Genomic DNA, 115,343 nt, shown 5'->3' with positions numbered 1-115,343 from the left:
TGAGTGGCATGGGTAAATTGATGGAAAATATTAGTCGATCCAGATCTCATTTCTTTGTAACAGCGTTCTGTTTGTGCATAGCCGCTCAGATCTTGCCGTCATTTTTATGCTATAAGACTGAGTCTATTAACACATGGCTTATTAACTCATAAGCTTATTACGCATAAAAAACTACGTAATCGGTAGAGATTTCTATACCAGCAGGGAGAATGTATGAAACTGACATTTAAGGCATCCGCATGCGCATTAACTGTCTCGTTAGCGCTGTTACCCGCAGCGATGGCAAATGCGTGGGAAAAAGATAAAACCTACAACATCACTATTTTGCATACTAACGATCATCATGGTCATTTTTGGCACAATGAAAAAGGTGAGTATGGATTAGCGGCACAAAAAACCGTGGTTGATGAAATTCGTGACGAAGTGGCGAAGCAAGGCGGCAGTGTTTTATTACTCTCTGGTGGGGATATTAATACTGGTGTACCAGAGTCTGATTTGCAAGATGCTGAGCCTGATTTTAAAGGGATGAATTTGGTGGGCTACGATGCGATGGCGCTCGGTAACCACGAATTTGATAACCCGCTAGAAGTCCTCAAGCAGCAAGAAAAGTGGGCAACGTTCCCATTCTTATCTGCCAACATTTATCAAACCAGCACAGGTAAACGTCTCTTTAAACCTTATCAAGTCTTTGATAAGCAAGGTGTAAAAATTGCTGTTTTAGGCTTAACAACTGACGATACCGCGAAAATCGGTAACCCTGCGAACTTCCCTGATGTTGAATTCCGCGTCCCTGCTGCTGAAGCCAAAAAAGTGGTGGAAGAGCTACGTGCGACTGAGAAACCAGACATTATTATCGCGGCAACCCATATGGGACACTACGATGATGGCAACCACGGTTCTAACGCACCGGGGGATGTGGAAATGGCGCGCAGCTTACCTGCGGGCTATTTAGATATGATAGTGGGTGGTCACTCACAAGACCCTGTTTGTATGTCTCAAGAGAACAAAAACTACAAACAAGAAGACTATGTGCCAGGAACCCCATGTGCGCCAGACAACCAAAATGGCACCTGGATTGTTCAAGCCCATGAGTGGGGTAAATATGTAGGTCGTGCCGACTTTGAATTCAAAAACGGTAAATTCACCTTAAAACACTATCAGCTGATCCCAATTAACCTGAAGAAAAAAGTGAAGAAAGACGACGGTTCATCGGATTACGTCTACTACACACAGGAAATTGCGCATAACCCTGAAATGACAAAATTGCTAACCCCTTATCAAGATAAAGGCGACCAGCAATTAGGCGTGAAAGTCGGTTCAGTGGAAGGCAAGCTGGTGGGTGACCGTAATAAAGTGCGCTTTGAGCAAACCAATATGGGGCATTTACTACTGGCGGCTCAAAAAGAGCGTGCAGGGGCTGATTTTGCCATCATGAGCGGCGGCGGCGTGCGTGATTCCATTGAAAGCGGCGATATTACCTATAAAGATGTCCTGAAAGTTCAGCCATTTGCTAACGAATTAGTCTATGTGGACTTTAAAGGCGAAGAGGTTCTGCCGTATCTGCAAGCGGTCGCTAACATGAAACCTGACTCAGGTGCTTACGGTCAGTTCTATAATGTGAGCCTGACTCTGAATGCCGACGGCACAATCAGCGATGTGAAGATTGATGGCAAACCCGTCGATAAGAACAAAACTTACCGTATGGCGACATTAAACTTTAACGCGATTGGCGGTGATGGTTATCCAGCTATCGATAATCATCCAAACTACGTCAACACCGGTTTTGTGGATGCGGAAGTGCTCAAAGGCTATATTGAGAAACATTCTCCATTAAAAGCCGCTGATTACGAGCCAAAAGGCGAGATTGTTTATAAAAATAAATAATCGGTAATGAGTGTGAAAAAGCCCCTTAATTGGGGCTTTTTGTTTTTTACGATTCTTTTTTAATATCCGCAAAGCTGGCATTTAGTACACTTGCCAGATCGCTTGGGGCGAGTTCTAAATCCAAACCGCGCTTGCCACCGGAAATAAACATAGTCGTAAATTCTTGAGCTTGGCTGTCAATCACGGTCGGAAGGCGTTTTTTCTGACCTAATGGGCTGATCCCTCCTAGCAAATACCCCGTGGTTTTTTGGGCAATTTGCGGATCGGCCATTTCGACTTTTTTGACTTTAAATACCTTAGCAACAGATTTGAGATCGAGCTGCCCAGAAACTGGAGTGACAGCCACCGCTAAGGTTTTTTGATCGCCATTAAGCGCGACTAATAAGGTTTTGAAGACTTGCTTGGCATCTAAGCCTAATTTTTGGACGGCTTCATCACCAAAATTACTCTCATTGGGATCGTGATCATAAGGGTGTAGCGTGAATTTAATTTTTTGTTTTTCCAGTAATTTTACTGCCGGAGTCATAATTATTCCTTTTCTTTTTCAATGACTGGATTTGATCAATTATCGTTTCGTAAATAATCAATTAAGCTCTGTTCACCAAACAAGTGCAGTGCGCCTACGGCGACCACATAATTACCCGCAGGCAAGGTTTTCAGTTTTCTCGCCCATTCCTGATTGCGTTGAGTCATCAGCACATTATAAACCCCTTCGCTGAAGGTATTCGGTAATGTAACGCAATTTTCCGGTTGAAAATCCAGCCACCAGCTAATCATGGTTTGCAAGGAGCGGGCATTGGCGCGCCAATGAATTAGGGTATCTTGCAATAATGGCAAGCCATCATCGGGTAAATCGAGCAGTAATTGCACTTGGGAGTCTACACCTTCTAGCTCAATAATGGGCTTATTTTGGGCTAGTGCGTTATGGATCAGTTGGTAGTCAATTCCATAGTGACCTCGTAAACCCAATAACTGCGCTTGTGTGGCTTGCATCGTCAGGGCGACTTGCCAAGAGGGAAGATGGTCAAACTGAGTGGGGGATTGACGTATCTCTTGGCAGTATTGTAAAAACAGGGCAAACTCAGCGTCCGTTAATCTCTGGGAAATCGGTGCTATCAAGGCTGTAGACGTAGGGAAAGGTGAGTTTGCTTGCGTGATATCCGCCTCAACAATCAGCCCATCTGCGTGGTTGATTTTATCGAGCAAGGTTGCGGATAAGGGAAACATATTTTCGGTTCCCATATGAATACTGCCGACAATGTGCAGCTTTATATTATTAGGTAAGCGAACATCAACAGCTGGATAAGGATAATTCGGAGCCACTCCCCGGTGCAGCCAACTTTTTAAGTTTTCGAGTAGTTTTCCCATCTGATATTTATCCTGATTTAACGACTGAGATAAACAGAGTAAACAATCTTGTAGGAATTTGCGAATCACACCGCACGATACGGTCTATGACTAAAATATTGCCTATCACTAAGCAGACGAATTGCAGATAAAAAAATAGCGCCTCATCATCAGGCGCTATTTATTATATTGTGTGAGTCATTATGCAAATTAGTCTTTGCGCTTTAATAGGCTTAATAGAGAGAATAAACCAAACGCACTGAAAATTAATTCGATACCGATTAATGCGGTTAACAGCGCAATCGAGGTAATAGGACCATTGCCAATTAATAAGTAAGCAATAAAGAAGTCCAGAACCCCGATGATAATCTGCATCCAACCACCTGCAGATTTAATTTGTTGGATACCGGCATATAGGCGCATTACCCCGCCAATAATAAACAGCGCCGCAATCACCATTGCCATGGCGATTAAGCCCTGTAAAGGCTCTTTGATAAATGCATAACCGACGATGCAGTAAATAATCCCGATGACAAACCCAAAGAGGCGAGACCAGCCCGTATAGATAGTGGTGCTCAGGATGCTCACAATGGCACCGACGCCACTTAAGATTAATAGCACGCCCACAATAGCACTGACGGCAATACCAGAGGCAACTGGATTAGCTAAACAGGCGATACCACCTAGCAGTAATAACACGGCGAGAACCGCCAAAATATTACGTTGCTTTTTCACGTCACCATTGGCTAAGTTGGTGAGCTTTTCGCGATTAATATTTAACATGGAACCCTCAAACAGTGAAAATAATTAGAATCACTTAATTATAGAACAGGAATGATGAAGGCACTGAGGTATTCGGGCGATTTATTGCGTTGAGTCAAAATGTTGGAAAAGCCACCTTTAAGGTGTAAAGGTGGCTTGATAAGGCTATTTTTCAGGTTTGAAACGTAATAAACGGTTGGCATTGCTGACCACGGTAATGGAAGAGAGCGCCATGGCGGCTCCTGCCACTACAGGGTTCAATAACGTGCCAGTAATTGGGTATAAAATACCAGCGGCAATCGGAATACCTAGCGAGTTATACACGAAGGCTCCAAACAAGTTCTGTTTCATATTACGCAGAGTCCCTTTGGAGATAGACACTGCATCGGCAACGCCGTGTAGGCTTTGGCGCATTAAGGTAATTGACGCAGTTTCAATCGCAATATCACTGCCGCCCCCCATGGCAATCCCGACATCAGCACGAGCGAGAGCAGGAGCATCGTTGATACCATCACCCACCATTGCTACTTTATGACCTTTGGCTTGCAAAGCTTCAATCGCCGCAGATTTTCCGTCTGGCATCACTCCCGCAATCACTTCGTCAATGCCAGCCTCTTTGGCGATCGCTTTGGCTGTGACTGGGTTATCCCCGGTTAACATTACTAAGCGGAAGCCTTGTTTATGCAGACGGGCGAGGGCGCTAACACTGTCTTCACGTAATGGGTCGCGAATAGACAGCAATGCTGCAATCTGACCATCAACCGCCAATAGCACTGGTGTGACCCCAAGAGATGCTTGCTGGTGGAGCGTTTCATCGATTTCACGGGTATCAATCTGATTTTCAGCCAGCAGTTTTTGATTGCCCAGTAAAACTGTTTTACCTTCAACAACCGCGGTGACACCTAATCCAGCCAAAGTTCTAAATTGCTGATTGACAACAATATCTAGCCCTTTTGCTCGGCTAACAATTGCACGAGCCAGCGGGTGGTTAGAACCACTCTCGAGGGACGCCGCAAATTGCAGAGCTTGTGACTCATTAAAACCGTTGAACAGGTGAATATCAGTAACTTGTGGCATACCCTCAGTTAAGGTACCGGTTTTGTCAAAGACGATGGTATCGAGCTCGCTCGCTTGCTGTAAGGCATCGGCATCACGCACCAATACCCCAAACTCTGCGGCGCGACCGACACCAGATATAATCGACATCGGCGTTGCAAGACCTAAGGCACACGGACAGGCAATAATCAGTACCGTGGTCGTGATAACCAGCGCGTAGGTAATTTGTGGAGCGGGACCCACGAAATACCAAATTGCCCCTGAAATCACTGCAATAGCCACTACCACCGGGACAAACACCGCCGAAATTCGGTCAGCCAATTGCCCGATTTGCGGTTTACTGCTTTGCGCTTGGCGTACTAAGTAAATAATACGCGCTAACGTGGTTTGGCTACCCACTGCGGCGGCGCGGAATAACACGGTACCGTCTTGCACAACGGTTCCTGCGTGTACTGCATCGCCACGGCTTTTTTGCTGCGGGATAGGTTCACCCGTTAGCATCGCTTCATCCAGCCACACTTCGCCTTCAATGATTTCACCATCGACAGGGACGCGATCCCCTGTGGTTAAGCGTAAAACCATGCCTTGTTTCACTTGAGCAAGGGGCATATCAACTTCCCCTTGCTCGGTGACAACGCGGGCCGTTGGCGGCGTTAAATCCAATAATCGCTCTAAGGCTTTGGAGGAACGCTGGCGTGCGCGCTGCTCAAGGGCATGACCTAAGTTGATCAGACCGATGATCATGGCGCTGGCTTCGTAATAAAGATGGCGAGCTTGTTCTGGGAACATCTCAGGCCAAATATTGACGACAATCGAATAGAGCCAAGCTGCCCCAGTACCTAAGGCAACCAAGGTATCCATGGTGGCACTGCCATTTTTTAAGCTTTGCCATGCACTGCGATAAAAATGCCCACCGGCAAAAATCATCACCAGCAGCGTTAATACCCCGATAGTGAGCCAAATGTTGTGGTTATCAGCGCTTAACATCATGTTGTCGCCGATCATCCCCCAAATCATCACGGGCACACCTAAAGCAAGGGCTAGCGCAGATTGCCAACGGAAGCGGCGCATATTCGCTTGAGCCACTTCTTGCTGGCGTTCACGACGCTTAGCTTCATCTTGGATGATTTCAGCGCCATAACCTGCTTTTACGACCGCTTCGACGAGGTCATCGGGCTTCGCGGTTCCAGTGACTAACGCACTGCGTTCCGCTAAGTTCACTCGTGCATTTTCCACGCCAGGTACGCTATTAAGTGCCTTTTGCACTTTACTGACGCAGCTGGCGCAGGTCATGCCATCGAGTAATAATTGAATGCTGTCATCGGTCACGGCAATGTCAGGCTGTTCGCCAAGGTCAGACTCTTGTGCCGGAATATCACAAACTGCCGCTGAACCCGTTTCCGGCTGTTCAATTGATGTTTTCAGCGGCTCAGTTTTTGGGGAGCTAGCACCTTCTTGGGCAAGTTCTGCGTGGAATCCTGCGCCTTCTACCGCGGCGATTAAATCGGTTGTAGAGGCAGTGCCATAAACTTTAGCCTGTTGAGTATCTACTACCGCGGCAGCAACGCCTTCAACAGCTTCTAATGCTTGCTGAGTTTTCCCTGCGCATTTCATACAGTTTAAGCCAGAGAGTTGTAACTCTACATTTGGCGCAGTTGCTTCAGTGGCTTCATAGCCTGCATCGACAATGGTTTGAATGAGGGATTCGACGCTAGCGCTGCTTTCAATCACCGCGTAATCAATCGTGACGTTGACTGATTCAACATCAGGGCGTGCTTGCAGTGCTTTTGTCACGGAGCCGACGCAATGCATGCAGCTCAAACCTTGTAAGGATAGAATTATTTTCATTTTTGATTCTCCGGGCCTTCTCATAATGAGGGGCTATAATTTGTACACAAAATCAGTCTATAATCCGCTATGTAATTAAGGTTAAACCTTCCCACAAGGGGAAGGTCAAGGGGAATTATGAATATTAGTGAAATTGCCAAAAAAACCGGTCTGACTGCGAAAGCAATTCGCTTTTATGAAGATAAAGGGCTGATCACACCACCGGAACGCGGGGATAATAGTTATCGCTATTATCAAGTCAGACATCTCGATGAGCTGATGCTTTTAAAACAAGCTAAAGATGTGGGGTTTACGCTGGACGAGTGCGGGGAGTTGCTGGGATTGTTTCGTAATCCAAGCCGCCACAGTGCGGATGTGAAAAGTGCGACGATAGCGAAAATTGATGAAATTCAGCAGACGATTTTAAAGCTGTCGGCTATTCGGGATACGTTACAAGAATTAGTGGATGTCTGCCCCGGTGATGAAGGGGCAGACTGCCCGATTATTGATCATCTGGCGCGTGGCTGTTGTCACCATGGTAAGGCTTAACTTTTAGGGTGTTTCCGTCTACGGCGGTTACTTCCACTTCAGCTTCCGCTTTTAATGGGACGTCGCTGTATATGCGCCAACTGCCATCGGCGAGGCGCACGCGGCTAAACCCCTCTTCGGTATCAGTTAGCAAGCGTGCTCTAACACCAACCAGCTGGTGGCTGATTTGGTTGACATCATCGGCACGGCTGGCTTTGCGGTGGCTGAGCCATTTTCGCCATAAAATCGCAGAAACGACGGTAAATACCGCAAATAAGATACCTTGCCATTCCCAACTGAGGAATGGCAATGCAAAGGTGAGCACCCCAACGGTGACGGCGGCAATGCCGGACCAAAGTAGGTAGCCACCTGTACCAAGAAGTTCAGCAATCAGCAGTAATCCCCCAAGACATAGCCAAAACCAGACGGGTTGAGTGCTGATAAATTCTATCATTCTTTAGCCTGCTTTTTGCTTGCACCCATTTTTTTGCTTTCGCCAATGAGTTCAGTGATCCCACCAATCGCGCCCATTAAGTTGCTGGCTTCTAATGGCATCATGATCACTTTGCTATTTTCTGCCGAGCCAATGCTAGTAAGGGCGTCAGTGTATTTTTGTGCCACAAAGTAGTTGATAGCCTGCATATCACCGGCGGCGATCGCCTCAGAAACCATTTGAGTCGCTTTGGCTTCTGCTTCAGCCGCTCGCTCACGCGCTTCTGCTTGTAAGAAGGCAGATTGACGTTCACCTTCCGCTTTCAAAATTTGCGACTGCTTTTCACCTTCCGCTTTTAAGATAGCCGCTTGACGAATACCTTCCGCTTCCAGAATATCGGCACGTTTGGTTCGTTCTGCTTTCATCTGGGCGTTCATCGCACTGACCAGTTCTTTTGGCGGTTTGACATCACGAATTTCAATACGGGTGATTTTTACGCCCCACGGGTTGGTGGCTTCATCCACTACGTGCAGTAAGCGACCATTGATAGAATCACGCTGGGAGAGCATTTCATCCAGCTCCATCGCCCCAAGAACCGTACGGATGTTAGTCATGATCAGGTTCAGAACGGATAATTCTAAATTGCTGACTTCATACGCCGCACGCACAGGGTCAATTACTTGAATAAAGCAGACTGCATCAATGGTCACGTTGGCATTATCACGGGAGATAACTTCTTGGGATGGAATATCAAGGACTTGCTCCATCATATTGATACGGCGACCAATTTTATCCATAAATGGCACTAAAAGGTGTAAACCCGGCTGTAAAGTGCGGGTATAACGCCCAAAGCGCTCAACTGTCCACTGGAAGCCTTGCGGTACCGTTTTTACGCAGGTGGTAACGATAACAACAGCAATAATGACAAGAATAACAACTGGTAGTGCACCAGACGCGAACAAATCCATAGGTAATCCTTAACTAGTAAAGTAATGAATAAACTTGGCGACGGAACTTGCTCGCAAGTGCATCACCTGTTCCCATTGCTGACATGATATCCATCATGGTTTTTTTGATTGCGCCATCCCCTGCGTTTAAGTCTTTGCGTAAGAAGGTGAGCAGCATGTCTAACGCTTCTTCATTGCGATTGACTTCGTGAAGCTTTAACGCCAGTTGAACGGCTAACGTAGTATTTTCTTGATCTTGATTGAATTCTTTTATCAGCTGCTGAATTTCTGGGGTATCCGCAGCTTGCTTGGTTAATTCGATTTGAGCCACTAATCCTTGATAACGGCTGTCTTTATCTTGCATTGGCACGGTAGCTAACAAGGCTTCTGCATCATCAATTAAATGTAGACCAATTTGCACTTCAGCTAATAAGAACGTGATATCGCTGTTTTTAGGCGCAAGTTGGTTGGCTTCTTTTAGTAATGGCAGAGCCTCTTGAAGTTTGCCTTCCGCCACTAATTCAGCGGCTTGCGCAGCTTTTAACTCTTCTGGGCTTGGTAATACGCGAGAGAGTATTTGCAGCACAGCTTCTTCAGGCTGTGGACCTTCGAAGCCATCAACTGGGCGACCATTTTGCAGCACATAAACCGTTGGAACGCCTTTTAAGCCAAACTGGCTGGCGATCATTTGTTCTTCATCGCAGTTAACTTTTGCGAGGATAAATAGCCCTGCGTAGTCTTGAGCAATACGCTCTAACATGCTGGTGAATTCTAAGCTTTGAGGGCTGCGTGGTGACCAAAAGTAGAACATGACAGGCATGTTCATGGATTGTTCGATGGTCTGGTGTAGGTTGGTCTCGTTAATATCAATAATTTGTGCGTTAGCTAACATAAACAGTCTCTTTAAAATTCGTTATTAATCATGTCAATGAAATGGGGGCTTAGTTCTGTTTTTTCAATCTTTCTTGCCCTGACCCGCGAGGACTTTGTCCATTAGCTTATCGGGTAATACACGTTTTAGTATACGCACAAAAACCGTTAATAATGTGACAGAGTAGCGTACACGTGGACGCGGACTCTCTAATGCCAAAATCAATTTTTTGACCACATCTTCAGGATATAACGTAAATTTTGCGGCAATCCCCGGATTTTTAACTGGCTTATCTTGCTGAGTTTGCGCCACATTTTGGGTAAAGGCACTGTGGATGGGACCGGGCTCAATTAAGCTGACGTGAATACCAGAGCCTTGTAATTCCAAACGCAATGCATCTGACCAAGCTTCCAACGCGTATTTACTGGCGGCATAGGCTCCACGACCTGGCGTTGAGATAATGCCCATCACGGAGCTAGTTTGCACAATACGACCTTCATGGTGTGGCAGCATGGCGGGAAGCAGCAGGAAGGTCAATTGGTGAACTCCGAAAAAATTACTGGAGAATTGGGATTCCAATTGCTGGCGGCTCACGGTGTTCAATGGGCCATATACCCCGAATCCGGCGTTATTGAATAATCCGAAAAGTTTTCCATTACAGAGCGTCAGAACCTGCTGAGCAGCGGTCTCAACACTTACTGGGTCATCTAAATCTAACGTCACGGTTTCGAAGCCAAGTGATTGTAATCGTTCAATATCAGCCTGTTTTCGACAGGTGGCTATCACATGATAACCACGCTGTTTTAAAGTCTGCGCAGCGCACAACCCTATGCCACTTGACGCCCCTGTCACTAATACCGTTTTTTGCATAACTTTACCTACTCTGGGCTAAATGTTCGCTATCATATTGGTTCATTATAATTTATTTACCTAGCAAATTTATTTGGCTAATAACATTATTTGGTTAATAAATAGGGCGATAGCTGTTTTTCCATAAAATCTGCAATCGTGGGCTGGGCTTGCTCAGTGGGATGAATACCATCAGGTTGGATCCATTCCGGTTTGGTGATCACGCTTTCCATAAAAAATGGGATCAGCGGAAGGTTATTTTTTTCAGCCAGCGTTGGGTACACTTTTTCGAAGCTGGATGTGTAGCGTTTACCATAGTTTGGCGGGATACGAATTTGCATTAAGAGCGGTTTAGCACCATTTTGCTCTATTTGGTCGATAATCTGTTGTAATGTTATACCTAACTGTTCAACAGATAGCCCTTGCAAACCATCATTAGCTCCCAGCTCAATCAGCACCCAGTCAGGTTTGTGCTGGGCTAGAAGAGTGGGGAGACGTTCTAACCCTTGAGAGGCGGTATTTCCACTAATACTGCCATTAATAACTAAAATCGGTGGCGACTTTTTTTGCCAACGTTCGGCAAGTAATGTTGCCCAAGCTTGCTCGGCGGGTATTCGATAGCCTGCACTAAGACTATCGCCGAGGATCAATAGTTTCGTTGCAGCGAGTGTTTGTCCACTAGCGGTAACTAACAGGAGAAAAACCAATATATGTCGGCGCAAAATATTCTTGAAGTTCATCATCTCATTAAACGTGTTGGTCAAGGTGAACATGAACTGACTATATTGCAAGGAGTCGAGCTAATTGTCGAGTCTGGTCAGACAATTGCTTTAATTGGTGAGTCAGGTTCAGGAAAGTCCACCTTATTAGGCATTATTGCTGGGTTGGATGATGGCTCTAGCGGCACCGTGAAGTTGCTTGATCAAGACTTAACGACCATGGACGAAGAAGCTCGGGCGCGATTACGGGCGCAAAGTGTCGGCTTTGTTTTCCAATCTTTTATGTTAATTCCAACGCTGAACGCCCTTGAAAATGTCCAATTGCCTTCTTTACTGCGCGGTGAATCAGAAACCAAGAGTCATCAGCAGGCGGTGAGCTTACTGACGGATTTAGGGTTAGGAAATCGCTTAAAACATATGCCAGCTCAGCTTTCAGGCGGTGAGCAGCAGCGTGTGGCATTGGCTCGGGCGTTTAATGGTCAGCCTCAAATCTTATTTGCTGATGAACCTACAGGAAATCTTGACCGCCATACGGGGGATAAAATCGCCGATTTGTTATTTGCGATGAATAAAGAGCACGGTACTACGCTGATTTTGGTTACCCATGACAATGAGTTAGCCGCCCGTTGCCAACGTCGATTACGGTTAGTTGATGGGCAATTGAGGGAAGAGTCATGATTTGGCGCTGGTTTTGGCGTGAATGGAAAACGCCGTCTCTGTTGATTGTGTGGTTAGCATTAACCTTGGCAGTCGCCTGTGTGCTGGCGTTAGGGCGGATCAGCGATCGCATTGAAAATAGCATGAGCTATCAGAGCCAAGAGCTACTCGCGGGGGATTTGGTGCTGCGTTCTTCCCATCCGAGTGAGCCAACATGGCTTGCCGCAGCGCAGCAAGCAGGCCTGACATTGAGCCAGCAAATTTCATTTTCAACTATGGCGTATTCTACCGCTGATGAAGAAGGGCGCCCGCAGTTAGTGTTAGTGAAAGCGGCGGATGCGAGTTATCCACTATACGGTGACTTAGTGGCCGAGCCTGCGGGATTAAAACCCACTAAAGGGCATATTCTCGTTGCCCCGAGATTATTGGAATTACTGAACTTAAAGGTTGGCGAACAGATTGATATCGGCGATGGGACGTTTACGATTTCAGGAACGTTAATTCAGGAACCTGATAGTGGTTTTAACCCCTTTCAAATTGCGCCAAGGGTGTTGATCTCGATTGAAGATGCGCCATTAACTGGGGCTATTCAAGTGGGAAGCCGTTTAACGTATCGCGATATGTTTGCGGGTTCTCGCCAAGGGATTGATGCATTTAAAGAGAAATATGATGCTCAGTTACGTAGCGATCAGCGCTGGTATACCTTGGATGATGACAGCGGTGCGGTCGGGAAAACCTTTAAGCGCGCTCAGCAGTTTTTGCTGCTATCGGTGCTGCTAACGCTGTTATTGGCGATTGCTGCGGTGGTGGTGTCGATGACTCATTATTGTCGAAGCCGTCACCAACTGATAGCGGTATTGAAGACCTTGGGGGCAGACCGAGGTGCATTACGTAAGTGGATCATTGGTCAGTGGTTAGTGATTTTAGTGGCAGCGGCATTATTAGGGTCTTTGCTGGGGCTGGCTTTTGAAGGCATTTTAATGCAGATATTGTCGGCAATGTTACCTAAAGCCTTGCCGAGCGCCAGTTTTTGGCCGTGGATCTGGGCGGTGGCAACGCTGTTTATTATCGCGATTATTGTGGGGATCCGTCCTTATTATCAATTGATGGGTACTCAACCTTCTCGTGTATTACGGGAAGATGCCAAATCACCAATTTGGCCACTGTATTATTATCTGCCTGTGGTTACGTTGATAGTGGTCGGCGGGTTATTCCTGTTTGCAGGGGTAAACCCACTATTATGGTCAATCTTGCTGGGAATTGTTGTGGTTGCGGTGCTCCTTGCGTTGATTGGTTGGCTAGGGTTGTGGTTGCTGAGAAAAGTACAGTTTCGCCAGCTCAGTCTGCGTTTATCAGTGAGCCGCTTATTGCGTCAGCCATTGCAAACTATTACCCAGATGAGCGCATTTTCATTGTCATTTATGTTATTGGCATTGTTGATTTTGGTTCGAGGGGATCTTTTAGATCGCTGGCAACAGCAGCTACCTGCGGATAGCCCGAATTATTTTCTGATTAATATGACTCAGTCTCAGCTTGATCCTGTTACGCAGCTGTTGAAACAGTACGAGGTTACACCAACGGAGTTTAATCCAGTTGTGTTAGCGCGTTTATCGGAAATTAATGACCAGTCTGCGATTGAGTGGGCGGATGCTCGCGATCCCAATAATAATACGGTTAGGCGAGAGCTAAGCTTAACGTGGCAATCAACATTGCCGCCTGCAAACGAGTTAGAGCAAGGGAGCTGGCCACCAAAAGCGGGGGAAGTTTCCATTGAGCAAACTGTCGTTAAAGAGTTAGGACTAAAAATCGGCGATAAATTGACGTTCAATGCTGGCTCGCAGATTTTCACGGCTAAAGTGAGCAGTATTCGTAAAGTGGATTGGGAAAGTTTGCGCCCAAATTTCTACTTTATTTTTGCGGAAGAAACATTATCGCCAATGCCAGAAACATGGTTGAGTAGCTTCCATTATGATGGCGATGGGCAGTTGTTAACACAGCTGAGTCATCAGTACCCAACTATTAATGTGTTGGATACGGGCGCTATCATCACGCAAATTCAGCAGATTTTACAGCAGGTAAGCCAAGCTTTAGAAGTGATGGTGGTTTTGGTGATTTTCTGTGGCGTATTATTGTTACTCGCACAGATTCAAGTGGGTATGAGCCAACGAGAGCGTGAGTTGGTGGTGTATCGTACCCTAGGTGCGAGCAAAAAACTGATGCGCCGTACTTTATGGAGTGAATTTGCCTTACTCGGCGGAATGGCAGGGCTTGCCGCGGCATTTGGAGCTGAAGTGGCACTATGGTTACTGCAAACTAAGGTCTTTGATTTCCCGTGGCAGCCAGAATGGCGCCTGTGGGTGTTATTGCCGCTCTGTGCTGGGTTCTTGTTATCGGTGTGTGGCAGTTGGCTGGGGCTGAGGTTAATCGGCACTGGCAATCAGCATCGTCGATTATCGAACGGTTAAATGTATAAAAAGTAGAATAGTCACGAAGGTGGCTATTCTACTTAAAAATGAAAATCGGATGCTTGAGCTTCGCTGTATAGATTTTTTAAGTTGATGTATCCGACATCAAATAAATATTATTTTGTTAGTGTGATTGGTTAAACGAACTGTCTCTAATCCTTCACAAAACCTTCATTCGCCACGGTTATGATTCCGCCATCAATTATTGATGGTATGAAATAGGAAAATAACAATGGTTCGCCTTACACCAATAACTTTCAAACTAACATCCCTTTCTTTATTAATTGGTTTACTCTCATTTAGCACCGCAGGGGTTGCTCAACAAATTTCACAGAAACAAGTGCCAGCCACACTTGCTGGGCATGCCATTTTATCGGTGGATGCGACAGTACCAACGCCGGAAAATGCACCTTCGGATATGCAACATAGTGGCAAATACACTACAGGAACCCGCGTTGATACACTGAATAAAGTGGAGGGAAAATCCGATGGGCGCCCAACAGGTAAGTTTGTTCCAATCAAGGGGCAACCGTTACAAGGTCATTCAGGTATCAAGCGTATGGCTGATGGTACCTACTGGGTGCTCACAGATAACGGTTTTGGGAATAAAATGAATTCCCCTGACTCTATGCTGTATTTAACTCAGTATGATATTGATTTTAAAACGGGGAAAGCCAACCCGTTGAAAACAATTTTCTTCCACGATCCCAACAAAATTATTCCTTTTCATATTATTAACGAAAGCAGTGAAAAGCGTTATTTGACGGGAAGTGACTTTGATCCAGAAAGTTTTCAATTTGCCGATGGTGCCTTATGGGTGGGTGATGAATTTGGGCCTTATCTCATCAAAATGGATTTAAATGGCAAGGTGTTGGCGCTATTTGAAACACAAGTTGAAGGCAAGAAAGTCGTTTCCCCTGACCACTACACACTGACAACGCCGGGTAAACCTGCGGATAAAGTGATTTTCCAAGTCAATCGCTCAAAAGGTTTTGAGGGAATGGCATCATCGCCGGATGGCTCCAAACTTTATCCGATGTTGGAAGGGGCTTTGTGGCAAGAAGATAAACAAGACTATGAGAATGTGAACGGCAAAAAAGCGGCACGTATTCTTGAATTTGATGTGAAAAAGCAAGATTGGACTGGGCGCAGTTGGTTATATGTTTTTGAAGATAATCAAAATGCCATCGGTGATTTTAACCTGATTGATGACATTCACGGTTTGATTATCGAACGTGATAATGGGGAAGGCACCGCGGATAAAGCGTGCGCTGAAGGCGAAAAAAACAAAGAAAACTGCTTTAGCAACTTAGCAAAATTCAAACGTATTTATCGCATTGAATTTTCAGATAAAAATGTGGGTGATGCAGTGGATAAACAAGCCTATGTTGACTTAATGAACATCCAAGACCCTAACAAGCTAGCCAGAAAACCGCTAAATGATGGGGTATTTACCTTCCCATTCTTTACGATTGAAAACGTGGATGTGGTGGATAATGAACATATTATTGTCGGTAACGATAATAACTACCCATTCTCTTCCAGTCGTGAACCTAATCAAGCGGATGATAATGAATTTATCTTGCTGAGAGTACCGGAATTATTGAAGTAATGCGTAATCAGTTATACCGGTAAGAAGTAGAACGTGTAAATGGATCCTTGTTTTTCCCTTGGTTTGATATTTGCTCGGGTTATCCCCGAGCGTTTTTCTTTTTAGGGGTTAATCTTTTTTTACTTCTAAAGCAGGGGGCTTCATCATTAAAGTAAAGAATAGGATCACGATAACAGGAGCTGCGATGGTTAAAAATGCAGGGGTAAAACTGCCTGTAATATCCTTAATTGCACCTGCGATAAATGGCGCTAAACAGGCAATGGTTGAGATTAAATTGACGACGGAGAACAACTCTAAATAAGGTCCGCGACCAAAATAATTGGACAGTAAAACACTGGACGCTAAGAAGGTCATACCGTAGCCAACACCCACGCAAATCACGAACAAAATCAGCCAGAACCATGATGTGGAGATACTCAGTGCCACTACGCCAAGCACCATAATAATTAGGCTACCAATCAGTAAACGTTTCGGCTCCAACCATTCACCCGCCGCGCCGCCTAAGAAGCGCGAAAATGCATTTACAAACGCCATGGTACTTAGCAGAGAAACCGCGATGGTCATACCAAATCCACGCTCTTCAATGTGCGCCACTGCAAAACTGTTTACTGTAATACCGCACCATAAAAAAGAGGTATAAGTCGCAGCAATTAAATAGAACTGCCAAGTGCGTAATGCGCGGCGAACTGTCCAAACTTCAGCGGTACGATAAATAGGCTTATTCGCATGACTAACTTGTTTTTGCATTACTTTTTTGGCGTGATCTTGTTCTTTTTTCCCTTCACGTAATGTCAAGATAGTGATGATTGTGACAATGCTAAGATAAACTGCACATAGTACCCAGTGCATTCGCCAAGAGCCTAATTGATTCGATGCGTAGAAGTAAATCCAAGGACCTGCAACGCCACCCAATCCACCAATCGTGAAATACAATCCAAATGCCAGAGATTGTTTTTCAAATAGGCGAGAAAGTACATAGGTACCCGGAACGGTCGCTAATAGCGTAAACCCAATACCAATCAAAGCGGTACCTAAGAAATAGGTGCTGATAGCTTCGGTGGAGTAGAGGCTATAAAAGCCAGAGCAGAACACGAGCATGCCTAAAAGTAGCGTGAGACGAACACCGACTTTACGTATCAGCAATGAGGGTAAAAAGCTCGCTAAACCGCAGGTTAAACCAAGTAAAGTAAAACCAAAGCCTGCCTCAGTCCAACTCCATTTTAATTCGCCGATCATGCTCGGTAATACTACGCCTAATGAGGTAAATGTGGTGGCGGTAGCAAGGAAATAAACCAGTCCGAGGAGAATAAGAATTGACCATTGGTATAACGGACTAAACGGTGAGGCTTGTGTTTCTGGCATATGCACTCCAGTGGCGCCCTAGTGAGTTAGTCATCACTCACAAGTAATCACTATAAAAGTAGGGCAAAAATAGCACAATGCCCGAAATATCACTCTCGGGCACGAATAGCGCTATTTTCCCTATTTTTGGCGAGAGTACCAGCCTAATTTTGTTTTTGCCCACTCAATGCCACTTTTATACTCATTTGGCAGCATTGGGATCAAACTATCGAGGGTATTTTCGAGTTGATGAACATCGCTATGAGTCAGATTTAAGTGACCCACTTTACGTACTGGGCGCACTTCTTTCTCATACCAATGTAAATGGACTAAAGGCAGATTTAACCATTCTTGGTTAACATCAGTGCCAATTAAATTGACCATCACCGCAGGGCTGAAAACTTCTGGTGTCGGCATCGGTAAATTTAAAATCGCGCGTAAATGAAGCTCAAATTGGCTAATGGAAGCACCGTTTTGAGTCCAATGCCCACTATTATGAACGCGAGGGGCGATTTCGTTGATCAGCAGTTTATCACCAACCACAAAACACTCCATTGCCATCACACCGATATAGCCTAACTCATCCATCACGGCACTGAGCATCGTCTGTGCTTGTTGTTGCTGGACAGGGTTTGCATCAGGAAAAGCCACACTGGTGCGTAAAATCCCTTCTTGGTGAAGATTATGGGTGATTGGGTAGAACACTGATTCACCGGATTGGCTACGGGCGCCAATTACGGAGACTTCAGCATCAAATGGGATCCCTTGCTCGACGATGCATTCACCGTAAATTTCCGCAGGGAGTGCTTGTTCATCACCAGGGCGAACACGCCATTGACCACGACCGTCGTAGCCACCAGTTCTACGCTTGACGATTAAAAAATCACCAAGAGTGGCGAAAAATTCTGGCCACTGGTCTGGCGATTCTAATCGCGCCCAAGGTGCCGTCGATAAATTTAATGAGTCGAACAGGCTTTTTTGTGGGAAGCGGTCAGCTAAACGTGGAAAAATATCACGGTTAATAAACGCATTATGACGCGCTAACTCTTTGGTTAATGGGGTTTCAGGCCAACGTTCAATTTCAGCGGTGATCACACTTTGCTGATAAGGAACGGCTTCAGGCTCTGCATCTAATCCAACAGGAAAAACAGAAATGCCCAGCGGTTCACCTGCTTGGCGCAGCATGCGACCTAATTGACCGTTACCAAGGACACAAACCGGTTTCATTACGCTTCCCTCGGATCTGGGTTATTTAATACGTCGTTGGTTTGTGCTTCACGCCATGTGGATAAGCGATTGAATAGCTCGCTGTCATGATTGGCTAAAATTTGTGCTGCTAGCAGTGCGGCGTTAGCTGAGCCCGCTTTCCCAATGGCAAGTGTGCCAACAGGAATGCCTTTTGGCATCTGAACGATAGAATACAGGCTATCGACACCACTTAATGCAGCGCTCTGTACAGGGACACCAAGGACGGGAACCAGCGTTTTTGCGGCTAACATTCCAGGTAAATGGGCGGCACCACCGGCACCAGCGATAATCACATCAAAACCATTTTGTTTAGCATTTTCAGCAAAGGAAAATAGTTTGTCTGGCGTGCGATGTGCGGAAACAATCTCAACATGGAAAGGTAGTTGCAGTTCGGTCAGCACGTCAGCGGCATGCTGCATGGTTGTCCAATCACTTTTAGAACCCATAACAATGGCGATTTTTGCCGCAGATTGAGCAGGAACTTGGGCAGTCATTTGGTGTGATCCCTGTATTGAAAAATATCACCCTAAGGGTGGGAATGTGAATTGCCCCGATCATATCACGGTAATTAGGTAAGGAAAACGTTTGCGTGATTATAAAATAAGCAAACAGTCATACTGACGACCAACAATTTATCTGCGTGTCTTTATCAAGATAGGAATGTTAAAAAGGAAAGAAAATAAGCTCAACGCCGTTTTCGTTGATCACAAAGGCTGAGCCTTCGCTGTGCCATGCGCCTAAAACGCCACGAAAATGAAGTTGACCACCGAGATTAATCTCGTGGATAGCAGGGCGATGCGTGTGTCCGTGGATCATCCATTGTGCTTGATGGCGGTTTAAGGCATCAATCACCGCGTCGGAATTGACGTCCATAATGGCTTCGGATTTCATACTGCTGGCATATTGGCTATTGCGACGCATTTTTTGTGCGATGCGGCGGCGAATAAAGAGCGGTAGCAGTAAAAATACCCGTTGGATCCAAGGAGTATGGACCTTTTTACGGTAGTTCTGATAAGCAGCATCGTCGGTGCATAAGGTATCACCGTGCATAATTAAAATACGCTTATCATATAGTTCAAGTAGGGTTTCTTGGGGCAAAATGGTCATGCCGCACTGTTTTGCATAACGTTGACCCAATAAAAAATCGCGATTGCCATGAATGAAATAGCAAGGGATACCGCGTTCACTCAGCTGTTTTAGAGCCTGAGCCACTTGCTGATGCAAGAGGGTATTATCATCGTCGCCAATCCAATAATTGAAAAAGTCACCGAGAATATACAGGCTGTCGGCGTGGATGGCTTGCTGTTCAATAAATGTAAGAAAACCGGCGGTGATCGCCGGTTCATCTTCACTTAAATGCAAATCTGCAATGATATAAGTGGACATAAATTCAGGGATTACTCGCTGACAGTCACTTTTTCAATCACAACATCTTCGCGAGGTACGTCTTGGTGGAAGCCACTGCGACCAGTAGAAACGCCTTTGATTTTGTCAACAACGTCCATACCTTCAACCACTTCAGCAAATACGCAGTAACCCCAACCATCTGGGCGCTCTGAACGGAAGTTTAAGAAGTCATTGTCAGCGACGTTGATAAAGAATTGTGCTGTTGCTGAGTGTGGATCGTTAGTACGAGCCATTGCTAATGTACCGCGGCTGTTTTTCAGTCCGTTATTAGCTTCGTTTTTGATAGGCGCTTTAGTGTCTTTTTGGTTCATGCCTGGCTCAAAACCACCGCCTTGGATCATGAAGCCGTTAATAACACGGTGGAAAATGGTATTATTGTAGAAACCTTCGCGGCAGTAAGTTAAAAAGTTTTCGACAGTGACAGGTGCTTTGTCTGCGAAAGTTTTGATAACGATGTCACCGTGATTGGTATGAAATGTAACCATAATAGCTATCCTGAATAATTGTTTTTTATGCGCTAACTTGCGAAAGCGTTGAGATCAGCAAGTTTATATCACAGATAAAACCTGACTTGAAGCGACAGTGTGTTTGCAAAATAGGTTATCCCATAACAGTGACCTAATAAATCAGGCGATAAAGTCAGGCGCTAACCTTGCTTTCTTCGGGTGATCGCGATTCAATACCGTGCTATTTTCGTAAGGTTGAATCTGGATATTTTATCCTCAACATCGCGATAATCTGATGTATGATAAATATACACGTACTAATAAAATGGAAATAAAAAGATGCTGCAGATTTTCAATACACTGAGTCGTCAAAAAGAAGAATTTAAACCCATCCATGCTGGAAAGATTGGGATGTACGTGTGTGGCATCACCATTTACGATTTGTGTCATATTGGTCACGGTCGTACCTTTGTGGCTTTCGATGCAATTAGCCGCTATTTACGCTATTTAGGCTATGACCTGAATTATGTGCGTAACGTGACGGATATTGATGACAAAATCATTAAACGTGCCGCTGAAAATAATGAAAGCGTGGAAGAATTAACTACGCGCATGTTAGCGGAAATGCATAAAGATTTTGATGCATTAAATATCCTACGTCCAGACAGCGAACCGCGTGCCACTCGCCATATTCATGAAATCATTGAGCTAACTGAAAGCTTGATTGAGCGCGGTCATGCTTATGTTGCTGATAATGGCGATGTGATGTTTGAAGTCAAAACTGATCCAAACTACGGCTTATTATCTCGCCAAGACTTAGACCAACTTCAAGCGGGTGCCCGTGTTGAAGTGGCTGATGTAAAACGTAATCCAATGGACTTCGTTTTATGGAAAATGTCCAAAGAGGGTGAACCAAGCTGGGAATCTCCGTGGGGATTAGGTCGCCCAGGTTGGCATATCGAATGTTCGGCAATGAACAGTAAAGAGTTAGGCAACCATTTTGATATTCATGGCGGCGGCTCTGACTTAATGTTCCCGCATCATGAAAATGAAATTGCGCAATCTACCTGCGCCCATGATGGCCCCTATGTTAATTACTGGATGCATTCCGGTATGGTGATGGTTGATAGAGAAAAAATGTCTAAATCTCTCAACAACTTCTTTACCATCCGTGATGTATTAGAGTACTACGATGCGGAAACTGTACGCTACTTCCTGCTTTCAGGTCACTATCGTAGCCAATTGAACTATACCGAAGAGAACTTAAAGCAAGCGCGTACCGCGTTAGAACGCTTATATACAGCGCTGCGCGGCACGGATAAATCGGCTGTACCAGCAGGCGGCGAAGAGTATAAGAATCGTTTCTGTGAAGCGATGAATGACGACTTCAATACACCAGAAGCTTATTCTGCGTTGTTTGATATGGCGCGTGAATTAAACCGCCTGAAAACTGAAAATATGGATGCAGCGAACGGCATAGCGGCTCAATTACGTGAACTGGCAAAAGTGCTGGGACTGTTAGAGCAAGATCCTGAAACTTTCCTGCAAGCTGGAGCACAAGGCGAAGATGATGCGGAAGTCGCGAAAATCGAAGGGTTGATTAAACAGCGTAATGATGCGCGTCAAAGTAAGGATTGGGCTCTGGCGGATCAGGCGCGTGATGCGTTAGCGGCGATGGGGGTTGTGTTGGAGGATTCGTCTGCCGGTACGACATGGCGTCGCAAATAATTCTCGTCATTCTTCGAACTGTAGCTGTGTTGCCGGCACTCGCTAACCCTAGTCACATACTTGTGTATGCTCCTAGGGATTAGCTCCTTTGGCGCCTTGCTACAATTCGAATAATTTAGAGAATTTAGCTTAACTAGCTTAACTAGCTTAACAAATAAGAATAAAACCCACTAAAAAGGATCTATTTTTGGTGGGTTTTTTTATGGCTGCAGCGGCTAAATTTGCAAGCGAGGATGATGACAGTTGTCGATACTACCCAGTGAAATATAGACAGTGGAATTTAACATTGGGTCACCAAAACGGTGAATTCACTCACAATGAAAACATAGATAAGGATAAATATGTTTCCAATAAACACTAATCGACTAACTGTATCGCCATTGACAGAATTTCCAGTATCATCAAATACAAGCCATCTCCCTGAACGTATTAAGTCTATCCAAAATATCTCCGAACTTAGCCCACATTTGGCTGAAACAACACCCGTCAAAAGAAATAGGTTAAAGCTAAAACTAAAACTAAATATAGGAGTCGCTACTAAAGCTACGGCATTCGATAAATTGGCTGAAAAAACACAGTTACTGGTGAAAAACATTGAATACGATACAGAGAGTAGGGGGCAGAGATATCCCAATATTGGTAGTGCAAAACAGACTCAAATTTCAATACAAAACTCTTGCAAATCTCTTGTCACCTTAGCTGCCAATCGGCTCCAAGTGGGGGGAGAAAATTTAGCCATCCGCTGCCAATACCCCAAAGATAATGACCAAGCCATTGAAAATCATTTGTCTATGCTTATAGCAAACAAAACTCCGATATTAGTTGTCTTAGCATCAAAACAAGAGATTGATAATTCTATCTTGCAAGGAAAGAAGCTCCCACCTTACTTTATGAGTAATCAAAAATATGGCGCCATTGAAGTCACTTTTGAACAAGAAAAAAAGAACTATAAAGTAGAACCTAAAAAAACAAGCACAGGGGCGAACCCGTTGGAATTTAGCCAATATAAAATGGAGATTTCTAATGGTCATAAAAAGCATTCAATCCCTGTGATCCACGTGACTAATTGGAATGATGGGGGAACGGTGACAACGGAGGAGTTAGTTAAATTAAACCAGCTTATTAGAGTCATCAATGAAGGTAGCTTATTTGAACTCTATAAAAATCAAGGAGTAGATATAGAAGGAAGAAATAAACCGCTTCCCGTTATTCATTGCAAAGCTGGCATTGGTCGAACAGGGGTATTAGCGGCATGCATGCAGTGGAGAAAGGCAGGAAATAAACTATCGATGGAAAATATCGTATTAGCATTGCGGGAGACAGGAAGCCCGAATATGGTCCAAAATGAAGCGCAATATCGGCAATTACAAGAATTCACAAATGTGCCATTATCCCCAACAAGAACAATCGGTAAGTGGGCTTTTTGATTGAGTAACAAAAGGTAAGCTGAATAGGGCTCAGCTTACCTCTATCAAGGATGCAGTGAGAACTACTCTTGTACCTTGATTTGTTCGCTTCCCATAGAAACGACTTTGCCTGCGACAATTTTGCAGCGTTTGCGTGTTTCAACAACACCATCAACTTGCACTAAGCCATCAGCAATCATTGATTTTGCCATCGCGCCACTTTCTGCCCAACCTTCAATTTTTAGCAGGTCGCATAACTCGATATGGGGATGACCATCAAGATGAAAAATATCCATTGTGACTCCAAATTACATTAAATATCGTGGTACTCTTCGCACGCCTGTAGCGTGTTTTGAATCAGTGTAGCCACGGTCATTGGCCCAACACCGCCCGGAACTGGCGTGATCCATGCAGCGCGTTTTGACGCTTCATCGAAATCAACATCTCCAGTCACTTTGCCATTTTCTAAGCGGTTAATACCGACATCGATAACGATAGCGCCCGGTTTGATCCATTCGCCTGGAATAAAGTTAGGTTTACCTACAGCCACGACTAGTAAATCCGCATTACGGACATGCTGTTCGAGATCTTTGGTAAAGCGATGAGTAACGGTGGTGGTGCAGCCCGCTAATAATAATTCAAGGCTCATCGGACGACCAACAATATTTGATGCGCCAATGATAACGGCGTTTAAACCATAAGTATTAATGTCATAACGCTCAAGTAAGGTAACAATCCCTCTTGGGGTGCAAGGACGCAGGCGAGGCGCACGTTGGCATAAACGACCGACGTTATAAGGGTGAAAACCATCGACGTCTTTATCGGGATGAATGCGTTCAATCACTTTGACGTTATCAATGCCAGCAGGTAATGGTAACTGAACTAAGATGCCATCAATTTCATTATCTTGGTTAAGGTCATCAATAAGCTTGAGCAGTTCAGCTTCAGTTGTCGTGTCTGGTAAATCATAGGAGCGAGAAATAAAGCCAACTTCTTCGCAAGCACGTCGCTTACTGCCAACATAAATTTGAGAAGCGGGGTTAGCGCCTACGAGAATAACGGCAAGCCCGGGAGCTCGTTTACCATTGGCAATACGAGTTTGTACTTTTTGAGCAACTTCCTGTCTAATTGCTTGCGCAATCGTTTTCCCATCAATAATTTTTGCTAACATCTGTAACTTAATCCATATATGAGACACGGGGGATGACTCTATTTTGTCAGAACTTGCTAGTAATGTCAGGTCTATCTGATAGATAAAGTAAGCATATCGTTATTTAAGTAGTGAAAAGCCATTGACTCGGCGCTCAGCAACCGTATAATTCAACGCCATCAGCCAGATAGGCTGTCTGCGCACACAATGCGCCCTTAGCTCAGTTGGATAGAGCAACGGCCTTCTAAGCCGTAGGTCACAGGTTCGAATCCTGTAGGGCGTACCATTCTCAAGTATTTCAACGTCTACAATAGCCCATAAAACCCTTATAAAATCAGTATCTGCAAGAATACATAGTATCCCAAGGTCTACTCTCGTCTATTGAAATCTACAGCTATGTGGGGGCATAATTGGGGGCATTACCCCGTTCAATGAAAATCGGTGCCCCCAAATGAAGCTAACAGCCAGACAAGTCGAAACTTCCAAGCCAAAAGAGAAAGCGTATAAACTGTCTGACGGTGGTGGCATGTATTTAGAAGTTGCTCCGAATGGCTCTAAATATTGGCGTATGAAATATAGGTATGCCGGCAAAGAGAAAAGACTGGCTTTAGGTGTATATCCATCAATATCACTTGCACAGGCTAGGGCGAAAAGAGAAGAAGCCAAGCGCATATTAGCGTTAGGTGATGATCCATCGTTGGTAAAGAAAGCCGAAAAGCGAGAAAAAGAGTCTCAGGTCAACAATAGCTTTGAGAAAATCACACTTGAATGGCATGACTATAAAAAGCCGAATTGGTCGCAAGGTTATGCTGATGACTTATTAGAAGCCTTCCAGAAAGATATCTTCCCTTACATTGGTAAAGCTAGCATTACGGAAATTAAGCCACTAGACATGTTAGAAGTGCTTCGAAAGCTAGAAAAGCGCGGTGTGTTGGATAAACTAAAAAAGATAAGACAGGCATGTAACCAAGTATTCCGTTATGCAATTGTGACGGGGCGGGCAGAGTATAACCCTGCATCAGAATTAGCTGGCGCACTGTCTACACCAAAAGCAAAACACTTCCCCCATTTAAACGTTAATGAATTACCTGATTTTTTACAGGCACTATCTGTATGTAGTGGAAGTAAGATCACTCAGATTGCGACCAAGCTATTGATGATAACAGGTGTTCGTACTATTGAACTAAGAGCTGCTGAATGGCCAGAAATAGATTTCGATAAGGCTATTTGGGAAATACCAAAAGAACGTATGAAAATGCGTCGACCTCATATGGTGCCATTATCTACACAGGCGTTAGAGTTATTCAAAGAAATACAAACCATAACAGGAAAGTTTAAATATATCTTTCATGGCAGGAATGATGCTTCTAAACCAATGAGTGAAGCAGCAATAAATCAGGTCATAAAGCGTATTGGTTATGATGGTAGAGCCACAGGCCACGGATTCAGGCATACAATGAGCACCATCCTACACGAACAAGGCTATAACACTGCATGGATTGAGACACAGCTAGCACACGTTGATAAGAACTCTATTCGTGGAACGTATAACCATGCTCAGTATATTGATGGACGTAGAGAAATGCTTCAATGGTACTCTGATTACATGGACGCATTAGAGAACGGCGATAATGTTGTACACGGTAACTTTAAACGTGCTTAAGTAGCCAGCGATCGCATACTGAACCAGACAGTAAAATGTCTGGTTTTTTTTATGCTGGAACTAGTTGTTATTGCAATAAATATTTAAAATTTTACAGAAGTTATCCACAATTACCATCTGATTAGTACACTTGATAATACGCAGATATACGATACACTTTACTTTAGTATTATTTGATAGACGGTAATAGACCACATGGAAACTCAGGGAGATGAGGCGTGGATATATTAGCTAGCCGAAAATGGCTAACACTTAAAGAAACATCTCGTTTTTTAAGTAAGAAATTAAAAAATGAAATTAGATTATCTGATGTTGCGCGATTGATTGCTGATGGCGTAATTAGACCCTCAGTTTTTTTTCATACCCCAGTTTTTGTTAGAGCTGTTGATATTACAGACAGACCACTTTCTTATGTTTTGTCTGAAACAGAAACTGCTCTTTCCGATAATCGTAAGCTATTAAGCCAAGAGCCAATATTGCCTAATACATTAGTACCTCACGCCACACCTATTGATAATCAAATCATGAGAGTTTCTAGTTTATGGTCAGCTTTGCCTACAGGTATAGCAAAACATGAAGCGGAAAGAATATATTCGCAAGAAGAACAATTACCTATGCCAACACGCTCGTTATATGACATAAAAGGGATCGTCATCGCTGAACCAACAAAAAAATATCAACTAATCACTGGGTTTGATGTTGAAAAAGAGTTGCTGGAGTTAATCAAATTAAGTCAATCACAGGATGGTGAGGGAAGTGGTTTTCTTTCTGGGCATATAGAAAAGTTGAAAAATATCCGAGATGAAGTTCGCCATGGCAAAATGGAAAATAGCTTTATTCCCTGCACGAGCTTGCCTCAGAATGCATATTTTGCAATTAAGATGGAAGATATAGAATCATTTTTCTCTGAGAGTCGAGATCCCCAAAAAAAGATTTCATTAAAAACACAAAACGCACAAGCTCAATTTATTTACGGTTTACTTTTTACTAAGTATGGCAAGGATGTTGCTGATAACCCCCGTCCTCATATTGAAAATCCAAGAGGAGTAATTAGAACAGAATTCGACTCATTGAACCTCTCATTACCTAGCGGAAACGCTGTTTCTGGCTGGCTTAAAAATATTGACTCGTAATATTACGAACTATTTTTGTAATATTACGAAAACACCTAATTCAACGAAGTATATTCCATCCTGAGATCTACGAACGTCTACTAAGGCGTATCATTAACTAGATAACAGGGGGGCATAATGCCAACAGCAACAACCTTAAAAGAAAACCTCATTCGTTTACCTGAAGTTATGCGTCGTACTGGCTATGGTAAAGCGTGGATTTATCGCCTTATCGAAACAGGACAATTCCCGAAATCAGTAAAAATCGGTACTCGTTCTATTGCTTTCGTTGAGTCAGAAGTGGATGAGTGGGTAGCAAATAAGATTGCTGAATCACGTACTGGCGAGGTGGCATAATGGAAAAGAAAAACCACCCGTCACAGGCGGCTTCTCAGAATAACGTAGCATCGTCTATTCTACCAAAGAACCCACCGAAAAAACACCGCGCCCGTTTATATATGTTAGGTACAGGCATTAATGGATTTACAGAGAATGAAATATTAATTCATTGTCGTTTATCGTCAGGTCGTAATTATCCAAATGAATTGGAACGTTTATTAAATATCGAACTGGAACGCATTGATGAGCCCAATCCTGATGGTATCGGGTCACACTACCGTTACCGCTTTAAGACGGCTCAGGATGCGCAGAAGGTTATCAATTTAATCAATGAGCGCGCTGAACAAGGTAATTACCAGACGCTAGATAAAGCACTCGTAAATAACATTTTAAGCCTCTACCCGACAAAATAACGGAATAAGAAAATGAAACTAAAAAATAACAGCTTAAATGCTGGTGGATTCGCTCATCCAAAATTCAGCGACGAGACTATTTTAAATATCAACTCAGATGATATTTCCGTTATTCGATTTGAGGGGGTAGAGGTACGGATAGTTAAAATTAATAACGAGCCGTGGTTCGTCGCTAAAGATGTTTGTGATGCTCTACAATTAACTAACTCAAGGGCTGCTTTGCTGGCTCTAGATGAGGACGAAAAGGATGTAAGTTTAATTTACACCCTTGGCGGTAATCAGAAGTTGAATATTATTTCTGAGTCTGGATTTTATAAACTGATTGCCCGTAGCCGTAAGGCAACCACTAAAGGCACATTTGCGCATCGTTTTACTAATTGGGTATTCCGTGACGTAATCCCATCTATCCGTAAAACTGGCGCGTATGGTGTGCCATTCTCAGCGTTAAATGACTTTACCAAGCGTCAGCAACAATACCAAATTACAGCCTCAAAACATGGGCGTGATCTGCAATCCTGTAAGCAAAAGAAAGCTGATTTACAGCGTGAAGAACGCGAGTTGTGGAAAAAGTACCAGCCTGATTTTCTTGATGGAGAAATCCACTAATGATGGCTATTAACTTACAAATGTTTGGTACACCCAAAGCGCTGTATCAAAGTTCAAATATTAATCAATTAACACCCGATTGGGTGAATATTGCCTACCAAGAGAGTGATTCCCTACTGGCAGGTAATAACGTAAGTTCAACGTACACTAATCAGCCGATTACCGTAGCTTTAAACTACGGTATTACCGGCAACCAATCAGACAAATTTTCGTCTGGTTACTCGGTTAATATTTTGGCTCAGCAACTGGCTAAAACTTTAGCCGATGTATCAGCGAAAATTTACGCCAATCAATCACCCAAATTTACGGGAAATAAATTTGGGGAATATTTCTCAGGTCAATCAGCAAAACATTTTGCCAATCTAAAACGTGGAGAATTTACACCATTTGCTAAAGGTGGCTTTTCTCACCTTTCTAAAGAGGCTAATTATCCTCATTGGCAAGGTTTAATCGGGGTCACTACACAAGGCAGAATTGAGTTTTGTCAGTCCATAAAAAAGGAACACGAAGAGTTTTTTGAGTCCATAAAAAAGGGCAGCCAATCGGCTACCCTCGGGAACGTCGATATTGAATATCGAGCAAGTGAGAACTATGAGAATAGTATTCATCTTGTTATTGGTAAAGGTAATAACCTTGAGTTAATACAAAAATGTGCAATACATCACTTGCGCTTATGGGTGATTGTTGGCTATAGTAAAAACGCACTAGCAAAATCTAGTGCCGGAATTGGCGTTCTGAATCAGTTACTGGCGACACATGACGCGCCTTGCGTCTTTTTTTGTGTCCATGCCTACGCACACCCATTAAATGCGGTATTATATCGCGCTGAATCTATGGTGGCGGCAGCAGAGCAACCGCAAGGTTGGCTGGATTCCAGTAACTCCAGTAACGCCAACTCTACTGTCGTCACCACCCCCGAAATTGGCGTTTCTAGTGGTGACTCCTTAACAAAGTTACTGGAGATCATCGTTATGATGGCAACCCCTACCCAAACTCAATTTAAATTCCTGTTTTTGAGCATTAAACGCTCAGATACTACCGCTAAACCTTGTCGCATTGCTGTTACAGCATCGAACGAACACGATGCAAGACTCATGCTTGTACGTGATTACATTCTGTCATTCGCTGGGCGCTTACCCGCTCAGGAGGTGACAGCATGAGCGCAGATATCACTATCCATCAAGCAGCTGAAAAAGCACAACAGCTAGAACTGATTAGCCTGATGCTTCCTAATTATCCTCGCAATTTTACACCAAGCGATATCGTCGCTATTTCCTCACTTATGACGGAATTATCCGGTGATGTAGCGGCATTCTTGAACGATGTGGCAGCACAGGAGTGTAAGGAATGAGCAAACCAATTTCTTTAGATGTAGCCGCATACAAGGCACAGCAAGCCAATTCATTAATCACAACGATATTAGAACAGGCTCAAGGGAACTGTTCGAGTGAGTTGGTGGATCTCATTTCTATTGCTTGCGATTTAAGCTGTGAAATATCCGAATCCCTCGAGGAGGCGACCAAATGAAAACAATCAAATTAAAAGTTGGTCACTTATCTACCTTAGAAGAAGTCGAACACATCAACGAAGAACTCCAAGCATTATTAATCCCATTATTAACGGCTGTAGAGAATGAAGCTGATACAGATACACATTTTCTACTAAGAGCAGTTAATCGCCTTGTATGTGCTCAAGGGAAAGAAATCACTAGGTTAGCGGAGGTGATGAAATGAGACTGGTCACTATCAATGCCACCAGCCTAAGCCCATTCATGTATCAAGGTAAGCGAGTTGTGACCTTTGCCATGATTGACGAGGTACACCAACGCCCGAAAGGTACAGCAAAGCGCACATTCAACACACATAAAAAGCACTTCATTGATGGGGTAGATTACTTTTTGCTCACTAAGTACGTAATACGTACCGAGTTACCCGAACTAGAGATAGGCGGTAAGGCAAAAGAGTTAATGCTTATCACTGAGTCAGGTTATTTGATGGTTGCCAAGCCATTTACCGATGATTTGTCGTGGCAGGTTCAACGCTCAATGGTTAACAGCTACTTTCGTTTGTCTGAGTTCCCCGAAATTAAGCACATTCAAATCCCCACGCTGGCGGAACTTGAAGCCATGCCAATTAGTGAGGCTCAAAACTTGATTAGCAGTTTAGAAGCTGACTCTTATCAAGGTCACGGTAGGCGCGGCAGTTATGCCATGAACCTACGCCGCAAGGAGAAGAAAGCACTTAAACCAATGGTAATAGCCATTGAACAAGCCTCACAGCTACACATTCAGGATATGGGGGATTACCGCTCATGAGAACGTTTCAAATAGCAGGGTATGGCACAACACCGAAAGGGTTAACGCTAGGTATTTGTAAGCAGGTGATATCTGCCACCCAGAAAGACGCACAATCGCAAGTGATGCGAGAAGCGCAACGTGACGGTTTAACCGATATCCGAATTAACTATGTGCGTGAGGTGAAGTAATGACTCAGGAACAAAAGCGTGAAGTAGAAATGTTACTAGAGCCGCACCAAGCAAAAGTATTAATGCTGATTACTTTACTTTCTACGTGGCTGGAAGCAGAGGGATGCGAAGAAACCAGAAACATGATCTGGGCGGTATTGACCGTTGTTTATTCGATTAGGGATGAAATGAACGAAGCGGCAGAGGGAAAATAATGAAACTTAATTATTTTGACAGTGGCGCAGTCGCCAAAATCACCGTAACCAGCAATCTATTTCAATATAAAAAACATCGTCGCGTTGTGGAAACGGCACTACTTAAAACCCATGTAACAGCCAGCACAAAGCGCGGGTTAGTGATTAAAACAGTGATTACAGGTAAGTCCTCGCATGTGTTGAGAGCTTACAAGGTAGCAGTAGCGGAGGCGAACCGATGAATATTACAAACATTAACGCATTTGAGCACAGCGAACAGGGCGTAATTCTCATTACTACCGCAGCGAATCAAGAGGCGATCAGCTACAGCGAAGCATTGGACGCACTGAATAATGGCATCTTTGATGGCAATTTGATTTTGGGTTTTGAGTTAGTTCTCGCTATTAGTAAGGGAGAGGTTAACGGCTTCTTTAAATCTACGATTGAGCAAACGGTCATTCTTTGGCGTTGGATTGTCGCAGCCTCATTTGTTATGGAACAAGCCGATCATAACGGGTTTCATTATGCTGACGATGGGAAAGGCGGAGTGGTTACCGCCGCAGTGTATCGCAATGAGCACGCCGCTTTAACTATTTATGCCTCCAGTGAGCGAATGTTATTAGCAAATCATGTTGAGAGTATTGCTTATGAACATTATGAGCCTAAGTATGCTCCTGCAATGGCTTTACGTATGTATCGTGATTTTATCAATCTTGAGCCAAAACAAGGCTGTCGGCTATCAGATAGAGGTCGAGAGGGGCTATCGATGCTTCACGATGATCTCATTCGAATGATAGAAGATGGTGACTTTAAAGACACCGTCACCGTTCACTAGGGAGCCAATGACATGATAATCACAACCTTTAAAGTTAATTCACTGGCAAACCGGTACGCAGAGGCAATCTATCAGGATATTAAAGCCCGTAATGGTGGCGATTACTTCACAATGAACGTGGGTAATAAAGTGATTGAGGTCGCCATTAGCGACGGTGCGAAAAGTGTTCGCTTGCTGGTAGACAGTTACTTATTGAACGCCTTGAAACAAGAAAAAAAAGCATGGAAAAAAGCCGCCGTACAAGTCTTAAAAGTTTGTGTGATAAATGGCGTTATTACAGGCTACGGGCGCGAAATATGGAAAAGCATGATTAATGACATGGGTAATACTTTAGCCGAACAAGGAGAGTTTCAATGAAGCCGATTGATGTTATCCGTGATGTGAAGCTGAAAGCCAACGGGCAATGGCAAAACATATTATCTAACCTTGGGGCGGAAGTGCCCCTAAACACGCACACGGCTTGTCCTCATTGTGGCGGTAAAGACCGTTTTAGATTTGATGACAAAGACGGCAACGGCACGTTTATTTGTAGTCAGTGCGGCTCGGGTGATGGGTTGGACTTAGTTCAGCGTGTTCTGGGTGGTAGCGTGACAGAAGCCGCTTATGAGGTGGCTGGCATGATTGGTATTGATACCCGTTCAGATAATCCACCAGCCTACCGTAGCCATGAGGTAAAGGCGCAACAGGACGCATTGAAAGCGCAGCAAGCCCAGAACCAAGCTAACGAGCAGATAGAGAAGCATAAACGCTTTACAGCGCGATACAGCCGCACTATTGCCAACGCTAAAAAGGGCGAATCTGAATACCTGAAAGCGAAAGGTTTTGAGAGTACCACCGTGACCCTATTAGCCGATGGTTCGCTGATTATTCCATTGATAGACACTGACGGCACAATAACCGCCGCACAGACCATTAAACCCAATGGCGAGAAACGGCTATTACTCGATAGTACGAAGAATGGCAGCTATTACCCTATCAATGAGCCTGTAAACGTTTCTACGGTGATTATTGCCGAGGGATTGGCAACCGCCATGACGTGCCAGTTAATCCAACCAGAAGCGCACACAGTCGCGGCAATTGATGCGGGTAACTTAACTCATGTGGCTAAGGTGATGCGGACGAAGTACCCAGAGAGCCAAATTATCATTGCTGGAGATAATGACAGTAAAAATGAGGTCAATACGGGGAAGGTGAAAGCAGAAGCCGCAGCGAGAGAAGTGAGTGGCTATGTTTCAATTCCACCTTGTCAGGGAGATTGGAACGATTACCTGCAATCCAGAGAGAGGAAAGCTACTGCCTCTGCTTTCAGCGAGGGAATATATCAGCCACAAGGAGACGAGGCAATGAGTGAGATGACATTGACTGAAACGGCAAAGGAAAACGTTACTGAAACAGTAAAACCAACCGATCCAATGAAAACCCGTATTGAGTCACGTGACGATGGTGTATTTCTAGTTACACCTAAAGCGGACAAGGAAACAGGGGAAATCATCAATCATGAACAATGGCTATCAAATGCCATAAAACGCATTACAAAAGGCGTTAATGATTTGGGGCATGAGTATTTGATTATTGAATGGGGGAATAACAACGTGCAGGCAATACCGACAGGCGACATTGGAGAGCGTGAGGGATGGCGCACATTGAAAAACGCAGGGTTATTTGTCACAACCAAGTCAGGGCTAAGGCAGTCGTTTTCTGATTGGCTATTGCGGCAGCCATTCAAAGAGAATTGGAGTATCACTAATAAATCAGGTTGGCACAAAGGCGCGTACATCATGCCAGACGGCTCAATTATTGGCACGCCCGAGCAACCCATATTTTTTAACGGACAAAGCGCAGCCGCTACCGCCTACCAGACAAGCGGAACAGTAGAAAGCTGGCGGAATGGCGTAGCGCGATTAGCTAACGGAAACAGTTTTATGATGATAGCGATTGGGGCAGCACTCGCCGCGCCGATGACAAGCATTGTCGGGGCTGACAGTTTTGGGCTTCACTTATACGCACAGTCTACCGCGGGGAAAACCACCGCCGCAGATATGGCAGTGAGTTTATATGGCGAACCCGATTTACAGCGTTTAACGTGGTATGGCACTGAATACGGCATGACCAACGAAGCGGTAGCGCACAATGACGGGCTTTTATATTTAGATGAAGTCGGACAAGGGGCTGACCCTAAACACGTCTACAAATCGGCTTACACCCTGTTTAATGGCAAAGGCAAGATACAAGGCGCGAAAGAGGGTGGCAATCGTCAGGTTCAGAACTGGAAAACGGTAGCGATTAGCACTGGCGAGAAGGATATTGAAACCTTTTTATCGATGGCAGGGATTAAGGTCAACGCAGGGCAATTAGTGCGATTACTCAATATTCCAATGGAACGCGCCACTGAATTACACGGTTGTGAAACAGGGAAAGCCCACGCGGATTTAATCAAGGTGAATTGTCGTGATAGCTACGGGGCAGCAGGGCGTTACTGGATTGAATATCTATCAAGCCATAAAGACGAAGCCAAAGAAACCTACCGAGCCGCGCAGCAACGCTGGAGTAAGTTAATCCCTAGCAGTTACGGGGAGCAAGTACACCGAGCGAGTGACCGATTTGCTACGCTGGAAGCTGCCTTGTTAATGGGGAGTGTTATCACAGGCTGGAATGAGCAGGATTGTCGGGATGTGGTTCAAGCTATCTTCAACGTGTGGGTTGCAGAATTCGGTACAGGCAACAAAGAGTTTGAGCAAATCAAAGAGCAAGCCGAAGCGTTTTTAAATGCTCATGGATTAAGCCGTTTTGCCCCCATTCCTTATGACGTTCGGGATCTGCCGATTAGAGACCTTGCAGGATATAGGAAGAAAGGCAGTAACGAGGATGACCCGATAATCTTTTATACCTTCCCATCCGCCTTTGAGAAAGAAATCGCGGCAGGGTTTAACTACAAGCAATTTGCTGAGGCGTTAAAAATGGCTGGCATGTTAACACCGCCCACCAGTGGGAGAGGTTATCAACGAAAAAGCCCACGCATAGACGGACGGCAATTTAATGTTTACGTTTTGCAATTCGCACCAGACAGCACCGAAGAAGATAACAATTGAGTAACAACTAGCGGAGGGATGAAAATCCCATGATATTTTTTTCATGTGCGTGATTTTATCGTTTTAGTGTTGGTTCAGTTGGTTCAGTAGATAAGTTTTACTGATTTATAAGGAAAAAACACCATTTTTTGAACCAACACTGAACCAACAAAGGGCTGTTTTGAACCGACAAAGTGACATTTTGAACCGACACTCAAGGTTGGAGAATTTCTTCACTGGTTGGCATGTTTAGGTTTGATGTTGGTTCATCCGTTAAAAATGTTGGTTCAAACAAGGGTAATGTTGGTTCAGTATTTTTAAATAAACACTTTAAAAACAATCATCTTTACAAATTGAACCAACTGAACCGACTGAACCAACACCTGATCGCGTATTTAATAGAAAAGTTTTTTTGAGGAAAAAGAGAGAATGAGCCGAGCGACTTTATCATTAAGAAAAGATAACAATAACGTAACAAATCCACCAGCGACGAACACACCAAAAAGCATACAAGCTAAAATGCCACAGGAAGCCCCACAGCAAGCGAAAAAGAAAAATAAGGTAGATGTTCATGCGAGGAAGAAACAGCACCGTATCGACCGCATAGCGCAGCACTGGACGCTATTCAGTGAGCCAGAAGCCAAGCCGCTAATGATTGGCATCAAGGAAGCTATGATTGCTGAGATTAAAGATAAAGGGCTGGATATCCCAGAGTGCCACATTAAACAGGGATTACGCTCATACATCAGTCGCAAGGCGTATTTGAAAGCCCTTACTCTGGGCGGCAATCGGTTTGATATGCACGGGCAACCTAACGGAGAAATCACACCAGAACAGCAAGCCATAGCAGAACAAACGCTGGCGGAATGGAACGGAAAGTAATACCGCAATTCAAAATCAATCATCACATACAAGACAAAAGCCGACTCAAATAGTCGGTTTTTTTGTTGTCTTATTTCCATAATATTGAGCGCGAGTAGAAAATATTTCTATTTATACGTCCAGTTATAGCAATAATTTATTGTTTATTTTTTAATCTGAATTAAAATTGCAGTGTATATAAAAACAGGGTGGATAAATAACCATGAGCAAGCAAAAAAGAACGTTCAAAGCTGTATCAATTGATAGCGAGATTTTGGAGCGTATAGAGAAGTTTCGCCAACAACGTGCGGAAAAGGACTATTTAATTAATGAAGCTCCGATGACGCAACTAATTAGAGGGCTACTCAATGAGGCTTTACGCCGTGAGGGGGTATAAATGGCAACGTTAATAGATACATTGCTGGTATCGCTGAAACTGGATTCGGCGAGTTTTGCCGCCGATGCGAAGAATGCGACGAATGAGAATGATCGGTTATCGAAATCTATCGATTCATTAAACGACGTACTAGGCGACGTTAACGAAACGCTCAAGGGTACAAAAGAGCAGCAGAAAAAAGCGAAAGAGCAAACAGACGAGTTCGCCAAGTCAGTCAATAACGGAATTAAAGCCCTCGCTACACTATTTAGCACAATCTTAGTTTCATCAGGGCTACAAAAACTCATCGACGATACCGCCAAAGCTAACGATCAGCTTAATTTCATGAGTAAAAATCTAGGCGTTAATGCGACGACTGTTAAACGCTGGCAAGGTGCGGCAGAAATGGCAGGAGGCAGCGCAGAGGGCATGGCTGCCAGTATGGGCGGATTAAGCAAATCATTGTGGGATTTGGCTACAATGGGGGATACTTCAATCCTTCCGTACTTTAACGCGCTGAATGTGGGGGTGATGAAAAATAGCGGAGAGCTAAGAAACCTCGATGATATCTTGCTGGATGTCGCCGATAGCCTGTCTCAGATGTCCAGACCTCAAGCCTATAACTTCGCTAAGAATATGGGCTTTGACGAAGGCACGATAAATATGTTGCTACAGGGGCGGAAAGAGGTAGAGGAATATCTAGCCTTACAAAAAGACATCGTGGTTTCGTCTGAACAAGAGCTAGAGATTAGCCGGCAACTGAATAAGCAAAATGCGCTAGTAGGTCAGCAATGGGAGGGATTAAAGACGCTACTGGCTAATTATGTTATCCCTTATGCGCTGAAATTCTCTGAGCTAGTGTCTGGCTTCCTGAATTACCTGAATAAGAACCGAGATACCGCCGTCATGGTGTTTAAAGCTATGGGGGCAGTGATAGGCATCACCCTCATACCCTTGGTATTAAAAGCCGCGACAGCGTTCCTAGGCATGTTTGGGGCTATCGGACTTATGCCAGCAGCACTACTTCTGTTGGCTGGGGGGCTATGGCTGCTCTATGATGACTTCAAGAAGTGGAAAGAAGGCGGCGAATCATTACTTGGTGAGTATTGGAAAAAGTGGGATAGCACGATCACCCCAATACTGAAAAAACTGGAAGAGTTCGAAAAATGGTTCAAAAAAACGGAGATTGGCAAGTGGTTTACCGACCAAGAGGGAAATCTTGATACTTGGAAAGTGGCGCTAGGCGGGTTTGCTTTGTGGTTCGGAACTAAATGGGCTGCTAGCCTATTAGCAACGCTAGGTAAAGTAACCAAAGGCATTAAAGGCGTTGGGGTTGCGGCAGGTAACGCATCAAAGCTCGCAAAAGGCGCTGGAATGATAGGCGCGACATATATTGGTGCTGAGTTAGTAGATGAAGGGCTGAATAAACTGTTTGGCAAATATGACGCATATCAGCGTGCCAGAACCGCGCCAACGTGGGGGTATTTCTGGGATTCATTTTCAGGAGGTGGCGGAGATGCTTACTGGAAAGATGGCAAGTGGATTGATAACAGAGGTAAAGGAAACGGTCAGTTATTATCTAGTGATACATTGGATATACCAACAGGAGATGTAACAAGGGATTCTTTAGCTGCCAGAGTTACTAGAGGAGAACTTTCATTAGATCAGGCTAATGAAAAGTTAGTTGGTGGCAAGAGTGATGATATAAACGTTTCATCAAAATATAAGGATAGAGGATTAAGGTATAACAGTCCATTAAACCTAGCCTATGCAAAACAGAAAGGCGCATCAAATGACGGTAACGGATGGGCTAAATTTGATAGTCCTTATGATGGAATAAGAGCCAGTTCTAGACAGCTAATGATGTACTACAATGGAACATCAGCAGCAGCGGAATATAAAAAGTTACAAACTGTCTGGGATATTATCCATCAATGGGCACCAAAAGGTCACGGTGATAATGACCCTGCTGGATATTCAAAAATTGTCGCTGATAGAATGGGGGTTGGTGTGGACTCTGTTTTAGACTTGAATAATCCGACTGTCATGCATTCCTTGATCAAAGAGATGTCGAAAGTAGAAAATAGCAATAAATATCCATATTCGGATGCTCTATCAATGGCTGCCATTCAAGGTACTGGCGATCCTATTCAGAACGCTATTAGCAATATCCAATCATTCAACAAACAGATATCAACGCCTTTTGCAGCGGGTGTGAGTGGTTTGGCTAAGGGGTTTTTAGATCAATCAAATGCGCTTAAATCACAAGCCCAAACAATCACAAATAACAAAACGGATGTTAACGTAGGGGGAATAACAGTACACACCACTGCTTCAACATTATCAGGGGTTAATGAATCGGCAGCTGAAGAAGCTACGCGGAGAGTTTATCAACTAGTTCCAACAATGAACTAATTAACTTTAAATAACCTATACCCAATGGCACAATTAATTAAACCAAATTCAGAGAGAATGTAAAATGTTTAAACGATTGTTCATTGGGATAGTATTCAGCATTACAACATCAACAATTGCGAACGCTGGTAGTGGGTTATATCGAGATGAAAACTTTAACTGAATTCATATCAAGGGGCGTATATGTGCAATATATACCCAATGCCAAATGACATAACTAATTGGTCAGAATATACAGATAAAGTTATTGGACAGGCGAATGTAGTTGTTGAAAACCAAGAAGGCGGAACGGGAAAGCATGTTTTTGTAAGTCTAAATAATGGTAAAGAACTTAATACGCCTTTATTGCCATTGCTGGAAAAGGGATCATCAGGAACTATCTATGGAAAGAAAAACAGCACTTTTACAATGATGTATATTCTTAACGCGGAAGATGGGGCGCTAATTGCTATCCAGGATAAGCGCAAAGGGAATGAACTTAGCGTTTTGCTTGGCGGGTGTAACTTACTCCGAAATCAGGAAGAACCAGCCCCAGCAGACCCACAGTAAATATAACGTTATAGAGATTGAGCACATGCAGCAAAGTATTAAGAAAAAACGCAATCGCTACTTTAACGGTACGCCAACAACGCGCCTAATCGTAACGTGTGAGCAATCCGTTATTGACGCAGTAGACGAGCATATATTGATAAACTATATCAGGGCTGGCAATCGTGCAGAGTTCGTGAGACAGGCGATAATTGAGAAGTTACAGCGTGAACTTTGATGATTAATGGAGAAGTACGCGCACGCGCGAGAAAATCCAGACTTTCGAGACCAGTACGCGCGCGCGAGGGAATGATGATTTTCGGGCACGTTAGCGGTTATTTATTCGTATCGTAAAAAGTAACTTTGATGATTAATGGAGTCCATAAAAAAGGGCTGAATTAGCGACAAATATAGACATTAAATGAGGGGGCTAGATGCTAACAACTAAACAAGAAAATTTCTGCCTTGCCTATATTGAGACGGGCAACGCAAGCGAAGCCTATAGAACGGCATACGACACGGCAAAAATGAAGCCTGAATCAATCAACAGGAAAGCTAAAGAGCTATTGGACAACGGCAAGATTACGGCAAGGGTGAACGAGCTACAGCAAGATATTAGAACAAAGCACGATATTACCGTTATGATGTTATTGGATGAGCTGGAAGCGGCTAGATTGAAAGCCCTGAATGCTGACACGCCTCAAGCATCGGCAGCAGTAGCGGCAACGATGGGGAAAGCCAGATTGACAGGGCTGGATAAGGTTCTGGTTGATTTAAGTGCCAATGTGAAAGTAGAGACACGCTCAATCAAGGATATTTTTGATTAAATATCAATAGATAATAATACTACCTTACTCATTCTATTAATTTTTTTTAGATAATTTACTATAGGCATGGCAGCCATCTTGAAGACCTGAATCGCAAGCTTTTCTAAAATATTTACTTGCTAAGGCTTCATTTTTTCTAACTCCATCTCCTGTTAAGAATAAGAAGCCTAAAATAAAATGCGCTTTAGGGTTATTTTGTTCTGATGCTTTTTTTAACCATTTTGCTGCGATTTTAGAGTCTTTATCTACACCTTTACCTTCATAGTACATGACACCCAGTAAGGCTTGGCTATATGAATCTCCTTGCTCCGCGGCCTCCATAAACCATTTTGATGCTATTTGGTAATCAAGAGGAACCCCTTTACCCATGTAGTACAGGGTGGCTAATTGCCCTTGAGCCATAGAGTAACCTTGATCTGCCGCTAATTTATACCACTTAGCTGCTTCCGCGTAATCCTGTCCTACGCCTTTACCTTCATAATACATTGCGCCTAATAAAGTCTGTGCTCTTGCGTTGCCTTTTAAAGCTGCTTGGGAGATTAATTGAGCAGTTTTTTTAAAGTCTTGCTTTACTCCTTTCCCCTCATAATACAATGTTCCTAACATTATCAGAGCATCCTCATTCCCCTGATCGGCAGCCTTGCACAACGCAACTTCTTGAATCTCACAAGTATTAGACCAAGCAATAAGCGGAAATAATAGAGATATACAAAGTGCTATTTTTTTCACGTGACCCTCATTTAGGAATTTTACCATCCCGTTTATGTGTAATGAAATAATTATTCAACGCAATATACTAGATCTTATGCTCGTAATTTAGCTAGGATATCTTTGTGCCGCTTCCATGCTGAATAAATATCCTTATCCCACGCTTTACCACCTTTCGTCTGGTAGCCAGCCTCGTTAATCCGTTCAGCGATAATGCGCCCGTTATCTATACCCTCTGATAGCACCAAATTAACCACAGAAACGACAGCAGACTCATTATAGGTATAAGGTGGGATATCCGCCTTGCCAGCAATCAAAGATGCCACAGACGATTCTAGGCGTTCCACCAGCGATAACATACGAGCGTCAGGATTGCTGTCTGGTCGATTTAGTTTCTCTTTGATAGCTGAGACTATCCACGCTGTTTTATCAGTACCAGAGTTCGATACAGCATCATTAAACAGGGTTTGCAGTTCAGCAGGTAAACGAAAGGCAATAAGATTAGATTTACTCATGATAATAGTCCGTTATTAACTCAATGAGTGCTTATTATATCAGCGTATAACAGTGTTATACAGATTAGGAAATGTAAAATTGCTGGTGAATTTAATGATTAATTCTATAACTTAAAGTTAGAGTAACTTACTGTAAAACAAGCAAACCGTATTATTGCGCTTTGTAACTGGCTGAATACATGGCAAAGCTCAAATTTGATCACAGTCTAATTTTACTAATAGAATCAATCGGCTCATTTTTGAGCCTGTATCAACCGCCATGGTTATCGTGACAGTCGGAAGGGGGGACAGTTGAAATGCTACCCCATACACCAAAACCACAAATTAGTACCTTTAGCCAAAGCAGATAAATATTAGCCAGTACAGCCAACCACTCAAAAATCACGGTGTGGTTATTTTGATATCAAAAAGAATCTCGGTAGTAACGTACCGAAATAGCACTGTAATAAACCGCGGTGGTACTATGATGTTGCCATGATGATTGTAAGGTATCCGTTTTGGTATCCACCGAAAAGGCTATATTTTACTGGATACTCTATCCGCTGAATGTTGACAATTGTTGACATCAGAACCAGACAAAACCAGACATGAGAACAAAGTAAATGTTGCTAGTTGTTGTGGTAGAAAACTTGTCAAAACTTGTCATCACACCAAGTAAATTTATAAGCCCCGTCCAAAATTAAATAGGTACGCAGTAGGTATGTGCTTAATTCTCGCATTTCGCTATAATCAAATAAAATCATGATGTTGTGTAAAAGTACGCAGAATGGTACGCAGCAAAACAAGGGTAATAAGTTTTGACTAGTCTTGACGGATTTAACTTGGTTGCCATTTTGACGGTTGCCACTCTGGTTGCCAGCAAAACAGCATGTTTTATGCTAGTGGAATGATGGGCTTTGATTGTTCCATTTTGGCACAATCAAGGTATAGCGATAATCACAACGCCTTTTGAGGTATAGCCATGTTACAACGTGAAGCAATACAAGCCGTTATGATGGAATTAGCCCACCAGCAAGGACAATCACTCAATGGACTCGATAGGCTGGCGATTAGAACGGGTGTAGCCCAGACAATGCAGGGTAAAGAGCGTCACAGACGAAGAATGACAGCACCTACCTACCAATGGACGAAGCCAGCACCGAAACGGTGATGCGAAGATAATCGCAATGGTCAAATATTGAGCGATGCAAGAAAAAGTGCGACGGTATACAGGCTATAGGTTGCCTTGAAATCAAGGGCACTTAAGGCGACTGAATAGGACTCCTTGATATTAAGGAGTCATGAGGCTCTGAAATCGGAGGCTCGTCACTGGCTGGCAATATTCCAATAATGTCCACGAGATAAAAGTAACCACTTTGGTAACCACCAAAAGTAACCACAATGCAAATAAGCATTGCGATACCCACAGGACAATTTTGTCCTCTGAATAAATATCAATGAGTTACCATGACGCAAATATGCGTTACCGAGTAAATCAATAGCTTATCTACTCTGAACATGAATAACCAAAGCCCAAAATTGCGCCTCGCAATGCTAGTCATAATAGAAATCACGGTGTAATTATTTTGATGTCAAAATGACTGGATATAATAACGTACCAAAATGGCATGTAGGTAAACCACGGTGGCACTATTGATTGGACTATATAAAACCTAATGCTTGGTACTACCAAAAATTACACTGGATTGATTAATATCCTTGTTATCATTCATGTTTTATGAATATCAGTGCGGGTATGTAGTGCGTATGCATTAGGTACACTAGTATCTTTAAATTAAGGCAGGTATACAGTATTTACTATCATGGTATGAAGGTGAGTAAATGAGAAAAGCAAAATCAATCAAGATCACCACATCAGGAACGGTAATAAAAGCTCCTGAGCGAGTTAAAACAGCCACAGGTAAAGTTATGGCCACAATGACTATTCAGGCTGAGAGTGACAAGCGTAGCCCGTACCCATTAAAGATAGTGGCATTCGATATTAATGCGCTGGAGCTTATGACCTGCCAGAAAGGAAACAAAGTAACTGCTACGGGTCGCTATGAATGGTTTAATGGTTATCAGCTAACAGGGGCGCAGATAGTTACCTGTTAGTAAATGAGCACTATGATAAAAATAAAGCTCAAAATAAATGAACGTAGTTTGAATCGCTATCCCAGAATTAATAATCCAGCTAAGCTATCCTGAAAATTAAAAGTAACTCTTACATATTCAGAGGATAGCTATGGAAGATGATTCACTTTTCACAGTAAAGGAATATGCTGCGTTGCTTAAGCTGTCTGAGTCCACTGTTTATAGAAACCCAGCTAAGTATCATATGTTCCGTGTTGGCAGGTCATGGCGCGCTAGTAAAGAAAGCTTGAAACGGTTTGAACAAGCACTGTTTCAGGATGACGTTTGTTCATCAATAGGCTCTAGAATTAAAAGCAATAAATCAACTAGCCGAAGTTTTAATACTTTAATGTCACAAGTTGACGCTGAGATAGAGTTTGAACGCCGATTAGCAGGGAGAAAGAAGCAATAATGTCTTTATATGATGATTACTTTAACATGTATACATTGACTGGTTAAATAACCAGCTCTCTAAGTTTCATTTATCTTGATAAAATATTTCAAGTATTTAGCTTAGGTATCGTGTTAGTGAGCAACATTGATAAAAAATTTCTATTTTACTACCAGATATAAATATATTTAGTAAGGAGGAGTAATGGATGAGAGAAGTGAATTACTAACTATTAAGTACGATGGAGAAGCATTAGTAGACCATAGAATTGATCTTGGTGTTCTAGCTGAATCATTAACAGGTCTCCAATTATTAATAAGTGAGGTTAACCTAATAATTAATGGGACTAATGATAAAATTGACGTGAAGGTTAAGCCATTTCAAGAGGGGTCATTTGAATATATATTAGACGTAATTCAGCATCCATCAGAATACTTAGATGTATTAGCAGTGATTGGCTTAACAGTAACTTCAGGCATAGCCTTGAAGGATACCTTGATAAATTATGTCAAAGAAATCAATAACAGACCAATAAGAAGAATGTCATTTACTCAAGAAGGGGATTGTAAGATCATCCTTGATGATGACGAATCAATTATAACTCCATCATTTTTCGGTAAGTTACTCACTAGCAAAACAATTAGAAAAAGTTTAGATAAAGTGATTTATACACCACTCCAGCATGATGGTTATGACTTGATAAAAATAAATGATAATGAAGGGAATAGCATCATTGAGTATACCAAAGAAGATAGCTCGGCATTTAAATTTAACAATAGAAGTAAAGTAATAGATCCATTGATAAATGAATTAGTTATCGATGACGCTGCCATTACATTTCTTACCGTTCATCGAGACAAGAATACCAACTGGAGGGCAGAATATGATGGCTCTGCAGTAACTATTACTATGAATGATGATGAGTTTTATACTAGAATGATCAAAGGTATTGAGTCCTTAGTTTTTAGCTCTACTTACTTAGTCAAGCTGAAAATACTGGAAGAATTAAATACCGGCGAAAAATCATATGTTATAGAAAAGGTCTATAACTAAGTTAATTTAGGTGAAATAAGGGAGGAGAAAATGCAATCACTTGCTATTTGGCTGTTATTTTTTGGCTGTCTTCCCTTGTCTTATCTAATATTTAGAGTTTCATTTGATTGGATCGCGTACCAGCTTTTACCTAAGAAAGAAGTGTTAGTTGAATTTGAAAGCTCTAATGGTGAAATAGAGCGATTCGTTATTACTGGTAAAACACAAAAAGAATTATATGAAAAAGCAGCTAAGGCTGTAAGAAGTAAGAGCGCTAATAATGGTGACTAGCTCCTCTGATTCCATTGATAACGCCACTTCAAAAATGGAGAAAACGTTACCCAATTTATCTGCAACTCTCATATCTGGTGCGGCTTCGGTGTTTTTGGCTGAATGGAGTTTTATAATTTACGGTATAGATTTTTCTTCACTTAAGCCTCTTGCGTTTGCTTCACTCCCTGTTTTTGCTCTGTCTTTATCTTATGGAATAAGAAAATTGTGGTTGATCAAAAAGGTTGGGGCGTCACAAAGAGGGATTTTGTCAGAAAGTGACAAAACGATTAAAAGAATTAAAAATAGATTAAAGGATAAAAACCTTCCTCCGAGAGTTAAAGAAATGCTAGAAAATGAGTTACTGATTGCTATGCAAGATGATATTTTATTATCAAAGGCTTCAATGACAGCATTGAGAAAAGATCAAGAAGGAGATCTCCAAAAACTTGAAGAAAACCCACCTCAGATAGATTAAATCATATTTCTTTGTATTTGTTTCGCTTTGCTCGCTTAAATATTCTAATTTTACTTCTAATGGTTCAATGCCTATAAACTTGTTTGTATGCCAAATTTTGCAACATAACTAACGATTGATGATATTTTTGCAATAATATCATTCAAATAAAATCGATATCTAAACCTCTTAATTTTTGAGTCACAAAATAAAAAGGGGGCATAATTGGGGGCATGATGCGAAATTGAATGAATTTAAGGTCTTTATAATCAATATGGTATGGCTTTATATTGAATCCTGTAGGGGCCATTCTCAAGCAAGCGTATATCAATAGACATCACAGGATGTCTTTTTTTATGCCTGAAATTCATTGAATCAGCTGATTTTAGCCTTTCTTCGTTCAATTAACGTCTACCTATTCAACTATAAGGTAATTCATCATTAATACCTAAAATAGTTGTGGGTTTTGGATGTTGATATCCTTGTTAGGTGATGAATATGGTGCTTTCTGCTCAAACTAAACCATATAATATTTAACTGTTAATTTTGTTATTTAACACTTCATTAATTGAATTATATTATATTGAAAAACGTCATTTTTGTTTAAAATAGAGCAAAATTATGTATATAAAATCCCGTATTCATTTGATAATGTTATGTTTTTTTAATTCATTAGAGTTTTAATCTATAGCCAATAAAATAAAAGTTATTAATGGAAGATAATTCCTTATTATTAATAATCCTATTTGATATGTTATCTATGAAATAACATTTTATTTTTGAATTATATTCAAAAAAAGATAAGTCGGTATTCGTCACTCCACATTAATCATAATTACACTGTAATAAAATAACGTTTATTTCTTGTTACATTTAAATTTAAAAGAGTAATGAAAATGAAAGAAAAAATCGAAAATTACACTGGACCTGCGGCAGGCTGGGGAGCAGTTAAAGCTGTCGCTGAAGCTATACGCGAGCAGATGGATATTGTACCCGATATTATTACTATGTTTGAAATGAATAAGCCTCAAGGTTTTGACTGCCCCGGTTGTGCATGGCCTGACCCTAAACATAGTGCATCGTTTGATGTCTGTGAAAATGGTGCAAAAGCGATGGCATGGGAAGCCACAGCAAAGAGAGCAACACTTGAGTTCTTTGCGAAACATACCGTTAGTGAATTGTTAACGTGGGATGACTATGACTTGGAAAATGAAGGTCGTCTAACTCATCCAATGAAATATAATGAGCAAACAGATCGCTATGAAAAAATTGAATGGAACGATGCTTTTGCTCAAATAGGTCAGCGGTTATCAAATTACTCAGATCCTAATTCGGTTGAATTTTATACTTCAGGTCGAACTTCAAATGAAGCTGCGTTTTTATATCAGCTTTTTGCCAGAGAGTATGGAACTAACAATTTTCCGGATTGTTCAAATATGTGCCATGAGCCGACAAGTGTCGGTCTCGCAGCCTCAATAGGTGTGGGTAAAGGTACGGTATTACTTGATGATTTTGACAAGGCTGATTTAGTAATTTGTATTGGACATAATCCAGGAACTAATCATCCTCGAATGCTCAGCTCACTTCGTGAAGTATCAAAACGAGGTGCCAAAATTATCGCAATTAACCCTTTAAAAGAAAGAGGATTAGAACGATTTGCTTATCCGCAAGATCCAATTGAAATGTTGACGCTAGAGTCCACGCCTCTCGCAGGATATTACTATAAAGTTAGAATCGGTGGAGATACTGCATTAATTAAAGGTGTCATTCGCATTATTATTGAGTACCACGATGCGGCTATAGCAAGAGGTCAAGCGCCTATATTAGATAGTGAATTTATAAGCACTCATACCGTTGGTTTTGATAACCTTAAGCAAGATGTGCTCACTACTTCTTGGGATGATCTTTTATCGGTGAGTGGCATGACTCGTGATGAAATAGAACAAATTGCTCAACTTTATATCGAGGCAAAAAATACCATTATCTGTTATGGCATGGGAATTACGCAGCACCAGCATGGTACTCAAAATATTCAGCAACTAATCAATCTTTTATTATTGAAAGGTAATATTGGTCGAGATGGTGCGGGAATTTGCCCATTGAGAGGGCATTCTAATGTGCAAGGCGATCGTACTGTTGGAATAACCGAAAAACCAAGCCAATCTTTTATCGACAAAATTGAGCAACGCTTTGGTTTTAAGCCTCCTATCGCTTTTGGTCATGCAGCCGTGGCTAGCATGCAAGCAATCTCTGAAGGCAAAGTAAACGCATTGATTTGTATGGGGGGAAACCTTGCAGTTGCTATGCCAGATAAAGATGCATGCTACAGCGGAATGAAAAAACTTGATATGGCTGTTCATATTGGGACCAAACTTAATCGATCACATTTGTTGACGGCAAAGAATACATTTTTATTTCCTGTATTAGGTCGTACAGAAGTAGATATTCAAAAATCAGGTCCGCAAAGCATTACTGTTGAGGATTCTATGTCAATGGTACATGCTTCACATGGCAAGCTAAAACCTGCTAGCCCATATTTAAAATCGGAATGTGCAATTGTTGCTGGTCTTGCCAAAGCGACGATTCCTAACTCAAAAGTTGAATGGGATGATTTCATTGATGATTACGATAAAATTCGTGATGCAATGGAAGCTGTATTACCAGGTTTTGAAGATTACAATAAAAGAATCCGAATTCCTGGAGGTTTTCATTTAACAAATGCAGCGGCTCAGCGTAAGTGGTTAACTCAATCAGGTAAAGCAAACTTTATAACAACTGAAGGTGTCATTGAAGATCCAGAGTCTGCGACACATAGCGAATTAGTTTTGGCAACTATACGTAGTCATGACCAGTACAATACAACTATTTATGGAATGAATGACCGCTATCGTGGTGTTTTTGGACAGAGAGACGTCATTTTTATCAGTGAAGCTCAGGCAAAAAAACAAAAATTATCTGCTGGTGATAGAGTCAATGTTATTGCCTTAGATAATCGGCAAAATAGGACTAAACGTCGTTTAGATAACCTAAAAGTGGTTATCTATGATATGGCTGATCGCTGTGTTGCCACTTATTTTCCTGAAGCAAATAATTTGATAGCACTTGATAACTTTGACCCTCAATGTGGTATTCCTGCGTATAAAAATATTCCAGTAATTTTAGAGAAGGTAAGTGCAGTATCCTAATTGTTTTAAATTCTAACCACCCCTATGTGGGTGGTTTATTTGATCCTCTAAAGGCATATCAACGACATTTCTAAATAACACCGATTTCCCTTCTGTTATTCCAAGTATCTTTACTGCTTTTCTTATCCAATCATTTTCTAATCCTATCGGCTCAACTCACACAACATTGGCGAGCCAGCGTTCCTAGGAGCTCTATAAATAATTCATTCAATATTACCTAGTATTTATACTGATCAATTGTATTACTATTTCTAAACTATCTTTAATGTGTATCTTGTTCGTTTAGTTCAATGACTCGAGTGAAATAAATCATTAAATAAAGAGTTTTTAATTAATGAATAGGTTTTTTTGATGTTTTTTATGTGTTCTTGGTTATTTAACACACAAGGTTATAAAATTATTAAATTTAATTTAAATAATATAATAAAAAACACGAAATAAAGGTGAAATATTGGGTGTAATAATTACTTACATATTTATTCAACTCTTACTAGGATTATTCTTATATGCGGCTATAATGAATTTAGTTTTTTGTTTTTATTGAAAGTTGTTTTCAACTCGTAATTGGGGTCTTGGGGTTATTGGTATTTTATGCTGTTTTATTATAAATCATTTGATATTCTAATATTGATTATCTTTTTTTTGATTTGTTTTTATTTTTATCTTTGCGAATTAATTGTAATTTTGTGGTTATTGCTTTTCATTAATTAACGGTTTTATTTTTATATAATGGTCCTTATTGTAAATTATTGTGTCTATTTAACATGTATATCGTGTTATGCGCGCCTTATTTCATTTAAAGAAATATCTTCAATTATTTATTTTGGTATTTTTAGATGCTCATAAAGTATTGATTTTTATGTTTTATTATTTTACTCATATTTGATTATTTATTGATTTAAATGAATTAATATTTATGATTGATAGCCTGCGTATATCAAATAGCTCTTTTTCGATCGAAAAAAACAATTTTTAACTACAGTTTTAATTCTATAACTTAATAACAGCTGAAGCGTATTTTCCTATATCGATAATATAAAAAAATAATCAGCGAAATATGATCTGAGAGGTTTGAAATGCGAGACTATGAACCATTATCAAATAATATTGGCAGGATGTTAAAAGACTACCGTAGGCGCACAGGATTAACAGGAAGTGAATTGGCAAAGCGTATTAATGTAAGCCAACAGCAAATATCTCGATATGAAAACGGTGTGAATAATATATCATTTGACAAGCTTATCATACTATTTAATGCACTTGAGATGAGTAGTCGAGATATTGATGTTTTCTTCGAAAAAATGAAGTATCTGTTTGATTCTAGTGTATACAAACACTCGAAAATAGAGTGACAGACCCTTATTTTTTAAAATCATTCAAATTTAATTAAATTGTTTTAGGCAATTTAATTAAATTCGGTCGTTTTAATTATGGTGTCATGAAGTCTGTATTTGTTTTTTTCTATCAAGTTGTACTTAATAAATATACATAAGGAAATATTATGAAAGTTAAATCACTAGCACTTGTTGTTATTTCAGCTTTATCTTTAGGTTCAGTCGCTGCAATGGCTGCAACAACAACCGTAAACGGCGGCCAGGTACACTTTAAAGGTGAGCTAGTGAATGCAGCGTGTGCTGTTGATGCTGGTTCTGTAGAGCAAACTGTTCGTTTAGGTCAAGTTCGTACAGCTAAATTAGCTAAATTGGGCGATACCAGTGGTTCTGTTGGTTTCAACATCCAATTAAACGACTGTGATACAACAGTTGCTACTTCTGCAAAAGTTGCCTTTACCGGTGTTGCTGCAGATGCAACTAACCCAACTGTTTTATCTGTAGCTTCTTCAGCTTCAGGTGCAGCGACTAACGTTGGTATCCAAATTTTAGATGGTAAGAGCGCGCCTCTGGGTCTGGATGGTGCAACATTCAGTAACCCTATCACTCTGAATGACGGTGCAAACGTTCTGCCATTCCAAGCTCGTTACTTCGCACTGGGTGCAACAACTGCTGGTGTTGCTAACGCAGATGCAACCTTCGCTGTTCAATACGAGTAATCACTAAAAAGGATTAGGGATATCCCATTTGATAAGCCAAGGATGGCTTTTATTCACGAACCAAAAGGTGGAAGTTTATGAGAGAGCTGCTGGCAGTTTCACTCCTTCTGTTTTCTCCATTTTTGCAAGCTGGGAATAAATGGAAAGTTCAACTTCCTGGTGGTGGGATGCGCTTTCAAGGGGAATTAATTGCAGAAGGCTGCACTGTTGAAACTTCAGACCGTAATTTGGTAGTGAATATGGGACAAGTGCGCACCAATGCATTCAAGGCTCCAGGTCAAGATTCAGCACCGACGGCGTTTGATCTTCACCTCCGAGAGTGTAGCAATGCAGTTAGCGAGTATGTATCCATTACCTTCAACGGTGTGGCTAATGAAAGGAACCCAGATATTTTTTCCATCGGTGATGGGCCTAACACCGCGAAAGGTGTGGGAGTTGCCATTTTTGATTCAAAAAATACCTTAATTCCGGTGAATAGTGCTCCACTCAAAGTGGCGAATCTGCGTGATGGGGATATGACATTGCACTTTGTTGCTAAGTATCGCTCGACAAGCGAGAACATCATGGGCGGAAAAGCGAATGCTCAAGCACTATTCTCACTGACTTATGAATAAAAATATCGAAAAAGACAGTGACATATTTATTTCATTTTTTAGTAAAAAAAGGACAGATGTAAACATGAAAACCAGAAAAACATATAAGTTCATTACCGCCTTATTACTTTTACTCTGTTCGACCGTATCCACTCAGGTTTATGCAGGTGTTGCATTAGGTGCAACGCGAGTGATTTATCCTGCGGATCAAAAGCAGGTTCAACTTGCCGTGACCAATAATGATGAAAAGGGCGTTTTTCTGATCCAATCGTGGGTTGAAAATGCCAATGGTCAAAAAGATAGCCAATTTGCGATCACTCCGCCTCTTTTTACGATGAAAGGCGTTAAAGAAAATACATTGCGCATTATTGATGCGACCAATAACCAATTACCGAAAGATAGAGAAACGCTGTTTTGGCTGAATGTGAAAGCGATTCCAGCAATGGACAAAGCGAACATGAGCGAGAATACGTTGCAGTTAGCGATTATTAGCCGCATTAAATTGTATTACCGTCCTACAGGTCTCTCTATTGCGCCGGATAAAGTGGCTGAAGAATTACGCTTTAAGCGCCAAGGTAGCTCACTGATTGTGGTTAACCCAACGCCTTATTTTGCCACAGTTACAGATTTAAAAATCGGTGCAGCAAAATTGGATAACGTGCTTGTTCCTCCATTTGGTGATGCGTCAGTGAATGTTCCTTCCAATGGAAATGGTGCTATTAGCTACCAAACCATTAATGATTACGGCGCACTAACGCCGAAAATGACAGGAAAAATGCAGTAAAAACTTACGTTTTTATTTCTCGAAAATAATTAAACATCATTCCAAATTGGAAATTTGCTGAGCAACATTGTTGAGCGGAGGGGACATGTCACATCTGACATCTGAAAAAGGGCTATTAATTTCAAAAAAAGGATCATTTTTGGGATGCAGATTCGAACGCCATTTTCCTTTGGTTCCGCTGGCATTCTTGATAGGCGCATGCCTTTATCCAACATGGGCGACGGCAGAGTTATATTTTAACCCTCGTTTCTTAGCGGATGATCCTTCAGCAGTCGCAGATTTATCTGCGTTTGAACAAGGGCAAGAAGTTCCTGAAGGGACTTATCGTGTTGATGTTTATCTTAATGATGGCTATTTACTCACCCGGGATGTGAATTTTGTTCTGGATAAAAATGATAAACAGCTGTCCCCTTGTTTGACGCCTAATGAATTGGCCAAGATGGGGATCAATACATTAGCGCTGCCAGAATTACAGACGAAGCCCAAAGATACCTGTGAACCATTATCATCCACCGTGAAGGATTCAACGGCGAGATTTGATGTGGGCTTGCAACGGTTATATATCACCGTTCCACAACTGTTTATGAAAGACAAAGCGCGAGGTTTTATTCCTCCAGAACTTTGGGATTCAGGGATCACGGCAGGGATTTTAAACTATAGCCTGACGGGAAGCAGCGCACGTAATCAAGACGGAAAGCACAGTAGCTATAACTATTTGAATCTACAAAGTGGTTTAAACTTTGGTGCGTGGCGCTTACGGGATAACTCCACATGGAGCCACAGCACAGGCACAGCAAATAGCGAAACTCGCTGGGAGCATATCAATACCTATTTAGAGCGTGGCATCAATGTGATCCGCTCTCGTTTGACACTGGGTGATAGCTACACTCCGGGAGAAATTTTCGACAGTGTTAACTTCCGAGGCATTCAATTAGCCTCGGACGATAATATGCTGCCTGAAAGCCAAAAAGGATTTGCGCCCGTGATCCGAGGGATCGCTCGCGGTACAGCGGATGTCTCTGTTAAGCAAAATGGCTATGAGATCTATCGCAACACATTCCCACCGGGACCGTTTGTGATTAACGATCTCTATTCTGCGGGAAATAGTGGTGATTTGCATGTGACTATCACGGAAGCGGATGGATCCGTACAGAGCTTCACCGTGCCATATTCATCCGTTCCGTTGCTCCAACGTGAAGGGCATACACAATATGCCGTCACTGTAGGGGATTACCGTTCGGGAAGCGGCAATCAGGAAAAACCGACATTCTTACAAACCACGTTACTGCACGGTTTGTCATATGGCTGGACGCTCTATGGTGGAACTCAGTTAGCCAATCGTTACCAAGCTTTTAACGCAGGGATAGGTAAAAATATCGGTGTCTTTGGGGCGCTATCTATCGATATTACCCATGCCAATGCCAAATTACCGGATGATAGCAACCATCAAGGTCAGTCAATTCGTTTCTTATATAACAAATCTCTGAATGAAACGGGCACGATTATTCAGCTGGCGGGTTATCGGTATTCAACAAAGGGTTACTACTCATTTGCGGATACGACGTACAAACGGATGTCAGGGTATAACCTTGCGACGCAAGACGGCATTATCCAAGTGACACCTAAGTTTTCTGACTATTACAACTTAGCTTATAACAAGCGCGAAAAAATTCAGTTAACTCTAACCCAGCAGTTGGGTGAGCAATCCACTATGTATGTGACGGGAAGTCATGAAACGTATTGGAATACCAGTAAAGCGGATAAGCAATTACAGGTAGGGATTAACACCCTGATTAAAGGGATTAGTTGGGGATTAAGTTACAGTCTGTCCAAAAACTCATGGCAGGATGGCAACGACCAAATGCTGGCATTGAACGTCAACATTCCCTTTAGCCATTGGTTACGTTCAGACAGTCAGTCTATCTGGCGTAATGCCAGCGCAAGTTACAACGTTTCTCACGATCTCAAAGGTCGCGTAAACAACACCGCCGGTTTATACGGAACGTTATTGGAAGACAATAACTTAAGTTATAGCGTTCAAGCTGGGTATGCAGGCGGTGGACAAGGTAACTCTTCGGGGACAGGCTATACGTCACTGAACTATCGCGGGGCTTATGGAAATGCCAACGTCGGTTATAGCTATGCCGATAACATTCGCCAAGTTTACTACGGTTTGAGTGGGGGCGTCTTAGCTCATGAAAATGGATTAACGCTGAGCCAGCCAATGAACGATACCGTGGTATTAGTGAAAGCGCCAGGTGCGGGACATGTGAAAGTCGAAAACCAAACGGGGGTTGAGACTGACTGGCGGGGCTATGCGGTATTACCTTATGCCACTGAATATCGTGAAAACCGTATTGCTTTGAATACCAATACGTTAGCGAATAACGTGGATCTGGATGATCCCGTTCTGAATGTGGTGCCAACTCGTGGCGCTGTCGTTCGCGCTGATTTCCAACCGAAAGTTGGGATCAAAGTGCTGATGACATTAACTCGCCATGGAAAACCGGTGCCATTCGGCTCGGTTGTTTCTTCTGGTGAAAATAGTGGTGGCAATATTGTGGCGGAAGATGGGCAAGTTTACTTAACTGGTTTGCCGTTAACCGGACAATTAATCGCACGTTGGGGAGATGGGGCGGATGCTCAGTGTAAGGTCAATTACACACTGCCAGCAGAAAGCCAATATGAAATCCTCAGTAAGTATAGTGCCGAGTGCCTCTAAGGAGCCCATAGTGTTTGATAAATCGAATATTTTCTTTGCCTCAATGTTGACCTCTTTGTGCTTGTGTTCCAATGCATTGGCGGCGGATAGCACCATTAACATTACAGGCAATGTACGAGATAACACTTGTGCCGTGGCTCCTGGTTCACAAAATCAAGTGGTGGATTTGCTCCTGAATGCGGTGAAACAGCTGCACTCAGTGGGGGAAGTGACGCCAACAGTGCCGTTTCGTATTGAGCTAACACCTTGCGGTTCTGCGGTAACGGCAGTCAAAGTTGGGTTTGTCGGTATTGCAGACTCGAGTAACAAAACCTTGTTGGCATTAGAACCCGGCAGCGCAAATGCAACAGGGGCTGGTATTCAGATTTTAGACAGTGCTAAAAATCCATTAGTCCTCAATGCGGACTCAAATAATATTGCATGGACGCCTTTAGTGGCAGGAAAAGCCAATACGCTCAATTTCAATGCACGTTTAATGGCGTCAAAATTGCCCGTTACGGCAGGGCATATTCGAGCAACCGCCACATTTACGCTTGAATTCCAGTAAATAGAGGATGCGATGAATGACGTATAAATCAACAATGATGACAGCTTTATTTTTGGGGCTGTTATCTTCATCAATAACCTCCACACACGCGGCTGACGTAACTGTGACGGTCAATGGGAGCGTTGTTGCAAAGCCTTGTACGGTATCAACTAAGACGGCCAATGTGGATTTGGGTGATCTTTACACGTTCAATTTAACCTCTCCGGGATCAGCATCGGATTGGCATACGGTGTCGTTGGATTTGACCAATTGCCCTGTTGGTACATCAGTGGTTATGGCGACCTTTAAAGGTGTCGCTGATTCGGTGGGATACTACAAAAACCAAGGTACGGCAGGCAATATCCAGCTGCAACTTCAAGATTCATCGGGTAATAACTTAAATAACGGCGCACAAAAACGCATGCCAGTCAGCGATGCAACGCTTTCAACCAGTTTTCCTTTACAGGTAAGGGCAATATCGGTGAGAGGCGGGGCGACACAAGGCACCATCCAAGCGGCAATTGATGTCACCTACACGTATCTGTGAGCAATATTATGAATATAAAACAGCTAGTTAAATTAATCTTTATTAACGCATTTATCTATTTTGCCGGTGTTTCTTCGGTGTATGCTTTTACCTGTTACGACTCAACAGGAAACGTTTTAAGCTACACACAAAGCCCAGTGACTGCCAATGCGTATGTTAACTTGCAGCCAAGTGTTCAAGCTGGTCAAAACTTAGTGGTCGATTTATCGAATTCAATATTTTGTAAGAACGATGACCCATCAGCGCGACGTGACCAAGTGAACATGATCCGTGGTTCCGCTTATGGTGGAGTATTGAATAACTTTCGAGGCTCATTACGGTATTATGGCTCAAGCTATACGTTCCCTTTGACTAACCCAACTCACCAGCAAGATTTTCCATCGGGCAATTACACAGCATGGAATACCCAATTGTATTTAACTCCAATTTCTGCGGCGGGAGGTGTAGTGGTTAACCGAGGAACCCACTTTGCGACATTGGTAATGTACCAAGTTGGTTCTAACATAGTAGGGGGCGGTAACGTCAATACATCGACCTTTACATGGAATTTGTATGCCAACAATGATGTTGTGGTGCCTATTGGTGGTTGTGATGTTTCTTCGCGTAATGTGGTCGTTAACTTACCGGAATATCCAGGAAGCGCTCAGCCGGTACCGTTATCTATCTATTGTGCTTCGAGCCAAAATATCTCCTACTATTTAACGGGAACAACCGATACGAGCAGCAATATTTTTGCTAATACACTGTCTGGTGCTAATGCCGCAAAAGGAGTAGGGATCCAAATGGTTCGCAATGGTAATGCAATTCCAGCAAACCAAAACGTTCAGTTAGGTCGAGTAGGAAGTTCAGCGGTGAACTTAGGACTAAGCGCGCGATATTCAAGAACCCAAGGTCAGGTGACGGCAGGGAAAGTGCAGTCGGTGATTGGCGTGACATTTATGTACGATTAGTGAATTGAATTAGATAGATGAAAAGGCTCAAGAAGAAATATCTTGAGCCTTTTTGCGTTAAATAAAGATTCATATGCTCAGCAGAAATTCGGATGATCCGTTGTGATAGGGGAGCAGTAGATCTTTTATCATTTTCCCATCACAGAGACCTCAACCTATTAATATTATTGTAGAATATGGTCATTATTATCGTTTTGGTAATCTTGGGTTTTATTTTACAAACTCTGAATACAGACCGCAGACCACCCACAAAAAATCCTTCAAAAAAGAATAAATGCCAAATAATAAATTATAAATAAATTTTAATAATCATTAATACGTATTATTAACCGATGAAAATAATTTGCAAACGAGATTGGTTATCAATATACTTTTTTCGACCAGTTAAAAATACTCAATATACTAGTTTAAGCATCACTTCACCTTGGAGAAGATAGCAACATGTTGAAAAAAATGTATTTTTTACGTAATAAAACGCGTTTAATTACGTTGGCCTCATCGCTTATTGTTACCTGCGCATTGCCTGCCATGGCAAAAGATTCCCTAACGTTATATACCACTCGTGAGCCGGGGCTGATCCAGCCACTGCTGGATGCCTTTACTAAAGAAACTGCCATTGACGTCAACACTGTCTATGTCAAAGACGGCATGTTAGAGCGCGTCAAAGCGGAAGGTAAAAACTCTCCCGCAGACTTATTAATGACGGTGGATGCGGGTAACCTCATCGATTTAGTTGAAGCAGGTGTTACGCAGCCTGTTGATTCAAAAGTATTAACTGATGCTATTCCAGCTTCATTACGCGACAAAGATAACCAATGGTTTGGTTTATCGATGCGTGCTCGAGTGCTGTATGCGGAAAAAGATTTACCGTTAACTAGCATCACGTATGAAGATTTAGCCGACCCTAAATGGAAAGACAAAATTTGTATCCGCGCAGGCCAGCACCCGTATAACACAGCGTTAGTGGCAGCAATGATTGCCCACGACGGTGAAGCGAAAACGGAAGCGTGGTTACGCGGTGTGAAAGCTAACTTAGCACGTAAAGCAACGGGCGGAGACCGTGATGTCGCTCGTGATATCCTTGGCGGTATCTGCGATGTCGGTTTAGCGAACTCTTACTATGTGGGTCACATGAAAAATGCCAAAGAGGGCACTGACGCACGTAAATGGGGAGATGCTATCAAAGTGGTTCAGCCAACCTTTACCGATGGCGGTACGCACGTCAACATCACTGGTGCAGCCGTTGCGCGCCATGCTCCTCATAAAGCAGAAGCGGTTAAGTTGATGGAATATCTGGTTTCTGTTCCTGCACAACAGCTGTACGCGCAAGCAAACTATGAATACCCAATTCGCAAAGGCGTTCCACTGGATGCCACTATCAATAACGCAATTGGGGAAATCAATGTGGATACCCTCCCACTTACTGAAATTGTGAAATACCGTAAACAAGCGAGTCAGTTGGTAGATAAAGTTGGATTCGATCAATAAAACTGGCTTAACCTCTACGCGCGGGGCTTTCGGGCTGCCGCGCGTCGGTTTCTCGCCATTAACTCTTTCCGTGGTGGTCATTACGCTTGGCGTTCTGACCCCTTTGTTGTTTTTATTGGGTCTGGCCGCAAGCTCTGGATTCAGCCATTGGGAACATTTGATGCGCTATGTGCTTCCCGATGCCATCTTAAATACCTTAATTTTACTGCTGGGTGTTGGTGCCATGGTGATGACCATTGGGGCGGGGTGTGCCTGGCTGGTGACCGCGTTTGATTTTCCTGGTCGAAAGCTGTTTAGCTGGGCGCTGCTACTGCCCCTTGCGATGCCAACCTATATTGTGGCGTTTGCATGGTTAGATTTACTGCATCCTATTGGACCGATTCAAGAATTTATTCGTAGCGTGTTAGGGTACGACTCGCCGCGCCAATTCCGCCTCCCTGATCTTCGTTCAATGACGGGCGCCATTTTGTTGCTTGGACTGGTGCTTTATCCCTATGTTTACTTGACCATGCGAGCCATGTTTATGAGCCAGCCAGCCCATTTGCTGGAAGCGGCTCGAACCCTTGGGCTCAGTTCCACGGGAACATTTTTCCGAGTGGCGTTACCCATGGCGCGCCCTGCTTTAGTAGTGGGTACTAGCCTCGCTCTGCTGGAAACCCTCAATGATATCGGCGCATCGGAATTTTTAGGTGTGAATACATTGACCGTGACGGTGTACACCACATGGGTGACTCGCTCTGATCTACCCGCTGCGGCGCAAATTGCCTGCTCGATGTTAACAGTGATTATCTTGCTGTTAGCGTTAGAATATTACGGTCGAAAAAATCAGCGTTACAGTACTGGGCGGCAAATGCGTGGGATCTTGCCATCGCGTTTAACTGGATGGCGAGCTATATTAGCCACGTGTGTCACCGCGCTACCGGTGGTGTTAGGCTTTTTAGCACCGGCACTTTTTTTGGGATGGGAAAGCCTTAAACGCATCAGTGACAGCATGACAATCTCAAGCAGCCTGTTGCAATCACTACAAAACTCATTATTGCTAGCGGCGGGTGTCACCGTCGTGGTGACGTTGGTGAGCATTGTGGTAGCGTGGTATGCCAGAGCGAGTGCAATTTCTGGTTCATCTCAAGAATGGCGACGAGCCTTAATGAAAATTGCGTCGCTGGGTTATGCAGTACCAGGAACGGTATTAGCGATTGGTTTGTTAACACCGGGTATGGCGCTGGATAATTTTCTGGCGGAGCTATTGGATTTTCGAGGATTACCGCTGTTATCTACGGGAATTTTATTGGTTATCTGCTGCTCAATTCGATTTATGGCGATCTCCATTGGGGCGATTGATGCTGGGTTAACCCGTATTCCGCCGAGTATGGAACAAGCCTCAAGGCTGTTAGGGGAAAGCGAGCTGCGAACGTTCTTTCGAGTGCACCTTCCGCTATTACGTCCGGCACTTGTCACCAGTGCTTTATTGGTTTTTGCGGATGCGATGAAAGAGTTGCCGACCACATTACTTTTACGTCCGGTGAATTTTGAGACGTTGGCAACCTCGCTATATGCGGAGGCAGCGCGAGGAACCTATGAAGAGGGCGCGATTGCGGCACTATTAATTGTGCTGGCAGGGACATTGCCTGTGATCCTCCTAGCGCGCAGTCAGCTGACATCATCTCAATCAAAACGGTCGTCTCAATAAAAATGATTATGTTAAGGAATGTCTTCGGTGTCTGATTCAACCTTAGTTCTTGACAATGTCCATGTTTCTTATGGCAGCAAACATCAACGTAACCATGTACTTAATGGTTTCTCTTTGCATATTGATGCTGGGGAAATTGGCTGTTTACTTGGGGCTTCAGGATGCGGAAAAACCACTGCCTTGAGAGCGATTGCTGGGTTTGAGCAGGTAGAGCAAGGAACCATCTACGTGGGTGGGCGCTGTGTTGCGGGTCCAAACCTTCATTTGCCGCCTGAGCAGCGTAATGTTGGGATGGTTTTCCAAGATTATGCCTTGTTTCCTCATTTAACGGCGGCGCAGAACGTGGCATTTGGGCTAAGAAAACAGCCTAAAGAGCAGCAACACGCTCGCGTTCAACAACTATTAACCTTGGTTGAATTGAGCGGTTTAGCGGAACGCTATCCTCACGAAATGTCGGGTGGTCAGCAGCAGCGTATTGCATTAGCACGAGCGTTAGCGCCACAGCCAGCGGTACTGTTGCTGGATGAACCGCTTTCTAGCCTTGATCCAGATAGCCGAAAACGCTTAGGGCAAGAAGTGCGGGATATTTTACGTGCGGCGGGGCAAACAGCACTGTTGGTAACTCATAGTGAAGATGAAGCTCAGTTAATGGCAAATAAAATCAGCTACTTAAAAGAGGGGCGTTTACTCGAGGAATAGTTGAGGATCGTGAAAACCCAATGCCGCACAAACGGCATTGGGAAGTCGATTATTTAAAGCAGGTTTGCGCCCAACGGGCTAACCCAGCGGTAACCGAGCCAAAGTCATCACCACGAACAATGGGAATGTTCGGCAGTTGTTCTTGAATCGCTTGATGTAAGATAGGCGAGCGAGCGCTACCCCCGGTGACAAAAATAGCGTCCGGTTGAACGCCTCCTTGTACAACGGCTTCTTTCACCAACTCAATCATTTTGCTTTTTGGTGATTCAATCGCATCAATTAACTGATCACGTCCAATATTCACTTCAAGCAGCTCTTTTGATAATGCAATTTTCGCCAAGTAATTTTGCTCATCAGAGAGTGCGATTTTCGCCTCTTCCGCTTTGCGTACTATGCTGTAACCCAGCGTTTGGTGATAAACCTCGAGCAAACGTGCCAGCAAGGCTGGCTCTTGAGCATCTTGTTGTAAGCGGGTTAATGCATTGAGGTTCGCGCGAGAATAAAACTCTTTTTGCGCTTCCACATTATTAATGGCAATCGGGTTCCAAAACTGCAATAGAGGCATTTTGATTCCCGATTGATATTGGCTTTCCATACCAAAAAGCTGCATTAACTGTTTTAAGGCAATGAAAATATCCAGATCGTTTCCGCCAACACGTTGACCTGTATGTGCTAGCAAAGAACTTGTACGATCGTGGCTATCTTTGTAACTAGGCCCCATTTGGATCAGTGAGCAGTCGGTGGTTCCCCCACCAATATCCACCACTAAAATGGTCTGATCTTTGGTGAGGGTGGATTCATACTCTAACCCTGCGGCAACGGGCTCAAACTGGAACGCAATATTCTGAAATCCAGCACGTTTAGCGGCTTTTAATAAGATAGCTTCCGCTTGCTGATTCGCTAGCTCGCCACCACGTCCATGGAAGTTAATTGGGCGACCAATCACGGTGTCAGTGATGGTTTGTTGGGTACTTGCTTCGGCAGTATGCTTGATATTTGCCATCATGGCGCACACTAAATCTTCGAAGAAACTGACTTGGGTTTCGTGTAAGCCTGATGCACCTAAAAAAGACTTAGGTGATTTTACATAGTAGACATCACGAGGATCGCTTAAATATAAGTCCAGCGCAGCTTGCCCGAAAACAATATCTTCCGGCTCCAGTTCAATGCCTTCATCCTGATTAAACGCAATAGAGCGTCGGAGGATTTGCTGACCAACTGAGTCTGTCGGAGAAATATTCAGATGGCGAAATAAGTGCTCTGAAACCGATTCTCTTGTCGGCGCACACAAGGTTGATGGAATATAAAAATTGCTGCCTTCAAGGGGTAACAATTGCGGTTTACCATCTTTCATGATTGCGACGGAGCAGTTAGATGTTCCGTAGTCAAAACCAATAAACATTTCGCCTCCAAAATCTAGGGTGCTTTGAAAAAAGTGGAAAACTGTATATCAACCTTGCGGGAAATGCTATTGGAACTGCATTTTTATTTTGTGTGGGAAACCTAATTTGGCGCAAGGATAAGAGCAACATGATTTTGTAAGATAAATAGTATTATTTATTGTGAAAGACCCTATCGAGTATCAAATGAGTCAAGCCAAAATTGAATTGATGTCTGAAATTACATGCCCAGAATGTGGGTGTTTGAAAATGGAAGAGATGCCAACCAATGCTTGTCAGTGGTTTTATGAATGTACAGGTTGCGGCGTCTTATTAAAGCCATTAGAAGGGGATTGCTGCGTATTTTGTTCTTATGGCACAGTGAAATGCCCGCCAATCCAAGAAGCAGAATTAACAGGCAAGCCTTCATGTTGCTGTAAATAAAGTACCGAGAAAAATCATTAATTTCGTAGGGGATAGATAATATTCAATTAAGTATAATTATCTATTCTGACAATTTTTACGCCACAAATAATTAAATTCCTCGATCGGAAACTCCATTTCGTCTCTATCCAATAGTGGAATAGAAACGACATTTCTACCATCTTCATTTAGATACGTTTTCACCATAAAACGTTTGTAGCTATAGCTATTTTTTGCATCAAATATCAGAACTTGACCACAAACATAGCCTAGCATACCGCGATCAGAGGTCTCTCTGATGACATGGTATTTCACATCTTTAAATTCGACGGTTTTAGGGAAACTCAGCAGGTCTTCCACAGCCCGCTCTGATTTCTTGATAACATCTAAATCAGGTGTGTAGTTAGCCATTACTCCTGCAAGAAATGATCCTCCTGCGATAAGAATAATCACTAAGATAGAAAGCATCTTATTCGTCATGATATTTTTCTAGATTATTATATTTAATAAATAAACTTATTATTATTTTTTATCAATTATGGATACCGCGAGGTAATAAAGGTTCAGGAGCCTTTATTATTTGTATTCACTGTTTCCCACTATTTTCCATTAATTTAGCCATGTGAATGGCTTCAATAATTTGAGCGCGATTGACTCTAGGATTATTACTATCAAGTAGGTTTTGCCAGATATTAATCGCCGTTGTGTAATTGGCATTGATAAAGGCATCTGAGGCTAATAACATCAATGCGGTGACTTCATTCTTATCTAGACTTAATGCTTTGTCTATCATTTTTTGTGTGTCATTTGTAACCACTTGTCCGGCTTGGTAATACATCACCGTGGCAATTGCGGCATAGAGTTGGGCATTCTCTCCGCGATATTTGAGTGCGTAGCCATAGGCAATTAAGGCATTTTCATAGCTATTTTGATAAAGATAGTATTCACCTAAAACAGCCCAAAGCTCACTGTTTTCAGGGGATTGTCGAATATCTGCTTGTAAACGTTGTAGATCCTGCGTTTCACGCTCCAATGGTGTGAATAGCAAGATAGGGTCATTTTGTCTTTGATATAAATCAAGTGTTGAATGGAATCGCGGTAATAAAAAATATCCCGCTATCATAATGCAGATTATGATGAGAATAAGGGTGTTACTTATCTTATTCCAATGAGAATGCTGAAGTGTTTTTTCATTATTGATAGCCGGTAATAACTGTATGTCAGAGTGAGTCTGGTTGTATTTTTCTATTAATGGAATCGCATTATCTAATAAAATAATGGGCTGATTAATTTTATTTTTTACTTTTAATGTTTTCCATAAAATAAAGATAATACAAAGAACAGCAAATACGGGAAGTAACCATAATAGTAGGGTACTAAGCGTTAATGGGGGATTATATAAAACAAAGTCACCATAACGCTCGGTCATATAGCGTTTAATCTGAGATTCACTTTTTCCTTCAGAAACCATTTTAAAGACTTGATGGCGCATGCTGACCGCGGTAGGTGCATTAGATTCTAATAAATTTTGGTTTTGGCATTGCGGGCAACGTAGTTGTGAAGCAATCTGCAAGGATAATTCCTGCTCCTCATTGGAATTAAATGCCCATGTATCCACTATTTGGGCGTGAACATTCAAGGAGCACAAGAGCAGAAACAGCATAACGATTTTTTTAATCATGCTTCCGCCCCCTAAACCAACTCATCAGCGCACCTAAGCACATCACAAATCCACCACCCCAAATCCATTGAATGCCTTCTTGTACATAAAAACGCATCGCATAGCGCTCAGTGCCCGTTTTTTCTCCCAGCACCACATACCAAGATCGCAACCATCCCCAGTGGATCCCCGGTTCTATCATCAGTTGCTGGCGAGCCATATACAGGCGGCGTTCAGTGATAAGATCAAAGCCATTTTGACCTGCATTTTGACTGACGTGGATCAGCGCTTTCTCGGTGGTGTAGTTAGATTCAGCTGCCAGTTGTAATTGTTGAAATTGGAATTGATATCCGCCAACTGAGATTGATTGCCCGACGGCGATATTTTGGCTGATTTCTGATTTCTGTGTTGAGGAAAGGGCAATTCCCATAGCGAACATCACAACCCCAGCGTGGGCGACAATAGCAGGGAATTTTTGCTGAACAATCATCGACAGTCGCTGATGTAGTTTGTGATTTCCGTTCTTGGCAATATCGCGATATTTGAGCGTGGCAAGCGCTATTACCACCAGCATCAACAGGCCAAATGGCAGTAATGTCTGATTGAAATAGGGAGCCCCCACCGAGATCTTACCTAACCCTAATAAACCATAGAGCATCGGGTATAAGGTGCCAGTCAGTACGATACATAAAACCGCGGTAAACAAAATCAAAGTCAGTAATAAATAGATTTCTCGCGATGTTTTGCGCCGAGGCTCTTGAGGGGGAAATTTCGCCTTCCAACCATAAATAAACAGAGCACCAAGGCTTAAAACGCTAAAGAGTAAAAATAGCGGAACGGCACGCACGTTATCTAAGGCAAATGCATGAACGGACACTAAGATCCCAGAGCGGACAATCAGTGTACCGAGCAGCGCTAAAATTAATGTGATAATCGCCAGCAACAGGCTCCAGTGGCGATATAGCCCTGTTCGGCGAGTGATAGATAAGCTGTGTAGTAATGCCGTGGCAGAAAGCCAAGGAAGTAAAGAGGCGTTTTCAACAGGGTCCCAAAACCACCATCCTCCCCAGCCTAATTCACTGTATGCCCACCAAGAACCGAGGATGATACCGCTAGTGAGTATGCACCAACTTGGTACCGCAAATCGCCAACACAACTGAGCAATAGTCTGGCTGGAATTTTCGGGAAGTAGGGTAGGTGTCGCCATTAATGATGCGAGCACTAACGCTGCCACTAGCATCAATCCGCTGTAACCAAGGTAAAGTAGCGGCGGGTGTAAAATTAGTCCCCAATGTTGCAGCATCGGGTTGAGGTCGCGACCTTCAATTGCAGGCGGAAACAGGCGTTCAAATGGGTTGGAATAGAACACAACAAACAGCAATAACGCCGTGCATATAGCAGCCAGTACACACAACGTTAAAGGGAAAAATGGGCTATTTTGGCGGCGATAACGCCATGCAAATAAGGTAGTCCAGCCAGAGAAAAACAGAACCCACAGCAGCAGCGAACCTTCGTGCCCTCCCCAAACGGCAGCAATTTTAATCACTAGGGGGGATAAACTGTGGCTATGCTGAGCCACATAAATAACGGAAAAATCACTGAATACAAAGCTGGCGGTTAAACAGAGAAACGCAGTTAATAAAAAAGTGAATTGCAAAGACGTCCAGAGCACGCCCTGAGACATTTGCCTCGGGACGTGCCTGAAAACGCCGATAAACCCCAATAGGGTATGATAGCCGGTGATACACAGCGCCAGTAGCAAGCTGATAAACCCTATTTCGGGAAGGAAAATTTCCAAGTATCACCTTTATTTTAAGTCGGTTATGCGACTGTCAGTTGCCCTGCGTACAGGACGAAAAAACGCAGGAAAAACACGCCAATTAAGCTTGCGCCACTGACCACAATAACCCGAAAAGCTTGGCTACCTTGTTGTTGCCATTTTTTCAACAGGAGGGGAATAACAAAACCAATCCCCACGACGCCAAGCCAGAACCACCACGTCCAGAAACCTCCGCCTAATGCCGCAATTAATGAACGCAGTTTGCCATCATCACCGAGCGCTAGCCCCACAAAGAAGGCCGCTAGCAAAAATATCTCTAACCAGACAACGAAGCTTTCTACGCGGTGTAAAAAGACCGTTTCAGGGTTATGAACATTCTTGCGATAGCGTAGGGCAATTGCCAGTAAACTCACCGCCAGTCCCGACGAAATTCCCGAAAAGAGAAATAGAGCCGGTAATATTGGGTTGTTTAAGAACGGATAGGATTTGAGGGCTGATAACAAGAATCCCGTATAAGCGCCCAGTAATACGGCTAAGACTAGCATAGCAATATCTAACCCGCGCATGATGCGACTTAGCCAGCCTAAAACGCGAGGCACTATCGTTAGCTTAGGTAGCCATTTTTGTTGTAGCCCAACGAGTTCTTGCTCATAAATTTTAGCCAGCCAAACCACTAACACCGCCATGTAAACTTGGAACAGCATTACCCCCATGGACATCACAGAAGTTGGGCTGTAGTGAAACATCAATTTCCAGAACGTCCATGGACGGGTTAAGTGGAAAATGAGGATCAGTAGACCAAGAATAATGGTGGTCGGCGCTAAAATTAGCGTTGTACGCATGATAGTACTATTGCTGGTGGCAGCATTGGGTACATATTGGCGCATCAATACTGCCAGAACCACTAACCCCGCAGAGATACCAATCAAAAACAGGTAAACGGCGATAGGCCAGTCCCAGACTAACGACTCAAAATGAAAAGCTGAAGTGGTTGTCATTGGCTAACCTCCCCATATTTAAAGGGAACTCGGTACATTTTGGGTTTCGTTCCCAGTGCAATTTTGAATCGATAGGTCGGTTTTTCATGGAGCATTAGTGATACCGCACTGTTTGGATCATCTAAATTACCAAACACCAACGCTTTGGTTGGGCAGGCTTCGACACAAGCTGGTTGCTTCCCTTTTTTGAGATTGGTTTTACGGCAAAAATCGCATTTATCGGCGGTTTTGCTGATGGGATGAATAAATCTGACGCGGTAAGGGCAGGCGGCAATACAGTATTGACAACCAACACATAGGTCAGGGTTTACGTCCACAATCCCCGTGGTTTTATCGATGAATGAAGCCCCTGTAGGACAGACATCGACACAAGGGGCATGTTCGCAATGTTGGCAAGAGTGGCGGAAGAACCGATATTTGACGTCAGGAAATTGGCCGATGGGTTCACTACGAATAATCGTTAGGCGTGATACGCCTTCTGGAACTTGGTTGACTTCCCGACATGCATCCATACAGGCGGTACAGCCGATACACAGTGTTTCATCGTGGATCATGCCATATCGCACCCCGTCAACTTTCATGGTATTGGCGAGAGAATGCCCCGCCACACCGCCTACCGCCGCCAGTGTGCCTGAATAGATTATGAATTGACGACGAGAACAACTCATGGCTGCTCCTTAAGAACATTCACCGCAGCGGGGTTAAAGTTCGGGTTATCTCGCTGATCTGAGTGACAATCCACGCAGATTTTGACCTTACCTTTATCGTTCAGCACTTTCATGGTGTCTTGCTTAGGATGGAGGTCATGACAACTCGCGCAAGCCACTTTGGTCACGTGAACATCGTGGGGCCAAAACGCTTTTTGCAGTTGTTCAGGTAAGTGGCAAGATAAACAGACGCTATTTTGTTGTTCCACGCTGTACATTGGATCATTAAACCGCATGACGTCTTTGACGCCTTCACGGTGATTGGGACCCGGTTTGCCGTGACAATTGGTGCACGTCACCGGCAAATTATTATTCGGGTTAATGACCTCAGCATGAGTGCCATGCATCCCTTCTTTATCGGGTTTATGGCAATCAAGGCAAGCATTGTCTGGATTACGCTGCTGCGTAACTTGCCAACGACCGTCTTTGTTAGCTTCTTCAGCCATTTGTGGTGTTGCCGACGCGGATATCGCCCATAACAAGCCTGACGCCAGCACCCCAGCAGTTAATAACGAACGTAGTACGCTCATATTCACTCCATTGGTTATCGCACCCCAGCGAACTGGGGTGAGTGGTTATTTGGCTAACAGGTCGTTTTTACGAGCTTGTGCATCCCATTCAGGTACCACAGTCTTTAAAAACTCTTGTTTTTCGGCATTAATTTTCTGCATATCCAAGCCGATGGCTTGTTGCGCTTTATCTTTGGTGGAGATATCTGGGATCGCGATTTCATGAGTAATGCCTTTTGAACCCAGTAAACGCGCCAGTTTGGCTCGGGCATCTGCGGCTTTATCCATTGCCCCACCAAGCATACGTAACCCTTCATCTGGTGCATGCATGTGGATACCGTGTGACGCGATAGCTAAATCCCAACGCCACTGCGCATGACGGATATCAGCAAGGATATCTTTCATTTCAGCATCGGTTGCGCCTGCATCCCAAGCTGCTTTAGCTTCAAAGTGAGCGCGTACTAACTGATCTTCCACTTTGATTTTCATCTCTTGGATAGCTTTTTTACGCTCAGCAACGATACTTTGAAGTTGCTCTTTGCTTTGGGTATGACAGCTACTACAGGTTTGTTCAAAGTTATCGAATGGATTACCGATTTTATGGCTGGTATACAGTTCCCCTTTTTCGTTTTGCAGTTTTGGCATGTGGCAGTCAATACAGGTCACATTGTTTTTGCCGTGGATACCTGCGCTCCAAGTTTCATACTCAGGGTGTTGGGCTTTGAGCATTGGGGCTTTAGACAGGGAGTTTGTCCAATCAGAGAAGGCAATGTTGTCGTAGTACACTTCCATGTCTTCGACTTTGGTGCCGTTATCCCAAGGGAATTTCACGGCTTTAGTTTCGCCAGAGAAATAGTATTCAACGTGGCATTGACCGCATACCATAGATTGTTGGTCGAAGCGGCTCGCTTTATCGAATGGTTTACCGATAGCTTCCATGGCACGTTCTGCGTATGGGCGAGAAAGAGTGAGTTCAGGCTTACCTTTGGCAAACTCAGGTGAGTCTGTTTTGTGGCAATCTGCACAGCCCAATACGTTGACGACTTCAGGGCCTCCTTTTGCCCATTTGCCTTTGAAGTAGCCATCTTCCCCATGTTCCTGAATTAATCGAGCAACGTCAGGGCTTTTACAGCTCCAACATGCCATAGGAAGAGGACCATCTTCAGCATTTTTTGGCGCGCCAGTCCGCAGTGTTTCACGAACATCGATAATCGCATAGGCGTGACCACGAGGTTTATTGTAGTCACGAGAGAAAGGATAACCTGCCCATAAGATGACGAGGCGAGGATCTTCAGCCAGTGCATCTTCTCGTTGTGATTGTTCTGAAGTTGCTCGCCATGAATGGTATTGATCAGGGTGTGCCGCTTCAAACGTTTCGTTTCGAGCGTTGATGGTTGATGTGGAATCTTTTGTTGGAGTTTGTGCCTGTACAGAGGTAAATAGAAATATCCCTGCAAGCACACTCAGTAGGTACAGTGCATTATTTCTTATCTTTGCCATAAGGGCCTCGAGTGTTTTTAAGCCAGCCATCCCATTAGCTGTATTTATTTTTATATTTGATAACAATCGCACTATTGCTATCAGACAATTGCCAACTTATATAATTAGCAAAAAACCACACAAAAAATATTGTCTTTGATCAATAATTAAAATGAGTTTACTTTTTAATCGATGAAAAATAATAAAAATGGAGAAAATTGAATAAATAAAAAAATATTAAATTTTATTTTTTAACGCAGAGTATGGATTAAATCATTAAATAATAATGATTGTTATTTACACTTTGAGTTTTTCATTATCATGCTGATATTTATAATTAATTATATTTTTACTAATACAATGGATTAATAAGTTGGTTAATTTTTGAATTAAAACGTGCGTAAAATCAAAAAAAGTAAATATAGTTTTTTGTAAAAGTGCTCATGATATACTACTTTAGTGGTATATATTTTCATTAATTATAAATTTGACTATTAAAAATAAGGTTTAAATTCGCAAATCATATTTATTAAATGTTAATGAATAATTATAAAACGACCTCAAATCTGCCTTTCTCGATATTTGTACAGTGTCTTCGATGTGAAACGTCAAAGAATGACTATTTTCTTCATAATAACGCCAAAAGTTAGTTTACCTACTAGGTAGTATGTATTTTTGATAGTTAGCTAATTAATATTCACAATAAATAATCATATAAAAAGTACGGTTTATCAGTCTCTTTTAGCAGTTTTTGGTTGGGCAATGTAAAGGAAATAAACATGGTTGATATCACCCGTAGGGGAGTTTTAACGGGGGCTTGGCGTAATGCTGCACCCGTAATTCGACCACCATGGAGTGGTAGCGAAGCACGTTTTATTGAACAGTGCACTCGTTGTAACCAGTGTATCAAGAGTTGTGAAACGGCAATTTTGCAACCAGGTCCTGGTGGCTATCCCATGGTCGATTTTCAGCGTGGTGAATGCACATTCTGTTATGCATGTGCAGAGGCCTGTCCTGAGCCTATATTCCTTCCTCAAAATACCCAGCCTTGGAATATCAAGATTGCCATTGGGCAACACTGTCTGGCGTACAAATCGATTGAATGTCGTCGTTGTGAAGACAGTTGTGAGCCTCAAGTGATCGCCTTTCGTCCATCACTGGCCGGTATTTACCAGCCAAACATTGATATGCAGGGTTGTACAGGTTGTGGCGCATGTGTCGCAGGATGTCCTGTATCAGCCATTACCATGGAGCATGAAGATGCACAATAACTGGCAAGTTTGCAGTTTGATTGTTCAAGTCAAAAGTGAACGCATTCCAGCTGTGACAGATGAATTACATCAAGAACCCAACTGCGAAGTGGCTATTTCCTCCCCTGAAAATGGCAAGTTAATTGTGGTTGTGGAAGGGGAAGACAGCAAAACGCTTTTAGATACTATCGATTTTATCCGTGATATCGATGGTGTATTGGATGTTTCACTGGTTTATCACCAGCAGGATGAGCAATGTGAGGAAAAAGTATGAAACTCAGTCGTCGTAGCTTTATGAAAGCCAATGCGATAGCGGCCGCTGCTGCGGCGGCAGGCGTTGGCGTACCAAGTATTGCGAAAGCAGTGGTTGGTCAGCAAGAAAGCATTAAATGGGATAAAGCACCTTGCCGTTTCTGCGGTACAGGCTGTGGGGTTTTAGTTGGAACGCAAAACGGACGTATCGTTGCGAGCCAAGGTGACCCTGAAGCTCCTGTAAACCGTGGTCTGAACTGCATCAAAGGCTATTTCCTACCAAAAATCATGTACGGAAAAGACCGTTTAACTCAACCGCTTTTGCGTATGAAAGACGGTGAGTACGATAAAAACGGTGAATTTACCCCAATTACATGGGAAAAAGCCTTTGATGTGATGGAAGAGAAAGTCAAAACCACCCTCAAAGAGAAAGGTCCTGAAGGTATCGGAATGTTTGGTTCCGGTCAGTGGACGGTTTGGGAAGGTTATGCTGCATCCAAACTATTTAAAGGTGGCTTCCGTTCAAATAACTTAGACCCAAATGCACGTCACTGTATGGCATCAGCGGTTGTAGGCTTTATGCGTACTTTTGGTATGGATGAACCGATGGGCTGTTACGATGATATCGAACATGCAGATGCTTTCGTGCTGTGGGGTTCGAACATGGCGGAAATGCACCCAATTTTATGGTCGCGTATCACCAACCGTCGTCTATCTAACCCTGATGTTCGTGTCGCTGTACTGTCTACATTTAAACACCGTAGCTTCGAATTAGCGGATAACGGCATTGTCTTTACGCCGCAATCAGACTTAGTGATCCTCAACTACATCGCTAACTACATTATTCAAAACAATGCGGTGAATCAGGACTTCCTTGATAAACACGTTAATTTACGTCGTGGGGTTACTGATATTGGTTATGGTTTACGTCCAACGCATCCTTTAGAGCAAAAGGCGAAAAACCCAGGTTCGGATGCCTCTGAGCCAATGACATTCGAAGATTACAAAGCGTTTGTTGCGGAATATACCCTCGACAAAACCGCTGAAATGACGGGTGTTCCGAAAGATCAGTTAGAAGCGCTAGCTAAGCTGTATGCAGATCCTAACGTGAAAGTCGTTTCCTACTGGACAATGGGCTTCAACCAGCACACGCGTGGCGTCTGGGCGAATAACTTGGCATACAACCTGCACTTATTGACCGGTAAAATTTCTCAACCAGGTTGTGGACCGTTCTCCTTAACAGGTCAACCGTCAGCCTGTGGTACTGCGCGTGAAGTGGGGACGTTCTCTCACCGTTTACCAGCCGACATGGTGGTCACCAACGAAAAACACCGTGAAAAAGTGGAAAACGTGTGGAAATTACCAGCGGGAACTATCCCAGAAAAAGTGGGATTACACGCTGTTGCTCAAGACCGCGCATTAAAAGATGGCAAGCTCAATTTCTATTGGGTGATGTGCAATAACAATATGCAGGCGGGTCCAAATATTAATGAAGAGCGTATGCCAGGTTGGCGCGACCCACGCAACTTTATTGTGGTTTCAGACCCATACCCAACTGTCAGCGCACTGTCTGCTGACCTGATTTTACCGACAGCGATGTGGGTAGAAAAAGAAGGGGCATACGGTAACGCAGAGCGTCGTACACAATTCTGGCGTCAACAAGTGCCAGCACCGGGCGAAGCAAAATCTGACTTAATGCAGATGGTGTTGTTCTCTCGTCGCTTCAAAGCGGAAGACGTTTGGCCGGAAGAGTTATTAGCGAAGAAACCAGAATATCGCGGAAAAACGTTATACGACATTCTGTTTGCTAACGAATCAGTGACCAAATTCCCAATTACAGAACTGGCGGCTGACCAGCTGAATGATGAATCTCGTGAACTCGGCTTCTACCTGCAAAAAGGGCTGTTTGAGGAGTACGCAAGTTTCGGTCGTGGTCATGGTCATGACTTAGCGGATTTCGATGCATACCACAAAGCTCGCGGTATCCGCTGGCCAGTTGTGGATGGCAAAGAGACCCAATGGCGCTACAGCGAAGGTAATGACCCTTACGTAAAAGCTGGGCAAGGTTTCCAATTCTACGGCAAGCCAGATGGTAAAGCGGTGATTTTCGCACTGCCATTTGAACCAGCCGCAGAAGCGCCAGATGCTGAATACGATTTATGGTTATCCACCGGACGCGTTCTTGAACATTGGCATACTGGCAGTATGACTCGTCGCGTGCCTGAGTTGCACCGTGCATTCCCTGAGTCCGTGGTGTTTATGAACCCGCTGGATGCAAAAGCGAAAGACTTGCGCCGTGGGGATAAAGTGAAAGTGCTTTCTCGCCGTGGTGAAGTGCTCTCAACCGTGGAAACTCGTGGTCGTAACCGCCCACCAAAAGGTTTGATTTATATGGCATTCTTCGATGCATCTCAGTTAGTGAATAACCTCACTCTGGATGCAACGGATCCGCTATCGAAAGAGACGGATTACAAGAAATGTGCAGTTAAATTGGAAAAGGTGTAATTGCGTATGTCCCAGAAACCGAGTTCCCAGAATAGTCGCCGCCGTTTTTTGCGTGATGTTGCTCGCGCAGCGGGTGGACTGGCGGCTGTTGGTGTGGTACTGGGGCTTCAGCAACAAACCTCCCGAGCGAGCGGAGTGCATCTTCGCCCGCCGGGTGCCTTAGACGAAAGTGCCTTTGCAAGTGCCTGTGTACGCTGTGGTCAATGTGTGCAAGCGTGTCCTTACGACATGTTGAAGCTTGCTACATTGGCGTCTGGCATGGCAGCCGGTACACCGTATTTTATTGCTCGCGAAAACCCGTGCGAAATGTGTGAAGACATTCCTTGCGCCAAAGTGTGCCCAAGTGGTGCGTTGGATAAGGATATTGCTTCTATCAATGATGCTCGTATGGGGCTAGCAGTGTTACTCGACCAAGAGAACTGCTTGAACTTTCAAGGGTTACGATGCGATGTGTGCTACCGAGTTTGCCCTGTGATTGACGAAGCTATCACACTGGAACTTGAACAAAACCATCGAACCGGTAAACACGCGCGTTTCTTGCCGACTGTGAACAGTAATTACTGTACGGGGTGCGGTAAATGCGAACAAGCGTGTGTGCTTGAGGAATCAGCAATTAAAGTATTGCCACGTTCGCTGGCGAAAGGGGAATTAGGTCACCATTACCGTTTTGGTTGGCTGGAGGGAAACAATGGCAAATCGTAAGCACGATGCCGGACGTGAGGCTCTGGCGAAAAAAGGGTGGTGGGGAAGCCATAAATGGTTGGTATTAAGACGTACCAGTCAGTTGTTAGTGTTAGCCATGTTTTTGAGTGGTCCATGGTTAGGCGTGTGGATCTTACATGGTAATTACAGTAGCAGTTTATTGCTGGATACGATCCCATTGACGGATCCGCTAATTACTCTTGAAAGCTTAGCAAGTGGTTACTTACCGGGGATCTCCGCGTTAATCGGTGCCGGGATTGTTTTGGGGGTGTATGCCCTGTTAGGAAAACGGGTTTTCTGTAGTTGGGTGTGCCCTGTTAATCCGGTCACGGATGCGGCGGCATGGCTACGTCGAAAATTCGAATTCAATCAATCCGCCACGATCCCACGTTACATCCGCTATGTTTTGCTGGGTGTCATTTTGTTGGGATCGGCATTAACAGGTACGTTGCTTTGGGAATGGATTAACCCCGTTTCTCTGATGGGACGTAGCTTGATTTTTGGTTTTGGTAGCGGCGCTTTAGTTTTAGTTGCACTTTTTTTATTCGATTTATTGGTCGTGGAACATGGTTGGTGTGGTCACTTATGCCCACTCGGCGCACTGTATGGTGTCGCGGGGTGTAAAGGGGCTTTAGTCGTGACCGCCCATAAAAAAGAGCAGTGTAATCGCTGTATGGATTGTTTCCACGTTTGTCCTGAGCCGCAAGTTTTGCGCGTTCCGGTTCTTGATAAACAAGCCCCAGCACAGATCACGGCGAAAGATTGCACGACGTGTGGTCGCTGTATTGATGTCTGTTCTGAGGACGTTTTTAAAATAACACTAAAATGGAGTTCGGGAGCTAAATCATGAAAAACCCTGTCCTGAAAAGAACTTTAAGCCGTTGGATAGCGGGTATGGCCGTTGTCGTGAGCAGTTTTGCATGGTCGGCGAATGGCGTCGATCTGGCTCAATCACCAGAAGTGTCAGGCACACCAGAAAGTGGCATTCATATTCCTAAAGAGCAGGAAAAAATGGCACTGAACTACGTTAACCAGCCACCGATGATCCCTCACAGTGTTGAAGGGTATCAAATTACCACGAACACAAACCGTTGTTTGCAGTGCCATGGTGTGGAAAATTATCGTACCACTGGCGCACCACGTATTAGCCCAACACACTTTATGGATGCAACTGGTAAAGTATTAGGTGAAGTGGCACCAAATCGTTATTTCTGCTTACAGTGTCATGTTCCTCAATCTGATACTGCGCCGATTATCGATAATACCTTTACCCCATCTAAAGGCTTCGGGAAATAAGGGGCGGATATGACTAATAAAAGTGATAAACCGGGGATCATTCGCCGAGTTTGGCAGTGGTGGTGGCGCCCAAGCCGTTTAGCGTTGGGAACGTTGTTGATTATCGGTTTCGTTGGCGGTGTTATTTTCTGGGGCGGTTTCAATACCGGAATGGAAAAAGCGAACACGGAAGAGTTCTGTATTAGCTGCCATGAAATGCGTGAAAACGTCTACGAAGAGTATATGGATACCATTCACTATACTAACCGTAGTGGGGTGAGAGCGACATGCCCTGATTGCCACGTACCTCATGAGTTTGTGCCAAAAATGGTGAGAAAAATCAAAGCCAGTAAAGAGTTATACGGTAAGATTTTTGGCGTGATTGATACACCACAAAAATTTGAAGCTCATCGTCTAGAAATGGCGCAGAACGAGTGGCGGCGGATGAAGGATAATAACTCCCAAGAGTGTCGTAACTGCCACAACTTCGAATATATGGATTTTACCGCTCAAAAAAGTGTCGCTGCAAAAATGCATGACCAAGCGTTAAAAGACGGAAAAACCTGTATTGATTGCCATAAAGGTATTGCGCATAAGTTACCAGATATGCGAGAAGTGGAACCAGGCTTCTAAGAAATAGGCTAGCTGGCTAATTGAGTCAGCTAGCCTAAGTTGTATTTGTGATAAATCAATAAAATTACGTGGTTTTTGTGTATTGTAGCTATTATTAATGCACAGCATTTTGTGAGATAAATCGGGGCTATTAACTATGTGGAAAAAGCTTCACCAATTAGCAATTCCAATGAACTTATATAGAATATGTGGGCGACTGGCTCCATGGTTCATTGTGTTAAGTGTGATCTTTCTGGCGGTGGGCTGGGTTTGGGGCTTTGGTTTTGCACCAACCGATAAAACACAGAGTGATAGCTACCGGATCATTTATATTCACGTCCCCGCGGCCATGTGGTCGATGGGGATTTATGCCACTATGGCTATCACGGCGTTCATCGGTCTTGTGTGGCAGATGAAAATTTCTGAGTTAGCTATTGCTGCAATGGCACCCGTCGGCGCTGTATTCACCTTTATCGCGCTTGTCACCGGCGCCACATGGGGTAAACCAATGTGGGGAGCTTGGTGGGTATGGGATGCGCGCCTGACATCTGAATTGATCCTGTTATTCTTATATGTTGGGATCATTGCCCTGTGGCACGCATTTGATGACCGCCGTACAGCAGGAAAAGCGGCTGCCATTTTAGTGTTAATTGGGGTGATCAATTTGCCGATTATTCACTACTCAGTTGAGTGGTGGCAAACTCTGCATCAACCATCAACACGTATGCAAGAAAGCATTAACCCAGCGATGCGTACACCATTACGTTTAGCTATTTTGGGGTATTTATTCCTGTTTATTTCGTTGACACTAATTCGTCTGCGTAACCAACTGTTAATGTTAGAGCGTAACCGACCTTGGGTACTGGAACTGATGACTAAGCGAGAAAATAGCCATGAGAGGAAATCATAATGAATAGTGCATTTGCCTCTTGGAGTGACTTCATCGCCATGGGTGGATATGGATTTTATGTTTGGTTAGCGGTTGCGCTAACCCTTTTGCCATTAGCAGCATTGTGTATCCATACCTATATTCAACGAAAAATGATTTTTAGCGCGATTGTTCAGCAACAAGCGCGAGAAGCAAGACAAAAAGCCGCTAGAGCGCGCAGGGAGGGGATGTGAATATTCGTCGCCGTAACCGACTGTGGTTGGTTTCATCCATTATTTTAGGTGTTGGGCTGACTTTTTCATTGGTGCTATACGCCTTAAGTTCCAGTATCGACCTGTTTTATACCCCCGGTGAAGTGATTTACGGGAAGCGAGAAACGCAAAAAGTACCTGAAGTCGGGCAGCGTTTACGCGTGGGTGGCATGGTGATGCCTGGCTCCGTTGTGCGCGACCCAGACTCGCTGAAAGTGACTTTTACCGTTTATGATGCGGAAGCCGAAATTGACGTGAGCTATGACGGTATCTTGCCTGATTTATTCAAAGAGGGGCAGGGTGTGGTGGTGCAAGGGGAATTAGAACCAAATAACCATGTGATGGCGAAAGAAGTGTTAGCCAAACATGATGAAAACTACACGCCACCAGAAATTGAGCAAGCGATGCAAGAAAACCATAAACGTCCTGCTGCAATGTATAAGGACAATGCATCATGATCCCTGAGATTGGTAATATCCTTCTGTGTTTAGCATTAGGGGTCTCTGTATTACTCTCTTTTTATCCTCTGTGGGGTGTGGCACGTAATGATGCCCGCCTGATGGCGGCATCTAGACCACTAGCTTGGCTGCTTTTCCTGTTTATTGCAGGGGCATTTTTAGTCTTAATTAATGCCTTTGTGGTAAATGATTTCTCCGTCACTTACGTGGCAAATAACTCCAACACGCAATTACCGATTTGGTACCGTGTGGCGGCAACATGGGGCGCTCATGAAGGGTCTCTATTGCTGTGGGTACTGCTCATGAGCGGCTGGACATTTGCGGTGGCGTTATTTAGTTATCGTATGCCTCTGGATATTGTGGCGCGAGTGCTCGCGGTAATGGGTATGGTGAGCGTCGGTTTTTTGCTGTTTATCATTTTTACCTCAAACCCATTCTCTCGCACCTTGCCCTCCTTCCCGATTGAAGGTCGTGACTTAAACCCACTGCTGCAAGACCCAGGACTGATTTTCCACCCGCCATTACTGTACATGGGCTATGTGGGCTTCTCGGTGGCCTTCGCCTTCGCCATCGCTGCATTACTCAGTGGGCGCTTAGATAGCTCCTTTACCCGTTTTGCACGCCCTTGGACGCTAGCAGCATGGTTCTTCTTAACACTGGGAATTATGTTAGGGTCGGCGTGGGCATACTACGAATTAGGCTGGGGGGGCTGGTGGTTCTGGGATCCGGTAGAAAATGCCTCCTTTATGCCGTGGTTAGTGGGAACTGCCTTAATCCACTCATTATCAGTCACTGAGCAGCGCGCCACCTTCAAAGCATGGTCGCTATTATTGTCGATATTTGCCTTCTCATTGTGCTTATTGGGTACATTCTTAGTCCGTTCAGGCGTATTGGTTTCGGTGCACGCCTTTGCTTCTGACCCCGCTCGAGGGCTATTTATTCTTGCCTTTATGGTGTTGGTGATCGGCGGCTCGCTGCTTGTCTTTGCGATACGTGGCCATAAAGTACGTTCTAAGGTGAACAACGCATTATGGTCACGGGAATCCCTGCTATTAGGGAATAACGTGATTTTAACCGCCGCCATGTTGGTGGTGTTGTTAGGCACATTGCTGCCGCTTATCCATAAACAAATTGGTTTGGGAACGATTTCGATTGGTGAGCCGTTCTTCAACACTATGTTTATCGCCTTGATGGTACCTTTTGCGCTGTTACTAGGTATTGGACCGCTAGTGCGCTGGGGACGTGATCGTCCTGCGGCTATCCGCAAATTGCTGCTGATGGCGTTAGTGCTGACACTCATTCTCTCTTTCTTGCTGCCTTGGCTAATGCAAGACCGAGTTGAAGCGCTGACAGTGCTGGGCTTAATGATGGCGTGCTGGATTGTTATTTTGGCCTTCGCTGAAATGAAGGTGCGCATCAGTAAAAAAATCAAACTGACCTCAAGCTATTGGGGAATGGTACTGGCTCACCTTGGTTTGGCGGTGACTATCGTGGGGATCGCCTTTAGCCAGAATTACAGTATTGAACGTGATGTGAAAATGAAGCCGGATGATAGCATTGCTATTCGTGGATATACCTTTGTATTTAATGGGGTACATGAAGCGGATGGTCCAAACTATCAAGGGGTGATTGGTACTATCACGGTGAAAGAGAATGACAAGGTGCTCACCACGTTGCATCCAGAAAAACGTTTTTATAGCACCAGCCGTGCAGTGATGACAGAAGCCGCTATTGATGGCGGGATCACCCGTGATTTATACGCGGCTCTGGGTGAGGAGATTTCCCCAAATGTGTGGACACTGCGTTTGTACTATAAACCGTTTGTCCGCTGGATATGGGCGGGTGGCGTATTTATGGCAGTAGGCGCGTTATGCTGCTTGTTTGATTCGCGTTATCGTCGTCGCAAGCTACAAGGGGAAGCTGTATGAATCGCAAAGTCTTTTTAATTCCTTTTGTTATCTTTGCGGCGATTGCTGCCGTGCTGTTATGGCAATTGGTACGTAATGCGGAAGGGGATGATCCCCGCTTGCTAGAGTCTGCCTTGATTGGTAAGCCAGTGCCTGTTTTCCGTTTGGAATCCTTGGAAAATCCGGGGCAGGAATATGACACCAAGGTACTGATCCAAGGGCAGCCAATTTTATTGAATGTCTGGGCGACATGGTGCCCGACTTGCCGTGCTGAGCACCAATATTTGAATCAGTTAGCATCGCAAGGGATCCGCGTTGTGGGAATGAACTATAAAGATGATCGCCAAAAAGCGATCGGCTGGCTGCGCGAATTGGGTAATCCATACGCATTAAGTTTATTCGATGGACAAGGCATGCTGGGACTTGATCTCGGTGTGTATGGCGCGCCTGAAACCTTCTTAATTGATGGGCAAGGGATTATTCGTTATCGCCACGCCGGTGCGGTTGATGAGCGAGTTTGGCAAAACGAGCTGAAGCCGCTGTGGGATCGTTATAGCAAGGAGGCCAATCAATGAAATATGTGATTGCCTTGATGATGTGGGCGCTCAGTGCAGGTGTAAGCTTGGCTTCCACGGAAGTTTTCACGTTCGAAAATGAACAGCAAGAGCAGCAATTTCGTAAATTAACGGAAGAGTTACGTTGCCCGAAATGCCAAAACAACAGTATTGCTGATTCCAACTCGATGATCGCTCTCGATTTGCGCCAGAAAGTGTATGAGCTGATGCAAGAGGGAAAAAGCCGCGATGAAATCGTCGATTATATGGTGGCGAGATATGGTTATTTCGTGACGTATAACCCGCCATTAACGCCGCTGACCGTAATGTTATGGGGGATGCCATTTGTGGCTATCGCCGTTGGGGGATGGTTGATTTACGCCCGTTCTAAAAAACGTGTCAGAGCCAGCCAAGTCGCTCAAAACGATGATGACGAGCCGTTGCCTGAAGCGAGCCGTGTGAGTGCTTGGGTGTATGTTCCTGGCATTGTGATAGCGTTGGGTGTCGCAGGTGCTGCGTATTATGAAGTGGGTAGCTACAGCAAAGTGAAAGATTGGAATGTGGCTTATCAGCAAGCGCCAGCATTGTTAGATAGAGCGCTGAATGCCAATGAGCTTCCACTGAATAATGAAGAGATGGAGAACTTGGCTTTAGGTTTACGTACTCGCCTTCAAGAGGATCCACAGAATATTGATGGCTGGGTGATGCTTGGTCGCATTGGGATGGTATTAGGGAACGCCACCATGGCAACCGATGCTTATGGTCGTGCTTACCGCTTATCCCCTGACGATGATGCGGTCGCATTAGGCTATGCGGAAGTATTAACCCGTTCGTCAGACCCAAGTGATAACCAAGAAGGTAATGAGCTACTCAAAAAGCTGATTGCGAAGAACCGAACTAACGTTAAAGCGCTCAGTATATTTGCGTTTAATGCGTTCGAACAAGGGCGTTATCCCGAAGCAATTTCGGCTTGGCAGATGATGTTAAAGCTGTTACCTGAGAATGATCAGCGTAGAGCTATTATTGAGCGCAGTGTCGAGCAATCGCTGATGATGCTGCATGAGAAGAAAGAGACACCGGAAGGTAAATAACGCTTTTCGGGGCATCTGGCATTAATGTGATTGAATAAAGGGAGCTTAGGCTCCCTTTATTTTTGATATAAGGATGCAATGTAGTATTGGCGTTCTTTTAAAACTAAATGGTTTTTTAAAATTATATTATTTAGATGTTCTATTATAAAAAAGCGTCTGTATTTTATTGATTTATTATGATTGTTATTTAAATCTATTTATTATCAAAGCATTAAGTAATTTACTAGAGTGACTGATATAAATGATTCTATATATAAATAGATGTTTATATATCTATGTTTTTCATTTCTTAAATAAATGTTGACAGCATGCTATTTTGTTAATTAATTTTAATGCGTAGTTTGTTGAAACTTTATCTTAAATAACACATGAGGTGATCTTTATGGAATTTGTCATTCTTAATGAACGTGTTTCTGCTATTAATGAAGAAAATGCGATGTACAACGAAGATGAATCTATCGAATTAGAATAATAAGTTATATTGAATAGCCGCTAATTGCGGCTTTTCTTAATGGAGGCTAAATATGGATTTTTCGCTACTAAAACCATTAATTAAATGCTCACATCATATTTTAATATCTGATGATGGCGATATTTGCATAGGGGAAATACCTCAAAAGGGTTGTATTATTAAAAGTCCGGAAGGGTGGGTGCTATCGTTATTACCCAAACTTGATGGAGAGCATACTATTCCCAGAATAGTAAAGGAATTGAAATCTTTAGGATTTAACGTTGATAAAGAATGTATTATTGAGTTTATTAATAAGCTTAATCAGTTAGGCGTCATTGAAATTTCAGATACTTATTCGGATATTCTTAGTCAACAAGAAATAAATTTATATGATAGGCAGTTATTACAATTTTCGTTAATTGATAGCCAAAAAGTAGGTGGTTTAAAGTACCAAGAAAAGCTCAAAAATAGCCGAGTTTTGATTCTAGGTATGGGAGGATGGGGTACGTGGTGCGCAATGCAGTTAGCTATGTTAGGTATAGGCACATTGAGGTTGGTAGACGGTGATGTGGTTGAGCTTTCTAACTTAAATAGACAAGTTCTTTATACTTTTGATGATATTGGAAGCGCAAAAGTTGAAGCTGCTGAAATAGGTATTAAACGGCATAATAGATATACCAAGGTTGAGAAGTACAATGAGTTTGCAACGATAGATAGAGATCGGTTGATGGAAGTTTTAGATGGCGTAGATGTCATTTTAATTGCATGGGCTAGTTTAGGTTATTTTAGAAAAAATACAGTTGAAGGTGTTATTCATGATATCGCCCATGAAAAAGAAATATCGATAATTGAATTGGGGGGAGATCCTTTAGACATTTCAGTTGGACCTATTTATTTAAATGATGGGTACAATTCAGGCTATCATGCGGTAAAAAATAATATTAGAAATAAATTCTATAGCCAGAATCATGAAGTTGAAAAATTTCAATTAGCAAGAATGAAACACCAGTTTTTAAATGGCAAGAGAAAAGTAAACGCTTGGCAAAGTACGCCATCTCTTGCGGTCATGTCAGGATTAGTAACAGACCAAATTGTTAAGTTAATTACTGGCTATGATGATGTGGTATTGAAAAATAGGAAAATATTCTTTTCGCTAAGAGACTTTAAAATGACTGAGGAGCTTTTGTGAGGGAAATTCATAAGTTAACTAATAGTTTTAATAACAAAGGATATGTTCAGTTTCCTATGGAACAATACTTTTCAGAGTTAGATAAATTTTATGATGATTTTCTTGATATTAATGATGCTGAATGGTCATTTATTATAAAAAATAAATTTGCTCCAGTGGATTACTATAAAAATAAGCACTCTAAGCTTGAGATAGAACAAGAAAGAGAAAAAGCACTACAAGAATATCACCAAGGGAATTTTTGCTATTCATTTAGGCGAATAACTGATAACCAACAAAGAAAGTCAGTGTCATCTTTTTTAGCGATTAAGACCTTTTTAGATAGCACAGAATTCAAATCCTTTCTGTCTGAAATAACGAAAAAAAGTATCAATACATTATCGCTATGTTATTTAAGCTGGTTTGATTTAGGGGATTTCCTAACCACACACTGCGATTCAGGTTCCTGCATTAATATTGTCATTAACTTTACGAAAGGTTGGGAACATAACCATGGTGGCTTGACTTTTATTTTGGATAAACAGAAAGAAAACATCATAGAAGCATTAGTACCAACGTATTTGAGTACATTAATTATTGATACGGGAGAAAAAAGCATTCCCCATTTTGTCTCAATGGTGAGTTCGGTAGGTGTTAGAGGCTCTAAAAGAATGGCGGTGGTTGCTCGATATGACGCATAAAAATACGGTCATTATATTTGCAGCGATAATATCTATACTGTGGGGGATGGGGTTTCCGATCTCGAAAATCGGTATTGGAATTGTTGGGGCATGGGTATTCCGATTCTATTCCGCATTGATAGCTTTGCTGGTGCTGTTATTTGTATTTTTCTTTATATACAAAAAGCAATTTATAGTGAGTCATTTTATTCGTTGCATTCCTCTTGGCATTTTAAATATGTTCCTCGTGCCAATATTAAACAACATTGCGCTCCAATTTACGGACTCCGTTAAGGCATCGGTATTGGTCTATACCATGCCAGCGATAACGTCTTGCTTTGTGATGATAAGCCAGCGGAAGATAATCTTGAACTCGTTGGTTGTCTCGGTACTTTGTGGGCTTGGAATTCTGTTTTTTACCTCATTTGATGCGATGAGCTATGGTGAAGTGATTATATTGTTGAGTGCATTTGCATGGGCGCTAGGAACCTTTCTATCAGGACACGTTGCCGTCAGCGTTGATGTTTTTTCAAAGGTGCTTTATCAAAATATCACTTCATTTTTGATTATATTGATTTTTACGATGTTTCTATCTGTCAATTTAGATCTGACAAGCTATGGATTGAGTTACCATAGATTGATGATGGAATTGCTGATTCCCGTGATTTTTATCGGTGTAGCAAATGGGGTATTAGTTTACATTTTATGGTTTTACATGATTGATAATGGCGGGGCTGAACTATCGTCTTATTCGATTCTTATTTCACCGATGATGAGTGTGCTTATTTCGTATTACTACTTAGGTGAAGCAATAAACGTGAATATGTTGATTGGAATGGTTTTGATTTTTACTAGTGTCGCTTTAGTCTTTTTGAAGAAGAAAAACTAACGGGTACATTTTACCAATATTAATTAACTCTGTATTGCTTAACCCAAGTTAGTTAGTTTTTTTGTCAGGCTTGCGAGCTGCATTTTGCCTTAACAATAATGCCAAAAAACAATAACATTAAGCCTCTTATTAAGATACAATCTGCGCCCATCTATAGGCTATGAAACACCGGAAAACCGTTGCATTTACGTCACGCGATTCGACAATTTGCCGCTTACCTTGCCTTACTCGCTGTTGCGATGCTGTTCGTTGCGCCATTGATTTCAAAATCAATGTCACATATGAACAACTGCTCGATGGGGCATGGGGAAATGGCGGAGCATTCGATGCAGCAGCATCAAGAAATGCCATTGTCTGAACATTGCGAAGATGGCGGTGCGATGAACCATATGCTGATGACGGGAATCGGGCAATCACCGATGGAAGACATCGCGTGTGGTTACTGCCAACTACTTGTTCACTTCCCATTTTTGATTTTATTTGTTGCTGCGGTGATCCGCCAATTAGCAACCCTCGCTATCTTTGTTCCTTTCGAACGTTGTATTCAATTACGAATTTTCCGTCCTTGGTCATTACAGCTAGCTCGAGCACCACCGACATCCTATTGATTCTTATTTCTTTATTTAACGTAATTTAAAACTGCATTTTGTCTTCAATGGACAAAACCACTTCGCTTATCCTGAAATTTAGCTTCATTTTCAGGAGGCTAGGCTGTTTTTCAAAAGAAGCTGAGTGGTCATTAACTCCTTGAGTTAATAGCAGTAAGAAACAGATAAAAATAGGCTAAAAATGAACTCAATTAATTTTAAATTTGCACCTATGACTGCGCTGGTGATTTCGGCTATCGCGTCAACATCCACTTTCGCCAAAGAAGAAAATCAAAGCTCAATCACCGATAGCTCAGTGATGATTGTCACCGCGCCAGTGGACTCGCCGTTAACTATTTCAACATCGCTTAAAACCCCAAGACAGCCAGTACCTGCGAGTGATGGCTCTGATTACTTGAAAACGATCCCCGGTTTTTCCCAAATCCGTAACGGTGGAACAAATGGCGACCCTGTTTTTCGTGGCATGTTTGGTTCTCGTCTTAAGATCATGACGAATGACAGTGAAATGTTGGGAGCGTGTCCTTCCCGTATGGATGCGCCGACATCCTATATTTCACCGGAAAACTTTGACTTGCTCACCATGGTGAAAGGTCCTCAAACCGTATTATGGGGACCTGGAAACTCGGCGGGAACGGTGCGTTTTGAGCGTGAAAAAACTGTCTTTACGGAGGGGGGCATTCAAGGTAATGCGAGTGCATTGACGGCATCGAACCAGCGTTGGGATGCTAATGCGGATGTGAGCTTGGGCAATGAGAAAGGCTATGTACGCCTGACTGGCAATAAATCTCACTCTAATGACTATAAAGATGGAAACGGGAACAAAGTACCGTCTAAATGGGATAAATGGAATGCGGATGTTGCAGTGGGCTGGACGCCGGATGAATACACATTACTCGAGCTTTCCGCAGGGAAAGGTGATGGTGAAGCGCGATATGCAGGGCGAGGAATGGATGGCTCTCAATTCAAGCGTGAAAGCTTAGGATTACGTTTCGAGAAAAGCAATATCGGTGAGGTATTCGATAAAATCGAAGGGAATGTTTACTACAACTACGCCGACCATATTATGGATAACTATTCACTGCGTAGCCCAACGAGCACAATGGGATCTGGCGGTGGGCATATGGGCGGTGGCCATGGCGGGCACGGTATGATGATGAATATGCCAATGAAAATGCGTGTTGACCGCGAGACGATGGGCGGTCGAGTCATGGGGACGTGGTTATGGAGTGATTATGAGCTGCGTACTGGTGCAGATATGCAGACCAATAAGCACCGTAAAAACAGCAATAATAGCTGGAAAAAAGATGCAGAATTTCAAGATTATGGCGTATTCAGTGAGGTCACTTGGACTGCGAGCGAGCAAGGTAAGGTGATTGGTGGTGGACGTTTAGACCGCGTATTGGTGGATAATTACACCGATGTAGGGTCATCCGGTCGTAACACAGTCATGCCAGCAGGATTCGTTCGCTATGAACATGCATTACCTGAAACGCCAGTGATGTTATACGCAGGGGTAGGGTATACAGAAAGATTCCCAGATTATTGGGAGTTATTCTCGCCAAAAATGGGTCCGAATGGCAGCAAAAATGTTTTCGACAATGTGAAAACCGAGAAAACGACACAGTTAGATATTGGTGCGAAATACAATGATGATAAAGCCAATGCATGGATTTCTGCTTATGTAGGGCGCGTTGATGATTTTATTTTATTCCGCTATAGCCCAACTAACGCCAGAATGAGCCAAGTTGAAAACGTCAATGCGATGATCATGGGCGGTGAAATGGGCGTCGCTTATCAACTCAGCGATGAGTGGAAAGCCGATGCAAGCCTTGCGTATTCTTGGGGGAAAAATAGAACTGATGGACGTGCACTGCCTCAAATGCCGCCATTGGAAAGCCGTTTAGGTTTAACGTGGGAAAAAGGCGATTGGACAACGACGGGGTTGGTGCGCATGGTGAGTCGTCAAGATCGCGTAGCAATCAACGAAGGTAACGTGGTTGGAAAAGACTTCAGCGAAAGTGCAGGTTTTACGGTATTTTCGATGAATACTGCATACCGTATTAATGAAAGTGTAAAACTGAGTGCGGGTGTTGATAACTTGTTTGATAAAACTTACAGTGAGCACTTGAACTTAGCGGGTAACAGTGGATTTGGTTATTCGTCCAATAGCCCTGTAAATGAGCCAGGTCGAACATTCTGGGGTAAACTGAACGTCACGTTCTAATTTATTCAGTACTGAATGAAGCTAACAACCCGTGTAAAAGCGGGTTGTTAGTTTTTATGTAATCACAGGAATATAGTAATTCAGCTCTTGGATGTAAGTATGAGGGTGACTAGTAAAATCCTCATAAGTTGGCGTTGATTTTAAAACATAATGTTCTATATCAGCGCCTAAGCCGCGAGCAATATCCATCTCGGCGAGCACCTTTCCATAAACGGTATAAATAATGTCGTTATAGTCAGTACCTTGTAAGTTACCGATAAATTTAATTTGCAAATAATTGCCGGCAGGCACCATCAATTTTTTAGTAAATGGTGGCATAACATCAAGATCGTTTTCATCAAATGCAGTGGAATAGAGGAAGCGGCCTTCTTCATCGGAGCTTTTATCAACCCCGTGGATAGCATATAAGTTTTTGGCAACAATCTTGTTTTTATCTAAAAAGCTTTTCCAATACTGGCGTCGTAACTCTTCAGTTTTTAAGTTCCACTCGTTAATGCCTTGTGTGTAGCGATGAGTCATTCCTACTAAGTGGATCTCTTTCAACTCAACTAATTCCACATGAGCTTCGAGCTCTTTACTTTCACGCAGAGGAAGGCAGAACCCTTCAATATGCCAGCCTGAGCGTTTACGATATTCTGAAGGCGTTACACCAAATTGTTTCTTGAATGCACGGCAAAAAGTTTGTTGTGAATCAAATCGATAGCGTAGTGAAATATCCATGATGCTATCACTCGTCAAGCGTAAAGCAACCGCAGAGCAGGATAAACGACGAGCGCGAATATAAGCACCTAACGCAAGACCTGTTTGGGCTTTAAATAATCGTTGAAAGTGCCATTTAGTGTATCCAGATTTATCAGCCACGGTATCAAGGGAGAGCCGTGACTCTAAATTTTGTTCGATCCAGAGAATAATTTCCCTGATAACACTTTCTTGTAGCATGGTTACCTTTCCAGTTACTTTTACAACAGGCGTTATTTTTAAGTAAGCGCCAAATCTGAGCATTAAAGTTAGATAAAACTCATCGTAATTGAACATAGGATAGCATGTCTACTGGCAATTTTTTTATATGCAATGTGAAGTTAGGTAAGTTTTAATTGGGTTTTTACACTCGAAATGATGGTTGGTTAGGCTATTAAACAGAGGTAACGTATTAGGAATACGCTGAATTTTTTGATAGTCTACAACGCATTTTTTGTTAACTCAGTCTTTATGCAAAGAAAATGCTATTCATATAAATAGAATTAAAGCGTTTAACAAATGAATCGAATTAAAGCAAATATTCAATAGGTTACTCGATTCAGTTGGTGTGAATATAATTCAATCATCATTCATTAATATTCATATTTTGTATGACAAAATAAGTTATTTGAGAAAAGTTAAATAAATGATAAAAAATTATTCTGATAGTGATAGATGATTTAGTCAGTTATTATTATGATATTGCATGTTGTTTAAGTGAATATGTCATTAGTAGATGATTTAAAATATAAGAATAAATTTAAGTATATAAACGTAAGCTATCATTATTTGAAAAAAGTTAAGATAATCCTTGATCATTGTTTTTGTGATTTTGTAATATAGCCATATGCTGCAGATCATCATTAAATGAGTAATTAAATTTTTGCATCATTATTTGATGGGCATAATAAGTAAATATACACAGGTATTAATCTGAATTTTATGTGATTGCTATCACGCTTTTATTTTTATATTACATGGATTATTGGTTTTATTTGTAATTTAAATCAACCAATTACAGTTTTAAGTGAAAAATATCTATTTATGAATGTCACTAAATGATGTGATGTATGTCGTATTTTATTAACATAAGTCAATTAATTAAACTTGGTGTGATGATAATTTAGCTGCCCTCATAATTGGTATTCAATCTAATAGTAAAAGGAGCATTTATGAATGAAAATGAAATTGCGAAAAAGCTAGGGATTAAGATCCGTATGCAAAGAGAAAGTCATAAAATGAGTATTCAGCAAGCGGCCGATTTAATTGGTGTTTCTGAAGATGAAATGAATCGTTTCGAGAGTGGAGAAAGCTGCATTGATGTTGATTCACTTTTTCAATTTGCCTATTTATTTAACTTGGAACCCGCATCATTCTTATATGGTGTTGTGAACATAAATAGTGGCGCTCGTAGTACACTTCATTAAAAATATCAGTATGTTATGTTTTTTATTTGTTTTTAATAGTTAGCTATCACTAGGAAAGCAAAAATTCTCTATTTTCGACCCTGCTTTGATAAAAGGGACTCCATGAATTTAATCGTCTGACCGGAAGAGATTATCTGTTTTACTATTATAGGTTGTTTCTTCCGGCTTAATACTCTGCTTTTAGATTATATCTGCATACAATAACTGCCTATTATGAATAATCTCATAAAGCTCATCAAAATCATCGCACCTAAAAATAAAATAAAACTCTAGTCTCAATATGAATTAATAACGCACAAGTTTAAATTATATTGATAGCTAAACTTAACTTTATTTAAATGATGATAATCTTAATTTAATTATTTATAAGTGAGTAATCATATTTTTATACGGGAATATACGAATATTCATTAAACGTTAATGATTGTATTACTTTTTATGTTAAACAAATAAACAGATACATTTAGTCATGATTTACTCGGAATCCATTTGTTATTAATATGCAGCTGTAAACTGCTGACGAATAAATTGTGGTCGCTCTACCTCATCTAATATCGCTACCGCTAAATCCTGAACGGATATTTTTGCGGGGGTATTGCCATTCATTAATAGCTGTTTTCCACCAAGGCGAAATGTTTCTGTCCGAGCGCCATCTTCAAGCATCGCGGCAGGAGAAACAAATGTCCAATCTAAGCTATCGATAGATTCCAACGTCGTTTTAAATTCTTTGACAGCTTGGGCTCCAGGCCAAATATTGGCTGGAAAATCGGGGGAGTCGAGCAATAGAACACCAGGGGCGATTTCTAAACTGCCGGCACCACCAACTACAATAAATCGTTTTATACCCGCCCTTTTTACGGCATCTAAGATTGCTTGGTTACCTGCAACCGTATCGCGGTACAGATTAGGGTTACTCCATCCTCCATTAAATGCGCTAAGCACCACATCTTGACCTTTAAGCCGGGATGTTAGCCATGCCACATCCGTAATATCTCCTGATTCAGCAATTAAATGAGCATGTTGGGCGAGCTGATTGCTGTGACGAGAAATTGCAGTAACTTGATGATGACGCATTAAGGCTTCAGAAACCAACGCTTTACCGACAAAACCCGTAGCTCCTAGGATCGATATTTTCATGTTTAGCTCCAGCTGCCTTTCATTTGTCAGGCTTGATGAATGTTAATGAAAGTATAGAGCATGAAAATGTATTTGGTTGTTTTTTCTCTAAACTCTAGAGCGACAAAAATCAATCACATGGGTGATCCTTTGCTGAAACTCGGGTGTCAGCCCAGCCGGGGAAAGCCCTAATGAAATTTGGCGTAATGGTTCAGCTATCGTCATAGAGAGGATCAAATCGCTGATAATGGCAAAATCATGCTGTTGGATAATTTCGTCTTGCGCATGGCGGGTTAACCATTGATTGAGTAATTGGCGACTGCGCTCAATACCGTTTTGTTGGTATTTTTCTAATAGCAATTCTTTGTGCACAAAATCTGTCTGCAATAAGCGATACAGCCCAACAGCTTCTTGGGAAAGAACAGTTTTTGCGACAATTTCTAAATTATTCTGCAATAGGCTAAATAGCTCATCGCGGGTCGTGGCTTTATGTTCAAACAAGGGTACAAAGCTATCCGTCCAATTGAGTACGACTCTTTCCACGAGTTCTTCACGATTTTCCATAAACCGATAAATGGTTTTTTTAGCTACGCCTGCACGTTTTGCCACATTATCAATACTGGTGAGTTGGTATCCATCTTCAAGTAGTGAATTCAGCGCTGCATTCATGATTTTTTCTTTGAGAAGCGCCTCAGGAATACTTGGGCGACCTCGAGTTGGCTTCTTCTCACTGTTGTTTGACATAAATGGCTTACCTCATTTTGCTATCTTGACTTTTTTTCATTTTAGCTCAAAACTAATTAGGAAACAAAATAAGTTTCCTAATAAAACGAGATAGGTAGGTCATCATGAAAACAAATCAAACATGGGCAGTTGACGACATAAATCAGTTGCTACTTCCACATCCGTTACGCATGGAAATGGGTATTGAGCGTGATGAAAATGGGTTATTAACAGTCGCAGTTCGTACCGATTTGCATGGTTGTAAAGGCCGAATGTTAACGTGGTGGTTTACCTTTTTTGAAACCACACAACATATCCGCTGGTGGCATCCCCATGACCATGTTGCTCATCACGGCTGGGATGATAAATGGCAAAAAGGGCAAAGTTTTATTGGCGCTTCCATCCATGCGGTTGAATCTCTCGGTGCGATCCCGCCTGTTGCTGCGAAGTTAAAATTTAGAGAACCAACGGATTTCTTTGAGGCTTCAGCTTATGAAAAAGCCATCAAAGAGGGGCATATTTCCGGTGCAGTTTGCTCTTCGATTGGCTTTGGTGAGCATATTGAAATAGATGCCAAGGGGTATCCTATTGATGGGAAAATGATGCATCTAGCCCGTGATACTGAGTTTGGTTGTGTATTACGTAGCCGTTTCTTGCTAGGCGCATCTCTTGAGGATCCGCGCACACAGCTGTCCGATGAAATTGGACTAGAGCTAATGCGCCACTGTTATAACGAATTTACCTATTTGTCTCGTTTCTTGCCGTCATTGTATTACGGCGAGCACGCGAATGGGGAAAATGCGTCATTACCATGGTGAAGTCGGGTAGAGCTTCAGCGAGATATCAACCTAATTAATCTATAAACAAAGTCTGGATGGTTAGCGCTATACCTCCGAATAGTGTTAGCTTTCCGGGCTTTTTTCTCTAAATAATTTCAAGATAATACTGGTAATGATAGCGATAGCCCCACCTAATGCAGTTTCAAGAACGCGATCAAACAATAATGTATAAACAGGATGACGCCAATAAACCACTTGCTCAAGAACGGAGAGGATTAGGCTGGTGACGACAAAAGTCATAAAGGTATAGCCGTGATGAAAGCTCATTGGCAGCAAAAAGGCGAAAACCAAAATCGCCACTAACCCAATATAAGGCATCAACGGGGTATTAAATAATAGAAATAGGAATAACACGGAAATTAAGCTACCCGCCACCCGTTGCAGTGTAATGCGTACAATGCTTTCAGATTTTGGGTGTAATACAAAAACAAAAGTCAGCAATGTCCAATAGAAATGCCCTAAATCTACCATCCGAGGGATAGCCAAAGTTAATAGTAATCCAATGGTATAGGTCATTGACCGCGGGATAATATTTTTACGTAGGGTAAATAGATTTTTTTCCACAGTAAGTGGCGTAATAATGGAATGGCGAGTCATTTTGTGGCTGAGAAAATAATAGGTGAGCAAGGTAACACCACTGCCAATTAAAAAGCCTAAGGTCAGGCTTTTTGATACTTCAGGCAAGATTGTGCCAATGGTGGACATGATAATCATGAATTTCATGGTTAAGTCCATGATCGGATCTGTGCCATAGAGCTGATAATAGATAAATGAGAATATCGCCAGATAAATATAAAACCCAGTGCCTAAGCGTAGCGTATCGCCAATATAGATGGCGACTAGAATCATGGATAGCCAAAAAGCAGTATAGAGGTAATTTTTATATTCTTTAGCGGCATTAAATAGGTTAAATGAGTAGAGCGTTGAAAATGCTGCCCACATGGCGGCCTGAACGTCGATCAGTGCAAATGCTGTGAGAGCGCTTAAAACTAAGCAGCTGCTGAACAGAATTCCGTCATGGATAGCAGGGATTTTCTTCATATTATGATGCTCAAAATTCGTAGTCTAACTCTTTAATTATTAAGAGTATTCTATGATAACATATTGCTATTTGAAGACAAATTTCCCCTTTAATAACATATGAACCTTTGTTTTTAATGGTACAAATAAAGAGGTTGATTATGAGTGAATGTATTCATCTATCTGAAAAAATGCATAATAGCGCAGAGCGAGAGCAATTTGTCGTCATGATAAGGAAGAATAAATGCAAATAATTAATCCCCATGATTTTGTTTGGGTTGGTAGTAATAGCGATGTCCCTCTTGATACTCTGCCGGAATGGGTTCAAACGCAGTGGAACAGTAAACTACCCCTTATTGTGCACCGAGAAAAAGCTGATGAAAACCAACTCACCGTGGCTATTCGTGGTATTAAGCCCCATCAGCGTGTGACGACCCAAATTTCAAAATCGGCCATTACGCACATCATGAATGTGGAATCTTTAGTGTCGAATTCCATTGAACTGCAACGTTCGATGTTTATTGCGTTACCTCCTATCCAAGTTTTGTTGCTAATTTCTCAGCACAATTGGCCTTGGAAGTGGGGAGTGACGGGTAGCTGCGCTTATACACTGGCGACGGATATTCAAAGTATGCTGACAGATTGCGACCTTGATGTGGTGATCCGATGCCCAACTCGCCAGCAAAAAGAAGACTTTGCGCAGTTTGCAATCAAAGCCAATACGCCATATTGCCCAATTGATATTCATGTGGAAACACCGAAAGGTGGGTTTTCTTTAGCGGAATGGTTTAAAAATGACCAAGTAACGCTGCATACCCCAACGGGGGATGTGATGACTGCCGATCCTTGGGATGAAAGCCTCTAGGTGATTTGTGATTAAAATGAGCAGTTTGGGTCTGCTTATTACTCAAACTGCTCAAAAATTAATTTTGATGCTCGTACAGGTGTTTTTTTAGTGCTCGATAGACGGCTCGATTTCTGCGGCACGCTTCCACTCTTGCATCGCTGGTAATGCAATAATGCGCTCAATCCATTGTTGAGCCTGCTCATTGACTTTTAATTGGTAGCTTTGAATACGAAATGCTACAGGTGCAAAAAATGCATCGACGGCAGTAAAGTGTTTTCCTGCTAACCAAGGTCCTTCAAATTTATCAAAACCTTCCTGCCATAATTGCTGAATGCGATTTAGGTTTCCTTGCAGTTCATGTGAAATTTCAGTGAGAGGCTCATTTCTTGTCACATTCATCGGGCACTGTTGGCGTAGTGCGGTAAAACCAGCATGCATTTCAGCACTCGCGCTGCGAGCCCAGGCTCTCGCTGATTTTTCAGTGGGCCAAACTTGAGGGAAATCTTCGGCAACATATTCACAAATTGCCAAAGAGTCCCAAATGGTCTTATCGCCATCAATCAGGCATGGCACTAAGCCTGAAGGTGAAAAACGGCTAAATTTTTCATGGCTACTTTTGCCATTTTCGAAGAAGCAAATATTCTCTTCAAAAGGGATTTGTAATGCTTTTAACAGGATCCAAGGTCTTAGAGACCATGAAGAGTAATTTTTGTTGGCAATCCATAATGTATACATACGCTAGCCTCTAAGAATAAAGAAAAAACAACCTATAGACAGAGTACCAATTTAGCAGGAATAGAGAAAATTAGATTAATTTATTTATGGAAATAAAAATTTCACCTACCTATTTTAGAAAAGCTGAACTATATTTATAACAAATTCATCTATCATATTATGATGGGTAATAAGAAAATCAGCAGATTAAATAATCTTAGGCGCTATTAGATGTAATTTATTTACATAAATAGAAGATTCTTTATTAAAGGTTTACGCTTGTAATAAGAAAAATAGAATTCATCTATTTTTCATCATGATGATGATACTATTTGAATATCTTCGACAAAATATTTGTTTAACTTTGGGATAGGAATAAAGCCAGATTAACCTTATGATTATTCCTACTTGGTAAAACAAGTAATTACCTTTAAAACTATATGGTTTTTAAATTATGCAATGGAAAAATAACGCCACTCGTTATGGGCATCTTTCGCTGCTCATTCATTGGTTGGTCGCAATTGTCGTATATGGAATGTTTGCATTAGGCTTATGGATGGTGTCATTAGGCTACTATGACACCTGGTATCATCAAGCTCCTGAAATACATAAAAGCATAGGAATGTTGCTATTCTTTATCATGCTTTTTCGTGTGGTTTGGCGATTTATTTCTCCACCACCTAAGCCGTTATCGAGCTATAGCAAATTAACGAAATTTGCCTCCATTACGGTTCAGCTTTTAATTTATATTATTTTATTCTCTATTTTGATCAGCGGTTATTTAATTTCAACTGCGGATGGACAAGCAATAAGCGTATTTGGTTGGTTTGAAGTGCCAGCATTATTTACAGGTGCAGCAGAACAAGCGGATACAGCAGGTGAAATTCATCTTTATTTAGCTTGGGCTGTTGTTTTGTTATCTGTTCTGCATGCATTTGCAGCTTTAAAACACCATTTCTTTGATGGTGATATTACTTTAAAAAGAATGTTGGGTTTTAATCCCGATAAATAACGTGGAGAGAGTTATGTTGAAGAAATCTATTTTAGGTCTTGCTGCGGGTACTTTATTATTATCAGCAGGATCTGCATTGGCAGAAAATTATCAATTTGATAAACAAGGTCAACACGGTTTTATTGAATTTCGTATCCAGCATTTAGGTTACAGCTGGTTATACGGTAGCTTTAAAGATTTTGATGGTAACTTTACTTACGATGCGAAAGATCCTGCAAAAGATAAAGTTGAAGTGACAATTAAAACTGGCAGCATCGACACTAACCACGCAGAGCGTGATAAGCATTTACGTAGCCCAGATTTCTTAAATGCAGCAAAATTCCCAGAAGCGAAATTTGTCTCCACAGAAGTGAAAAAAGAGGGTGACAAATACCTCGTAACAGGAGACTTCACCTTAAACGGCGTGACAAAACCAATCACTTTAGATGCGAAATTAACGGGTGAAGGTAAAGATCCTTGGGGTGGCTACCGTGCAGGCTTCGAAGCAAAAGGGAACATTAAACTGAAAGAGTTTAATATCAAATCTGATTTAGGTCCTAAATCTCAAGAAGTTGAGTTAATGCTGTCTGTTGAAGGTGTTCAAGTTAAGTAATTCGTATTTTTGAAATGCGTTTCCTTCAATTTATCAAAGCCGCAGGGACTGAAATAAGTGTCTGCGGTTTTTTCATTCTTAATTCTGATTAGAACTGTTAATTTTCTACTTTTTTCTTCGCATTTACTCCTATTCCTATAGCGATATGGTCGCATTCACGACTAGAATAATAAGAGTTTATTATTGAGTATTGGTTTTTTGGCTTTTGTTGTTAACAACAAATTGTTAAAAGACAGATTGTTAAAAGGCAGATTCACTTTGAATACAAACAGTTCACGCAAAATCGCAGTAGTCGTTAGCATCATTTTTATTATCTTTGCGCTGGGTTTTTACTGGTTAAGTAAAGACAACAACGTACTATCGACGGAAAGTAATAGCGAAATTCATTCAGAGGCCATTGCTCAAGTTGAAAAAGAACTGCCGATTTTAGTCACTATCAAAAAATTAAGCCCTGTCACTTACCAGAGCTTTGAGCCTTTAATGTCTCAATATGATCCTGCTAACGAAGACTTACGTCGTCAATTATTGGATCAGGTTGTTAGCCAATCAATGAATCTGGTCGTTGAGCGCATGCCTTATGCCTCCGATGAAACAGTAATTAATTTTGTCGCTAAAGTGAACGACAATATCAAATCATTGTTAGAGCAAGACCCATCCGGGAAAATGTGTTATGACGCGTTATTCCCACAGTTAAGGGATCCTGAGGATGTCATTCCGCCACAAAAAAGCCAAGATGTCTTATTAAAACAAGTGAGTGCAATCAATGCCTTGTTGATTTCTAGCGAAACAAGCGAGAAGCGTACAACGTTATCTGAAGAAGAGTATCAGGCATTGATGGACTCCCTGAGAATCGGATTAACGGAAAAATATGGAAATGACGTTACCATGCTGATTGATGTAAAGGCTGGGAAAAAATCACCTGCAACAGTTTGCCAAATTTCAATTAGCTTGTATGACTCCGCGCTAAATATTCCTGACAATCAGAAAAAAGCAGCATTATTGCGCTCATGGTTTTCTGCAAAGAAAAAACAATAGCGCCGGCTAATCCATTCCATCTTTTAATAGGATTAACTCACTGGAAAACGTCAACAGTTTGATCGAGTGAGTTAATCCTTGTTGCATTTTGTTTCAATATCTATCCTCTAATAACACGCCGAAAACGATATACTGTCTAATATAAATAGTAGTTATTTATTCGCGTGGCTTATCTGCGCTACTCATTCAATACCATTTGGAGGCAAGATGCGATTTGTGAAGAAAAGCATTGTAACGCTCTTAACCATCGCTGCAATTTATGTTCCTGCCATGGTTTCTCAGGCTTGTACCCGCGTTGTTTATCTCGGGGAAGACCAACAAATTATGACCGGTAGAACCATGGATTGGAAATATGATGTGGGTACCAATTTATGGATTTTTCCACGAGGAATGGAGCGAAGTGGGGCAGCAGGACCACAATCACTCAAATGGAAATCCAAATACGGTAGCGTGATAGCGTCAGGTTACGATATTTCTACGACGGATGGTGTTAATGAAAAAGGGTTAGTAGCAAACTTACTCTGGCTGGCCGAATCGAAATACCCTGAGTTAGATAATAAAAAGCCCGCATTGTCTATTTCACTATGGGCGCAATATATGTTGGATAACTATGCCACGGTTGAAGAAGCGGTTGCCGCATTAGAAAAAACGCCTCTGATAGTCGCGACTGATAAGGTTCCGGGACAAAATCGCTTAGCGACTTTGCACTTGTCGCTTTCCGATGCGAGTGGTGATAGCGCGATTATCGAATTTATCGATGGCAAACAAGTCATTCACCATAGCCGTAAATACCAAGTCATGACTAACTCTCCGGCTTATGAAAAGCAGTTAGCAATGCAAGAGTATTGGCAAGGTATTGGTGGCACGGTAATGCTACCAGGGACCAACCGCTCAGCGGATCGTTTCGCTCGAGCGCAGTTCTACATTAATGCTATTCCACAAAAAACAACGCCAAATAAAGCGGTTGCCAGTGTGTTTGGGGTTATTCGTAATGTGTCTGTTCCATACGGTTTAACGTCTGAAACGTCCCCTGAGATTTCATCTACCCGTTGGCGCACACTGGTTGATAGTAAGCGTCAACTCTATTTCTTTGAGTCTGCTTTAACGCCAAATATTTTTTGGACGGATCTAAAGAAAATTGATTTTTCCAATGAGACCGGAAAAGTGAAAAAATTAGATCTCGGTGAAGAGCAAAGCCATATTTATTCGGGTGATGCGACCGCGCAATATGTTGATACCAAACCGTTTGAATTTTTGGGACTGAGTGCAGAGCAGCTGGGCTACTAAGTCCAAGATCCCGAGTTTAACCTCCTGTACAGCAGGAGGTTGATGCACATCAACTCATTCATTCTTTATCTATGAAAACGTTGCACTATTAAGATGAACGGCATAAGATGTATTTAATATGCAACTTAAAGGTGACCCCATGACTGAATTAGTGTGCTACAAAACCATGCCTGTTTGGGATAAGGCTTCGGTTCCATTAATGTTCCAAGACCGCCATAACACCAAAGAAGATACATTCGCCCAATTGAAAGTGTTACAAGGCTCCCTCGATTTTATTATTTTTGATGAAGACGGTAGCGAGCAAAAATTTACGTTTGATACGCAAAACCAACCACCCGTGATTGAGCCTCAAGTCTGGCATCGTATTGCTGATTGCAGCGATGATATGCGTTGCCAACTCTCTTTTTTATGCCGCCCTGAAATTGAGTTTTATAAGCGGTATGATCTCAGCGTGCCTCACTCTGAAGTGCGCTATCTTTGCGAGAATAACTTAGCAAAACCTTGCAAAGTATTGGATTTAGGTTCAGGTCGTGGGCGTAATAGCTTCTACCTTGCCCAGCAAGGGTATGATGTGACGGCAGTGGATATTAACCAAAACCATATTCAAGCCATCGAAACTGTTAAGCAGCAATCGGGCATAGAGAACATCCATACCGCGCTGTATGACATTAATAGTCACCAAATCCAAGGTGACTATGATTTGATTATTTCTACCGTCGTGTTGATGTTCTTACAACGGGATAAAATTGCTGACATTATCGCGGATATGCAATCACACACTGTAGAGGGTGGAATTAATATTGTGGTATGCGCGGTAGAAACGCCAGATGCGCCACTGGATATGGTGCCATTTAAGTGCTTCTTAAAACCGGGTGAATTACAGCAATATTATCAAGACTGGGAAATCCTCAAATACAATGAAAACCCAGGACACTTGCACAGAACGGATGCGCAAGGTAACCGAATTAAACTGAACTTTGCAACGCTGATAGCTAAGAAAAAATAACCTGCGATAGCGAAGATAATAGGTTGTAAAATTAACGAGGAAAATCAATTTATTGATTTTCGCCTGATAACACAAAGAGGGAAAAACCACGCTTTTATCCCTCTTTGTCATCAACATAATGGGTTGCCTAGGCAACCCATTATGCGTTCTATGGTTAGGGAAAAATGAATTTTAGGGCTTGGACGCTGCTGCTTGTTTTTCGCTGCGCTCTAAGGTTTTTTCGAGCAGCACAGAATAAAGTGGTCGACCCCCTAAGAATTGTGCCACCATTGTTGCGCCAATACAGGTAATAATCATCGGTAAAATCAATTGATAGTTATTGGTCATTTCCAACACTAAGACAATGCCCGTTAATGGCGCACGCACTGTCGCGGCAAACAACGCTCCCATGCCGGCTATTGCAAAGGTACCGACTTCAATCGAATAATTTGGGAACAGCTCCAGTGCCGCATAACCATAAATGCCTCCAAATAGCGTGCCAAGGGCTAATAACGGCGAGAAAATCCCACCTGGCGCACCAGAACTAAAGCTGATGGTTGAGGTTAAAAAGCGCAGGGCAAAAAAGACCATCAGCATGGTGATAGTAAAGCTATTGGCGACCATTTGATGGATCACGCTATAGCCGCCACCCACAACTTCTGGCGCAAATACACCGATAGCGCCACAGCTACCCCCAATCAAACCACCCATCAAAACAAACCGTGATACTTTATTTTGGTAGAAAGCTAAAAATAGGCTTTGCAGATAGAGCAAGAAGCGGTTAAAGCCAATGCCCACAATTCCAAATAACATGCCTAAAATCAGATATAACCACAGGGTTTCCATGGGGGCAGAGGAGAATTGCCCAATGTTTAATACCGCGGCTTCGCCATTAATTAGGCGAAAGACAATGGTGGCACTGACGGCACCAATAAACACGGCTTTGATGGAAATAAGGCTGTATTTAAATTGTGGGCGCATCTCTTCGATGATAAACAGTATCCCCGCTAATGGGGCATTAAAGGCGGTAGAAAGGCCTGCAGCGGCACCCGCAGCCAATAATGTATGGCGAGATTCATTATCTTTGAGGCGAAATAGGTCATAAAACATTTGGCTAATGTTCGCCCCCAGTTGCACGGTGGGACCTTCACGACCGAGCACCATGCCGGAGCCTAACGTACCTAACCCACCGATAAATTTCACTGGGATCACTCGCCACCAACGGACAGGGCGCAAATCTTGCAGTGCCCCTTCGATTTCTGGGATCCCAGAGCCTCCCGCTTCAGGTGAAAAGCGTTTAACCAAATAGTAGCCAAGCATGGCTAATAGGGCGGAAGCCACAAACATGGCAGGAATCACCAACCATTTGTTGGTGACATATTGGTTAACAGATGCGATACGAATATTGCTGACCCACTCAGTCCCTAGCATAAACAGGGAGCCTATCAGCCCAACGACGGCACCAATAATAGCCGCTAAAACAAGCACTTTGAGTGGTGTTTTATCGGATTCTTTCACGTGACGTAAAAAACTAAAATGGGTTTTGTTGTCTGATTTTGGAGTCGAATTAGCCTGCATCATCGCTTTTTGATTCTCTTAAAATGATTTAACAACAATAACTTATGAAGTATGAATGATAAACATAGTATAGCAATACTGCTTTGAAACCCCAGCAAAAAATCAACTGGGCTTAGTGAAACTGCCTATTTTACAACATTGAATAATTCTTATTTATAGTGAAAGTTAATGTAGATCAACAAACCTGCAAATAGAATTTTAAGGTGCTTTTCTATTTATTTAAAAGGGGTAATCTTAATGTTGTATATGAAATGCAACTTAAAGAGGTTTCCTCCATGTATTGTGTGCAATGTGAACAAACAATTAGAACTCCAGCAACCAATGGCTGCGCTTATTCGCAAGGTATGTGCGGTAAAACCGCTGAAACTTCAGACCTGCAAGATTTATTAGTTGCTGTCCTGCAAAGCTTATCTGCAAGTGCGGTGGTGGCTCGTGAACTGGGCATTATTGATCATGATGTGGACAGTTTCGCACCGCGCGCTTTCTTCTCTACATTGACCAATGTTAACTTCGATTCTGAACGTATTATCGGTTATGCCCGTGAAGCCATTTATCTGCGTGATAAATTAATCAAACACTGCCTGTCAGTGAATAGCGCAGTGGCATTTAATCACCCGCTAATCAACCTGCAATTAGCAGGGCAGGATATTGCGACTCTGCAACAGCAAGCGGCACAATTTGCGTTAGATGTCGATAAAGCGCAAATTGGCGATGATATTCATGGTTTACGTATGCTGTGCCTGTATGGCTTGAAGGGTGCGGCGGCGTATATGGAGCATGCTCACGTTTTAGGTCAGTTTGATAACCAGATTTATGCTCAATACCATGAAATTATGGCGTGGTTAGGCACATTGCCAGCGGATATGAATGAGCTGCTCGACAATGCAATGGCTATCGGCATGATGAACTTCAAAATCATGGAAATTCTGGATGCAGGTGAAACCGGAGAATTTGGTCATCCAGTTCCAACGGAAGTTAACGTGCGCCCAGTTGCCGGTAAATGTATTTTGATTTCAGGTCACGACCTGAAAGATTTAAAAATGTTGTTAGAACAGACCGAAGGCACAGGCATTAATATTTACACTCACGGTGAAATGCTGCCTGCTCATGGTTATCCTGAACTGAAAAAATACGCTCATTTAGTGGGTAACTACGGCAGTGGCTGGCAGAATCAGCAAGTGGAATTTGCTAAGTTCCCGGGCCCTGTTTTAATGACCTCTAACTGCATTATCGACCCTGATGTGGGTGAGTATAAAGCACGTATCTGGACTCGCAGCATTGTGGGTTGGCCGGGTGTGAAACACATTACAGGCGACAGTTTTGCGGAAATGATAGCGCAAGCGCAGGAAATGGCGGGCTTCCCATACACTGAAATCGAACACAAAATTACCGTCGGTTTTGGTCGTCAAACCCTGCTGGGCGCTGCGGATGCAGTGATTGATCTTGTTGCTCAGAAAAAATTACGCCACATATTTTTAGTCGGTGGTTGTGACGGTAGCCGTGGTGAGCGCAGTTACTACACTGATTTCGCTCGCAGCGTACCGAAAGACTGCCTGATTTTAACGCTAGCTTGCGGTAAATACCGTTTCAACAAATTGGACTTTGGTACCTTAGAAGGCTTACCGCGTTTACTGGATGTGGGTCAATGTAACGATGCCTATTCTGCCATTATGTTAGCGGTGAACTTAGCGGAGAAATTAGGTTGTGGTGTAAATGACTTACCGCTGAGCCTGATTCTCTCTTGGTTCGAGCAAAAAGCCATTGTGATCTTGTTAACCCTGCTTGCTCTGGGTGTGAAAAACATTTACACCGGTCCAACGGCTCCGGGCTTCTTAACCGAAAATCTGCTGAATATTCTGAATGAAAAATTCGGTATGCGCAGCATTACCACGGTTGAACAAGATCTGGCGGAAATCCTGCCTGCGTAATTTGATGGAAACCAAGGGGGAAGCGGCTTTCCCCCTTGCAAGGAGTAACCCATGACCATGCCAACAAGCCTATGTCCGAACAGAATGCAAATTCACTCGATTGTGCAGGAAACCCCAGATGTTTGGACTATTAATCTGATTAATCATGATTTTTACCAATATGAACCAGGACAGTATGCGCTGGTGAGTATCAAAAACAGTGATGACGTGATGCGTGCTTACACCTTGTCTTCATCGCCGGGGCAAAGCCGTTTTATCTCCATTACAGTGAGACGATTAGACGAGGGGACAGGCTCTTGTTGGTTGACTGGAGCAGTAAAACCAGGGGATTATCTTTGGTTGTCTGAGGCGCAAGGGGAGTTTACTTGTGCCAATGTTCAAAGCCACCAATATTTAATGTTAGCAGCGGGTTGTGGTGTCACGCCGATTATGTCGATGACCCGTTGGTTGATGGCGAATCGCCCTGAAACGGATGTCAAAGTGCTGTTTAATGTGCGAGATGAAAAGCAGGTTATTTTTGCCAATGAGTGGCAAAGATTAGTGCAGCAATATCCGCAACGTTTGCAACTGTGCATCATGCCTGAAACACCTGATAACGGCGGTGTTGCACAAGGTCGTTTAAGCCAAGAAAAATTGCTGGAGTTAGTACCGGATATTCATGGGCGAGTGGTAATGACTTGCGGGCCTGTCCCATATATGAAAAATGTGCAGGAATTTTCTAAGGCACTAGGCGTGCCAGCGGATCACTTCTTTATGGAGCGCTTTACTACTGGTGGTGATGAAGCCGTGAGTGAAGAGGTACTGAACTTAAAAATTCGTCACCGTTTAGCGAATTTCACTGTACCGGTGGGAACATCGCTTTTGTCTGCGTTAGAACAGAATAAACAACCGGTGATTGCCGCGTGTCGCGCAGGGGTATGTGGTAGCTGTAAAACCAAAGTGCTTTCGGGGAATTATACAACCAGTAGCACCATGACATTAACCGCAGACGAAATTGCTAATGGCTATGTTTTAGCGTGCAGTTGCCAATTACAAGGCGACACAGAAATCGCTTAATCGATTTTCGATAATATAAAATTAAATGCCTCATTAATTGCCATCTTATTATGAATATAAATAAGGTGGCTTTTTTGTTTATTAATCCATGTATTTTAGCGGCAAAAGATAATCAAAAAATAATAAAGTAATTTATAGCGTGATTATGACTTTATGTATTATGAATAATATAAGTTTCTATTAAAGTTACAAATGGTTACACGGTGAATTCTTGATATACATTAACTTAAACAAAACTTAAACGAGGGTGGGCTATTAAAAAAAGAGAGGGGTAAAAGGGTGGTAATTGAACACTCAGTGGGTATAATTCGCGCCGCATCCAAAGTGCAGTAACTCGTTAGGCGAGGCTCCTATACAAACATAGGTTACTGATCTGACGACGTCGAGAGACGCCCAAGATTAGGACAGGATATATCGACCGAAGGTATATCCCCATGTAACTTCCTGATTGATTCAGGATACGTTGTATAGTGCTAAAACCGAGACGAAGAGATAGCAATCGCATTCTCTCATCTGGTTTCGCCCCTATGTGAGTACTGTTTGAGTAAACAACAGTAATAGGGACTAAAAAAATGTCATTTTCTACCCAGAACAAAGCGGGTGCAGTAGCTATTGCACAGTCCGCGATGAAAGACGCTCGTCAAAAGTCTAATCAATCACAGCCAACTAAAATTGATGATTCAACTGTTCACGCTTATATGAGCCAATCATATTTGCCAGTATCGGTTGCCGACTCTGTGGCATGTGTGAAGAAAAGTCTTATTGAACATCTCGAAGGCGAACAAATTCCAACGTATTTATTTGTCGTAGATAGTGAAAACTATTTAAATGGAATTCTGTCCGTTAAATCATTACTTGCCTCAGCAGAAGATTTATTAGTGTCGGATATTATGCGCCACAATTATTTCTCTGTTTCCCCTGAACAATCACGCCATGATGTTTATGATTTAATTAATCATAGTGGTTTGGATATGATCCCTGTTGTTCAGTTCGGCAAGTTAATGGGTGTATTACGTCCTCAAGATATCGCAGAACTTATTGAAGACGAAAATACCCTCGATGCACAATTGCAGGGGGCTACTACGCCACTCGAAGAGCCGTATTTAACCACCAGTCCAGTCACTTTATGGCGTAAGCGTGTTGTGTGGTTATTAATGTTGTTTGTGGCGGAAGCCTATACTGGAACCGTGCTAAAAGCGTTCGAAGAGCAACTTGAAGCCGCTATTTCACTGGCGTTCTTTATTCCATTATTGATTGGTACCGGCGGAAACAGCGGAACTCAGATCACATCGACCCTCGTGAGAGCGATGGCGTTGGGGGAGGTGAGTTTACGTAACCTCGGTGCGGTATTGAAAAAAGAAGTGTCAACCTCGTTCTTAGTGGCTGTCACCATTGGTGGCGCGGCGTTAATTCGTGCTTGGATCTTAGGTGTGGGTCATGAAGTGACTATCGTGGTGAGCTTAACGATTGTGGCTATTACCGTGTGGAGCGCGATTGTTTCTTCGATTATTCCAATGGTTCTGAAGAAGCTGAAGGTTGACCCAGCGGTGGTTTCTGCGCCATTTATCGCGACATTTATTGATGGTACTGGCTTGATTATTTACTTTGAAATCGCGAAATTAGTGATGACGGAGTTCGCTTAAGTTCGGTTCTACCTCTTGATGCGGCAGGGAATTAACACTCTGCCGCTGGCTCAATTTCTCGCTTGAGAATTTCCCCGCATTTTCGACATAAATACTGATTTTCCCCGCGCTCAACTTTGTTATGTCTTCTAATGGTAAGTTCATGAATTGTGTCGCAACCACAAAGATAACGAAAAGTTTGGCTTTTGACGCTGGTCACCGCAAAGTTGTGAGTCCGTTTCGCCGTTACCCCTAAAACAGTCTGCATCATCCATTTCCACTCATTGCCATGAGGGGCGACCCCTTTACGTCCAAATACACGGTAAACCAGCAAGTGGGCGAGCTCATGGGGGATCACTTCGTCCACAAAATTGTCTGGATTTTCAATTAACAACGTAGGATTAACGCGAATTTCCCAATCTTTTAAATAGGCGCTGCCCGCGGTGGTTCCACGCTGTTTATAGTTGATAGCGGGCTTTGGAAATTTCTGTTCCAGTTTTTCTTCAGCTAACGCGAGCTTTTCACGTAGGGTTTTCATCACTCGCTGTTGAAGCAGAATGGGTACTCGGATTGTTTTCATGTCCTCAAGAATACGTGAAGTCATATAGTAACAACAAGTGATAATTGACATTCAATATATCAAAACATATATTATTAAATAGTATAATATTATACATAGTAACAAGAGATCCAATGATGTCAAAGAGTGAACAATCAAACTCAGAACAGCTGCTTTTAGCAATGACTCAAGCAGCAACGCAAACTGCGTCATTATTAAAAACACTCGGGAATCCAGACCGATTATTATTGCTGTGCCAGTTAACACAAGGCGAGGCTTGTGTGAGTGATTTAGAAGCCTCGTTAGGGATTGTGCAGCCGACGTTATCCCAGCAGTTAACCGTATTAAGAAATGAAGGATTAGTCGCGACGCGTCGAGAAGGTAAGCGAATCTATTACTCTATTGCGGATGAGAAATTATTCACCTTACTCAATACGTTGTATCAACTCTATTGTCCTGTGAAGGGGAATTAAAATGACGATTGATTGGGCGCATTTTACGCCAGGCTCTGCGGCGATTGGCGGTGTGTTGATTGGTTTAGCGGTGGCAATATTATTGATTTTTAATGGGCGAATTGCTGGGATCAGCGGGATTTTAGCGGGAGTCCTTAAACCCACTAAAGGGGACACAGCATGGAAACTGGCGTTTATTGTCGGGATCTTAGTTGCGCCATTGCTGTTTATTACCTTTGTGTATACGCCAGAAGTCACTATCGCAACGAGCACGCCATTACTGATAGCTGCGGGGTTGTTAGTGGGCTTTGGGACACGATTAGGTAGCGGTTGTACCAGTGGGCATGGCATTTGTGGCATGGCGAGATTTTCCCGTCGTTCCATGGTGGCGGTCGTTGTTTTTATGCTGGTGGCATTTATCACGGTCGCTGTGATTAACCACTTTGGGTTAAGGGGATAAAGTAATGCCAATTATTATCGCGTTAGTTTCCGGTATTTTATTTGGACTGGGCTTACTACTAGCTGGTATGGGTAATCCCGCAAAAATTTTGGCATTTCTGGATATCACGGGGAATTGGGATCCCTCTTTGTTGGTTACCATGGCAGTGGGAATGGTGATAAGCGGTATCGCATTCCAGTTAGTGAAAAAGCGCAAAACGAGTGTACTGAATTGCCCATTGCAGATCCCAACCAGTAAAGTTATTGATAAAAAATTAGTGATAGGCAGCGTGTTGTTCGGTTTAGGTTGGGGACTTGGGGGAATTTGCCCGGGACCTGCCATTTTATTAACCGGTATGGGGCTGACTCAAGGTATTTTGTTTGCGTTGGCAATGATAGCAGGAATGGCCATTTTCCAGTTATTTCAACGTACTGAAAAGTAAGTTTCAATGCACCGAAAAGCAATCAAGATGAATGAGTCAATTAATGGGATTATTCGACCCAAAATATGAGGCAAATAGAAAAGTTATTTAACTCATCACATCAGTGAGCAATTTTAGATACAAAAAAACCCATCATTAAGATGGGTTTTTTAAGCTGATTTTTACGCTTAGCGTCAGTGACCGTTAGCGAAAATTATAGACCAGCAGCTTCGCGCAGTTGTGCCGCTTTGTCGGTTTTTTCCCACGGGAATTGTGGGCGACCAAAGTGACCGTAAGAAGCTGTTTGTTGGTACATTGGGTGTAATAAATCCAGCATTTGAATCAGGCCGTAAGGACGTAAATCAAAGAATTCGCGGACTAATTTCACTAGCAATGCTTCGTCAACTTTACCAGTACCGAAAGTTTCTACCATGATAGAGGTAGGCTCTGCGACACCGATAGCATAAGAAACTTGGATTTCACAACGGTCAGCTAGACCAGCAGCAACGATGTTTTTTGCAACATAACGCGCAGCATAGGCAGCAGAACGGTCAACTTTTGATGGATCCTTACCAGAGAATGCACCACCACCGTGACGAGCCATACCGCCGTAAGTATCAACGATAATTTTACGACCCGTTAAACCGCAGTCACCCATTGGTCCGCCGATAACGAAACGACCTGTTGGGTTGATGAAGTATTTAGTGGCTGGAGATAACCATTCAGCAGGCAGAACTGGTTTGATGATCTCTTCCATTACCGCTTCGTGTAAAGCTTTTTGGTCAATATCTTCTGAGTGCTGTGTGGACAGAACTACCGCGTCAATACCGACAATTTTGTTGTCATCGTATTGGAAGGTAACTTGGCTTTTCGCATCAGGGCGTAACCATGGCAGTGTGCCATTTTTGCGGACTTCAGCTTGGCGCTGCACTAAACGGTGTGCATAAGTCACCGGTGCTGGCATTAATACGTCAGTTTCGTTAGTTGCATAACCAAACATGAGACCTTGGTCGCCAGCACCTTGTTCTAAAGGATCTGCACGGTCAACACCTTGGTTGATGTCTGGTGATTGTTTACCAATTGCGCTTAATACTGCGCAAGAGTTGGCATCAAAGCCCATGTCTGAACTGGTATAACCGATTTCACGAACGGTTTTACGCGTAATTTCTTCAATATCGACCCATGCACTGGTAGTGATTTCACCACCAACCATGACCATGCCGGTTTTGACATAGGTTTCGCAAGCTACGCGCGCTTTTGGGTCTTGTTCAAGAATAGCATCAAGGACCGCATCAGAAATTTGGTCTGCAATTTTATCAGGATGCCCTTCTGATACAGACTCAGAAGTAAAGAGGTGTGTAGACATGAGATTAATACCTTAAGAATTCAAAGAACATTATAGTTGGATGTTTTAACATCTAGACGGCTATTCTAGACTTTTCAATGAATAATTTCTACCTGTTTTTAAGCCTAAAATGATAAGCGCATAAATGGTTAATTCAGTTAGTTTTATTGTAAATGTGAAATTTTAGATAATTTGCTTTTGCATTTTGGGGCTATTCGAGGTATAAACTGCGACCGTAGCGGATGGTTGTAATTTCCCGCTATATACCAGCAGGTCAGCCATGAGTCTGCTTTCTATCAGGAATGTTTATAACCGGTTGAATTTTAATATTAATTAAAATTTTTAAGGGGAAAACAGTTATATTGGGGGTTAATGGGCGATGATCCATAATCTGCTGAATAACAGTATCCAACCGTCTTACGCGGATCGCCGTGTGACATTGGCTTTTACTTTCCTGTCTATGTTGACTTCATCGCGAAGTTACCGTCATACCTATCATAGATCCTTAATGCTTAGTCAGTAATCTCAAAGAGTAATCTGCTAAGTCTGTGGATATATATTGTCACCGTTTAGAAGTTCTAAGCACTTTTAATTACAATCTGAGTATCGCTGTTTCCCTGACATTACTGCCCAGTTGCATCATGCGCTTGGTCGCTGCTTGTCTGGAAGGAGAACGCATCACTCACCCCTCCATACTAGGAGTTTATTATGAATGATAATATCGCTCGCAAGATGCGCCAAACTTACAATATTGCGTATTGGGGCGGTGGTTACTATCAGGTGAATGAGCGCGGAAATGTCTGTGTTTGCCCGAATCCTGAAAACCCTGACACCTTTGTTGATTTAGCTGATTTAGTCTACCAAGTTAAAGAAGAACAGGAACATTTACGTTTACCTGCACTGTTCTGTTTCCCTCAAATTTTGCAACACCGTTTGCGTTCAATTAACGCAGCGTTTCAACGTGCGCGCGAATCTTATGGTTATAAAGGAGACTATTTTTTAGTTTACCCAATTAAAGTTAACCAACAACGCCGTGTGATTGAATCTCTAGTGAATTCTGGCGAGCCTTTAGGGTTAGAAGCGGGTTCAAAAGCGGAGTTAATGGCTGTATTAGCCAACGCAGGTCGCACTCGCACTGTGATTGTGTGTAACGGTTATAAAGATCGCGAATATATTCGTCTGGCACTAATTGGCGAAAAATTGGGTCACAAAGTGTACCTGGTTATCGAAAAAATGTCTGAAATCGAGATGGTACTTGAAGAAGCCCAGAAGCTGGAAGTGACGCCTCGCTTAGGTGTTCGTGCTCGTTTAGCATCCCAAGGTTCAGGTAAATGGCAGGCGAGTGGCGGTGAAAAATCTAAATTTGGATTGGCAGCAACACAAGTTCTGCAATTAGTCGAAATTTTACGTAATGCGAACCGTTTGGATAGCCTGCAATTATTGCACTTCCATTTAGGCTCTCAAATGGCGAATATTCGTGATATCGCGACAGGTGTTCGTGAGTCAGCCCGTTTCTACGTCGAATTGCATCAATTAGGTGTCAACATTCAGTGCTTTGACGTGGGCGGTGGTTTAGGCGTTGACTATGAAGGTACGCGTTCTCAGTCAGATTGTTCGGTTAACTATGGCTTGAACGAATACGCGAACAACGTAATTTGGGCGATTGGCGATGCGTGTGAAGAATTTAACTTGCCACACCCAACAGTGATCACGGAGTCTGGGCGTGCATTGACCGCTCACCATACCGTGCTAGTCTCTAACGTGATTGGGGTTGAGCGTAACGAATTCACCAAAACCACACCTCCGAGCGAAGACGCACCACGTTCACTGGTTTCGTTATGGGAAACGTGGGAATCCATGCAGCATCAAGGCAATAGCCGTTCTCTGCGTGAATGGTTGCACGATAGCCAGTTTGACTTGCAAGAAGCACATACCCAGTATGCGCATGGCGTGTTGGACTTAACACAACGCGCATGGGCAGAAGAGCTATACTTAAATATCTGTCGCCGTATTCAGCAAGATTTAGACCCTAGCAACCGCGCCCATCGCCCAATTATTGATGAGCTGCAAGAGCGTATGGCGGATAAATTCTATGTGAATTTCTCGCTGTTCCAATCGCTCCCTGATGCTTGGGGTATTGACCAAGTGTTCCCAGTCTTGCCAATTGAAGGTTTAGATAAACCGTTAGACAGACGCGCGGTATTATTAGATATCACTTGTGACTCAGATGGTATTATTGATCATTATGTTGACGGTGATGGAGTGGAAACCACCATGCCAATGCCAGCGTATGATCCAGAAAATCCACCGATGATTGGCTTCTTTATGATTGGGGCATACCAAGAAATTTTAGGCAACATGCACAACTTATTCGGCGATACTGCCGCCATTGATGTGTGGGTTGATAGCCAAGGCAGCATTCGTTACTTGCAAAGTGAAGAGGGCGATTCAGTTGCCGATATGCTGCAATACGTGAAGCTGGTTCCTGAAGTGCTGTTAGAAAGCTTTATTGAGCAAGTGAAAGGCACTGGGCTGAGTGACGAGCTGCAAAAAGATTTTGTGAACGAGTTTGAAAGTGGGTTGTACGGTTACACTTACTTAGAAGACGAGTAATCCAGTACTGAAGGGTTGGGTACTAAAATAGTATCCAACCTTTATTTTCAATGTGTTATATGATTATTTGCGTGTTGATAGTAAATCAAGGATTTTCTATGGCACTGTATTTTTCATGTAATAATCGTGGTTACTATGTTTGGCAAAAATCTCATTATGGTCGTTTAATCCGACTAGACTTAAGAACTAGGGATTTTCAGATAGCATCAAATAGAGCAAAGATTTTATTGAGCTCTTATATTAGATTAAAAAATAAAAAGTATGAATTTCATCAGATTAGAGAATGTTTATTATTAGATAGAGATACCTATATTGAGAGTGAGATACACCTAGAAGCAGGGTTTATTCACTGGATGAATACTAACGGTAAGGTTAATCGCGAGCTAGATACTCAACAGGAGATAAAAAAGCAGGGGCATAAGTTAAGTTTAGTAGCAGAGGAATGGTACAATGAAATGGAAGCTGACTGGAGACCTTTAACTTATAAATCAAATAAAGGTGCAGTAGATCTTTTCATCAGTTGGTATGGAGACTGTGATATAGAATCATTTGATAAACTCTCAATATCTAAGTTTAAAAACACCTTAAAAAACAGATATAAATCCGATACGTCCCGCCAATCTATGTTTAAGAAAATTTCAGCTCTTTTTAACTTTGCAACAGTTAAACGAGATTACTTATCTAAAAACCCTTTTCTTGGTATGGGATTTAAAAAAGTAAAGAATTTGAGAGCAAAAACATTAATTCCTCTTGAATTGCATAATAGAGTACTGGATTCAGTAGAATATAAATCGAATGTTTGGTGGTTATTACAAATATTATATTACACAGGGATGCGTATAACTGAAACTATACAGTTAACTATTGATGATTATGTTTATATAACCGATCGAAATCAGAAAGTAGCTTGTATCAGTGTTAATAGTAAAGATGGAAAAAGAGTTAAAAGTATCAGTAGTGTTAGAAACATCCCAATCCATAAGGATCTCATTAGCCTTGGGATTATGGAGCTACTGCCGACTTTTCCTTGGAATGTTCATAATCCAGCCTCAAGGATCGTATCGAAAGTATTTAAAAACTTAAATGAACAACATACAGCACATGATTATCGGTATAGCCTTAGCGATAGGTTAAGAGACGTTCCAGAGCTTCCAGACCATGTTAGATTTAGTATTTTAGGGCATAGTAGTAATACGATGACAGATGTAGTATATCGAAGTAAGGAGCCAATTCTGTTAATGAAACAAGCAATTGATGTTACCTAATCATTTTACGAATAATAAAATCCTTGATTTACTATCAACACGCAAATAATCATATAACACATTGAAAATAAAGGTTGGATACTATTTTAGTACCCAACCCTTCAGTACTGGATTACTCGTCTTCTAATACTAAACAGTACTGAATACTGTTCATAGAAAGGTAAATTAACTAGTACTTACAATAGGTTATAAAGCTTATAGGCGTATATTCTAGCTTTGTTGTACATGAGTTTTACTCGATTATATCAGGGTCTAGTACTGGAACATAGCTACCATCTTATAGAGAACGATATGAACTCTCAGCAAAGTTACTGCCCTTTAGTACTTGAAGTTTTTTGAGATAGGGTAAGCAGGTGGTTTTTATGAAAAAGTGTCCAATGGGTCAACAGAGGTATTAAGAGATACATTATTACCATTGGACATTTTATACTGACTAATGATCACCTATCGGGATTATTGATCATTAAATCAATATCACTATTGAGTTTATCAATTAGCTCCATTAGTACTGAACCCTAACCCGATAAAACCTATCATTATTGTTAATTAGATTTTGTACTCATATCATAATTAATTATGTTGTATATGAAATATATTAGTACTGATAGGGTAGTATTGTTATTAGTATAAAATGAGTGTCAATATGAACTCGCGGCAAAGTTACCAGTCTTTAGTACTCGAATTATTATGAATCAGGGGTAATATACTGTTTTATGAATACTTAAAGTAATCCCTTACTGAAGTAAAAAATAGTTCTTTTTTTATATGAAAGAGATAAAAAGTTAAGTAGGTAATGTATGTAATGTATGTAATGTATGTAATGTATGTAATGTATGTAATGTATGTAATGAAAATTCAGTACTTATTATGGTAATTGGAATTAAAGGATGAAATGATTAAATAATAATTTGATAATATTATTGGAAATAAAGTAATTATACTTTTATTATTTTCTTCCGCCTCGCATTTATTATTACTTTTATTGACCTAATAAAAACAATACCCCACAGTTTTAAATTTTAATTAATTTTAAAATAATTAAAAAAATAATTGACAGATTTTATTTTAAGTGGTAGATTCACCTCGAATTAAATACAACTCAAATTATCTACTGAATTAAATTTCAATTTAGCCGCTATCATCTTTAAGATAAAACAATGAATAATTAAAATCATATGCACCTCAACGGAGCTATTTATATTTTTATTCATTAAGGAATGATTAATATAATTATATTAGTACAGTGATAATGAAGTTAAACATGAGTACTTGAAAAGGAAATCAAACATAAAAAAGGAAGCTAAATGAGTAAAATAAAATATGTCTCTTCACCATGTGGTTCTGGAAAAACACATTATATATGTAAAAAAATCAATGAAAGTGAAAATAGGTTTTTAATTATCCAAAGCACTCAAGAACTAGCAAAAGATACAGCACAAAAAATCCATGATTGTAAGTGTATTATTACTGATACAGTACTTAATGCTAATAGTGTCATTGATGCTAATAGTGTCATTGATGCTGTTACAAAATTCATGAATAAACCAAGTAATAGAAATCTAATCATTACAGATAAAACTTTTTTTAAAATACCTATAGACCTCTTATCTGGATGGATTATATATATAGATGATGTAACTAACTTCCATGGATTTAAATCAATAAATGAAAATAACTCTAAAATAAAGGAAATAATAAAAAGAGAATTGTTAACTGATATTGAAAAATTAGATGATGACTGGAAGTATATAACAGCAAAAAGTAAATTAGATTTTCAAGGAGATATAATGAGTAGAATATCAAGTGAGTTTTCAATTATAAAAGAAAATCACCTTTTTATAATGAATTATGGCTTTTTTTCAGATCCTGAAAAGTCACAATTAAACATAACAAGTTGGAAAGACCTTAATAGCTATGCCGAATTGGA

Annotated in this window: 117 protein-coding genes, 1 tRNA gene and 1 riboswitch (1 of these 119 running past the window's edge); of the genes, 84 read left to right on the top strand and 34 right to left on the bottom strand. The window is 42.3% G+C overall.

The genetic code is table 11. The features are described from left to right. Nucleotides 1-213 precede the first annotated feature (213 nt). Nucleotides 214-1,884: a bifunctional UDP-sugar hydrolase/5'-nucleotidase UshA gene (ushA, locus tag M5X66_RS13320; protein ID WP_036952517.1), complete on the top strand. Its 1,671-nt coding sequence runs from the start codon at nt 214-216 to the stop codon at nt 1,882-1,884. Nucleotides 1,885-1,930: 46 nt separating this feature from the next. On the opposite strand, the gene ybaK is transcribed toward ushA, so the two are convergent. The 4 genes from ybaK to copA all read right to left on the bottom strand — a co-directional run bounded on the left by ybaK (nt 1,931) and on the right by copA (nt 6,897). Continuing rightward, nucleotides 1,931-2,410: a Cys-tRNA(Pro)/Cys-tRNA(Cys) deacylase YbaK gene (gene ybaK / locus M5X66_RS13315; protein ID WP_036952167.1), complete on the bottom strand. Its 480-nt coding sequence runs from the start codon at nt 2,408-2,410 to the stop codon at nt 1,931-1,933. A 35-nt stretch (nt 2,411-2,445) separates the two neighbouring features. Then, a complete protein-coding gene (locus M5X66_RS13310; protein WP_036952165.1) occupies nt 2,446-3,252 on the bottom strand; it encodes a TraB/GumN family protein in 807 nt (268 codons plus the stop codon). 189 nt (nt 3,253-3,441) lie between these two features. After that, complete coding sequence (locus M5X66_RS13305) at nt 3,442-4,014, bottom strand: HdeD family acid-resistance protein (protein ID WP_036952163.1); 573 nt, start codon at nt 4,012-4,014, stop codon at nt 3,442-3,444. 144 nt (nt 4,015-4,158) lie between these two features. Continuing rightward, the gene (copA, locus tag M5X66_RS13300) at nt 4,159-6,897 is read right to left on the bottom strand and encodes a copper-exporting P-type ATPase CopA (RefSeq protein WP_270103644.1); all 2,739 of its coding nucleotides are present in this window, start codon (nt 6,895-6,897) and stop codon (nt 4,159-4,161) included. 117 nt (nt 6,898-7,014) lie between these two features. Here copA and cueR point away from each other — a divergent pair, with 117 nt between their 5' ends. Next, the gene (cueR, locus tag M5X66_RS13295) at nt 7,015-7,425 is read left to right on the top strand and encodes a Cu(I)-responsive transcriptional regulator (RefSeq protein ID WP_270103643.1); all 411 of its coding nucleotides are present in this window, start codon (nt 7,015-7,017) and stop codon (nt 7,423-7,425) included. On the opposite strand, the gene M5X66_RS13290 is transcribed toward cueR, so the two are convergent. From M5X66_RS13290 to tesA, 5 genes are all read right to left on the bottom strand, one after another. Further along, on the bottom strand, nt 7,379-7,858 hold the full coding sequence (locus M5X66_RS13290; protein WP_108478322.1) for an NfeD family protein: 480 nt from the start codon (nt 7,856-7,858) through the stop codon (nt 7,379-7,381). The two genes, cueR and M5X66_RS13290, sit on opposite strands and share 47 nt — an antisense overlap. Next, nucleotides 7,855-8,805: an SPFH domain-containing protein gene (locus tag M5X66_RS13285; protein ID WP_036952154.1), complete on the bottom strand. Its 951-nt coding sequence runs from the start codon at nt 8,803-8,805 to the stop codon at nt 7,855-7,857. The genes M5X66_RS13290 and M5X66_RS13285 overlap by 4 nt, the downstream gene beginning before the upstream one ends. Before the next feature lie 13 nt (nt 8,806-8,818). Continuing rightward, complete coding sequence (locus M5X66_RS13280) at nt 8,819-9,676, bottom strand: co-chaperone YbbN (protein WP_036952152.1); 858 nt, start codon at nt 9,674-9,676, stop codon at nt 8,819-8,821. A 63-nt stretch (nt 9,677-9,739) separates the two neighbouring features. Then, nucleotides 9,740-10,525, bottom strand: coding sequence for an SDR family oxidoreductase (locus M5X66_RS13275; protein ID WP_154609478.1), 786 nt, complete (start codon nt 10,523-10,525; stop codon nt 9,740-9,742). 86 nt (nt 10,526-10,611) lie between these two features. After that, nucleotides 10,612-11,247, bottom strand: coding sequence for a multifunctional acyl-CoA thioesterase I/protease I/lysophospholipase L1 (gene tesA, locus M5X66_RS13270; protein ID WP_036952149.1), 636 nt, complete (start codon nt 11,245-11,247; stop codon nt 10,612-10,614). On the opposite strand from tesA, the gene ybbA reads away from it, so the two are divergent. From ybbA to M5X66_RS13255, 3 genes are all read left to right on the top strand, one after another. After that, entirely contained in the window at nt 11,215-11,901 is a 687-nt protein-coding gene (gene ybbA / locus M5X66_RS13265) for a putative ABC transporter ATP-binding protein YbbA (RefSeq protein WP_036952147.1), read from the top strand. The genes tesA and ybbA overlap by 33 nt on opposite strands. Then, nucleotides 11,898-14,345, top strand: coding sequence for a putative ABC transporter permease subunit YbbP (ybbP, locus tag M5X66_RS13260; protein WP_270103642.1), 2,448 nt, complete (start codon nt 11,898-11,900; stop codon nt 14,343-14,345). The genes ybbA and ybbP overlap by 4 nt, the downstream gene beginning before the upstream one ends. A gap of 232 nt (nt 14,346-14,577) precedes the next feature. Further along, a complete protein-coding gene (locus M5X66_RS13255; RefSeq protein ID WP_036952145.1) occupies nt 14,578-15,957 on the top strand; it encodes an esterase-like activity of phytase family protein in 1,380 nt (459 codons plus the stop codon). A gap of 108 nt (nt 15,958-16,065) precedes the next feature. Here M5X66_RS13255 and M5X66_RS13250 read toward each other — a convergent pair whose 3' ends face one another. The 5 genes from M5X66_RS13250 to ppiB form a co-directional block, all read right to left on the bottom strand. Next, nucleotides 16,066-17,319, bottom strand: coding sequence for an MFS transporter (locus M5X66_RS13250; protein ID WP_154609476.1), 1,254 nt, complete (start codon nt 17,317-17,319; stop codon nt 16,066-16,068). A gap of 120 nt (nt 17,320-17,439) precedes the next feature. Further along, nucleotides 17,440-18,525 carry a 5-(carboxyamino)imidazole ribonucleotide synthase gene (purK, locus tag M5X66_RS13245; RefSeq protein WP_270103641.1) on the bottom strand — a complete coding sequence of 362 codons (1,086 nt, stop codon included), beginning with the start codon at nt 18,523-18,525 and terminating at the stop codon, nt 17,440-17,442. Beyond that, the gene (purE, locus tag M5X66_RS13240; protein WP_036952140.1) at nt 18,525-19,040 is read right to left on the bottom strand and encodes a 5-(carboxyamino)imidazole ribonucleotide mutase; all 516 of its coding nucleotides are present in this window, start codon (nt 19,038-19,040) and stop codon (nt 18,525-18,527) included. Before purE ends, purK begins: the two co-directional genes overlap by 1 nt. A 169-nt stretch (nt 19,041-19,209) precedes the next feature. Then, nucleotides 19,210-19,932, bottom strand: a complete 723-nt coding sequence (gene lpxH / locus M5X66_RS13235; protein WP_154637022.1) for a UDP-2,3-diacylglucosamine diphosphatase — start codon at nt 19,930-19,932, stop codon at nt 19,210-19,212. 11 nt (nt 19,933-19,943) lie between these two features. Continuing rightward, on the bottom strand, nt 19,944-20,438 hold the full coding sequence (gene ppiB, locus M5X66_RS13230) for a peptidylprolyl isomerase B (RefSeq protein WP_006659258.1): 495 nt from the start codon (nt 20,436-20,438) through the stop codon (nt 19,944-19,946). 300 nt (nt 20,439-20,738) lie between these two features. Here ppiB and cysS point away from each other — a divergent pair, with 300 nt between their 5' ends. Together cysS and M5X66_RS13220 are read left to right on the top strand one after the other, a co-directional pair. Continuing rightward, a complete protein-coding gene (gene cysS, locus M5X66_RS13225; protein WP_154600093.1) occupies nt 20,739-22,127 on the top strand; it encodes a cysteine--tRNA ligase in 1,389 nt (462 codons plus the stop codon). 341 nt (nt 22,128-22,468) lie between these two features. Beyond that, nucleotides 22,469-23,554, top strand: coding sequence for a protein-tyrosine phosphatase family protein (locus M5X66_RS13220; protein ID WP_154637023.1), 1,086 nt, complete (start codon nt 22,469-22,471; stop codon nt 23,552-23,554). Between the two features lie 62 nt (nt 23,555-23,616). Here M5X66_RS13220 and ybcJ read toward each other — a convergent pair whose 3' ends face one another. Continuing rightward, the gene (ybcJ, locus tag M5X66_RS13215; RefSeq protein WP_108478314.1) at nt 23,617-23,829 is read right to left on the bottom strand and encodes a ribosome-associated protein YbcJ; all 213 of its coding nucleotides are present in this window, start codon (nt 23,827-23,829) and stop codon (nt 23,617-23,619) included. A gap of 17 nt (nt 23,830-23,846) precedes the next feature. Beyond that, complete coding sequence (gene folD, locus M5X66_RS13210; RefSeq protein WP_036952132.1) at nt 23,847-24,704, bottom strand: bifunctional methylenetetrahydrofolate dehydrogenase/methenyltetrahydrofolate cyclohydrolase FolD; 858 nt, start codon at nt 24,702-24,704, stop codon at nt 23,847-23,849. Between the two features lie 188 nt (nt 24,705-24,892). Between folD and M5X66_RS13205 the strand changes: the two genes are divergently transcribed. The 22 genes from M5X66_RS13205 (at nt 24,893) to M5X66_RS13100 (ending at nt 40,383) form a co-directional block, all read left to right on the top strand. Next, nucleotides 24,893-24,969, top strand: a tRNA-Arg gene (locus tag M5X66_RS13205). Nucleotides 24,970-25,134: 165 nt separating this feature from the next. Next, the gene (locus tag M5X66_RS13200; RefSeq protein WP_270103640.1) at nt 25,135-26,346 is read left to right on the top strand and encodes a tyrosine-type recombinase/integrase; all 1,212 of its coding nucleotides are present in this window, start codon (nt 25,135-25,137) and stop codon (nt 26,344-26,346) included. Nucleotides 26,347-26,564: 218 nt separating this feature from the next. Next, complete coding sequence (locus M5X66_RS13195) at nt 26,565-27,479, top strand: hypothetical protein (protein ID WP_270103639.1); 915 nt, start codon at nt 26,565-26,567, stop codon at nt 27,477-27,479. A 117-nt stretch (nt 27,480-27,596) separates the two neighbouring features. Beyond that, complete coding sequence (locus M5X66_RS13190) at nt 27,597-27,815, top strand: helix-turn-helix transcriptional regulator (protein WP_270103638.1); 219 nt, start codon at nt 27,597-27,599, stop codon at nt 27,813-27,815. Further along, nucleotides 27,815-28,210 (top strand): hypothetical protein, encoded by a 396-nt coding sequence (locus tag M5X66_RS13185; RefSeq protein WP_270103637.1) that lies wholly within the window; start codon nt 27,815-27,817, stop codon nt 28,208-28,210. Before M5X66_RS13190 ends, M5X66_RS13185 begins: the two co-directional genes overlap by 1 nt. Before the next feature lie 12 nt (nt 28,211-28,222). Next, entirely contained in the window at nt 28,223-28,816 is a 594-nt protein-coding gene (locus tag M5X66_RS13180; RefSeq protein ID WP_270103636.1) for a BRO-N domain-containing protein, read from the top strand. Next, nucleotides 28,816-29,976: a host cell division inhibitor Icd-like protein gene (locus M5X66_RS13175; protein ID WP_270103635.1), complete on the top strand. Its 1,161-nt coding sequence runs from the start codon at nt 28,816-28,818 to the stop codon at nt 29,974-29,976. Before M5X66_RS13180 ends, M5X66_RS13175 begins: the two co-directional genes overlap by 1 nt. Continuing rightward, nucleotides 29,973-30,167 (top strand): hypothetical protein, encoded by a 195-nt coding sequence (locus tag M5X66_RS13170; protein WP_036983497.1) that lies wholly within the window; start codon nt 29,973-29,975, stop codon nt 30,165-30,167. Before M5X66_RS13175 ends, M5X66_RS13170 begins: the two co-directional genes overlap by 4 nt. Beyond that, nucleotides 30,164-30,343, top strand: coding sequence for a hypothetical protein (locus tag M5X66_RS13165; RefSeq protein ID WP_036983499.1), 180 nt, complete (start codon nt 30,164-30,166; stop codon nt 30,341-30,343). Before M5X66_RS13170 ends, M5X66_RS13165 begins: the two co-directional genes overlap by 4 nt. Beyond that, nucleotides 30,340-30,549 (top strand): hypothetical protein, encoded by a 210-nt coding sequence (locus M5X66_RS13160; protein WP_036983530.1) that lies wholly within the window; start codon nt 30,340-30,342, stop codon nt 30,547-30,549. Before M5X66_RS13165 ends, M5X66_RS13160 begins: the two co-directional genes overlap by 4 nt. Further along, the gene (locus M5X66_RS13155) at nt 30,546-31,130 is read left to right on the top strand and encodes an ORF6N domain-containing protein (RefSeq protein WP_270103634.1); all 585 of its coding nucleotides are present in this window, start codon (nt 30,546-30,548) and stop codon (nt 31,128-31,130) included. Before M5X66_RS13160 ends, M5X66_RS13155 begins: the two co-directional genes overlap by 4 nt. Then, nucleotides 31,127-31,300, top strand: coding sequence for a hypothetical protein (locus M5X66_RS13150; RefSeq protein WP_165906921.1), 174 nt, complete (start codon nt 31,127-31,129; stop codon nt 31,298-31,300). Before M5X66_RS13155 ends, M5X66_RS13150 begins: the two co-directional genes overlap by 4 nt. Beyond that, a complete protein-coding gene (locus tag M5X66_RS13145) occupies nt 31,300-31,494 on the top strand; it encodes a hypothetical protein (RefSeq protein ID WP_036951649.1) in 195 nt (64 codons plus the stop codon). The genes M5X66_RS13150 and M5X66_RS13145 overlap by 1 nt, the downstream gene beginning before the upstream one ends. Next, nucleotides 31,494-31,715 (top strand): hypothetical protein, encoded by a 222-nt coding sequence (locus tag M5X66_RS13140; RefSeq protein ID WP_036983501.1) that lies wholly within the window; start codon nt 31,494-31,496, stop codon nt 31,713-31,715. The genes M5X66_RS13145 and M5X66_RS13140 overlap by 1 nt, the downstream gene beginning before the upstream one ends. Further along, complete coding sequence (locus tag M5X66_RS13135) at nt 31,712-32,308, top strand: hypothetical protein (protein WP_270103633.1); 597 nt, start codon at nt 31,712-31,714, stop codon at nt 32,306-32,308. The genes M5X66_RS13140 and M5X66_RS13135 overlap by 4 nt, the downstream gene beginning before the upstream one ends. 12 nt (nt 32,309-32,320) lie before the next feature. Beyond that, nucleotides 32,321-32,665, top strand: coding sequence for a hypothetical protein (locus M5X66_RS13130; RefSeq protein ID WP_270103632.1), 345 nt, complete (start codon nt 32,321-32,323; stop codon nt 32,663-32,665). Further along, a complete protein-coding gene (locus M5X66_RS13125) occupies nt 32,662-35,397 on the top strand; it encodes a TOPRIM and DUF927 domain-containing protein (RefSeq protein WP_036983503.1) in 2,736 nt (911 codons plus the stop codon). The genes M5X66_RS13130 and M5X66_RS13125 overlap by 4 nt, the downstream gene beginning before the upstream one ends. 408 nt (nt 35,398-35,805) lie before the next feature. Beyond that, nucleotides 35,806-36,258 (top strand): ProQ/FINO family protein, encoded by a 453-nt coding sequence (locus M5X66_RS13120; RefSeq protein ID WP_036983504.1) that lies wholly within the window; start codon nt 35,806-35,808, stop codon nt 36,256-36,258. 202 nt (nt 36,259-36,460) lie between these two features. Further along, complete coding sequence (locus tag M5X66_RS13115; protein WP_080675951.1) at nt 36,461-36,634, top strand: 3-hydroxybutyryl-CoA dehydrogenase; 174 nt, start codon at nt 36,461-36,463, stop codon at nt 36,632-36,634. Further along, nucleotides 36,635-39,028 (top strand): hypothetical protein, encoded by a 2,394-nt coding sequence (locus tag M5X66_RS13110; protein ID WP_270103631.1) that lies wholly within the window; start codon nt 36,635-36,637, stop codon nt 39,026-39,028. 183 nt (nt 39,029-39,211) lie between these two features. Next, nucleotides 39,212-39,577: a hypothetical protein gene (locus M5X66_RS13105; protein WP_270103630.1), complete on the top strand. Its 366-nt coding sequence runs from the start codon at nt 39,212-39,214 to the stop codon at nt 39,575-39,577. Between the two features lie 413 nt (nt 39,578-39,990). Further along, the gene (locus M5X66_RS13100; RefSeq protein WP_036983508.1) at nt 39,991-40,383 is read left to right on the top strand and encodes a terminase small subunit; all 393 of its coding nucleotides are present in this window, start codon (nt 39,991-39,993) and stop codon (nt 40,381-40,383) included. A 36-nt stretch (nt 40,384-40,419) separates the two neighbouring features. Here the strand turns inward: M5X66_RS13100 and M5X66_RS13095 are convergent, their stop codons facing one another. After that, nucleotides 40,420-41,112 (bottom strand): tetratricopeptide repeat protein, encoded by a 693-nt coding sequence (locus M5X66_RS13095; RefSeq protein WP_196231757.1) that lies wholly within the window; start codon nt 41,110-41,112, stop codon nt 40,420-40,422. A gap of 74 nt (nt 41,113-41,186) precedes the next feature. After that, on the bottom strand, nt 41,187-41,606 hold the full coding sequence (locus M5X66_RS13090; RefSeq protein ID WP_036983513.1) for a hypothetical protein: 420 nt from the start codon (nt 41,604-41,606) through the stop codon (nt 41,187-41,189). Between the two features lie 961 nt (nt 41,607-42,567). Here M5X66_RS13090 and M5X66_RS13085 point away from each other — a divergent pair. The 18 genes from M5X66_RS13085 to M5X66_RS13000 all read left to right on the top strand — a co-directional run bounded on the left by M5X66_RS13085 (nt 42,568) and on the right by M5X66_RS13000 (nt 61,102). Beyond that, the gene (locus M5X66_RS13085; RefSeq protein WP_270103629.1) at nt 42,568-42,756 is read left to right on the top strand and encodes a hypothetical protein; all 189 of its coding nucleotides are present in this window, start codon (nt 42,568-42,570) and stop codon (nt 42,754-42,756) included. A 671-nt stretch (nt 42,757-43,427) separates the two neighbouring features. Continuing rightward, a complete protein-coding gene (locus M5X66_RS13080) occupies nt 43,428-43,700 on the top strand; it encodes a hypothetical protein (protein WP_270103628.1) in 273 nt (90 codons plus the stop codon). 130 nt (nt 43,701-43,830) lie between these two features. Further along, complete coding sequence (locus tag M5X66_RS13075) at nt 43,831-44,130, top strand: helix-turn-helix domain-containing protein (protein WP_264403635.1); 300 nt, start codon at nt 43,831-43,833, stop codon at nt 44,128-44,130. 183 nt (nt 44,131-44,313) lie between these two features. Then, nucleotides 44,314-45,162 (top strand): hypothetical protein, encoded by an 849-nt coding sequence (locus tag M5X66_RS13070; RefSeq protein WP_210844499.1) that lies wholly within the window; start codon nt 44,314-44,316, stop codon nt 45,160-45,162. Between the two features lie 30 nt (nt 45,163-45,192). Then, nucleotides 45,193-45,432 (top strand): hypothetical protein, encoded by a 240-nt coding sequence (locus M5X66_RS13065; RefSeq protein WP_210844500.1) that lies wholly within the window; start codon nt 45,193-45,195, stop codon nt 45,430-45,432. Beyond that, on the top strand, nt 45,422-45,889 hold the full coding sequence (locus tag M5X66_RS13060; RefSeq protein ID WP_210844501.1) for a hypothetical protein: 468 nt from the start codon (nt 45,422-45,424) through the stop codon (nt 45,887-45,889). The genes M5X66_RS13065 and M5X66_RS13060 overlap by 11 nt, the downstream gene beginning before the upstream one ends. 875 nt (nt 45,890-46,764) lie before the next feature. After that, complete coding sequence (locus M5X66_RS13055; RefSeq protein WP_270103627.1) at nt 46,765-49,053, top strand: FdhF/YdeP family oxidoreductase; 2,289 nt, start codon at nt 46,765-46,767, stop codon at nt 49,051-49,053. 1,076 nt (nt 49,054-50,129) lie between these two features. Next, nucleotides 50,130-50,405: a helix-turn-helix domain-containing protein gene (locus M5X66_RS13050; RefSeq protein WP_036952128.1), complete on the top strand. Its 276-nt coding sequence runs from the start codon at nt 50,130-50,132 to the stop codon at nt 50,403-50,405. 149 nt (nt 50,406-50,554) lie between these two features. After that, nucleotides 50,555-51,103, top strand: a complete 549-nt coding sequence (gene fimA / locus M5X66_RS13045; RefSeq protein ID WP_036952127.1) for a type 1 fimbrial major subunit FimA — start codon at nt 50,555-50,557, stop codon at nt 51,101-51,103. Between the two features lie 77 nt (nt 51,104-51,180). Continuing rightward, entirely contained in the window at nt 51,181-51,717 is a 537-nt protein-coding gene (locus M5X66_RS13040) for a fimbrial protein (protein ID WP_154609646.1), read from the top strand. A 64-nt stretch (nt 51,718-51,781) separates the two neighbouring features. Next, entirely contained in the window at nt 51,782-52,480 is a 699-nt protein-coding gene (locus M5X66_RS13035; protein ID WP_036952256.1) for a fimbria/pilus periplasmic chaperone, read from the top strand. A gap of 85 nt (nt 52,481-52,565) precedes the next feature. Further along, nucleotides 52,566-55,202, top strand: coding sequence for a fimbrial biogenesis usher protein (locus M5X66_RS13030; RefSeq protein WP_270103626.1), 2,637 nt, complete (start codon nt 52,566-52,568; stop codon nt 55,200-55,202). A 43-nt stretch (nt 55,203-55,245) separates the two neighbouring features. Beyond that, nucleotides 55,246-55,749, top strand: a complete 504-nt coding sequence (locus M5X66_RS13025) for a fimbrial protein (protein ID WP_036952253.1) — start codon at nt 55,246-55,248, stop codon at nt 55,747-55,749. Nucleotides 55,750-55,783: 34 nt separating this feature from the next. Beyond that, complete coding sequence (locus M5X66_RS13020; protein ID WP_036952250.1) at nt 55,784-56,275, top strand: fimbrial protein; 492 nt, start codon at nt 55,784-55,786, stop codon at nt 56,273-56,275. 8 nt (nt 56,276-56,283) lie between these two features. Continuing rightward, the gene (locus M5X66_RS13015; protein WP_154600064.1) at nt 56,284-57,225 is read left to right on the top strand and encodes a fimbrial protein; all 942 of its coding nucleotides are present in this window, start codon (nt 56,284-56,286) and stop codon (nt 57,223-57,225) included. A 453-nt stretch (nt 57,226-57,678) separates the two neighbouring features. After that, nucleotides 57,679-58,713 (top strand): Fe(3+) ABC transporter substrate-binding protein, encoded by a 1,035-nt coding sequence (locus M5X66_RS13010; RefSeq protein WP_036952248.1) that lies wholly within the window; start codon nt 57,679-57,681, stop codon nt 58,711-58,713. Beyond that, nucleotides 58,697-60,403 carry an ABC transporter permease gene (locus M5X66_RS13005; protein ID WP_270103625.1) on the top strand — a complete coding sequence of 569 codons (1,707 nt, stop codon included), beginning with the start codon at nt 58,697-58,699 and terminating at the stop codon, nt 60,401-60,403. The genes M5X66_RS13010 and M5X66_RS13005 overlap by 17 nt, the downstream gene beginning before the upstream one ends. 27 nt (nt 60,404-60,430) lie before the next feature. Continuing rightward, nucleotides 60,431-61,102, top strand: coding sequence for an ABC transporter ATP-binding protein (locus tag M5X66_RS13000; protein WP_036952118.1), 672 nt, complete (start codon nt 60,431-60,433; stop codon nt 61,100-61,102). A gap of 49 nt (nt 61,103-61,151) precedes the next feature. Here M5X66_RS13000 and yegD read toward each other — a convergent pair whose 3' ends face one another. After that, entirely contained in the window at nt 61,152-62,504 is a 1,353-nt protein-coding gene (yegD, locus tag M5X66_RS12995; protein ID WP_036952117.1) for a molecular chaperone, read from the bottom strand. Nucleotides 62,505-62,688: 184 nt separating this feature from the next. Here yegD and M5X66_RS12990 point away from each other — a divergent pair, with 184 nt between their 5' ends. Further along, nucleotides 62,689-62,925 (top strand): GDCCVxC domain-containing (seleno)protein, encoded by a 237-nt coding sequence (locus tag M5X66_RS12990; protein ID WP_036952115.1) that lies wholly within the window; start codon nt 62,689-62,691, stop codon nt 62,923-62,925. Nucleotides 62,926-62,982: 57 nt separating this feature from the next. Here the strand turns inward: M5X66_RS12990 and M5X66_RS12985 are convergent, their stop codons facing one another. The 7 genes from M5X66_RS12985 to nrfA form a co-directional block, all read right to left on the bottom strand. Continuing rightward, the gene (locus M5X66_RS12985; protein WP_270103624.1) at nt 62,983-63,384 is read right to left on the bottom strand and encodes a hypothetical protein; all 402 of its coding nucleotides are present in this window, start codon (nt 63,382-63,384) and stop codon (nt 62,983-62,985) included. A gap of 106 nt (nt 63,385-63,490) precedes the next feature. Then, the gene (nrfF, locus tag M5X66_RS12980) at nt 63,491-64,585 is read right to left on the bottom strand and encodes a heme lyase NrfEFG subunit NrfF (protein ID WP_036952112.1); all 1,095 of its coding nucleotides are present in this window, start codon (nt 64,583-64,585) and stop codon (nt 63,491-63,493) included. Then, nucleotides 64,578-66,362, bottom strand: coding sequence for a heme lyase CcmF/NrfE family subunit (locus M5X66_RS12975; RefSeq protein WP_270103623.1), 1,785 nt, complete (start codon nt 66,360-66,362; stop codon nt 64,578-64,580). The genes nrfF and M5X66_RS12975 overlap by 8 nt, the downstream gene beginning before the upstream one ends. A 23-nt stretch (nt 66,363-66,385) precedes the next feature. Then, complete coding sequence (nrfD, locus tag M5X66_RS12970; protein ID WP_036952110.1) at nt 66,386-67,342, bottom strand: cytochrome c nitrite reductase subunit NrfD; 957 nt, start codon at nt 67,340-67,342, stop codon at nt 66,386-66,388. Beyond that, a complete protein-coding gene (gene nrfC / locus M5X66_RS12965; RefSeq protein WP_270103622.1) occupies nt 67,339-68,010 on the bottom strand; it encodes a cytochrome c nitrite reductase Fe-S protein in 672 nt (223 codons plus the stop codon). Before nrfC ends, nrfD begins: the two co-directional genes overlap by 4 nt. After that, nucleotides 68,007-68,579: a cytochrome c nitrite reductase pentaheme subunit gene (gene nrfB / locus M5X66_RS12960; protein WP_036952108.1), complete on the bottom strand. Its 573-nt coding sequence runs from the start codon at nt 68,577-68,579 to the stop codon at nt 68,007-68,009. Before nrfB ends, nrfC begins: the two co-directional genes overlap by 4 nt. A gap of 45 nt (nt 68,580-68,624) precedes the next feature. Next, nucleotides 68,625-70,058, bottom strand: a complete 1,434-nt coding sequence (gene nrfA, locus M5X66_RS12955; protein WP_036952243.1) for an ammonia-forming nitrite reductase cytochrome c552 subunit — start codon at nt 70,056-70,058, stop codon at nt 68,625-68,627. 758 nt (nt 70,059-70,816) lie between these two features. Between nrfA and napF the strand changes: the two genes are divergently transcribed. The 19 genes from napF to M5X66_RS12860 all read left to right on the top strand — a co-directional run bounded on the left by napF (nt 70,817) and on the right by M5X66_RS12860 (nt 87,803). Then, nucleotides 70,817-71,308: a ferredoxin-type protein NapF gene (napF, locus tag M5X66_RS12950; protein WP_108478306.1), complete on the top strand. Its 492-nt coding sequence runs from the start codon at nt 70,817-70,819 to the stop codon at nt 71,306-71,308. Beyond that, complete coding sequence (gene napD, locus M5X66_RS12945; protein ID WP_006660695.1) at nt 71,292-71,561, top strand: chaperone NapD; 270 nt, start codon at nt 71,292-71,294, stop codon at nt 71,559-71,561. Before napF ends, napD begins: the two co-directional genes overlap by 17 nt. Continuing rightward, the gene (napA, locus tag M5X66_RS12940; protein WP_036952103.1) at nt 71,558-74,044 is read left to right on the top strand and encodes a nitrate reductase catalytic subunit NapA; all 2,487 of its coding nucleotides are present in this window, start codon (nt 71,558-71,560) and stop codon (nt 74,042-74,044) included. The genes napD and napA overlap by 4 nt, the downstream gene beginning before the upstream one ends. Nucleotides 74,045-74,050: 6 nt before the next feature. After that, nucleotides 74,051-74,746 carry a ferredoxin-type protein NapG gene (gene napG, locus M5X66_RS12935; protein ID WP_036952102.1) on the top strand — a complete coding sequence of 232 codons (696 nt, stop codon included), beginning with the start codon at nt 74,051-74,053 and terminating at the stop codon, nt 74,744-74,746. Continuing rightward, complete coding sequence (gene napH, locus M5X66_RS12930; RefSeq protein ID WP_036952100.1) at nt 74,733-75,596, top strand: quinol dehydrogenase ferredoxin subunit NapH; 864 nt, start codon at nt 74,733-74,735, stop codon at nt 75,594-75,596. The genes napG and napH overlap by 14 nt, the downstream gene beginning before the upstream one ends. Further along, nucleotides 75,593-76,042 carry a nitrate reductase cytochrome c-type subunit gene (gene napB / locus M5X66_RS12925; RefSeq protein WP_036952098.1) on the top strand — a complete coding sequence of 150 codons (450 nt, stop codon included), beginning with the start codon at nt 75,593-75,595 and terminating at the stop codon, nt 76,040-76,042. The genes napH and napB overlap by 4 nt, the downstream gene beginning before the upstream one ends. 9 nt (nt 76,043-76,051) lie before the next feature. After that, a complete protein-coding gene (gene napC / locus M5X66_RS12920) occupies nt 76,052-76,654 on the top strand; it encodes a cytochrome c-type protein NapC (RefSeq protein WP_154609421.1) in 603 nt (200 codons plus the stop codon). Between the two features lie 136 nt (nt 76,655-76,790). Beyond that, nucleotides 76,791-77,543 carry a heme ABC transporter permease gene (locus tag M5X66_RS12915; protein WP_036952096.1) on the top strand — a complete coding sequence of 251 codons (753 nt, stop codon included), beginning with the start codon at nt 76,791-76,793 and terminating at the stop codon, nt 77,541-77,543. After that, entirely contained in the window at nt 77,543-77,755 is a 213-nt protein-coding gene (gene ccmD, locus M5X66_RS12910) for a heme exporter protein CcmD (RefSeq protein WP_036952095.1), read from the top strand. Before M5X66_RS12915 ends, ccmD begins: the two co-directional genes overlap by 1 nt. Next, the gene (gene ccmE, locus M5X66_RS12905) at nt 77,752-78,231 is read left to right on the top strand and encodes a cytochrome c maturation protein CcmE (protein WP_036952093.1); all 480 of its coding nucleotides are present in this window, start codon (nt 77,752-77,754) and stop codon (nt 78,229-78,231) included. Before ccmD ends, ccmE begins: the two co-directional genes overlap by 4 nt. Further along, complete coding sequence (locus M5X66_RS12900; RefSeq protein WP_108478304.1) at nt 78,228-80,159, top strand: heme lyase CcmF/NrfE family subunit; 1,932 nt, start codon at nt 78,228-78,230, stop codon at nt 80,157-80,159. The genes ccmE and M5X66_RS12900 overlap by 4 nt, the downstream gene beginning before the upstream one ends. Continuing rightward, nucleotides 80,156-80,713, top strand: coding sequence for a thiol:disulfide interchange protein DsbE (dsbE, locus tag M5X66_RS12895; protein WP_036952089.1), 558 nt, complete (start codon nt 80,156-80,158; stop codon nt 80,711-80,713). Before M5X66_RS12900 ends, dsbE begins: the two co-directional genes overlap by 4 nt. Then, nucleotides 80,710-81,783: a cytochrome c-type biogenesis protein CcmH gene (locus tag M5X66_RS12890; RefSeq protein ID WP_036952087.1), complete on the top strand. Its 1,074-nt coding sequence runs from the start codon at nt 80,710-80,712 to the stop codon at nt 81,781-81,783. Before dsbE ends, M5X66_RS12890 begins: the two co-directional genes overlap by 4 nt. A 382-nt stretch (nt 81,784-82,165) precedes the next feature. Further along, nucleotides 82,166-82,255, top strand: a complete 90-nt coding sequence (locus M5X66_RS12885; protein ID WP_071992151.1) for a pantocin A family RiPP — start codon at nt 82,166-82,168, stop codon at nt 82,253-82,255. 52 nt (nt 82,256-82,307) lie between these two features. Further along, a complete protein-coding gene (locus M5X66_RS12880; protein ID WP_270103621.1) occupies nt 82,308-83,423 on the top strand; it encodes a ThiF family adenylyltransferase in 1,116 nt (371 codons plus the stop codon). Then, on the top strand, nt 83,420-84,103 hold the full coding sequence (locus M5X66_RS12875; RefSeq protein ID WP_270103620.1) for a hypothetical protein: 684 nt from the start codon (nt 83,420-83,422) through the stop codon (nt 84,101-84,103). The genes M5X66_RS12880 and M5X66_RS12875 overlap by 4 nt, the downstream gene beginning before the upstream one ends. Then, nucleotides 84,054-84,971 carry a DMT family transporter gene (locus M5X66_RS12870; protein ID WP_230480638.1) on the top strand — a complete coding sequence of 306 codons (918 nt, stop codon included), beginning with the start codon at nt 84,054-84,056 and terminating at the stop codon, nt 84,969-84,971. Before M5X66_RS12875 ends, M5X66_RS12870 begins: the two co-directional genes overlap by 50 nt. A gap of 179 nt (nt 84,972-85,150) precedes the next feature. Then, complete coding sequence (locus M5X66_RS12865) at nt 85,151-85,579, top strand: DUF2946 domain-containing protein (protein ID WP_154600058.1); 429 nt, start codon at nt 85,151-85,153, stop codon at nt 85,577-85,579. Between the two features lie 181 nt (nt 85,580-85,760). Next, complete coding sequence (locus tag M5X66_RS12860) at nt 85,761-87,803, top strand: TonB-dependent copper receptor (protein ID WP_270103619.1); 2,043 nt, start codon at nt 85,761-85,763, stop codon at nt 87,801-87,803. A gap of 54 nt (nt 87,804-87,857) precedes the next feature. On the opposite strand, the gene M5X66_RS12855 is transcribed toward M5X66_RS12860, so the two are convergent. Next, nucleotides 87,858-88,742, bottom strand: coding sequence for a helix-turn-helix domain-containing protein (locus tag M5X66_RS12855; RefSeq protein WP_036952078.1), 885 nt, complete (start codon nt 88,740-88,742; stop codon nt 87,858-87,860). Nucleotides 88,743-89,713: 971 nt separating this feature from the next. On the opposite strand from M5X66_RS12855, the gene M5X66_RS12850 reads away from it, so the two are divergent. After that, entirely contained in the window at nt 89,714-89,968 is a 255-nt protein-coding gene (locus M5X66_RS12850) for a helix-turn-helix domain-containing protein (protein WP_036952076.1), read from the top strand. Between the two features lie 495 nt (nt 89,969-90,463). Here M5X66_RS12850 and M5X66_RS12845 read toward each other — a convergent pair whose 3' ends face one another. Both M5X66_RS12845 and M5X66_RS12840 read right to left on the bottom strand, forming a co-directional pair. Further along, nucleotides 90,464-91,105 carry an NAD(P)-dependent oxidoreductase gene (locus M5X66_RS12845; RefSeq protein WP_036952072.1) on the bottom strand — a complete coding sequence of 214 codons (642 nt, stop codon included), beginning with the start codon at nt 91,103-91,105 and terminating at the stop codon, nt 90,464-90,466. Between the two features lie 87 nt (nt 91,106-91,192). Continuing rightward, nucleotides 91,193-91,828, bottom strand: a complete 636-nt coding sequence (locus M5X66_RS12840; RefSeq protein WP_036952069.1) for a TetR/AcrR family transcriptional regulator — start codon at nt 91,826-91,828, stop codon at nt 91,193-91,195. A 104-nt stretch (nt 91,829-91,932) separates the two neighbouring features. Between M5X66_RS12840 and M5X66_RS12835 the strand changes: the two genes are divergently transcribed. After that, complete coding sequence (locus M5X66_RS12835; RefSeq protein WP_036952066.1) at nt 91,933-92,625, top strand: DAPG hydrolase family protein; 693 nt, start codon at nt 91,933-91,935, stop codon at nt 92,623-92,625. 84 nt (nt 92,626-92,709) lie between these two features. On the opposite strand, the gene M5X66_RS12830 is transcribed toward M5X66_RS12835, so the two are convergent. Further along, on the bottom strand, nt 92,710-93,687 hold the full coding sequence (locus M5X66_RS12830; RefSeq protein WP_036952064.1) for an FUSC family protein: 978 nt from the start codon (nt 93,685-93,687) through the stop codon (nt 92,710-92,712). Nucleotides 93,688-93,910: 223 nt separating this feature from the next. Here M5X66_RS12830 and M5X66_RS12825 point away from each other — a divergent pair, with 223 nt between their 5' ends. Next, complete coding sequence (locus M5X66_RS12825) at nt 93,911-94,531, top strand: malonate decarboxylase holo-ACP synthase (RefSeq protein ID WP_036952061.1); 621 nt, start codon at nt 93,911-93,913, stop codon at nt 94,529-94,531. 87 nt (nt 94,532-94,618) lie between these two features. Here the strand turns inward: M5X66_RS12825 and M5X66_RS12820 are convergent, their stop codons facing one another. Continuing rightward, the gene (locus tag M5X66_RS12820; protein ID WP_132496664.1) at nt 94,619-95,248 is read right to left on the bottom strand and encodes a glutathione S-transferase family protein; all 630 of its coding nucleotides are present in this window, start codon (nt 95,246-95,248) and stop codon (nt 94,619-94,621) included. A gap of 433 nt (nt 95,249-95,681) precedes the next feature. Between M5X66_RS12820 and M5X66_RS12815 the strand changes: the two genes are divergently transcribed. The 5 genes from M5X66_RS12815 to tehB all read left to right on the top strand — a co-directional run bounded on the left by M5X66_RS12815 (nt 95,682) and on the right by tehB (nt 100,159). Further along, nucleotides 95,682-96,239: a cytochrome b gene (locus M5X66_RS12815; protein ID WP_036952053.1), complete on the top strand. Its 558-nt coding sequence runs from the start codon at nt 95,682-95,684 to the stop codon at nt 96,237-96,239. Nucleotides 96,240-96,252: 13 nt separating this feature from the next. Next, the gene (locus tag M5X66_RS12810) at nt 96,253-96,831 is read left to right on the top strand and encodes a YceI family protein (protein ID WP_036952050.1); all 579 of its coding nucleotides are present in this window, start codon (nt 96,253-96,255) and stop codon (nt 96,829-96,831) included. 258 nt (nt 96,832-97,089) lie between these two features. Next, complete coding sequence (locus M5X66_RS12805; protein ID WP_154609747.1) at nt 97,090-97,866, top strand: topoisomerase IV; 777 nt, start codon at nt 97,090-97,092, stop codon at nt 97,864-97,866. Nucleotides 97,867-98,073: 207 nt separating this feature from the next. Continuing rightward, nucleotides 98,074-99,153 carry a linear amide C-N hydrolase gene (locus M5X66_RS12800; RefSeq protein ID WP_270103618.1) on the top strand — a complete coding sequence of 360 codons (1,080 nt, stop codon included), beginning with the start codon at nt 98,074-98,076 and terminating at the stop codon, nt 99,151-99,153. 118 nt (nt 99,154-99,271) lie between these two features. Then, nucleotides 99,272-100,159, top strand: a complete 888-nt coding sequence (tehB, locus tag M5X66_RS12795; protein WP_036952043.1) for an SAM-dependent methyltransferase TehB — start codon at nt 99,272-99,274, stop codon at nt 100,157-100,159. Nucleotides 100,160-100,330: 171 nt separating this feature from the next. Here the strand turns inward: tehB and clcA are convergent, their stop codons facing one another. Beyond that, on the bottom strand, nt 100,331-101,719 hold the full coding sequence (gene clcA, locus M5X66_RS12790) for a H(+)/Cl(-) exchange transporter ClcA (protein ID WP_132496660.1): 1,389 nt from the start codon (nt 101,717-101,719) through the stop codon (nt 100,331-100,333). Nucleotides 101,720-101,991: 272 nt separating this feature from the next. Here clcA and hcp point away from each other — a divergent pair, with 272 nt between their 5' ends. From hcp to M5X66_RS12775, 3 genes are all read left to right on the top strand, one after another. Beyond that, nucleotides 101,992-103,644: a hydroxylamine reductase gene (gene hcp, locus M5X66_RS12785; RefSeq protein ID WP_270103617.1), complete on the top strand. Its 1,653-nt coding sequence runs from the start codon at nt 101,992-101,994 to the stop codon at nt 103,642-103,644. 51 nt (nt 103,645-103,695) lie between these two features. Beyond that, the gene (gene hcr, locus M5X66_RS12780) at nt 103,696-104,700 is read left to right on the top strand and encodes an NADH oxidoreductase (RefSeq protein ID WP_036951227.1); all 1,005 of its coding nucleotides are present in this window, start codon (nt 103,696-103,698) and stop codon (nt 104,698-104,700) included. Between the two features lie 326 nt (nt 104,701-105,026). Next, nucleotides 105,027-105,199: riboswitch (M-box (ykoK) riboswitch) on the top strand. Between the two features lie 73 nt (nt 105,200-105,272). Further along, nucleotides 105,273-106,343 (top strand): magnesium transporter, encoded by a 1,071-nt coding sequence (locus tag M5X66_RS12775; protein ID WP_036951226.1) that lies wholly within the window; start codon nt 105,273-105,275, stop codon nt 106,341-106,343. A 31-nt stretch (nt 106,344-106,374) separates the two neighbouring features. Here the strand turns inward: M5X66_RS12775 and M5X66_RS12770 are convergent, their stop codons facing one another. Then, nucleotides 106,375-106,902: a SprT family zinc-dependent metalloprotease gene (locus M5X66_RS12770; protein WP_270103616.1), complete on the bottom strand. Its 528-nt coding sequence runs from the start codon at nt 106,900-106,902 to the stop codon at nt 106,375-106,377. A 116-nt stretch (nt 106,903-107,018) separates the two neighbouring features. On the opposite strand from M5X66_RS12770, the gene M5X66_RS12765 reads away from it, so the two are divergent. Genes M5X66_RS12765 through M5X66_RS12755 form a run of 3 tightly spaced genes read left to right on the top strand, consistent with a single transcriptional unit; the run spans nt 107,019 to nt 108,214 of the window. Then, the gene (locus M5X66_RS12765; protein WP_036951248.1) at nt 107,019-107,354 is read left to right on the top strand and encodes an ArsR/SmtB family transcription factor; all 336 of its coding nucleotides are present in this window, start codon (nt 107,019-107,021) and stop codon (nt 107,352-107,354) included. A 1-nt stretch (nt 107,355) separates the two neighbouring features. Further along, on the top strand, nt 107,356-107,793 hold the full coding sequence (locus M5X66_RS12760) for a YeeE/YedE family protein (RefSeq protein WP_036951224.1): 438 nt from the start codon (nt 107,356-107,358) through the stop codon (nt 107,791-107,793). 4 nt (nt 107,794-107,797) lie between these two features. Next, a complete protein-coding gene (locus M5X66_RS12755; RefSeq protein ID WP_270103615.1) occupies nt 107,798-108,214 on the top strand; it encodes a DUF6691 family protein in 417 nt (138 codons plus the stop codon). Nucleotides 108,215-108,407: 193 nt separating this feature from the next. Here the strand turns inward: M5X66_RS12755 and metK are convergent, their stop codons facing one another. Beyond that, nucleotides 108,408-109,559, bottom strand: a complete 1,152-nt coding sequence (metK, locus tag M5X66_RS12750; RefSeq protein WP_006661136.1) for a methionine adenosyltransferase — start codon at nt 109,557-109,559, stop codon at nt 108,408-108,410. A gap of 687 nt (nt 109,560-110,246) precedes the next feature. On the opposite strand from metK, the gene speA reads away from it, so the two are divergent. The 3 genes from speA to M5X66_RS12735 form a co-directional block, all read left to right on the top strand. Continuing rightward, a complete protein-coding gene (gene speA / locus M5X66_RS12745; protein WP_036951222.1) occupies nt 110,247-112,151 on the top strand; it encodes a biosynthetic arginine decarboxylase in 1,905 nt (634 codons plus the stop codon). 98 nt (nt 112,152-112,249) lie between these two features. Then, the gene (locus tag M5X66_RS12740; RefSeq protein WP_270103614.1) at nt 112,250-113,416 is read left to right on the top strand and encodes a phage integrase SAM-like domain-containing protein; all 1,167 of its coding nucleotides are present in this window, start codon (nt 112,250-112,252) and stop codon (nt 113,414-113,416) included. A gap of 1,304 nt (nt 113,417-114,720) precedes the next feature. Then, nucleotides 114,721-115,343: the 5' portion of a type III restriction endonuclease subunit R gene (locus tag M5X66_RS12735; RefSeq protein WP_270103613.1), read on the top strand. 814 nt of this gene lie beyond the right edge of the window; 623 of the gene's 1,437 nt are visible here — the first part of the coding sequence; its start codon is at nt 114,721-114,723; the stop codon falls past the right edge of the window.

It is taken from the genome of Providencia sp. PROV188 (genome assembly GCF_027595165.1).
In the GTDB taxonomy this organism is placed as follows: domain Bacteria; phylum Pseudomonadota; class Gammaproteobacteria; order Enterobacterales; family Enterobacteriaceae; genus Providencia; species Providencia lanzhouensis.
The sequence above is the reverse complement of the archived record's forward strand: the minus strand, read 5'-3'. Positions and strand labels throughout refer to the sequence as shown.

What these genes read in the sequence shown, in the direction of transcription:
- ushA (WP_036952517.1), top strand. Translation starts at nt 214, where the DNA reads ATGAAACTGACATTTAAGGCATCCGCATGCGCATTAACTGTCTCGTTA.
- ybaK (WP_036952167.1), bottom strand. Translation starts at nt 2,410, where the DNA reads ATGACTCCGGCAGTAAAATTACTGGAAAAACAAAAAATTAAATTCACG.
- M5X66_RS13310 (WP_036952165.1), bottom strand. Translation starts at nt 3,252, where the DNA reads ATGGGAAAACTACTCGAAAACTTAAAAAGTTGGCTGCACCGGGGAGTG.
- M5X66_RS13305 (WP_036952163.1), bottom strand. Translation starts at nt 4,014, where the DNA reads ATGTTAAATATTAATCGCGAAAAGCTCACCAACTTAGCCAATGGTGAC.
- copA (WP_270103644.1), bottom strand. Translation starts at nt 6,897, where the DNA reads ATGAAAATAATTCTATCCTTACAAGGTTTGAGCTGCATGCATTGCGTC.
- cueR (WP_270103643.1), top strand. Translation starts at nt 7,015, where the DNA reads ATGAATATTAGTGAAATTGCCAAAAAAACCGGTCTGACTGCGAAAGCA.
- M5X66_RS13290 (WP_108478322.1), bottom strand. Translation starts at nt 7,858, where the DNA reads ATGATAGAATTTATCAGCACTCAACCCGTCTGGTTTTGGCTATGTCTT.
- M5X66_RS13285 (WP_036952154.1), bottom strand. Translation starts at nt 8,805, where the DNA reads ATGGATTTGTTCGCGTCTGGTGCACTACCAGTTGTTATTCTTGTCATT.
- M5X66_RS13280 (WP_036952152.1), bottom strand. Translation starts at nt 9,676, where the DNA reads ATGTTAGCTAACGCACAAATTATTGATATTAACGAGACCAACCTACAC.
- M5X66_RS13275 (WP_154609478.1), bottom strand. Translation starts at nt 10,525, where the DNA reads ATGCAAAAAACGGTATTAGTGACAGGGGCGTCAAGTGGCATAGGGTTG.
- ybbA (WP_036952147.1), top strand. Translation starts at nt 11,215, where the DNA reads ATGTCGGCGCAAAATATTCTTGAAGTTCATCATCTCATTAAACGTGTT.
- tesA (WP_036952149.1), bottom strand. Translation starts at nt 11,247, where the DNA reads ATGATGAACTTCAAGAATATTTTGCGCCGACATATATTGGTTTTTCTC.
- ybbP (WP_270103642.1), top strand. Translation starts at nt 11,898, where the DNA reads ATGATTTGGCGCTGGTTTTGGCGTGAATGGAAAACGCCGTCTCTGTTG.
- M5X66_RS13255 (WP_036952145.1), top strand. Translation starts at nt 14,578, where the DNA reads ATGGTTCGCCTTACACCAATAACTTTCAAACTAACATCCCTTTCTTTA.
- M5X66_RS13250 (WP_154609476.1), bottom strand. Translation starts at nt 17,319, where the DNA reads ATGCCAGAAACACAAGCCTCACCGTTTAGTCCGTTATACCAATGGTCA.
- purK (WP_270103641.1), bottom strand. Translation starts at nt 18,525, where the DNA reads ATGAAACCGGTTTGTGTCCTTGGTAACGGTCAATTAGGTCGCATGCTG.
- purE (WP_036952140.1), bottom strand. Translation starts at nt 19,040, where the DNA reads ATGACTGCCCAAGTTCCTGCTCAATCTGCGGCAAAAATCGCCATTGTT.
- lpxH (WP_154637022.1), bottom strand. Translation starts at nt 19,932, where the DNA reads ATGTCCACTTATATCATTGCAGATTTGCATTTAAGTGAAGATGAACCG.
- ppiB (WP_006659258.1), bottom strand. Translation starts at nt 20,438, where the DNA reads ATGGTTACATTTCATACCAATCACGGTGACATCGTTATCAAAACTTTC.
- cysS (WP_154600093.1), top strand. Translation starts at nt 20,739, where the DNA reads ATGCTGCAGATTTTCAATACACTGAGTCGTCAAAAAGAAGAATTTAAA.
- M5X66_RS13220 (WP_154637023.1), top strand. Translation starts at nt 22,469, where the DNA reads ATGTTTCCAATAAACACTAATCGACTAACTGTATCGCCATTGACAGAA.
- ybcJ (WP_108478314.1), bottom strand. Translation starts at nt 23,829, where the DNA reads ATGGATATTTTTCATCTTGATGGTCATCCCCATATCGAGTTATGCGAC.
- folD (WP_036952132.1), bottom strand. Translation starts at nt 24,704, where the DNA reads ATGTTAGCAAAAATTATTGATGGGAAAACGATTGCGCAAGCAATTAGA.
- M5X66_RS13200 (WP_270103640.1), top strand. Translation starts at nt 25,135, where the DNA reads ATGAAGCTAACAGCCAGACAAGTCGAAACTTCCAAGCCAAAAGAGAAA.
- M5X66_RS13190 (WP_270103638.1), top strand. Translation starts at nt 27,597, where the DNA reads ATGCCAACAGCAACAACCTTAAAAGAAAACCTCATTCGTTTACCTGAA.
- M5X66_RS13185 (WP_270103637.1), top strand. Translation starts at nt 27,815, where the DNA reads ATGGAAAAGAAAAACCACCCGTCACAGGCGGCTTCTCAGAATAACGTA.
- M5X66_RS13180 (WP_270103636.1), top strand. Translation starts at nt 28,223, where the DNA reads ATGAAACTAAAAAATAACAGCTTAAATGCTGGTGGATTCGCTCATCCA.
- M5X66_RS13175 (WP_270103635.1), top strand. Translation starts at nt 28,816, where the DNA reads ATGATGGCTATTAACTTACAAATGTTTGGTACACCCAAAGCGCTGTAT.
- M5X66_RS13170 (WP_036983497.1), top strand. Translation starts at nt 29,973, where the DNA reads ATGAGCGCAGATATCACTATCCATCAAGCAGCTGAAAAAGCACAACAG.
- M5X66_RS13165 (WP_036983499.1), top strand. Translation starts at nt 30,164, where the DNA reads ATGAGCAAACCAATTTCTTTAGATGTAGCCGCATACAAGGCACAGCAA.
- M5X66_RS13160 (WP_036983530.1), top strand. Translation starts at nt 30,340, where the DNA reads ATGAAAACAATCAAATTAAAAGTTGGTCACTTATCTACCTTAGAAGAA.
- M5X66_RS13155 (WP_270103634.1), top strand. Translation starts at nt 30,546, where the DNA reads ATGAGACTGGTCACTATCAATGCCACCAGCCTAAGCCCATTCATGTAT.
- M5X66_RS13150 (WP_165906921.1), top strand. Translation starts at nt 31,127, where the DNA reads ATGAGAACGTTTCAAATAGCAGGGTATGGCACAACACCGAAAGGGTTA.
- M5X66_RS13145 (WP_036951649.1), top strand. Translation starts at nt 31,300, where the DNA reads ATGACTCAGGAACAAAAGCGTGAAGTAGAAATGTTACTAGAGCCGCAC.
- M5X66_RS13140 (WP_036983501.1), top strand. Translation starts at nt 31,494, where the DNA reads ATGAAACTTAATTATTTTGACAGTGGCGCAGTCGCCAAAATCACCGTA.
- M5X66_RS13135 (WP_270103633.1), top strand. Translation starts at nt 31,712, where the DNA reads ATGAATATTACAAACATTAACGCATTTGAGCACAGCGAACAGGGCGTA.
- M5X66_RS13130 (WP_270103632.1), top strand. Translation starts at nt 32,321, where the DNA reads ATGATAATCACAACCTTTAAAGTTAATTCACTGGCAAACCGGTACGCA.
- M5X66_RS13125 (WP_036983503.1), top strand. Translation starts at nt 32,662, where the DNA reads ATGAAGCCGATTGATGTTATCCGTGATGTGAAGCTGAAAGCCAACGGG.
- M5X66_RS13120 (WP_036983504.1), top strand. Translation starts at nt 35,806, where the DNA reads ATGAGCCGAGCGACTTTATCATTAAGAAAAGATAACAATAACGTAACA.
- M5X66_RS13115 (WP_080675951.1), top strand. Translation starts at nt 36,461, where the DNA reads ATGAGCAAGCAAAAAAGAACGTTCAAAGCTGTATCAATTGATAGCGAG.
- M5X66_RS13110 (WP_270103631.1), top strand. Translation starts at nt 36,635, where the DNA reads ATGGCAACGTTAATAGATACATTGCTGGTATCGCTGAAACTGGATTCG.
- M5X66_RS13105 (WP_270103630.1), top strand. Translation starts at nt 39,212, where the DNA reads ATGTGCAATATATACCCAATGCCAAATGACATAACTAATTGGTCAGAA.
- M5X66_RS13100 (WP_036983508.1), top strand. Translation starts at nt 39,991, where the DNA reads ATGCTAACAACTAAACAAGAAAATTTCTGCCTTGCCTATATTGAGACG.
- M5X66_RS13090 (WP_036983513.1), bottom strand. Translation starts at nt 41,606, where the DNA reads ATGAGTAAATCTAATCTTATTGCCTTTCGTTTACCTGCTGAACTGCAA.
- M5X66_RS13085 (WP_270103629.1), top strand. Translation starts at nt 42,568, where the DNA reads ATGTTACAACGTGAAGCAATACAAGCCGTTATGATGGAATTAGCCCAC.
- M5X66_RS13080 (WP_270103628.1), top strand. Translation starts at nt 43,428, where the DNA reads ATGAGAAAAGCAAAATCAATCAAGATCACCACATCAGGAACGGTAATA.
- M5X66_RS13075 (WP_264403635.1), top strand. Translation starts at nt 43,831, where the DNA reads ATGGAAGATGATTCACTTTTCACAGTAAAGGAATATGCTGCGTTGCTT.
- M5X66_RS13070 (WP_210844499.1), top strand. Translation starts at nt 44,314, where the DNA reads ATGGATGAGAGAAGTGAATTACTAACTATTAAGTACGATGGAGAAGCA.
- M5X66_RS13065 (WP_210844500.1), top strand. Translation starts at nt 45,193, where the DNA reads ATGCAATCACTTGCTATTTGGCTGTTATTTTTTGGCTGTCTTCCCTTG.
- M5X66_RS13060 (WP_210844501.1), top strand. Translation starts at nt 45,422, where the DNA reads ATGGTGACTAGCTCCTCTGATTCCATTGATAACGCCACTTCAAAAATG.
- M5X66_RS13055 (WP_270103627.1), top strand. Translation starts at nt 46,765, where the DNA reads ATGAAAGAAAAAATCGAAAATTACACTGGACCTGCGGCAGGCTGGGGA.
- M5X66_RS13050 (WP_036952128.1), top strand. Translation starts at nt 50,130, where the DNA reads ATGCGAGACTATGAACCATTATCAAATAATATTGGCAGGATGTTAAAA.
- fimA (WP_036952127.1), top strand. Translation starts at nt 50,555, where the DNA reads ATGAAAGTTAAATCACTAGCACTTGTTGTTATTTCAGCTTTATCTTTA.
- M5X66_RS13040 (WP_154609646.1), top strand. Translation starts at nt 51,181, where the DNA reads ATGAGAGAGCTGCTGGCAGTTTCACTCCTTCTGTTTTCTCCATTTTTG.
- M5X66_RS13035 (WP_036952256.1), top strand. Translation starts at nt 51,782, where the DNA reads ATGAAAACCAGAAAAACATATAAGTTCATTACCGCCTTATTACTTTTA.
- M5X66_RS13030 (WP_270103626.1), top strand. Translation starts at nt 52,566, where the DNA reads ATGTCACATCTGACATCTGAAAAAGGGCTATTAATTTCAAAAAAAGGA.
- M5X66_RS13025 (WP_036952253.1), top strand. Translation starts at nt 55,246, where the DNA reads ATGTTGACCTCTTTGTGCTTGTGTTCCAATGCATTGGCGGCGGATAGC.
- M5X66_RS13020 (WP_036952250.1), top strand. Translation starts at nt 55,784, where the DNA reads ATGATGACAGCTTTATTTTTGGGGCTGTTATCTTCATCAATAACCTCC.
- M5X66_RS13015 (WP_154600064.1), top strand. Translation starts at nt 56,284, where the DNA reads ATGAATATAAAACAGCTAGTTAAATTAATCTTTATTAACGCATTTATC.
- M5X66_RS13010 (WP_036952248.1), top strand. Translation starts at nt 57,679, where the DNA reads ATGTATTTTTTACGTAATAAAACGCGTTTAATTACGTTGGCCTCATCG.
- yegD (WP_036952117.1), bottom strand. Translation starts at nt 62,504, where the DNA reads ATGTTTATTGGTTTTGACTACGGAACATCTAACTGCTCCGTCGCAATC.
- M5X66_RS12990 (WP_036952115.1), top strand. Translation starts at nt 62,689, where the DNA reads ATGAGTCAAGCCAAAATTGAATTGATGTCTGAAATTACATGCCCAGAA.
- M5X66_RS12985 (WP_270103624.1), bottom strand. Translation starts at nt 63,384, where the DNA reads ATGACGAATAAGATGCTTTCTATCTTAGTGATTATTCTTATCGCAGGA.
- nrfF (WP_036952112.1), bottom strand. Translation starts at nt 64,585, where the DNA reads ATGATTAAAAAAATCGTTATGCTGTTTCTGCTCTTGTGCTCCTTGAAT.
- nrfD (WP_036952110.1), bottom strand. Translation starts at nt 67,342, where the DNA reads ATGACAACCACTTCAGCTTTTCATTTTGAGTCGTTAGTCTGGGACTGG.
- nrfC (WP_270103622.1), bottom strand. Translation starts at nt 68,010, where the DNA reads ATGAGTTGTTCTCGTCGTCAATTCATAATCTATTCAGGCACACTGGCG.
- nrfB (WP_036952108.1), bottom strand. Translation starts at nt 68,579, where the DNA reads ATGAGCGTACTACGTTCGTTATTAACTGCTGGGGTGCTGGCGTCAGGC.
- nrfA (WP_036952243.1), bottom strand. Translation starts at nt 70,058, where the DNA reads ATGGCAAAGATAAGAAATAATGCACTGTACCTACTGAGTGTGCTTGCA.
- napF (WP_108478306.1), top strand. Translation starts at nt 70,817, where the DNA reads ATGGTTGATATCACCCGTAGGGGAGTTTTAACGGGGGCTTGGCGTAAT.
- napD (WP_006660695.1), top strand. Translation starts at nt 71,292, where the DNA reads ATGAAGATGCACAATAACTGGCAAGTTTGCAGTTTGATTGTTCAAGTC.
- napA (WP_036952103.1), top strand. Translation starts at nt 71,558, where the DNA reads ATGAAACTCAGTCGTCGTAGCTTTATGAAAGCCAATGCGATAGCGGCC.
- napG (WP_036952102.1), top strand. Translation starts at nt 74,051, where the DNA reads ATGTCCCAGAAACCGAGTTCCCAGAATAGTCGCCGCCGTTTTTTGCGT.
- napH (WP_036952100.1), top strand. Translation starts at nt 74,733, where the DNA reads ATGGCAAATCGTAAGCACGATGCCGGACGTGAGGCTCTGGCGAAAAAA.
- napB (WP_036952098.1), top strand. Translation starts at nt 75,593, where the DNA reads ATGAAAAACCCTGTCCTGAAAAGAACTTTAAGCCGTTGGATAGCGGGT.
- napC (WP_154609421.1), top strand. Translation starts at nt 76,052, where the DNA reads ATGACTAATAAAAGTGATAAACCGGGGATCATTCGCCGAGTTTGGCAG.
- M5X66_RS12915 (WP_036952096.1), top strand. Translation starts at nt 76,791, where the DNA reads ATGTGGAAAAAGCTTCACCAATTAGCAATTCCAATGAACTTATATAGA.
- ccmD (WP_036952095.1), top strand. Translation starts at nt 77,543, where the DNA reads ATGAATAGTGCATTTGCCTCTTGGAGTGACTTCATCGCCATGGGTGGA.
- M5X66_RS12900 (WP_108478304.1), top strand. Translation starts at nt 78,228, where the DNA reads ATGATCCCTGAGATTGGTAATATCCTTCTGTGTTTAGCATTAGGGGTC.
- dsbE (WP_036952089.1), top strand. Translation starts at nt 80,156, where the DNA reads ATGAATCGCAAAGTCTTTTTAATTCCTTTTGTTATCTTTGCGGCGATT.
- M5X66_RS12890 (WP_036952087.1), top strand. Translation starts at nt 80,710, where the DNA reads ATGAAATATGTGATTGCCTTGATGATGTGGGCGCTCAGTGCAGGTGTA.
- M5X66_RS12885 (WP_071992151.1), top strand. Translation starts at nt 82,166, where the DNA reads ATGGAATTTGTCATTCTTAATGAACGTGTTTCTGCTATTAATGAAGAA.
- M5X66_RS12880 (WP_270103621.1), top strand. Translation starts at nt 82,308, where the DNA reads ATGGATTTTTCGCTACTAAAACCATTAATTAAATGCTCACATCATATT.
- M5X66_RS12860 (WP_270103619.1), top strand. Translation starts at nt 85,761, where the DNA reads ATGAACTCAATTAATTTTAAATTTGCACCTATGACTGCGCTGGTGATT.
- M5X66_RS12855 (WP_036952078.1), bottom strand. Translation starts at nt 88,742, where the DNA reads ATGCTACAAGAAAGTGTTATCAGGGAAATTATTCTCTGGATCGAACAA.
- M5X66_RS12850 (WP_036952076.1), top strand. Translation starts at nt 89,714, where the DNA reads ATGAATGAAAATGAAATTGCGAAAAAGCTAGGGATTAAGATCCGTATG.
- M5X66_RS12845 (WP_036952072.1), bottom strand. Translation starts at nt 91,105, where the DNA reads ATGAAAATATCGATCCTAGGAGCTACGGGTTTTGTCGGTAAAGCGTTG.
- M5X66_RS12840 (WP_036952069.1), bottom strand. Translation starts at nt 91,828, where the DNA reads ATGTCAAACAACAGTGAGAAGAAGCCAACTCGAGGTCGCCCAAGTATT.
- M5X66_RS12835 (WP_036952066.1), top strand. Translation starts at nt 91,933, where the DNA reads ATGAAAACAAATCAAACATGGGCAGTTGACGACATAAATCAGTTGCTA.
- M5X66_RS12830 (WP_036952064.1), bottom strand. Translation starts at nt 93,687, where the DNA reads ATGAAGAAAATCCCTGCTATCCATGACGGAATTCTGTTCAGCAGCTGC.
- M5X66_RS12825 (WP_036952061.1), top strand. Translation starts at nt 93,911, where the DNA reads ATGCAAATAATTAATCCCCATGATTTTGTTTGGGTTGGTAGTAATAGC.
- M5X66_RS12820 (WP_132496664.1), bottom strand. Translation starts at nt 95,248, where the DNA reads ATGTATACATTATGGATTGCCAACAAAAATTACTCTTCATGGTCTCTA.
- M5X66_RS12815 (WP_036952053.1), top strand. Translation starts at nt 95,682, where the DNA reads ATGCAATGGAAAAATAACGCCACTCGTTATGGGCATCTTTCGCTGCTC.
- M5X66_RS12810 (WP_036952050.1), top strand. Translation starts at nt 96,253, where the DNA reads ATGTTGAAGAAATCTATTTTAGGTCTTGCTGCGGGTACTTTATTATTA.
- M5X66_RS12800 (WP_270103618.1), top strand. Translation starts at nt 98,074, where the DNA reads ATGCGATTTGTGAAGAAAAGCATTGTAACGCTCTTAACCATCGCTGCA.
- tehB (WP_036952043.1), top strand. Translation starts at nt 99,272, where the DNA reads ATGCAACTTAAAGGTGACCCCATGACTGAATTAGTGTGCTACAAAACC.
- clcA (WP_132496660.1), bottom strand. Translation starts at nt 101,719, where the DNA reads ATGATGCAGGCTAATTCGACTCCAAAATCAGACAACAAAACCCATTTT.
- hcp (WP_270103617.1), top strand. Translation starts at nt 101,992, where the DNA reads ATGTATTGTGTGCAATGTGAACAAACAATTAGAACTCCAGCAACCAAT.
- hcr (WP_036951227.1), top strand. Translation starts at nt 103,696, where the DNA reads ATGACCATGCCAACAAGCCTATGTCCGAACAGAATGCAAATTCACTCG.
- M5X66_RS12775 (WP_036951226.1), top strand. Translation starts at nt 105,273, where the DNA reads ATGTCATTTTCTACCCAGAACAAAGCGGGTGCAGTAGCTATTGCACAG.
- M5X66_RS12770 (WP_270103616.1), bottom strand. Translation starts at nt 106,902, where the DNA reads ATGAAAACAATCCGAGTACCCATTCTGCTTCAACAGCGAGTGATGAAA.
- M5X66_RS12765 (WP_036951248.1), top strand. Translation starts at nt 107,019, where the DNA reads ATGTCAAAGAGTGAACAATCAAACTCAGAACAGCTGCTTTTAGCAATG.
- M5X66_RS12760 (WP_036951224.1), top strand. Translation starts at nt 107,356, where the DNA reads ATGACGATTGATTGGGCGCATTTTACGCCAGGCTCTGCGGCGATTGGC.
- M5X66_RS12755 (WP_270103615.1), top strand. Translation starts at nt 107,798, where the DNA reads ATGCCAATTATTATCGCGTTAGTTTCCGGTATTTTATTTGGACTGGGC.
- metK (WP_006661136.1), bottom strand. Translation starts at nt 109,559, where the DNA reads ATGTCTACACACCTCTTTACTTCTGAGTCTGTATCAGAAGGGCATCCT.
- speA (WP_036951222.1), top strand. Translation starts at nt 110,247, where the DNA reads ATGAATGATAATATCGCTCGCAAGATGCGCCAAACTTACAATATTGCG.
- M5X66_RS12740 (WP_270103614.1), top strand. Translation starts at nt 112,250, where the DNA reads ATGGCACTGTATTTTTCATGTAATAATCGTGGTTACTATGTTTGGCAA.